Raw genomic sequence first — 115,343 nt, 5'->3', positions numbered from 1 at the left:
GCGCGCGCGGGTGCAGGCCTGGGTTCCTCGGCGGCGCCGCGGCCCTCCGGAAGGGCCATGGCGGCGTCCACGTCGTAGTCGGAGAAGAGGTCCAGCGCCACGATCTCCTGCTCCAACTTGACGTTTCGCTCCAGCATGTAGGAGACCAGGCCGCGGTAGCGCTCGTACTCCAAAAGGCGCGCCAACAGATCGCGGTCTTTGGAAGTGAGCGGGTGAATGGCCTTGCGGTAGGAGGGGTTGGCCAGCTCGGCGATGCCCATGTGAAACATGCCCACCTCGCAGCCCAAAGTCTCCTCGATCACCCTATGGGCCTTGATGCCCGCATAGTCGATGTCGCCAAAGTGCGCAAACTCCACCTGGGGGTTTTGCTCGTGGATCATGCGCAGCAAGGCGCGATGGCGCGGAGACACCGACCCCTCCGTGTAGATATAGACGTCGTCGCCGTTGCAGCGGCGGTAGGCGTCCAGGTTCTCCACGGTAATGATGCGCTTGGCACGCACGTAGGAGCGGTCGATGTTGGGCAAGTCCACATCGAACATGGAGATGCCGTTGGGCAGGATGGAGGCGTCGATGGCACCCCTATCGGTGATCAGAACGATGGGGCCTTTGATGCAGATGGTCTTAAGATCTGCAATGACTCCCGCATCGGTGAGCGCCCCCTGGTTCGACGAGGCAGAGTTCTTGCGGCGCAGCGTGGAGGCCAGGCGCTTGAGGCCGGTCTTGTCGATCTTCTTGGTGTCGCCGGTCACCAAAAGCGACAGCTCGCGAGGGGTGAGCGGGGCATCCACCTCTTCTAAATACTCGCAGGCTTCCCGGGTGATGCGTGGGTCCACAGGACCAGAGTTGCGGCGCCCCCGACCCCTGCGAGGCCGCGACGACCCACTGGATGCGCTTTCATCCGCACTCTCGGCGGACGGCGCTTCCTCGGCGCCCTCAGAGGAGCCAGGTTCTTGAGCTCCTGCCTCCTCCAGCGCCCCATAGGCCTCAGGCACCTCGGCCTCCGAGGCCTCGTCCTCCTCGGCAGAGGCAGCCTGCTGACGCTCCCTATAGGCTGCCTCCCGCGCCTCCTGCTCGAGCCTGCGCTCGAACTTGGCCAGCTCGGCGGCTGCGGCCTCGAGGTCTTCCAGCACAATGGAGTCCACGTAGGTGGCGCCGTCGCGGCGAGATTTCTTCATGCGCACGATGCGCAGGCTCTCCAACGACTGCACTGCCGAGAAAAAATGCGCTGCCTGCTTGAGCTCTGCCTGGGTGTCCCGCTCGCCATAGTGGGGCAGGATGTCTTGAGGCGCCAGCTCAACAGCCTCGTTATCGTGCGCTGCTTCGTCACACAGGCGCAGCAATAGTTCATATTTAAATGTATCGGTTTGTTTCACGGAGCGACCTCCAAGCCGCCGGTCGAACTACATGGGTGTGCCCCAAGGCACAGTCTCTTAGTGTATACCGCACTATCGCCCCAGGTAAAACGCCCAGCCTTAAAAAGGGTGCCGAGAAGCACAGACCTTCAAAAGACTGGGCGCCCATCTGCAAACACATCATCGAGCCAAGGCTGGGGCGTCAAGAGCCGCCGGAGGCCATTCTGCGAGGTCGCAGCGCGGAGCTGTCGGCGCGCCTAGAGCCCCTCGCGGGTCTTGGCATGGTAGGCAGCACCCACCATGCCTGCCAGGTTGCCCATGGTGGCCTCCACAATGGGAGTGTCGGCGCAAGTGGGCAGCGTGGCGGCTTGATAGGCGGCGACAAGCTCGGGGCCAAAGAGGTCGAAGGCCGCGCTCATGCCGCCGCCAATGACAAAGGCCTCGGGGTCAAGGGCGCAGGCCAGCATGCCCAACGCACGGCCCAAGTAGGCGCTGTACTGGCTGATGGCCCCCCGGGCCACCGGGTCGCCGGTGCGGGCGGCGTCGAAGATAGGCAGCGCATGGGCGTCGTGCTCTAAAGGCACAGGGTCCTCGCCGGCGGCCTCGCAGGCGGCTCGATAGAGATAGACCAGGCCCCGGGACGAGGTGTACATCTCAAGGCAGCCTCTCTGGCCGCAGTTGCACTGGCGGCCGCCTGGCTCCACCACGATATGGCCTATCTCTCCGGCGCCGCCGTTGCGCCCCACCGCCACCGCGCCGTCAAAGACCATGCCGCCGCCCACACCGGTGCCCAGCGTCACAAAGACCAGGTTGCGCGCACCTTCGCCGGCGCCTTTCCACATCTCGCCCAAAGCGGCGGCATTGGCGTCGTTCACCGGGTAGACCTTCACGCCCATGACGCGCTCCAGCGCCAGGATGAGGCCTTCCAGGTCCACATCCACATTGGGAGCCATGAGCAGGGTGTCTTCTGCAGTCACTACTCCGGGGAGCGCCAAGCCCACGGCGGCCACCTGCTGCTGAGGCTTGAGGTTCTCGGCGACGAGGGCCTGGACCTGCTTGGCTGCCTCCAGCACCTCTTCGCCGGTGCGCATGGACTTGGTGCGCACGGCATCCCTGGCCTGCACCACCCCGTCCAAGGTGACCAGAGCCACCTTGACGGTGGTGCCTCCCACGTCGATGCCCACCAGCAGGCGCTCCGGGCCACAGGCGCCGTCCACATCCTCTGTCACACCAAGAATCTCAACCAACGTCTGGGACATGATGCTTCCTCCTTTTAGGGTTTCGCGCAATGCGCATTAGGGGCGTGGACGGCGTGGACGGCCTGATTAGCAGCCGCGCCGGTAGGCTTGCTGCACCATGGAGTCCAGCAGCTCGGGCAGCGAGATCTGGGCGGCGGCAAGGGCCACTGGCACCAGGGAGGTCTCGGTAAGGCCGGGGAAGACCTTGAGGTCCAGCACACGAGGGGCGGCGCCGTCCCACACCATGTCGATGCGGGCCATGTCGCGGCAGCCAAAGGCGCGATAGACCTCGATGGCCGCACGCTCGCAGGTGCTGCGGGCCACGTCTGCCTCGGAGGGGTCGGGCGAGAGCGATTGGGGGCGCACCGGGCAGAAGTAGTGGACTTCTGTGGGGTTCAGGCGCGCGTCGGTGTCGTAGATCCCGTCGGCCACGATCTCCACCGGAGGCAGCACGGTCTCGTCGCCGGGGTCGCCAATGACGGTGACGGAGAGCTCGGCGCCCTCCACCCACTCCTGTACCAGCGCAGTGTCGTCGTAGGCCAAGGCGCCCATCAGGGCCACGCCCAGCTGGTCGGCACCCTCCACCTTGGAAAGCCCCATGGCAGAGCCGCCGCAGCCAGGCTTCACCGCCAGCGGGAAGCCACCCACGCGCTCGGGCATGAGGTCCAGCGCCTTGGCGGCGCCCAGGTTGCGGAAAGCCCCTGCCGGCAGCGCGATTTGGGCAGGCCAGCGCACCACGGAGTCTTCAGGGGCATAGGCACGGGCCATCACGAAGGGCAGCTCGGCCTTGTTCCAGGTGTTGCGGCACACCGGGGGCAGTGATCCCACGAAGGGGATGTCCAAAAAGGTGAGCAGCGAAGGCACCGCCCCATCCTCGCCGCCGGCGCCATGCATGGCGATGAATGCCACGTCCGGGCGCTCGGCGCGCAGGGTGTCTACCAGGTTCTCGTCGGCATCCAAAGGGATCACAGTGTGGCCGGCCTCTTGAAGCGCCTCCACCACGTGCTTGCCGCTGGCCAGGGAGAACCGGCGCTCAAAGGAGGAGCCTCCCATAATTACGGCAACTGTCAGCTTGTCCATGGATTACATCCCTTCGCTTGAGGCCTCAGGCAGAGCCCCTGCCTTGAGGAACGCACGGTAGAGCTCCATACGGTCTGCGATGACTTCCGAGAGGCGCCTGACGCCTTCGCGAATCTTCTCCTCTGGCTCGTAGGAGAAGGCCAAGCGCATGGAGGACTTGCCTTCGCCGTTGGGGAAGCAGTTGGAGCCAGGCACGTAGGCCACGCCGTTTTCCAGCGCAGCCGACATCATTTGCTCGGTGTCAAAGTAAGGCGGCAGCGTCACGTAGACAAAGAGGCCGCCTTGCGGGTGGGTCCAGGTGGCCTCGGGCGGGAAGAACTCCTCCAGCGCCGAGATCATGGCGTCGCGGCGGCTCCTATAGATAGCCTTGGACTTTTCCAGGGTGCCTTTCCAGTCGGTGCGGCCGAAGTACTGCTCGGCCAGAATCTGGTTGAAGGCGCTGCAGCAAAGGCTTGCTCCTTGCTCGCAGAGGTTGATCTTGGCGATCACCGGCTTGGGTGCCACGCACCAGGCCAAGCGCAGGCCCGGGGCAAAGATCTTGGAAGTGGTGCCCAGGTAGATGACGTTGGGGTCCATGGACTTCAAAGGCGGGATGTGCTCGCCCTCGAAGCGCAGGCGGCCATAGGGGTCGTCCTCGATCACCTGGATGTGATACTCGCGGGCCAGCTCCAAAAGCCGTTTGCGGCGCTCCAGCGTCATGGTGACGCCTGCAGGGTTTTGGAAGTTGGGGATGGTGTAGATGAACTTGGCGCCGCGGGGCCCCAGGCGCTTGAGGGTCTCTTCCAGCGCGTCCATGCGCATGCCCTCGCCGTCCATGGGAACGACCTCGACGTCTGGCTGATAGGCCGAGAACGCCTGGAGCGCGCCCAGATAGCTGGGGCCCTCCACGATGATCTTGTCGCCGGGGTTGATGAACACGCGCCCCATGAAGTCCAGCGCCTGCTGGGAGCCGCCGGTGATGATGATCTCGTCGGGATCCACGTGGATATCGTCTTCTGCCAGCATGTCGGCCACCATGGTGCGGGTCTCGATGCGCCCATCCGAGCCGCCATACTGCAAAGACTTCAAACCGTTCTCGGTGACTACGCGCTTGGCGCACTCGGCCACCTCGTCCAGCGGCAGGCTGGAGATGTCAGGGCTGCCGCCGGAAAGCCCAATGACGTTGGGTCTGGATATAGCTGCGAACAGGTCGCGCACGGCACTGCGGCGAAGATGCTCTATGCGGTCTGCGTAGACATCCTCCCATTCGTCAAAACTCAAGTAAGAACTCGCCATAGCTCTCCTTTCAACGCTATCCACTCTATCAGCGTTGGAGCCTCATTTCGCCGCCGAGAAAAACGTCCATCCCCAATGGAAAACTTAGGTGGGGTCAGAGGGGTTTATGAGGGGTAGGATGAGCCCAGACATCCCTTGTAGGGAGGGTGGGTTTGTCGGCATTTGTTGATGCATGAGATGTGCCCGCCTCCCCTGCCCCATCGAGTTAAGGAGCCCCTATGGCGCACTCGGACCTTCAAGATACCCTGGCCGCCCTCGATGCCTTGGAGCTGAGGCGCTACGCCCTTCGCTACGGCATGATCAGCGCCCTCTGGCTGGCAGAGACCGCCGACCCCGCCGCCTGCGCCCACAACCGCGGCGAGGCCATGGCTACCCTGCAGGAGGACGACCGCCAGCTGCTGTGTGGCGAGGAGAGCCAGGCCATCGTGGCCCAGCTTAAGGCCCACAAGAGCCAGCTGGACTTCTTCCGCGCAGCCCAGCTGCGCGTCATGGACCGCGACCAGCAGGAGCAGCTGCGTATCCCTGCCCCGCTGGCAGGCCGCATCGCCCGCCTTACCAACGAGGCCACCGACGCCTGGAAGCGCGCCAAGCAGAAAGATCGCTGGGATGACTTTGCCCCCTATCTGGATCAGCTGGTGGCCGCTTCCAAAGAGATGGCGGTGGCGCTGAATCCTGAGGCAGACCCCTACGACACACTGCTGGACCTCTTTGAGCACGGCACCAGCCGCGCCTTCTACAACGCCTTCTTCGACCAGCTCAAGGCCACCGTGGTGCCCCTGGTGGCTGCGGTGACAAAGGCGCCTCAGCTCTCGAACGAGTGCGTGCGCGGCTACTTTGACCCCGCCGTGCAGTGGGAGCTCTCTCGCGATCTGGCAACCTCGGAGGGCGTCGACCCTCAAAAGCTGGTGTTGGGCCAAACAGAACACCCCTTCTCCGACGCCATCGACTCTCAGCATGTCTTCATCGCTACCCACATCTATCCCGACGACCTGCTCTCCAACGTCTTCTCCATGCTCCACGAGGGCGGCCACGCCATGTACGAGGCCGGCGTGGACCCCGCCTACGACCTCACCTGCCTCCATGGAGGCACCTCCATGGGCATGCACGAGGCCCAGAGCCGCTTCTTCGAGAACCTGGTGGGCCGTGACCGCGCCTTTGCCAAGCCGCTTTTGGCCCTTTTGACCTCCCACTTCCCCGAGCAGCTGGCCTCCGTCACGCCCGATGAGTTCTTCCTGGCCGCCAACCGCGTGGAGCCCAGCCTGGTGCGCACCGAGGCCGACGAGCTCACCTACCCCCTCCACGTCATGGTGCGCTACGAGATCGAGAAGCAGCTCTTCGACGGCAGCCTCACCGCGGCCCAGGTGCCCGAGGCATGGGCCCAGCTCTACCGCTCCTACCTGGGCGTAGAGGTTCCCGACAACCGCCGCGGCGCCCTCCAGGACGTCCACTGGTCCCAGGCCTCCTTTGGCTACTTCCCCACCTATGCCCTGGGCAGCGCCTACGGCGCCCAGTTGCTGCATGCTCTTAAGGCGTCCCTTGCAGCCGACGGCACCAGCTGGGAAGAGGTGCTGGCCTCCGGCGACCTGGCCCCCGTGCGCGCTTGGCTAAAGGACCACATCTGGCGTTGGGGCCGAGCCAAAGAGCCCGCAGAGCTTATCTTGGAAGCCACCGGCGAGCCCTTTGACGCCCGTTTTTACTGCGACTACCTTGCCGAGAAATACACCCGCCTCTATAGCCTCAATCCCTTGATCCTCGACCCCAAGCTTGATGGCAATCATCCTGCGAACACCTAAGGAGGGGCCCATGCGCGCATTGCTGCAGCGAGTAAGCCAAGCCCAAGTCACCGTAGACGGCCAGGTCACCGGGGCCATTGGCAATGGGTTCCTCATCCTTTTGGGAGTGGGGCCTGATGACACGCCCCAGATCGCCGAGCGCCTCTGGGACAAGATTCGCCGCCTGCGCGTCTTTGACGATGCGGTCGGCAAGATGAACCTGTCGTTGGAGGCGATGGGCGGCAGCGTGCTGGTGGTGAGCCAGTTCACCCTCTACGCCAACTGCCGCCGCGGCAATCGCCCCGGCTTTACCGACGCCGCAAAGCCAGAGCTCGCAAACGAGCTCTACCAGCACTTTTGCCAGATAGCTGCCTGCGACGTGCCGGTGGGGACCGGCATCTTCGCCGCAGAGATGCAGGTGTCGCTCATCAACGACGGCCCCATCACCATTTGGCTGGACACCGACGACCTGTTTTAGCTGCTGGACGGGATGCAGAGGTTTCTTGGCATATTGACAGCGCAAGGGGCCTTGAGCTTCCGGTGGCGATGGCTGGGTTTCTCGACAGCAAAACACCGCCTTCCCCAATATGACGTGTGGGGAGGGCGGCGTATTCATGGCCTGCGAAATGCAAGACTTTAGGGCTTACTTCTGGCTGTAGTCGTAGAAGCCCTTGCCGGCGGCAACGCCGGTCTCTCCAGCGTCGATCTTCTTCTTGAGCATGGCGGAGATACCCTTGAAGTTGTAGGGGGCGACGAATCCGGGGATCTTGGTGTAGGGCTGCACGATGTTGTACGCGGTGACCAGGCCCACGACGTCGAGGATCTGGAAGGGGCCGTTGGGTGAGCCGGTGCCGCGGACCCAGGCGGTATCGATGGACTCAGGGTCGGAGATGCCGTTCACATAGAGGTCCATGGCCGAGAACAAAAACGGGATAAGCATGGAGTTGAGCAGGTAGCCTGCCTTCTCCTTATGCACCGGCAGTGGCACCATGCGGATTTTCTTGGCAAACCCGATGACGGCGTCGAAGGAGGCCGCCGACGTCTTGGATTGGGCCATGACCTCGGCGATGTTGTTCTTCCAGATGTGGTTGGCAAAGTGCATGGCCAGATAGCGGTCGGGACGGCCGGTGTAGCGCGCGAAGGTGCTGGGCAGAAGGCTGGAGGAGTTGGTGACCAGCACGGTCTTGGCAGGCATAAGCGGCGCAAGCTTCTTGTAAAAGTCGATCTTGGCCTTCTCCTGCTCGGCCATAGACTCCACTACCACGTCTGCGTCCTCTACGGCCTTGGCCATGTCCAGCTCTAAGCACAGGTTCTTGGTGGCCTCGTCCACCTTTTTGTGGCAGGCATCAGGATCAAAGTTGTCGGGATCCGCGATGCCCATAGCCCAAGCGCCGGTAGGCATGGGCTCGCCCTCTTCCTGGCTCTTCTTGAGGGCCTCTGCCATCTCGTCGATCTGCGCGTGGTAATCCTTTACCAGCTGGTCGATCTTTGGCTGCGTACGGCCAATGGAGCCCTCACTGCGAAGCCAAATGGTGGTGTCAAGTCCGCAGTAGGCGCTTTGAAATGCGATCTGACTGCCCAGCACACCGCCGCCTGCCACTACTACCTTTTGAAATGCCATGGAACATCCTTTCTTTTTGGTTCTTCCCACCCATTCATACCAAACCTACTCAGATAGAACTGTTCCATGTGCGCTGAAACGCAGTTTGAATACCACCTTAAAGTCGTGATTCGCTGACATAGGTTCCCAGGATACGTAATCTGCCTGGCCTAAAACGTAATGCGGTTCCTTATTCATATTCTACTTTTGATGACTACGGCGGTATGTCCGCCGCCCATTCAGCTTTTAATTGAGCCAAAAGGGAAAGCCCCAGAACGGGCCAAAGATCAGCACAAGCCCATAGACCATCAAAAAGAGCGCGAAACCAAACCTGAGCACCTGGCGGCTTTTATAGAGGCTCACCGCCATGACGGCAGAGACGGCCACCAGCACCGAGTTGCTAATCACAGTAGCAGTCCGTAGGTCCAACACCGCGCACAGCATTCCCAACGTAGTGAGCACCAGCGCGGCAATCCACAGCCAGAAGGGATCTTCTTTGATGCGTTCAGCCAGTTGGTTTCCCACTTGTTCCATGCGCATGGCCAGACCTCTTTGCCGCCGCCTTCAGGGCTAAACCAACTATATACTGTATTATATAGTTGGTTTTAACTGCATTTATACAAAACTATACGTCACCCTATGCGCTCACCATACATCGGCCAGACATCTGTAAATATCAAGCCGATGCCTATCTGACTCTTTGATTTCCAATCATTTTTGGACTGATTGCCCTACGCGATTCGAGGCCGCCCTTTGCAGCTCTCGCCTTGCCCGTTTGCTACAAAGGCTGTAGCAACTTTTGTACTACCAGTAAAGCATCACCGGAGCCACCACCATGGGAAGCAAAACGGCCAGACAAGCAATAATGAGGATGGCTGCGAGCATTGAAGTCTCCTTCGACCGAATCTTTTATCGACTTCAATGCTGACAGCCCTGCCTCTTAACATCCATCGATTTAGATAACAGGTCTATGACACTGTCGTAAGGTTACCCTTGCCGAGAAACGCCAACCCTGTGAGCTGGTGTTTCTCGGCATCCCAAGACCTGCGAAGCTCCGATCTTTAGACCAGCACCTCTTCTAGAGAGCGCTTGGGCACATGATGCACACCTTGGTCGTCGCGCCAGTACTTTATGCCGTCAGGGGAGCTGTCCAAAGGCTCGAGCACGCACTTCTCCACAGGAGTGCCCAGCGCGATGACCAGCAGGGGCTCGACGCCCTCCAAGCTCAAGAACTCTGCGAGATCGGGTTTGAAGTTGCGAAGGATGCAGCCGCCAAAACCAGCCTCGGTGGCTGCCAGCAGGATGGTTTGAGAAGCGATGCCTGCGTCCACCCAGGTCAGAGGGGTGACCTTATCGGCAGCGCATACCACGACATAACCTGTGGGACGCTCTGCCAGCTCCGGTCCATCCCAGGTGGCAAGATAGCCGGCCCATCCCAGGCGCTTAAATACCCCATCGCGCACGCTGGCATCGCTCACCAACCGATAGCGAAGGGGCTGCAAATTGCCTGCCGAGGCCGTCTGGCGCGCCAAGTCTACCAAGGCCAGCATGAGTTCGCGAGGAATAGGGTCGCCGTCATCGAAGCGTCGATAGCTGCGACAGCCGCGTACAGTGGCTGCAATGTCATCAAGTCCGTAATCGAGCTCAGTGCGCTCGATGGTCTTCTCCATGTCCATCAGACACCCTCTCTCTAACTGGCTGCATACCGCGTCGACCGTGTCCTTACTGCTACAGCCGGCTCTACTTGTTCTTGCCGTCCTTGATCACCATGATGCAACGGTCCTCTTCGCACATGTGAAGCACGTCATCGATGAGGCCCAGGTGCACGCAGGCACGGTAAATGCCCGCATCGTCTACCGAAGTGGTGATCACATTGGCCACGTCTTTTGCCCTGTGGTCTGCGTTGCCCATGGCAACACCGTTGCCCACTGCGGCCAACATCGAAGCGTCGTTGCCGCCGTCGCCAAAGGCATAGGCATCCTTGCGATCGATGCCGTAGTGGTCAAGCACCGCCCAGACGCCTTGATCCTTGCCGCCGTCTGCAGGGATGACGTCTGCGAAATCCTCGGTCCAACGCACCAGCTTTACCTTGTCGGTGACGTCGGTGATCAGGTGCTCGTCTTCGGGCGCGATAAAGGCATTGAGCTGGTAGACCGGACGAGTATAGGCAGCCTCTGGCACGTCTTCATCAAACTTCACGTTAGCGTGCTCCTCGGCGGCAGTCACCAGCGGCCCGTGGCGCGGGGTAAAGGCGCGGTCCGCCGTCATATAGACGATGTCAAAGCCACCCTTAAGTGCCTCCTCGGTAATGAGGCGCACCGCCTCAGGATCCACCGCCGTCATACGAAAGATGCCGCGCTCATCCAAGCACACCTGGCCTGAGTTGCACAAAAAGCCGTCGAAGCCCTCAAAATCACCCTGGCCGTTGCGCAAGAACGAAGGCACCTGGAACAGCGCGCGGCCCGACGCAATATAGATAAGCACGCCGTTGTTGCGAAGCTCCTGAAGCGCTACCTGGGTGGTATGGGGCATCGAGTGGGTACGGAAGGATAACAGAGTGCCATCGATATCAAAGAACGCGATTTTTTGAGCCATAAAGAGTCTTCTTTCAAATCTTTGAGGGGTGGGCTTTCTTGGCACAGGCCCTAAAGCCCGCCAGAAAGCATGAGGTTAATACTCGGGGAGTTGCCGCTGGACAGGATAAGATCCGCTAATGGAGCGACAGATCTTATCTATGAGCCACCTCACAAGATAGGATTCTCCCGTAGAGGTCCCGCTTGCGCCCAACCTTCATGAAAATCCCCGGAGACCCCCCTAGGCTCCAAACCCCGCTTCTCCGATCTTTGCGGCGGCACGGGCCAGCTCCTCTGGAGGCAGCACCAGCGCCAGACGCACATACCCCTCGCCCTCTGGGCCAAAGGCAGCACCGGGCGTGACCACCACTCCCGCCTTCTCCATGAGCTCCTGTACAAAGTCGAAAGAGTTTTCATAGCGCTCCGGAAGCTTTGCCCACATGAACATGGTGCCCTGAGCATTGGGGCGCTCCCAGCCGATGGCCTCAAGACCGTCTGCCAGTGCATCCCTTCGTGCTTGATAATTAAGACGCTGTTGCTCCACAGGAGCCAAGTCGCTGGTGAGCGCCGCAATGGCCACCCTTTGCAGAGGAATAAACGTGCCAAAGTCCAGCTGGCCGCGAAGCTTGCGCATGGCAGCAACCACATCAGGACGACCTACCAGGAAGGAGAGGCGCGCGCCGGTTACATCGAAGGACTTGGAGAGGGAGAAGAACTCCACGCCCACCTCTTTGGCGCCCTCGTACGCCAGGAACGAGCCTCCCTTGTTCCCATCGAAAATGATGTCAGAATAGGCATTATCGTGCACAATGAGCAGGTCGTGCTCCTTGGCAAAAGCCACCAGCTCCTCATAAAACTCCGGAGTGGCTACAGAGCCCACTGGATTTGCAGGCAACGACACCACCATATAGCTGGCCTCATCAGCCTGATGAGGATCAATGCCTTCCAGGTAGGGAAGGAAGTTATGCTCGGCAGTCAGGGGATAAAACACCGGAGCCGCCCCTGCGAGATGCGCAGCACCTGCGAAGATGGGATAGCAAGGATCTGGCACCAACACCGAATCACCGGGATCTGCCAGCGTCATCGCCAGGTGGGCCATACCCTCTTGGGTGCCCGAGACCATCATCACCATGTCGGGCGTGATTTCAACATTGAAACGACGCTTGTAGTAGGCACACACCGCATTCAAAAGTTCCGGCAAGTCATGGAGCGCATACTTCCAAGAATTGGGATCTTTGGCCGACTCCAGCAGCGCATCGACAATCTCTTGGGAAGGCGCAAAATCAGGGGTTCCCACCGACAGGTCGATCATGGTCTTGCCCTGGCCCTCCAGCGCGCGGCGCTGGGCATTGAGTGAGGCAAAAACCTCTTCGCCAAAAGCATCGAGACGTCGGGAGAATTTCATAGCACTACCCTTTCGAGCCAAAGAACCAAACTTTTATCTGCTTCTAGACCAGCTCGACCACCAATCCCCCAGCCGCATGGTCCAGAATCGCGAACGTTCTTTATGCTACCCCCACACTTTTGCTTCGTGTGAGCTTAAGTGCCGAGAAGAGATGAGCTGTTACATCCAGCATCTCTTTTGGCCGCATGAATCTCTCGTCTCAATGAGTCATGCCCTTTGACGCTCGCAGCCGAGAAGGACTACTCACCAGAAAGAGAGGGCCACGTCCTTGAAGCTGGTAAATGATAGGTAAGGCTGCCTGTGTCCCATGGGCGCAACACACCTTGTATAACGGTGTTCTAAACGTTGGCTAAGAGAAAGCGAACCACCATGCTTGTATCTGTCATGGGCGACTCCATGTCGACTTTCGAGGGCTATATCCCTGAAGGTTGGAACGTGTTTTATACCGGCGAGAACCTAGACTTCACTGGCGTTACCACGGTAGACGACACTTGGTGGATGCAGGTCATCAAAGGTATGGGCGGCGAGTTTCTGGCCAACGCCAGTTGGTCTGGCTCCTGCGTCGAGGGCGTAGGCTATCCTGCCGGAGAATCTCGCATGCGCACCAATGCCTTGCAAAAAGACGGCGTGCATCCCGATGCTGTCCTTATCTTTATGGGCATCAACGACTTTGGCTGGGGTGGCACCCTTAACCAAATGCTTGGACGCGGCACCGCCACCCCCTACAACATCGATCTTTCTAAGTATCCCGTCGAACCCCCTGCCATGTCCCCTGTGGATGCCGCAGAGAAGTTTGGCGAGGCCTACAGCCGCATGTTGCAAAACATTGTCTGTGACAACCCCGGCGTGGAAGTGTGGTGCATCACCCTTCCTGTAGGCCGTCTCACAGGCGCCGGCTGCACCTGCTTTACCTATCCCTATCGTGGCAATCACTTCGACCGCTACAACAACGCCATTCGCATTGCGGCGGGTCAGTGGGAGAACTGCCACGTGGCCGACGCCCGCGCATTCAAGCTCGATTACGATGCTGCCGACGGCACTCACCCCACCAAGCTTGGCATGCAGCAGATTGCCTCTCAGGTACTGGCGGCCATGGGGAAGGACGTGGAGCCTCAAGGCGTGGCCAAAAGCGAGCAAGTGTGCTTCCGTGACAACTGCATTGGATGCCCTTATGCCCGAGGCACGGCCTTTGGTTGGAACACGGTATGCGAGCTGCTCTTCCCAGACCGCACCTACACTCAGGTGCGCGGTGCAGACGCGCAGACCCAGGCTTAAGGCTACCTCGCTTTATAGGTAGGCTGCTGGCGATGGGCCTACCTATAATCGTTGTGATGAGTCCTTTCTTATGAGCCCCTCTGTTTTGTGACAGAGGGGCATTTTTAGGCTTCATTCTTAAGTGCTGCTCTGAGCTAATCCAGATGCAATCTGGCTTCAGACCCAGTTTTGCCTCGCGTCACCACTATCTGCTTAGGGATGGTTTCACGCATGAGGTCGACGTGGCTGATGACGCCAACAAGCTTAGAATCGCCCGTGAGATTGGTAAGCGCATTGATGGCTAGCCCCAGTGACTCGGTATCCAATGAGCCAAAGCCTTCGTCGACAAACATCACGTCTAGGCGTACACCTCCCGCCTGAGACTGCACCACATCAGACAGCCCCAATGCCAATGAGAGCGACGCCTTGAACATTTCACCGCCCGAAAGCGTAGAAGCTGGCCTGCGCTTACCGGTGTAAGCATCGAAGACGTTGATATCCAAACCTGTTGCGCCTCGAAGGTCCCTAGACTCAACCGATCGCTCTAGGGCAAATCGTCCTTGAGTCATGGAAGAGAGCCTGCGGTTAGCTGCTGCGAGCACGCGATCGAACCAACGGGCCTGCAGGAAAGTCTCAAAATCAAGACCCTTGTGAATTCCCTCACGCCTTGCCACGCGGCCTAGAGGCTCGAGTACTTTGAATTCATCTCGGATCTGATCTTGGCGAGATGCCAATTCTTCAAGCACTTTCTTTACCCCGCTATTGGCAGCCGTTCTTTCTGCCAATGCATCTTGCCGATCGCGCAATGCTTGGCCTTGCGCTTCCCAGGCATCACGATCTTTTTGATAGGCCTGTTTGTCTGGCACAGAAAGCTTGTCTCGTTGTTCTTGCAAAAGAAGCTGCTGCTGGGCTGCTTGCTCTAGTTTCTGTTGATTTTCTTGCAATGTCTTTTGTGCGGCCTCTCGAATTCGCTTCAACTCTGCCGCCTGATCATGGAACCCTTGAGCAGCTTCTCTTGCTTCATCAAGACTTGGATAGCTCAATCCGCTGGCCAGAGTGTTCAAGCGCTCCTTTGCAGCGGCCAATGCACTGGAAGCTTGGCCTTGCTGTTCCAACGCGCTTTTAAGAGCTGCTTGGGCTTCTTCTTGGGCCTTCTTGAGAGTCCCAACACTCTGCTGAAGCTCCTGGGACTCCCTTTCTAATGCCTTTAAACTGTCAAGCTTGGTCTCAAGGGCCTTTCTTTGGCACTTTTCTTCTTTCATCATTTCTTTAAGGGTATCCACTTGTTTTTTAGCAAGAGCCGCCACCTGATCTGCAAACTCAAAACTGGTGCCTAGTGCAGTTTGATCTTCCGGATCCAACGCATTCCATGCGGTCTCATAGCGCCCCTGGGCAGAAGAGAGCTTCTTTGCTGCTGCGTCTCGAATCTCAATGGCCTGATCGCGAGCTTCCTGTAAATCATTGAGCTCGTCTTCTGTGGGCATGTCTTCAGCCAACGGGGCAGGTGACGGATGAGTAGTAGCTCCGCATACCAAGCAGGGCCGACCTTCTTGGAGCCTTTGGGCAAGAATTCCCGCCACGCCATTACTGCGAGCATTGTCGGCCATAGACCAGCAATCTTTTGCGTCTTGGGCTGCTTTTTGCAGCTGGTTGTAGTCAACTGTTTTATTGAGGTAGTCCTTTGCCAACTTGGCTACATTGTCACAGGCGCCAATACGCCTCTCAAGAGACTCCACTTTCTTTTGGATACCGTTGAGCATCTCGGAAGCCCCAAGACGTTGCGTATTTACCTCAGCAAGTTGAGCAATCCTTGCATCAGCCGCATCAAGCGCAGCCTTCGCCTCCGACTCTTGCGCCTGGGCGGCGTCCTTTGCCTGTTGAACGCTCTTCTCGGCAGCCTGTGCTTTATTTACATTCTCACGCTGTGCATCCACCGCAAGATAGTCGTCAAACTCTTTCTCTATTGCAAGGCTTTGAGCCGTAAGATGATGCTCTTGAGTCTCGTTTTTCTGGGCATCGCTATAACGATTCTTGGCCCTGGCAACAGCGCTTTCCAATTCGGGAAGCTGGCAAGTCACTCGAACAATTGAATCATCGATCTCCTGAGCACGTTCTAAAAGCTGACGCTGACGCTCAAGCTCAGAGGACTCTTTTTGGAATTGCGCTAGAACCGCCGAGAGTTCTGCGCGTTCACTTTCGTCGGCCTTGCATAGCTTCTCGACTACGCTAAGAGGATCAGCTACCGTGGCAGCTTCGCCCTGTGCCCAATTCTCAAGCTCTTCCATAAGTTTGAGCGCACCTTGAGCTCGCATCACTTCGGTGCGGGCCTGATCCTTTATATTTTTAGCTTCAGCCTCCACTGAAGCCGCTTGCGACTTGAGCATCTCTTGTAAGACGCCCGCGTTGGCTGTGCGGAAGAGTGTCGAGAACACCTCTTTGCGCTCTTTGGTATCGGCCTCTAGCAAGCGTGCAAAATCGCCCTGAGCAATCATAGCTATCTGCATGAACTGCTTCTGGCTAAGTCCTAAAAGCTCCTCGATGCGCCTGGTTACCTCGCCCTTCTTGGTAATAGGCAAGATTCCTTGAGGAATAGCCCCACTCTCAACACCCTCCCAAAGCTCTACAGTGGGCTTGTTGGTGGTGACGCCTGTTTTGCCTTGCTTTGGCCTCTCATAGAACAAGGTACGGTGCACTTTGTAGCGTATGCCCTTGAGTTCAAACTCCAGATCCACGTAACCAGGAGTGCCAAACTCGGCAAATTGAGAGTACAGAGTGCTGTCGCTATCTCCATCATTGGCAGTACTGCCAAACAACGCAAAGGTGATTGCATCAAAAATAGTGGTTTTACCAGCACCGGTGTCGCCGCAAATCAAATAAAGGCCCGAGGTTCCCAGCTGCTCGAAGTCAATGGTAGTTTCTTTTGCATAGGGCCCAAAGGCGCTCATGGTAAGGGTAAGCGGTCTCATGGCTTAGGCCTCCAAGCTTTCGACGGAGGCTTCCACTACAGCCACCTGTTCTGGACTCATAGAATGGCCTGTCTGTAGTTCAAAAAACTCGCCAAACAGCGCTTCCAAAGAAGCTTCGGCCTCTACCGGCATCAATGGCAGTTCATCCTCTGCATCTATCTCTGCCTGCAGCTCGAGCCCCATCAAATTGGGATAGGCTTCGCGTAAGCGGCCCATGGCATCCAATGGCATGGCGTCATCGGTAAGTGTCACGTACACATAGTCATCAGCAGGTGCCGAAGCAAGTACTTCCGGACTCAAAAGCTCCTCCAACGGACCGCGAATCTTTCTCAAATCATGAACCGGTTCAATAGGCACGAGCTCGATGGATGTTGCACATACCCCATCTTTTTTTAATCCCAGCTCCACCAGCACCATCGACTTTTCGCCAGCAGCCTCACTCACCGAGTACTTTACCGGCGAGCCCGCATAGCGCACCGTATTCCGAGACACCTTCTGAGGCCTATGCAGGTGACCCAGCGCCACATAATCAAAAGGCTCATAGACCGACACGTCGACATTATCTGTGCCGCCCACGCTCAATTCGCTTTCTGAGCGCTGAGGGCTCACCAACCCATTAGTGACAAATTGATGGGATACACAGACATTGCGCTGCGTCGTATCAATATTCATTGCGTCTATAAGAGCCCTGAGCGCCAGCGTATAGGTGTCTGCCTGGACATCCAAAACCGCACGCACCGTAGCTGGGCGAACGAAAGGAATGGGCCAGATGTATACAGGACCCTCCTCATCGCTCACCACTACGGGCTTGACAGGCGCCTTGAGAGGCCCTGTGACATGCACTCCACGAGAAGCAAGCAATTTGGATCCATAGCCCACCCGGGTTGCCGAATCATGGTTTCCCGGGGTCGCCACCACGGTGATGCTCTTCTCGGCAAGGGTTTCTAAAAAGCTGCCGATAAGATCTATCGCCCGATCGCTGGACTGTGCGCTGTCATAGAGATCGCCCGCCAAGAGCACCACGTCAACCGCGCGATCCTCGCAGAGTTTTACAACCTGGGCGAGCGCAGACTTAAGCTCTTCTTCCATGGAGTATCCGCGCACCCGTTTACCCGCATGAAGATCTGAAAGATGTAGCAACCGCATAGCCGCCCCTGCCCTCGATGTTTTTTGTCACTGTACACTAATTCGCTCTTGAATGGAACAGATGTTCTGATATCTTGTAGGTGCGGTGACGATCGGGCGCCTTACCCCATTCACCGCGCCACTAGAAGAAAAGTCCTGTTCTAATAGGTGGTATTTAAAGCTATGTTTGTCTTCAGGTACCCTTCATGCCTTAAGACACTCACCTATTCAAGGAGCAAACCATGGCAGAGTCCATCCGCAAGGTAAATGTCATCGGGCATTTAAATCCCGATACGGACAGTATTTGTTCCGCCATCTCCTACGCTTACCTCAAAAACGCGCTGGGTCCTAAAATCTTTGAGCCCCGCCGCTGCGGCAACATCAATCGTGAGACTGCATTCGTGTTGAAGCGCTGGGGTGCCGAGGAGCCGGAACTCATCACCTCGGTGCGCCCTCAAATCAAGGACCTCGAGTACCAAAAGCAAAAGGGCATCAACGGCGAGATGTCGCTTTATGCCGCTTGGAACCTTATGCGCGAAGAGCACCAGGACACCCTCTGCATCACTGATGAGAACGAGGACCTGCGCGGCCTGGTCACCGTAAAAGACATCGCCAACGCCAATATGGCCATCTTCGACACCGATGTCTTGGCAACCGCTCGCACCAGCTACCGTAATGTGATCGAGACCCTCAACGGCGAAATGGTGTTGGGCAATCCTGATGACGTCATCACCAGCGGCCGCGTCTTTGTAGGCACCAGCCCTGAGATGATGGAAGACACTATCGAAGAGGGCGATATCGTCCTTGTCACCAACCGCTATGAGACCCAGCACTACGCGGTGGGAAGCGGCGCTGCCTGCCTCATCATCTGCTGCGACGCCCCTGTGACTCGCGCGCTTAAGAGCTCTGCCGAGCACCATGGCTGCCGCATCATCACCACCCCTTATGATACCTACGCAGCCACCCGCCTGATCTGCATGTCTATGCCGGTGCGCTCCATCATGCTCGACCACGACCTCGTCGAGTTCTCCGTCAATACCACCGTGGAAGACGTCCGCAAGGTCATGAGCTCTACCCGCCACCGCTTCTTCCCTGTCATCAATGAAGAGGGCCATTTTGACGGTGTCATTACCTCTGCCAACCTCTTCGACATCAAGCGCAAACATGTCATCTTGGTAGACCACAACGAGGTCTCCCAGGCGGTAGACGGCCTGTCTCATGCCATCATTCTTGAAATCATCGACCACCATCGCATTGGCTCGATCGAAACCTCTGCCCCCGCACTCTTCCGCAACCAGCCGGTTGGCTGCACCTGCACCATCGTCAAGCAGATGTATGACGAGAACGGCGTCACTCCTCCGCCACACATCGCAGGTCTCATGCTCTCGGCTATCCTCTCCGACACACTCACCTTCCGCTCCCCTACCTGCACGGATCAAGACCGTATTGCAGCCCAGGAACTGGCTGGTATCGTAGGGGTAGACATCGATGCCTATGCAGATGAGATGTTTGAAGCCGGCGCAGACCTCACTGGCCGTACCGCTGACGAAGTCTTCCACGGCGACTTCAAAGTCTTCTCTCGAGGCAGCGCACGCTTTGGCGTAGGCCAAGGCAGCTACATGACCGAGACCAGCCGCCGCGCCGCAGAGGACCTGCTGCGCCCCTATCTGGCTGACGCAGCTAAGAACGAGGATCTTCCCATCATTTTGTATATGTTTACCGATGTGAAGACCCAGACCACAGATCTGCTTTATTACGGCGAGGGCGCCGAGGCTGTCATCAAGGCCGCTTTTGGTGTCGAGCCTGAAGAAGGCATGGCCGTGCTACCTGGCGTCGTAAGCCGCAAGAAGCAAATGATCCCGCCTCTCATGAACGCCTTCGAGCGTCTCTCGGAGGAGTAATTCGAGACGGGGCGACATTAAAGGAAGGCCCATGGAGACTTTTGGCACTCTGCACCTGCCGCCCTATAGCAAGATCACCACCTTCCCCGATCTTCTGGGTCAGGAGCCCTCTTCGGAGGGCTCCGCCCTCTCTGATGGACTGGCATTACTAGAGCCATCGAGCCGCTCGTGGAACGAATGCGGGTGGAACTGGGCTCAGATAGATCCTGCTTCGGCCCATCCTCGTGCCCCTAGATGGGGTTATTTGATTCGCCTTCTGGATGGCGGCCACGTCAAAATCTATGGCTGTATAGGGCCAAACGGCGAGTTTTGGCCCTGTGAAAAACCCCAGAACGAGCCTCCTACCAAGGCACCCTTTATGCGCGTGGTTCCAGAAGGCAGAGGCAGAAGGGGCACCATCACCGCAGACCTCAAAGATGCTCCTCCCTTTGCCTACTGGGAGGCCACCGGGCGCCACAAATACAAGCTCACCAAACTCCCTGAGAGGTTCAACGGCGCCCTTACCTCACCTGATGCACCTGAGCTGGATCTCTGTGAGCTCATCGCCCTTGCAAGCGCCTGCTTTGTAACTCTCTACGAAACTTCTGATGAGTCAGAGGAAGACATCCAGGAAGCATTCTCACTGGACGTTCTCACCAAAAGCCCGCTGCCAGATGCCCTGGACCGCCTCCTTGAAGCCAGTGATTCAACCGATCCCCTAGCTCGTTATAGCGCCCGTATCCTAGCGCGATCAGGAGCAAAGTTCCTGCGTCCGCTGGCAGCCAAATACGACTGCACTATCGTGAGGCTTCCCACTTCCAACCTCTGGTGGATCCGCATGCCCTCTGACCTTCCTTTGGAGGATCGCCGCCAGTTCCTCAAAGTAGAAAGCGCTATCAACCGCATCCAGCTCATCTTGGACAATGAGAGCGCACTGGCTTCCAAAGACGAAGACTATATTCAATCCTTTGATGTCTACAAAAACACGGTGGGACTTTTAAACCTCATTGAGACTCATAGACTCAGTACCACCTCTGATGAGAATCCGCTGCGTACCGTACAAGGTTTCAGCGCCCCCAAGGGCTCCGAATGGGATGCGCGCACACGTATCTCTCAATCTTGCGAGCGATTCCCCTTCTTCACGAGGCTGGAATACCGCTGCGATATCGATATCAAACTAGGCGTAGCTACCTTCGAATATGCAGTGCCGGACCCTGACCTCATGCCTACTCCCTCAGAGAACGGTACAGGTACCACAAAACAGGACCTTGCCAATCTCTGTGGCATCTATCTCGCCGCATTCCTTGCAAGCACTGCCTTTGAGTCCAACGTCTGCATCCTGAATTGCGTGGTCAATGGGTTCGCCGGCTCATTAGGCGGAGAGTGCACCATGTCCTTCTCCTTCGCCCGCAGCGCTTTTGAGTCCCAGACGCTCGCAGCCCTTGAGAGTTGCCATTCCAACACCAAGCCAAAAGATGTCGCAACCACTCTTGGCCAGGTTGCTCGATTCTCAGGCCAAAACCAGCCTGTAGAGCCCTTCCGTGTTGAGGGGCTCACTTCTCGGCGTCGCGACCCCTCAGAAGACCAGCGAGAACTCCCCGACCATCTCAAGGGCTTGTTGCGTGCCGATCGCGTCTGCGAGCTTGAGGTAAATCGCGATTTTTATCCTGACGCCACCCGGCAAGTGGATCAGATTGTCGAGGAAGAAAAAGACAGCCCCGTGGTGGCCATCATGCGCCTGGAAACCCTGGCTGCCGAGGTGCTGGAAGCCTATGAAAAAGACTATGGCGCCCAAGAGGGCTTGGTGCCCCTCTATTGCGACGGCTACTATGCCCGCATGACCATCCATAACGCCCCTCCAGGAGGCACGCTTCTCACGGGCATCGATGCGCTCAAAGATCCGCTGGCGCTTTCTCCAGAGCGTACGGCAGATCCTCATAAGCTTCGCTACTTCCGCGTGCCGGACGCCTACTTCGCCGCCAAGTACTCTTTGAGCAATCGCTATCGCGACCTCGATGACTACCCCAGCGCTTTAGCCATCCTCGACCAGCTTATCGCCATTGCCCCTAGCTCCAGCCGCCCTCGTCTGCAGCGTGCGGTGGTGCTAGGCGACATGCAAGATTGGGCGGCTACCATAGAGGCCATCATCGACACACTCAAGGTGGCTCCTGATCTGGCGCTTTTCCCCTACTGTTTCTATCGCATGGCCTATGCCTATTGGCATCTTGGGCAACATGATCTTGCAGCGGCTTGCTATACCTTGGCCCAGCGAGATCCAGACATCAGCGATCAAGCCCAGCACGAGCTCTTTGCCATGCAGGCGGAGACCCATATCGAGCTCCCCGACGTAGCCGAGGCTTCCCGCCGCCTCCAAGCCCAAGGCATCCCGCTGGTACCTGTGGCTTCTGCCTCTGAGATCCTGGCGCAATCCACCATCTCCCTGGTAGAGTGCGACGTTCCCCTTATGGCTTGGACCGGCACCTTCATCCTAGGGGACCGCATGTATAACGACGCCTTGGCAGGAGTAGGCCGCTCTCTGCTCGACGGCACGCCCAGTGCCTATGCCTAAATGTGAGAGCCGCTCAATCCTCCTCGCGCGCCGTATTTGGCATTCTGCCGAGAAACGCCCCTCCTCTCACGCTTGGCCCCTACGGTTGAAGCACACCGGAAGAGTCGGAGCTTCTCGGCAGAAGCCTTAATAAACCTGAACCGGCTAGAAGGAAAGTCTGGGGCATTTTAGGGAATTCTTCTTCAAGCACTGTTGCTCGAGACGGCCGGCACGCCTGTCTCCAAAACAAAGGAAGTCCCATGTCGCAGGATCCTAAGAAAATTGCCGAGCAAAGCAAGGGCCTTTGGGCCGAGTTCAAAGAGTTTATCTCCCGCGGATCGGTGATCGACCTCGCAGTAGGCATGATCATTGGCGCTGCGTTTACTGCCATCGTAAGCTCGCTGGTAAACGATGTGGTCATGCCCCTCATCGGCGTCATTATCGGCGGCATTGACTTCTCTGGCATTCAAACCCAGGTGGGCGGCGCCACCATCATGTGGGGCAACTTCATCCAGGCAATCATCAACTTCTTGCTTATCGCCCTGGTGGTCTTCCTCATGGTGAAGGCTATCAACACTGCCCACGATGTGATGACCAAAAAGAACGTCGAGGAGCTCGAGGAGGCTACCGCCGAGCCCACTCCTGAGGACAAGCAGCTGCAGCTGCTTGAGGAGATCCGCGACGCGCTGGTAAATCGCGAGTAATTTGCAGAGCGGCACCTGCAAACAGAGGCATGTCTGCCCAAAGGGCGGATGTGCCTCTGTTTGAGACACTCCTTGGCAACAGGAAGGCCTACAGGGATTGCAGCTTGGCCCCTGGTTTCCGTTAAAGATTAAAGAAGCATGTCCCCTGTGTTCAAACCCATGCTCACTGCAGATTCATAGAGAAGCTGGCTGGTGACAGGATCGGGCGGCTCCACCCCATCTTTGACGGCCAAGATATTGTCTACCACCACGTTGCCCATGCGCTCGCTGGACTCATAAGTGTTACCTGCGACATGCGGGGTTACCAGCACATTCTCATAGTCATAATAGGGTTGATGGATAGGCGGCTCCCTATCGAAGACGTCCGTGGCGAAGCCCCTGAGCCTTCCCTCTAGGAGCGCCTTGTTTAGGGCGTCATGGCGGACGATGCCAGCACGCGCAGTATTTATGAGAATTGCAGAATCCTTCATCATTCGAAGCTCGCGTGCGCCTATAAGGTTTCGAGTCCCGTCGTTAAGAGGGGTATGGATGGTCACCACGTCTGAGCGTCGAAGCAGATCATTCAATGTTGTATATATTACGCCATAGATAGTCGGCTCGTTTCTCTGCACGATATCGTAACCAAGGATATCCATGCCAAAACCCATGGCGCGCCTGGCTACCGCACTTCCGATCTGCCCTACGCCCACAATGCCGATAGTCTTGCCATAGAGGCTCGTCCCTGCGATCTTGTCCCATCCTCCGCTGCGCGTGGATATGATCATCTGCGAGATGTGACGCTCTAGGTCGAGGATCAGGCCCATGGTGAAGTCGGCCGTCTCCTCGCGGTTGGTCGCCGGAGCGTAGGTCACTTGGATATTGCGGGCTCGAGCCTCAGCAAGATCGACACCGTCAAAGCCCACGCCATAGCGAGCAATGATGCGCAATTTCCTAAGACGTTTTATCACGCTGGCAGGAAGGGGATCATTGCCCAGGATTATCGCACGGGCATCTCCTGCGAACTCCACCATCTCACCCTTGGTAAGCGGGCGACCATAGGGGTTAAGTCGCACCTCGCACCCCGCCTCTTCCAGGCGACGCACCGGGCCTTCTGCGAATCGGCCGAACGTGACAGCACTCGAAGCTACGACCCACTTTGACGTACGAGACACGATTGCTCCCACCATTCCATTAGCTGCTCTGAGGGCATTTTAGAGCAAGCAGGCGGCTCGAGGCTTCTCTGGCCATCGAACCGCCCGCGATTTACACGGCAGGTTGTCTCATACCTGGCTATGCCCAGTTAAGCAAACGCTGGGGATTCGCCCTCACCATGGCGTCAAAGGCTTCCTCGCCAATACAAGCCGTCAACTCTTTTTTGAGATCCGTAAGGATGTAGGCGAGGCCTGGCTTTCCCCCATAGGCAGGCCAATACTCCTTCTTGCCCATATCTCCAGCCAAACAAAGCCTGTCGCCAACACCTATCTCCACAAGCTCCTTGATCATTGACACGCGTTCGTGATCGCGACCGTCGAGGTCTCTCCCTACATGGTCGAGACTCACATAGGCTCCAGTGTTGCAAATAGCCGCAATATAGGCAGCGTTCAATGTCAGGTCCACATGGGAGAGACAGACGTGGCTTGGGTCCATCCCTTCGGCCTCAACAAGAGCCAGCTGCTCTAAGGCCATGGTGCCTTTGTCACAATGAGTGATCATGGGCATATGATGCTCAACGGCAACCCTGGTGCAGATTTTGATCGCTCGACGTTCGCGGTCTGTGATGGTATTCAGGCTTGTGCCCACCTTGACAGCTGCTGGCTTGATGCGGTGAGTGCCAATGCCGTCCTCGATCTCATCTGCCACCACCCCGGCTATCTCGTCATCGGATAGCTTGTCAAACCATGTGGGAAGATGCTCCTCCTTATGAAGTCCAGTCACACAGAGAATGTGGCATCCTGTACGCGTGGCCATAACCTTTAAGGCCTCGGTATTTCGACCAAAGTTGAGTGGGGAAAGCTCCACAATGGTCGATCCCCCCGCAGCCATGAAGCTCTCGATCTCCTCCACACCGCGGTCCACGTCATCCAAGGTGTAGGGATAGAAGGCGGGCAGCTCGTTGGGCTTCACATAGAGGTGCTCATGAATGTAGGTGGTGCCAAGCTCGGCAGCATCTACCGGCCCCAAAACCGTATTGACCATGGCTGCTACCACTCGGCAATGGTGCCGTCGTAATTCTTCCAGGCGGGATTGCGCCACACGAGACCTTCGGCAGAGATTTGGCGGATCTTCTCCTCGTCCATGACGAGGCCCAGGCCAGGCTTATCGGGAATCTGCACGTAGCCGTCCTCAAACTCAAAAACCTCCTTGTTCTCGATGAAATCAAGGATGTCGAAGCCCTGGTTGTAGTGGATGCCAAAGCTCTGCTCTTGAATGAACACGTTGGGAGTGCAGGCATCCACCTGAAGGGTGGCCGCCAACGCAATGGGACCATAGGGGGCATGGGGCGCAGCGGCCATATCGTAGGCCTCGGCCATGGCACAGATCTTGCGAGTCTCAAGGATGCCACCACACATGGCCACATCGGGCTGGATGATGTCGATAGCGCCCTGTTGGAACAGCGTCTTGTACTCCCAGCGGCTATAAAGCCGCTCGCCGGTAGCCAGAGGCACGGCCACCTCGTTGGCGATCTTGTCGAAGACCTCCCAGTTTTCAGGCAACACTACCTCCTCCAAGAACATGGGATGGTAAGGCTCGAGCGCCTTGGCGAGCACCTTGGCCATGGGCTTGTGCACGCGGCCATGAAAGTCGATTCCCACCTCGATGTCGTCGCCGCATACTTCGCGAATGGAGGCAATGCGGTCGACCACCGCCTTCACCTTGTCATAGGTGTCAACGTAATGAAGCTCCTCTGTGGCATTCATCTTGACCGCCTGGAATCCGCGGTCAAGACGACTCTTAGCTTGCTCGGCCACATCGGAAGGACGATCTCCGCCAATCCAGGAGTACACGCGAATGCGATCGCGGGCAGCGCCACCAAGGAGCTCGTAAACAGGCACACCAAAGGCTTTTCCCTTGATGTCCCAGAGGGCCATCTCGATTCCGGAGACGATGGTGCCGTTGATGGGGCCGCCACGGAAGAAGGAGCGGTGCAGCTCTTGCCAGAGACGCTCGATCTCGAAGGGGTTGCGACCCACGATGCGCTCGGCCAGCTCCTTGGCGCCCTCTACCACCGTGCGAGTCTTGGTGCCAGAGATAAGCTCACCCCATCCAGAAATGCCTTCATCGGTGTTTACCTTGATAAAGATCCAGCGGGGTTTGACTTCAAAGAGCTCCACACCGGTAATTTTCATATCTATCCCCTGTTTCCAGAAGGGCCCAGAGGACAGCTCCTCTGGGCCAGATGAACAAATCTATTACGCGAACAGGCCACCCAAAAGGGAGAGCACATAACCGATGAGGTGAGTACCTGCATCCTCGGTGCTAATGAGCTCCATGCCTTCGGGAAGGACAAATCCACCGGTAAGCGCAAGCTCAGTGTGAACGGGAGCCATGGCAGTGCCGATAAGCAGTACGGCTGCGGTAATAAGGGTTGCCGACAGGATGCCACGAACAATGTTGCCCTTTCCAAAGGCGCAGGGCCACGCGGCCAGCCACATGGCCTGATATGCGATGTCGGCCACAGGAAGGAGCTTGTTGCCAGGCAAGAAAGCCGCAAGCACTAGAGTAATGGGCACCATGATGATGCCTACAGTGATGACGGAATCATCAGCCACGGTCAGAGCGGCATCGACGCCCATGGTGAAGTTGGCATCGGGGAATTTCTTGGACAGGGTGTTTTTGACGGCGTCGGCGAAGGGGAGCAGGCCCTGCATGAGGATCTGCATCATCTTAGGGGTCAACACCATGGTGGCCGAGGTGCTCATGGCCACGATCATGATCTGCTCCACAGGATCGCCGGCAAGAATGCTGATAAGGGCGCCAAAGATAAGGCCCATGAACATAGGCTCACCCACAAAACCGAAGCGCTCTTGAATGCCTGCGGGAGAGGCATTGACGTTCTTGAGACCAGGGATAATACCCCAAAGCTTATCGAGGAAGAAGGCGACAGGAGCCCAGCACACCGAGTTGGACGTAGGGAAGTTCACGCCTTCCAGCTCGAAGTAATCCTCCACCACAGGAGTGGTCCAGTCGGCCAGCTTGAAGGAGATAATGGCGTCGATAGCCGCAGCCACAAGCGCGATCCAGGGATTGCCGCCAGTGGCGTACCATACAAGAGCGCCCGTGAAGATGTAGTGGTTGTAGGACCAGAAGTCCACCATGACCGTGCGGGTCTGCTTGATGAGAAGCATCACCACGTTCACGCCGAGAATAACGAAAACCACCGGAGCTGCCAGAGGGAACGACCAGGTAGCAGCGGCGCGAGCCGGCCAGCCTACATCCATAATGGACGTCTGGATGCCCCAGTTGGCAACCATGGCCTGAACGCTGCCGGCCACTTGACCTACAAACCAGTTGATGACGATATTGACGCCTGCAAAACCTACGCCCACGAGGAGGGCGGATTTCAAAAGGGTGTTCATCTTCACGCGGAAGATCAGGCCTAGGATAAAGATGATGATAGGCATCATGCACATGGGGCCGAGCGACGCGAACGTCTGCAAGGCGGTAATCACGATCTCCATGGAACAAGCCTCCTAATGCGTATGCACTCTTATCTCTTGACGTTATTTCTTGAGCTCTTCTGCAATCTTGTCGAGCACAGCTTGCTCACCAACACCGGTAATGAAAGCAGTGCCTTTCACGATGGGCACATCAGTCTCGACACCCTTGAGCTTGCCAGTGGGAACGATGAGATCCACGTGGTTGGTAGCAAGATTGCCAAGCACCTCAGAGAACTTGCACTGAATGAAGTTGGGCTCAGGGGCGCCGATGGCCTTCGCCACTTCCTTGATCTTCTCTACCGCAACCGTAGAAGTGATCATTGATGAAGCGCAGCATACGATGACGGTTTTCTTCTCCATAATGCCTTTCCTCTCCTAATTAAAAATATCGACTACTTCATCTACGTTCGAAGCGTTCAGGGCTTTTTTGAGCGTGTCTTGGTCTTGGATAACACCCATGATTTTTTGAAACGCATCTATCTGCTTCTCGGGCTTGTCAAACAAGCTCAGCACTACCACGGATACCTGCACCTGCTCGTCAGGGTCTTCCATGTTCTTCCAGGCCACTGGATTGGCGAGCGTTGCCACCACGAGCTTGGTAGCGCGGGCGTACTGAGGATCGGTGTGAGGAATAGCTGCGCAGATCTCACCCAGTTCAAGCCCGGTGGGATAGTTGTCTTCGCGCTCCAACAGGCTTTCCTCATAGCCAGGAACAATGGTCTTTTGAGCGGTCAAGTGCTCACAGAGCTGATGTATGACCTCTTCCTCGCTTGACGCCTTAAGCCCTAGCAGTGCGTCTTCAGGAGAAACACGAAACGTTGTCACAGCTACCACCTCACCCTTTTCTCCAGCTCTGCCAGGGATCGCGCAATGCCTTCCCCATTGTGTGTGGCTACATCTTCTGGGTTAAAGCAGCCTGAACCAATACCTGCATAGGATGCACCCGCATCAAAGTAGTCTTGGACGTTCTGGGCGTTGATGCCGCCCACCACCATGAGGGGCAGAGGGCCAAGTGGAGCAGCCAGATCTTTGAGGTAGGCAGGCCCTAGGCGGCTGGCAGGAAAGACCTTCACGATATCTGCCCCCATGTCAAACATAGTGGCAATCTCTGTGGGGCTGAACCCCGAAGGGACCGAGATGACGCCTGCATCCTTAGCCACATCGATAATCCCCTGAGAAAAGCCCACGGGCGAAAGCAAGAATGAAGAGCCTGCATCGATAGCTGCATGAGCTTGCTCCACGGTGCGCACCGTGCCGGCGCCAATAGACAGCTCGTCGCCAAACTCATCGTTGAGCGCACGAATGGTATCCAAGGCGTCATCAGTGACCAGCGACACTTCCATGGACCTAACTCGACTCTTGGTCATCTGGGCTGCAATGATTCGAGCTGCCTTCAGAGGGACACGCCTGAGGATCACCGTCACTTTGGGGAACGCCACGTTCTGACCAATCACTCTCTCCTCCTTCGATGTCGTATTTTTTTCTGTTAATAAGATTAGATCACATGTATTCTACACATTCAATAGAAGGGGTCAATTCCTGTCCGTTAGTTTTATTACTGAATCTATCAGTTGGTATTTACGCAGGTATTTTGCTTATTAGATATTATTCAGTCATTCATGATCACTTATGTAGGAACTATGTACTAACTGTCATGCTAGTTATGGTATGTATATTTCTTTTTCTTTTATGTATAGATTTTATTTTTGAATATCTACTGCACAACCCGTTCCCCACGACACAAGCCAGTCCCTCGGCACAGAAAAGCGGCACGAAAGCTCACTGAGAACCTCCGTGCCGCCTGATGCCAGCACGCTCTATGTCGCTCCCATGCCAAAGAGGGCCCCAGAGCCATTGCCTTAAAGTCATCCTCGGACTAACTCCGCGCTACTGCTCGTCACCCTTCTCTTGAGAGCCACACATATCTACAAGGCCGCTCAGGCGCCTATATACAGCGTCGCTATCCTTGGCCAGCTCTGACTGGAGGCGGCCGGAAAGCTGGGGCTCGCGATCGGCCAGGCTCTCGTAGCGGCGCATCTTGGCCAAGAAGGGCTTGAGCGGCTTGGAAGGTGTGGGAGAGTCAACGGTCAATGGGTCATCTCCTTGAGCGCTCTTGCGCGGATCGAAGCGCCAAAGCGGCCAGTAGCCGGTTTGGGTGGCCTCGCGCATGATGCCTGTGACAGAGGACATGCCGCCTTCGATCTGCCAGCTGATGCAGGGGCAAAGGGCGATGACCACGCTGGGGCCGTCGTAGGAGTCTGCCTCGTGGAGAGCCTGGATGAGCTGGTTCATATCGGCGCCAAAAGACACATGGGCCACATAGACGTAGCCGTACTGGGTGAGCATGAGGCCCAAATCTTTCTTGGGCGTGCGCTTGCCGTTATAGGTGAAACCGGTCACCGCGCCCAGCTGGGTGGCCTTGCTCATCTCACCGCCGGTGTTGGAGTAGCCCTCGGTGTCGAGCACCAGCACATTGATGTTCTCGCCAGAGGCCACTACCTCGTCCAGTCCCCCATAGCCAATGTCGTAAGCCCAGCCATCGCCGCCCACGGCCCAGACACTCTTCTTGCCAAACATCTCCTTGTAGTCCAGGACCTCAGCGGCCAACGAACGTTCGTCAAGTCCCTGCGCTGCGCCAGAGGCAGCCGATGGGTGAGGTCCGTCAGCGTAGGGTTCGAGCTTCTCGGCAATGGCGACACCCAAGGAGTAGGCGGCGTCGGGATCGTCTTTGGAGGAGAGCCAGGTAGACATGAGGTCACGGGTCTCGGGATCGAAGGCCTTCTGGGAGAGGGCAGAGTTGACGCATTGGGCCAAGTGGTCTCGGCGGATCTTGACGCCCTTGGCGATGCCGTAGCCGTACTCGCCGTTGTCCTCGAACAGGGAGTTGCCCCAGGCGGGACCGTGACCTGCGGCGTTAGTGGCATAAGGGATGGCCGGCATATAGGCGCCCCAGATGGAGGAGCAGCCGGTGGCGTTGGCCATGATAAGGCGGTCGCCAAAGATCTGAGTGAGCAGCTTCACATGGGGAGTCTCGCCGCAGCCGGCGCAGCAGCTGGAGAACTGCAGGAGCGGAGGCTGGAGTTGGGTGCCCACCACCGAGGTCGTAGGCATGAGGTCTGTCTTGAGCGAGATGGACCCCTGACAAAACTCCAGAGCCTCTTTTTGGGTCTCAAGCTGGGTTTCCAGGGGCTGCAGGCTCAGGGCATGACCGGGACAGCGATAGACGCAGCTGCCGCACCCCACGCAATCCTCGGGGAAGACCTGGATGCGGAAGTTCAAGCCTTTGAGGTCTGGATGGCGGGCAGGCTTGGTGTCGAAGCCGGCCGGGGCACCGGAAAGCTCCTGGTCTGTGGCCACAAAGGGTCGAATGGCGGCATGGGGGCACACGAAGGAGCACTGAGTGCACTGAACGCATTTGTCAGCATCCCAAAGGGGGACGTTCACCGCCACAGTGCGCTTCTCCAGCGCAGTGGTGCCCAGAGGGGTGAAGCCATCGGGAGTGAGGGCGCTTATGGGCAAATCGTCGCCTTTGAGCTCCTCCATGGGCCAGAAGACGTCTTTGACGTAGGCGCTCTGAATGCAGTCGGCCTGCTCTTGGGCCTGAGTGAGGGGGCCTTGGGTGTCGGTAGCCCAACTGGCGGGATAGTCGATGGCCACCAGCGAATCCAGGGCTTGTTGGACCGCCTGGATGTCGGCGTTCACCACCTTGGAGCCCTTGGCAGCATAGACCTGAGCGATATCTTTCTTAAGGGCGTCCAGGAAGCGGTCGTAGTCCATAAGGCCCGAAAGCTTGAGGTAGACGCACTCCATGATGAGGTTGATCTTGCCGCCCAGGCCGCATTTCTCGGCCAGAGAAGTGGCGTCTACGGCGTAGAGCTTCGCATGCTTTTTGGCCAGTGCCTGCCTGAGCTCGGCGGGCACCTGACGCTCCCAGTCTTGCGAAGTAGTCCAAGGCGCATTGATCACAAAGGTGCCACCCTCCTTGAGGCGGCTGGCCATGGGATAGCCGCGGCGCACATAGATTGACTTGTGGCAAGCCACATAGTCTGCATTATCAATCAAGTAAGGAGCCTGGATGGGGGCATCGTCCAAACGCAGGTAGCAAATGGTGAGACCGCCGGACTTCTTGGAGTCAAACCAGCTGTATTCCTGCACGTAGGTGCCCTGCTCGCGAGAGAGGATGCGCGCCGCCTGCTTGGAGGCGCCCACCGTGCCGTCGGAGCCAAAGCCATAGAACACGGCCTGGGACTTGGGCGCCTTGCCCACCTGGAAGGGTTCGCCCACCGGCAGCGACAGATAGGTGACGTCATCGGTGATTCCTACCGAGAAACGCTCCTTGGGCGAGCTGGAATCCATGTTGTCGAAGACGGCCTTGACTTGGGCCGGAGTGAAATCCTTGGAAGACAATCCATAGCGGCCGCCAAAGACCTTGATGGCACGTCCGCTTGAAAGCACTGCCAGCGCCACGTCTTCGAAGAGGGGCTCGCCTAGGCTGCCAGGCTCTTTGGTGCGGTCTAACGCCGAGACGCACTCCACCGTCTGGGGCAGCGCCTCCATAAGGTGAGCCCCGGAGAAGGGGCGATAGAGCCGCACGGCAACCACACCCACTTTGTGGCCTTCATGCTGCAGCTGCGCCACGGTTTGGGCCACCACCTGGGCCGACGAGGCCATGGTCACAATCACATGGGTAGCGTCCGGCGCACCGGCATAGTCAAAGAGATGATACTGGCGGCCGGTGACCTTTGCCAACTTGTCCATGTTGGCCTGCACCAGCGCCGGCAGCTTGTCATAATAGGGGTTGGCAGCCTCGCGATTTTGGAAATAGATGTCAGAGTTTTGAGCGGTGCCACGCACCTGTGGGCGCTCGGGCTCCAGGCAACGCTGCCTAAAGGCGCGCACCTTATCCCAATCTACCAGTGGCTTCATGGCCTCAGGGTCGACGGTCTCGATGGTCTCGATGGCATCCGAGGTACGGAAGCCGTCAAAGAAGTGCACAAAGGGCACCGATCCGTCGATGGCCGACAAGTGTGCCACCCAGGACAAGTCCATGCATTCCTGCACCGTGGCGCTGGCCAACATGGCTAGACCCGTTGCCCTGATGGCCATGATGTCTTGATGGTCGCCAAAGATCGACAGAGCATGAGCCGAAAGCGAGCGGCACGTCACATGGAGCACACCCGGCAAAAGCTCACCCGAGAGCTTATAGAGATTGGGAATCATGAGCATGAGGCCCTGGGATGCAGTAAACGTCGAGGTAAGGGCCCCTCCTGCCAGAGCACCGTGCAGAGCGCCGGCCACGCCCTTCTCGGACTGCATCTCTTTGACCTCCACCGGCGACCCAAAGAAATTGAGGCGGCCGTCGCACGCCCAGCGTTCCACCGTCTCTGCCATCCGCGAGGCCGGCGTGATGGGATAGATGAAGGCCGCATCCGAGAGCGCATAGGCCGCCTGAGCCGCTGCCGTCATGCCATCCATAGCCTGAAGCTGGGATTTTGTCGTAGTCGACGATGCAGACGCAGGGGTGGACGGAGTTTGTGCCATGGTGCCTCCCAAGAAATGCGCGGACGCAATGAGTGCCTTCCGTTGGTCTATACCCCCCAAGAGGTTCCATCCCAAGGCATACGCCTGCCTGCATGGGTAAAAAGGAATCTACGGATATATGGGAGGTGAGTGTGGGCTCCGCGATTCGCCAGAAGACTGCCCAACTGCAGGGACGGATGGCTCGCTACGACTGGGTACAAGGACGACGCAGACTGGCCTTTGCCCTGGTCTGCGGCCTACTCTGCGGCCTTGCGAACATTGTGTTGTGCCGCAGCGTCTCCTGGATAGGCGAGCTTTGGCGCGCATTCCCCTGGATGAGCGCCCTTTTGCCTGCGCTAGGGTTGCTGGAAATCGCGCTCTACCGAGCATTGCGCCTGCCTATGAACCTCACCCCTGGATTTGACGGCCTCATCGACTCCATGAAGTCCCGCAGGCGCTTTCCCGTCCGAGAAGGGATTGCCGTCTTTCTCGGCACGCTGATGTCTCTTGCAGGAGGCGCCTCCGTGGGGCCGGATTCTGCCTCCAAGCATCTGGGGGCCTCGGTAGGAACGCTGCTGCTTCCCTGGTTCTCCCTGGAAGAAGATGACGGTGAGCCTGCCTGGGCTTGGGCGTGCGCCTGTGGCTTGACAGCGTGTTTCTCGGCACTGCTCTGTGCGCCGCTGGGCGTCTTTGCCTACCTGGTCGAGCATCTTCGCGCCCACCGCATCGCCCTGCGCCATCTGCCTACCGTCTTGCTTTCTTGCTTGATTGGCGCCGCATTCGCGCGCCCCCTCAATTTGCAGATCGCCACCCCCTTTGTGGGTGTGCAGGGGGCCACTCCTGTGGATCTGTGGGCCGTCTGCCTGGTAGCCGTGGCGTGCGCGGTTGCAGGCGCCTGCTTTGGCACCGGAGTGCGCTGCTTGGAATTGGTGCGCGACAGGCTGGGGCGCTCCCCTATGAAGTGTTTGCTCGCAGGGGCAGCGCTGGTCACGCTGGCGCTCCTTCTCATCCCCAAGCTCGCCACCTGGGCCGGCCTGGGAACCCAACTGGTGATGCCAGCTCTCGCTCATGCGGAGCCTAGCTGGGGCTTTGCCTACAAGTTGCTGCTCACCATTGTGTGTTTGGGCTTTGGCCTGAGGGGCGGCGAAGTGACCATCATGTTTGTGGTGGGCGCCCTTCTCGGCTCCTCTATCGCGGGCCTTTTGGGAGCCAGTCCCTTGATCTGCGGCGCCCTCGCCATGGTGGCGCTCTACGGCGTGGCGCTGGACTCCCCTATCTCGGGCATGCTTATTGGCTGCGAGTTCTTTGGCTGGGGGTTTGCGCCCTGGATCGTTCCCTGCGTGGCGGTGGCCCACGGCTTGGGAAGGGGCATCGGGCGACTTTTCCCCTTCCGGCCGCGTACTCTGTAGCTTTTCGTTGCGCCCATGAGATGCTTTTTCGCGTGGCCTGAAACGATGGACGGATGCTGGCGGAGCGTATGCCAGCCTGATGGATGCTGGCTGGGCACATGCTGGCTGGGCACATGCGGGATGATACGGCGTGTTGCTGAGCGCATGCGGGATGATACGGCGTGAGATTCGTTATTCGGACCCCTTTTTACGAAAACGGGTGCGGTTTTGCCTGTCTGAGGCTCCATTCTCGTTATAAGAAGAGTTTCGGCACTGGGGCGATGCAAAACCCCAGTGCCGAAACTGCACTAATAACGAATTGGATGTCAAAGAGGATGCGATGGCGACAGCCGTCAAAGGCTGCCCAACAATGGGCCGCCGGATACCCGCTCCCTTAGTGGAACATGGAGCACAGAACAGGCATGAGCCACACCCACAGAATGCAGGTGGCGGCAAAGCCCACGGTAGAGACGGCCACCGAGTTGGCGCCTTCCTTCACATAGATGTTGTAGCGGCTCGAGATGATGATGCCGGAGAACGCAGGAGGCAGGGCCACTGCCATGCAGAGCATGGAGATCTTCGCAGGGTCAGAGCCCATTCCCAACAGGAAGCCCGCGGCCACGATGACCGCGGGGGTGAGGATCAGGCGGAAGAACGTGTTCCAGATGACCTCTTTGTTGATGCCCAGGCTTACGGTAGAGAGCGCCAGACCAGCGGACAGCACGGCGACGCCGGAGTTTGCCTTGGCGATAAGGTCGAAGCAGGGGTCCAGCGCATCGGGAACGCGCACACCCAGAAGCACCAACGCCACAGCAAGCAGCGGCGCCGCCGCCACGGGCTTCTTCACCGCATTGACGATGGCGGCGAGGTTCTGGTTCTTGATGACATGCTTCTTGCCATGGCCGCGTTCCTCGGCACGAATGACGTCGATCTCCTTGCGGATGCCATGCTCCTTCTCGGCCTTGCGGGCCTCCTCGTCGGTTACCGGGGCGCCCTCAGGCGTAGGTGCCGGTGCGACAGCGGCTACGGTTTTGGCAGGGGCAGCCACCGCAGCAGCGGAGCCGTTGGAAGAGGCTGCAGACTGCTTGGCCACCTTGTCGCGCAGCTCGCTCTGGCCCTTGTTGATGAGGTAGAAGCCCAGGGGGATGGTCACAGCATTTACCACGATGGACACGATGCCAATAACCAGGTTGGTGGTGACATCGTTGCCGTAGATGGGGTCGAGCACTGCGAATCCCAGAAAACCGATGGTGGGCGAGCCTGCGATCATGGCGCAGATGGCTGCTTCCTGGGTGGTGTGATGGAACAGCTTCTTGCACAGCCAGTAGCTGAGCATGAACATTCCGGTGACACCCACCAAAGATAGGATGGTAAGCATGAGGTCGGAGGCGAGCATCTCGCGCGTAGCCTTGACGATGGACACAAAGAGGGCCGCAGGCAGGGCGATGTCCAGCACTACCTTGTTAAGACCCTGACGCTGGTCGTCATCAAAATAGTGAACGCGGCCGCAGATGTATCCCAAAGCCATGATCACCAAGATAGGGATGATGTCGTTGACGATGATCTTGATCATAAAGGGGCTTTTCTCTTAAGAGGGGCCGCCCGCCTTGACAGGCGGCCTCCTCACTGACAGATCGCGTGGCATGCGCCAAGTTATTGCTGGGCAGGCTTCTCTTGCACCAGCTTTCCGTCAACAACCTCTTCATTGAGGTCTTCGCACTCGCCGGTAGCCAGCGGGCCAAAGATAGGCTTGGGGTTGAGGTTGCCGATGTGGCCGGACTCCTTGCCGGCATGGATGGAGAGCTGCACATGAATGAAGGCCGGCTTGCCCGAGGCCAGAGCCTCGGTGAGGTCTGCCTCTACCTCGGCAGGGGTGGTGGCGTAGTAGCCTTTGGCGCCGAAGGCCTCGCCCACCTTCTCATAGTGAGCCGTGGCATCCAAGGTCAGGGGGCTAGGATCTCCAGAGTCGCCCAGATCCTCGAAGTCGCCGCGGTAGATGCCGCCGTTGTTGAGGACGATGGTGACGATAGGCAGGTTGAAGCGGGTGGCAGTCTCGACCTCGAGAGGTGCGAAGCCATAGGCAGAGTCTCCGGAGATAGACACCACGGGCTTGCCAGTGGTCACAGCCGTACCGATGGCGTAGGGCATGGCCACGCCCATGACGCCCCAGGTGCCGCAGTCCAAACGATGGCGGGGCAGGTACATGTTCACGATGTCGCGGCAGTCGTCCAGGGTGTTGGCGCCGTCGTTGGTGAGATAGACGTCGTGGTTCTTGTCCAGCACGCGCTTGATGGCGCCCAGGGCGTTCTGATGGGTCATGGGCACGGTGTCTGCAGTCTCAGCACCGCCAAAGCGCTCGTTGTTTTTCTTGGCGTCGGCCGCCAGCAGGTCCAGCCACTCCTGGCTTGCCTGCACCTTGTGGGTGGCCAGGCCGTCCACCAGCTGGCCCATGACGGTCTTCGCATCGCCCACCAGCGGGCAGTCGATAGGACGGGCATTGCCGAATTCAGACTCATCGATATCGATCTGTATGAACTTGACGTTGGGGTTGTACTTCTTGCCTTTGCCGTAGCCCAACATCCAGTTGAGGCGAGCGCCCACCAGCAGGATGACGTCTGCCGTGCGCATGGCAAGGCCGCGGCAGGAAGCGGTGGAGTGGGGGTCGTCATCGGGGATGAGGCCCTTGGCCATGGACATGGGCTGGAAGGGGATGTTGGTCTTGTCGACAAACGCAGCCAACTCCTCCTCAGCACGGCCCAGAGCTGCGCCCTTGCCAATGATGATCCAGGGGTTCTTGGCGCCCTCCAGAAGCTCCAGGGCCTTCTCCACCATGGCGGGATCGGCCGCCTGGGAAGGGGTGAGGTTTTGGGCAGGGACGAGGATCTTCTCGGCAACGGACTTCTCGATGGTCTGACCCATGAGGTCGTCGGGGAGGTCTACATAGACGCCGCCAGGACGGCCTGCCATAGCGGTGCGGATGGCGCGCTCGATGCCCAGAGGGATGTCCTCGATCTTGTCGATGCGGAAGGAGTCTTTGGCGAAGGGCGCAGCGTAAGCGCGCTGGTCGAGGCCCTCGTACTCGCCCTCCTCCAGATCCACCGTATGGCGCACCGAGGAACCGGCCAGCTGGATGCAGGGCCAGCCATTCTCGGTCGCCTCTTTAAGGGAAGCGAGGCCGTTGAGGAAACCGGGAGCAGAAACGGTAAGGAACATGCCGGGACGGCCGGTAAGGAAGCCCTCGGCAGCAGCAGCGTTTCCTGCATCTGCCTCATGGCGCATACCGATGTATTTGACGCCCTTGGCCTGAGCAATGCGGGCGAAGTCGGTGACGGGGATGCCAACCACGCCATACATGTTCTTCACCCCATTGGCAATGATGGTGTCTGCCAAAAAATGCATGCCGTCGGTAAGGTCTTGAGTGGAAGTGGTAGGTGTGGTGCCAGTGGTCACAACAGCCTCCTTCGAAGTAGTGAACAGGTGACGCAACCGGCAGCACGCGCGAGCCGACTGCGCGCTCTAAGAAGGACGCTGAGCCCCTGAATACAAGGCCCAGCCGCCCCTAGATGAGCTCTTTCATCGCATTACGTCTCTTCCCATTAATCCGATCTCCTCACACCAACTTGACCGCCCACGCACAAAATCATCGGTCGGCGAGATGTTTCACAAGCTCACGCCCAATGCTAATTTCAGATTCCTTTTATATGTGCCAATACCTTTTTATTTTCATGAGGGTTTATTTGTTTTGATTGATTATTTATTCTCCCTTGCCGAGAAACCCTTCCCCACCTCCGGCGGCTTTTTGCCCTGTGGCTCCAGTTGGCCTGAGCCCCTAAGCTGACGGCGGATGGCGGACAAATGACCGCCATGGGCGCAACAGCCCTGCTCGACAGTGAAGATTTTGGCGGCGGCTCCGTGCCGCAGGGTTGCGCGAATGGTTGTGGGGTAAGAGTGCCTGTGAACACTCATCGCACCATGAAGGCTTTTTGGTGGGGGTCCCTACCCCCATGAAGCTCGTCTGTCCTCCTTGGAATGAAAGGATTTTCATGGCTGACACCACCAATACTGCGCCGCTTGCCGGCATCAAAGTCATCGACTGGACCCAGGTTCAATCCGGCCCCTCCTGCACCCAGATCCTCGCCTGGCTAGGCGCAGAGGTCATCAAGCTGGAGAAGGTCCACGGCGGCGACCCCACCCGCAACGAGATGAACGACGTCGACGGCTCGTACTCTCTGTACTATCTGCAGCTGAACGCCAACAAGAAGTCCATCACCCTGGATATGAAGGACGATGCTGCCAAGAAGATCCTCACCGACCTCCTCAAGGACGCCGACGTGTTTGTAGAGAACATTGGCCCCGGTGACGTGGAGAAGCTGGGCTTTGGCTGGAAGCAAGTGCACACCATCAACCCTAAGTGCATCATGGCCTCCCTCAAGGGCTTCAACCAGGGCAGCCGCTTTGCCCACGTGAAGGCCTTCGAGCCCGTGGCCCAGTGCGCTGGCGGTGCCGCTTCGACCACCGGTTGGAACGAGGGCGACTTCAACGTGCCTACCCAGTCCGGCGCCGCCCTGGGCGACTCCAACACCGGTATGCACCTTTGCATCGGCATCCTCGCCGCCCTTATGCAGCGCGAGCATACCGGCGAGGGCACCTATGTCTATCAGTCCATGCAAAACGCCGTGCTCAACCTTTGCCGCATCAAGCTGCGCGACCAGCTCATCCTGGACCGCCTGCATCAGCTGAGCTACTACGCCTGCTACCCCGGCTACAAGTGGGGCAAGGCGATTCCTCGCGCCGAGAACGCCGAGGGCGGCCTGGTTCTGGGCTGGTGCTACCGCGCCAAGGGCTGGGAGACCGACCCCAACGCCTACGTGTACATCGTGATTCAGCAGTCGCCCAAGGGCTTCGAGGAGTTCTGCAACGCCATGGGCTTTGAGGACTGGCTCACCGACCCCAAGTTCAACACTGCAAACGCACGCGATGAGCACAAGAAGGAGATCTACGAGCGCGTCGAGCAGTTCACCATGCAGTACGACAAGGGCACCCTCACCAAGATGCTTGGCGAGAAGGGCGTGCCCGTAGGCCCCGTCCTGGATTGGAACGAGCTGGAGAACGACCCCGACCTCAACACCGACGGCACCATCATCACCATCGATCAGGATGAGGCTCGCGGTTCCTTCAAGACCATCGGCCTGCCCTTCAGCCTCTCCAACTACAAGCCCGACTACAAGCGCGCCCCCAACCTGGGCGAGAACAACGTCGAGATCCTCAAGGGTCTGGGCTACACCGACGAGCAGATCGCCCAGCTCGAGCAGGCTGGCGTCATTGGCTCCAACAACGGCGTCAAGGCCGACCTGGTAGCTGCTCCTGCCGCCGACGCTGCTTCCAAGTAGCCCGCTGCTACAGAGTTGGTGTTGCAACGCAGCTACTGCGTCCTGCTCAGCCATTGTGTCCTGCAGGGCAGCTGCCGCATCTTGCTGCGCAGACATTGTGCTGAAAGCTTTTTAGAGGTGCCCCACCTAGCGATGGGGCACCTCTTGTTGTGGGTCTTAGGGGCAATGCGATTCGGCCGATGGATAACGACTTCTCAGGCAGCCAAACCACTCCCCCTGCTGGCTATGCACCCTTGGATACGACGCAGTCTCAGAGGTCCCAAAAGAAGGCCCATATAGGGCAGCCGCGTTCTTCTTAGGGCCTTAAAAGAACACCCAGAGGGAGCAGCTGTTCTCCTAGGCGCTCTAAGAGAACGGTTCTGTGAGCCTCCTGTTCTCCTAAGCAGCCAAATAGAACCCATTCTGTTCTATTTGGCTGCTTAGGAGTCCATTACCGCTTGAAGATCGCTTGAGAAGCGTTCTATTTGGAGTCTAATAGCCATCTCAGCTTTGCAAGTTGTTCTCCTAGATACTCATCTAGCACATCGAGATGAGCGGGCCCAGATGGCCCCCACAGGAGGGATCCGCCCAACAGTAAACCCAGATCGTCGCAGGTCGTCTATGGCCTCCCCGCAGGGGGAGTCCCAAGGTGAGTTCCCCTAAGAGCAAGAGGGCTGCTACCAGATAGTCTGCAGGTGCATGAGTCGCCACGCCAAATCGTGCCGTTTTATTTGTGCATCTCCCGACCAATCAAACTCGCGCTCTAGATAGTTGGTTATTTTTGCAAAAGCCAGATTGCGCCTTGTGTCATCTCGCATGGTGCTTCTGTCCACCGTTATCGTTCGCAATCCCATTCGGTCATAAGCATCTCTGCGGTTGCGATCGTTTTGGGCTTGAGCTTCAGTCTGATCATGTTCTTGATAACTGTCGTACTCAACCACAAGGCCCTTTTCGAGCCATGCTAAATCCGGAGTTATTCTTCGCTGGCCCCTGAACAAAGCCCTCGCATCACCAGGCAGGGGCATGGATTTGTTCATTGCTGGAAGCGGCAAGCCACATCCTCCCATGTTCTGGGGCAGGCAGAGCGCCAATTGCAGCACCGCTTCCATGGGAGAGTGCGCGCCAGGCGAAACGTATCCGAGTGCTTTTTGCAGTTGCACGCCGCCTCTCACCGAGGGAAGCGACACCAGCATAGTTTCGACTTCGTCTTTACAGCATAGGGGTGCAGAGCGATATTGAATCACCCCGCCCAAGTCTGGGCGCACCAAAAAATCGCTCCACATTTGCGCCAACAGATCGGCTACCCCCAATATATCCAACCTGCGCGCGCGTATAAGAGGATATGCCGCAGGGCTCACCACATAAATTGGTTCTCCGCTGTTAGCGGCCATTGGCGTTTTGCACAAAAACCCATGCATATCGCCTTGTGGCGCTACGTGACATTTGATAGGTCCGCGACCACCGTGCTGACAGCAAGGTGACACCATCAGATGCACTGGCACCGACCGCCCCTCCGGCAACCCCAGCAGCGCCCGGGTGTAGGACTCCCAGCTTTTCCACCAAACAAGACCGCGCACCATCGAGGCCGCAGCCGAAGAGGCCCGCGCGCCCTGGATGACGCGGATGGCCTCAGCTTGCGGGACGGGGATGAGAGGCGCTCCTGAGGCATAGACGGTCCAAGCGCTTATGTCAGTCAAAATCACTTCCATGGGCGCACCCTAGCAGGAGCGTCTGACAAATTTCTGACCATTTTCTTACCAAAATCTGTCAAGTTTTAGGCTCCTGGATGCTCATCCGACCCTCTATCAGCACCTTCTTTCCTTGCCGAGAAACTCCCCCGTCCCTACCTCATCTTCTCCGTCGCTGAATCATCACAACAATAGGTGGACACTCCCCCGAGCGCCCACCTATTGCACGCCTATCGTCAGTAATCGCTCTATGGATCTGCAGCACTTCTTAGGTCCACAGCGGCCCCAACCCGCATCACTCGCTGCGAAGCACCACCGCGGGATCCTTCTTGGCAGCAAGGCGTGCCGGAATAAAGCCGGCAACAAACGTCAGCAGCACCGAGATTCCCACCAACAGCAATGCGTCATAGGGCGGAAGATAGGCAATGTTAGCCGCGCCATAGCTCTTATAAATCATGTCACTAATGGGGATGTTGAGCAGCATCGTCACCACCACGCCCATGACGCCCGACATCAATCCTTCGATAAAAGTCTCAGCGTTGAAGATGCGCGTGATATCGCCTTTCGAGGCACCCAGCGCGCGCAAAATGCCAATCTCCTTGGTGCGCTCCAATACCGAGATGTAGGTGATGATTGCAATCATGATTGAACTGACCACTAGCGAGATCGATACGAAGGCCAGCAGCACGGCAGTAATGATGTCGACGATCTCGGTGATGGAGCGAGTCATGAGCCCCACCATATCGGTATAAGTGATCTGATCTTCCTCTGATGTCTGCGCGTTGTACTCGTTGATAAAATCCTGGACCTTTTGCTTGCTCTCGAAGTCTTTGGGGTAAAACGTGATGGCGTAAGGATCGTCCTCGGTTGCATAACCGAGTTGCGTCATCACCGCATCATAGCTGTTGGCAACAGCAGGATTCATCGAGGCTGCGAGCGATTCCAAATCCAGCGAACCCAACTGTGCGCCGAAGAGCGCCATGAGGTCTTCCTGGCCCATGGACGAAAGATACTGGCGAATAAGATCTTCCATCTGGCCAGAACCCATCGCCTGCGCAAGATACTGGCGCATAAGCTCATCAGTATCCATACCGGCCAGATAGCGTTTCATGAGCGTCTCCGGATCCATGGACCCCAGGTATTGCTGCATGTATTGCTTCATCAACGCTTCGGTGTCTATGGAATCGATATAGTCCTGCAGATACTTTTGTGCCTCTTCCTCCAATCGCTTGGAAGCCTCAGCTTGCAGCTGATCCACCTGCTCGCGGGTAATCACCCCTGCATTAATCAAATCGTCAATAGTTACCTCGTTGCCCTGCAGAGCCGAGGCCAAAAGCGCCCTTTGCTCCGGCGTCAGCTGAGCGAGCGCCTGCAAAATAGCAGCCGTGGCGGCGTCGGTCTGCTGCGCGGGAATCGCCACGAACGCCGCAGTGTACACGCAGTCGTCTTCCACCGCAGGTAGCGGCGTTCCCGCAGGATAGAGCAGCGACTCCCCCTCAGAGCGCCAGCCCAAAAAGACATAGGTGGTGTTGCCGTCGCCGGCATGGGTGGGCGTCGAGGGCACTGCCGAGGCAGGAATCTGCTGGCCCTGAGCCACCTCCACAGGCCCGCTCAGCACGGTGCCGTCCCAGTTCTTAAACGTTACCGAGAAAGTCGTGGCATCAGGAGTTGTGTCACCGGGGGTGGTCCCACCGTCATCAGGAGCCGCATCGCCAGGAGCCGCGCTGGCACCGGCACCGGAAGTTGTGTCGTCGGGAGTCGCAGCATCTACCGTCATCAAACCCGGAACATCGGCAGGAGTCGCCAGATCCAGCTGAAGCCACTGTCCTGGCCGCGTCGCCAGGGCCTGGGGACTGCCGTGCATCGCAGACTCAGGCGTCTTGTAGCTGGAGTAGCTCATCATGCCACTCATCATGTTGCCGTAGAGGGAGTCGATAGAACTCATGGCTTGCTCGGAGTCAGAGCCAAACTCCTTTCCGGTAAGCACGTTTTTCTCGGGATTGGAAAGCTGGGCTTTGACTACGGGAGTCTGGGCGGCTCGGTCCATGAGTTCATCGGTGAGCGCTCCGGTATAGACCACGCCAGAGGTATAGCTGGCAGACTCTTTGGCTTTGAGGACGCCGGCGATGTGCACCTGATAGCCGTCGCCTGCGTCGAGAGCCTCTTTCATGAAGGCGTCGTCGGACTCCATGTCCTCATAGATTTCGCCGTTGGCGCGGTAGAGTTGGGAGGGAGAGAAGACCGTGTATTCGCGGTTCAAGATGGTGCGGTAGTCAAAGGTCTCGGTGGGGTCGTCGATGTCAGTGCCGTTTTGAGCGGCGTCCACCACCTGCTGCATGCGGTCCATGTCCATGAGGCCCAGGGTGTAGAGGTAGAAGTCGCTGATGCGGTTGTCCTCGTCGACGACCAAGGCCACCTCGTTGGCTTCCTGGGGCCAATCGCCGGCCACCAACTCATAGTGGTCCTCGCGAAGAACGGGGCTGTCTACCAGCTGCTTCCATTCGGTGGAGATGCCGCTGGTTTGAGAAAGCGCCATGGAGGCATAGCCGCCCTGCTCTTGAATGAGGGAGCGCGGGCTCACCAGCACAGGATCGCCCTGGGAGTCTTTGCGCCACACCTGGGGATTCACGTCGTAGGAGTAGGCAATATCGGTGACGGCGTCGTCGATCTCTCCTCGATGGCCCTCGATCCAAGTGCGGAAGGCCCCTAGATTATTGGTCTTCACCATGGAATCTAGATCGCGGTAGATCGATCCCACCAAGTTGTCGGAGGTCACCTCGCCGGGGTCAGCAGGTTGCCCGGCATCGTTGCCAGATCCTTTGTCACCCGAGACAGCCTCAGAGCCATCAGCTGACTCGCCACCCATAAGGCTGTTCTCCTCTACGCGGCCCTGGCGATAGGACTGGACGTTGGCCATATCAAAGGAGCTACGGTCGATCTGCAGAGGATAGCTGCCCATGACATCGGTCTCGAGCTTGTTGATGTAGTCGTTCATCCCACTGGATAGCGACAGGATCAACGCGATGCCAATGATGCCGATAGCGCCCGCGAAGGCCGTCAAAAAGGCGCGGCCTTTCTTGGTGCGCAGGTTGTTGGCCGAAAGCCCCAGCGCCGCCGCAAAGGGCAGGTGGGTGTGGGGCGGCTTCTGGTAGACAGGCTCGTCTGCCAGCTCTGCGGCCGTGGGTGGGTTGGAATCAGAGACCACCGACCCGTCGGAGAGGCGCACAGTGCGGGTGGCGTACTTCTCGGCAAGCTCTGGGTTGTGGGTCACCATGATCACCAGGCGGTCCTGAGCGATCTGGGCCAGCAGGTCCATGATCTGCACGGAGGTCTTGGAATCCAGGGCGCCGGTGGGCTCGTCGGCCAAGATGATGCCCGGATCGTTCACGATGGCGCGGGCAATGGCCACGCGCTGCATCTGGCCGCCGCTCATCATGGTGGGCTTCTTATGCAGCTGATCGCCCAATCCCACGCGCTCGAGGGCCTTGGTGGCGCGGCGGGTGCGCTCGGCCTTGGGAACACCGTCGAGCACCAGGGCCAGCTCGACGTTGGAGAGCACTGACTGGTGAGGAATGATGTTGTAGCTCTGGAACACAAAGCCAATGGAGTGGTTGCGGTAGGCGTCCCAATCGGCGTCCGAGTAGTCCTTAGTGGAGCGGCCGTCGATACGCAGGTCGCCCGAGGTGTACTTGTCGAGGCCGCCAATGATGTTGAGCAGCGTGGTCTTGCCGCATCCCGAGGGGCCCAAAACAGCCACGAACTCGCTCTGGCGAAAGCTCAACGACACGTCATTAAGGGCCACTACCTCGCCCTCCGCCATGGGATAGCGCTTAGAGATATGAGCAAGCTCCAGCATGGAATCCTCCTGAGGGTCAACAGTGCAAACGCCGAGGGACTTGCACAGCAAGGAGCCTGTGCCGTGCCAGCGTCCAGGCTCCCGCACTTCTCGCAAGGCTTGGGCGATGCCGAGAAACGCCTTCCTTTAAGGGTCCCCTTCATTGATTTCTAGTAACAACAAAAGGGTCCCAGGTTTTAAAACCCGGGACCCTCAACTGCTTACTGATATTCCACTAGGTCGATGTCTTGGCGTCGATGTGGAGGTGTACGCCTTGCAGTGACCTTGGAATAGACCGAACTATGTACCAAAGGCAACAGTGGTTAGTCTTCCATAGCCACGCGGCGCACATCGCTATCTTGTCCGTCGTCCATGCGAATGACCGCAGGCTCTTGCTCTGTTTCCTGCCCGGTGCTGCGGCGGGCAGCACGAACTTTGAGCGAACGCGGGGTGCGCAAGCTGGTGACGCAGCGCTCCAAGCGATCCACCGCATCAAGGTTGATGGAGTAGTGGGTCCACTTGCCCTTGCGCTTGGCAACGACAATGCCCGCCCCAATAAGAACCTTCATGTGGTGAGAGAGAGTGGACTGCGCGATATCTAGGCGGTCGAGCAGGGAACTCGCCGTCACACCAGGATTGCGTGCAATGCAACGAACGATTTCGACGCGGTTTTCATCTGCCAGAGCTTTAAAGATGGCAGCACTATCAATGCTCTTCATGGCTCCTCCAGCGCCTACGAAAAGATGGAACGATAGTTAGTATCTATAATGCATCCACTAGCGACGTTTGTCTATACGTAATTCCTAACCAGTTTGAAACGCGCCAAACATATCGATGAACGCGCGCTAGTTCCAATTCCTACATCCTAAAGTCAGGGGCAATTTAGCGCTAACTGTTGATGAATCCCCTAAAAAACTGTGGAGTTTTTCTTTCATATCGTTACTTAACAATATCTTTGAAAACCGTTTTCCCGCTGCATCTGTCGCTAAGAATATTACTGGTTGCATAGCCCCTGACGCACAGTCTACGATTTCGTGAGCATCTATAGTGCATAACACTATGATGAAGCTTAATATATATTATGCAAATATACCCGCTAATTCCCCTTATTTTGCTTCCACGAGATAATGCCTGAATACACCCTTAGTAAACACATGCTAATCTATTTGAATTTATATTCTATATATATCAATTTCTGCTTTATTATTTGTATCAGGTTGCGTTCAACGTGTAATAAGAGACACTATAAAAAATAATTATTTTGCATCATTGTTATAGCTGCCTGCAGGCTACCGTACAGGAAAACGCCCGAAAGCCCTCTCTAAAGGGCCATGGTAAGTGCGCATTGGGCAACCCATTTACGGACGTTTTACTACCGTTCACCCAAGTTGAGGATAACTGAACGTTGCAATGGTGCTGCCTGACGAATTCTGAAGCGTCACATTGCACTCCAGTGACCGGCCAGCGATCACCTGATGAAGCGCCACCACATAAATGGCAAGACTCGCAGCATTTTGGCCTTGGTTGCCCATATCGTCTTTGGCGCAGGTGAAGGTGATCTGGGTGAGGTCGTCGTTGTAGTCCACCGCCACAATCTGGGGATAGTCTCGGGAGCCAGGAATGGCGTCGAGCACTTTGCAGGTGGAGACCAGACTGTCTTCACAAAAGCGCTCGTAGTTGCCGTCACTCATGGTAACCAGATAATTGCCCTCGCCGTCACGCTCCACATCGGAGCCACCATAGCTTTCCAGCTGGGAAATGGCGCTCTTCTCGTCCTTGGAGCCAAAGAAGGCTTGCGGCACGGTAAACCGCCTGCCGGCAGTGGTCTGTTGGGAAACCTGCCCCGAGCTTGCAGAGCCAGCCGTGGCATCGCAGCCCACCAGCGCCAATGGGCTGGCGCAAAGGGCCGCGATCGCCACTGCGCAAAGCAGCTTGGGAGCCAATGCGTTTCTCAAAAGTGCCATACCGCTCCTAGAACAGTTCTTCGCAGCGCCCCGAAAACGAGGCCGCCGATTCCCCAAAAGCTCTCATCAATTAGCCATATCTATGGTAATTATCGCCTGCACGCAAAGAGCGGGTACCATTCGGTACACATCGAGAGGACAAAACTTACGCGCCCCAAAGGCGAAACTCTCAGAGAGGATCCACCTATGGCCGACATGCTCGACTACCTGGACTGGTTTGGCGACATCTCTTTGGCAGAAGTGCCCTTTAACGAGGTAGACAATGCTATCTTGTCCCAGCTTGCCTACTGCGCCCTCGAGGGTGTGGTGCCTAGCGTAGAGGAAGGCGGCGCCATCTCCATGGCCCAAGCCGACGTCCGCTATCGCCAGCTTCACGACAAAGAGTCTATCTATGGCTCCGCCGGGGTCATCTCGCCCTACACCGCCCTTTTGCCGGGGCGCCTAGGAGCCAGCAAACGCTTTGGAAACGCCCGGCTCTCAAATCTCTATTCTCACTTGGATGCCGAAAGCGCCGAGCAGTTTTGCGCCTTTCACATCGCGCTAGATGACGGTTCTACCTATGTCACCTTCCGCGGCACCGACGACACCTTGGTAGGCTGGCGCGAAGACTTCGAGATGACCTACGGCACCGTGGCCTCTCAGCGCTCTGCGGTAGACTACCTCAACACCACCTGCGCCTCCACCTCGGGCCCCCTTATGGTAGGAGGCCACTCCAAAGGCGGCAACCTGGCCATTTACGGAGCCGCCCTCTGTGCCACGCCCATCCAAGACCGCATCGCCCGCGTGTGGAACAACGACGGCCCGGGCTTTGACAAAGGGGTTCTCGCTGCCGAGAAGCTCTCAGCCATCCAGGAAAGAATCTCCACCTTTATCCCCGTGTTCGACGTGGTGGGGCAGCTCTTATCGGTAACTCAAGACGCCAAGATCGTGGAGAGCGACGCCACGGGAATCATGCAGCACTCGGCCATGAGCTGGCAGGTGAGGGGGCCGCGGTTTGTAGCGGCAAGCCCTCAGGAGCTCTTGCCTGCAGCCAAAAGCCTCAACCAGGCCTTCGACCGCTGGCTCAGCGAGACCACCGATCAGGAGCGCAAGCATGTCTTCACTGCGTTCTTCGACGCGCTGGCGGCCATCCCGGTGACCACGCTTTCTGATCTTATGAGCGGCGATCCTGCGATCTTGGCCGCCGTGACCGAGAAGCTGGTAAACGCCGACCCCAAGACCCGCGATTACATCATGGACTTGCTGGGCGTGCTGGCCGGCGGCTACATGCAGGAGCGAGTGACCACTGTGGCCCAGATGACCCAGGACACGGTGGCGGCCATGATAGACAACCCCATGAACCGCCGAGGTGCGCCCCAGATGGACGAGACCGAGCCCTTAAGCCCCGAGGAGCTGCGCCGCTACCGCCGCTACCTGGGACGCGAGCAGGCCTGGGAAAACGTGGCCAAGCTTTTGGGGACGCGGGCTTCTCGGCTTAAAAAGGGATGCGCGGTGGCGGCTGGCGCGCTGGGTGCAGGGGCGCTCATCTCGGCTATTGTGCGCAGGCGTCAGAGCTAGCCCCGCTGGCCCAGGATCCTTTTGCGCAGCTGGGCCAACAGCCCCAGCTGCTAGCTTTGGGTGCGGGCGCTGTTGTCCACATGCATGGTCATAGTTTGGAAGCGGTGCTGCATATAGGCGTTGTCGTAGTGCTCGGCGCAAAAGCGCTCCACCTGGTTGGTCACCGGCACGCCGGCTTCGCGCAGGTACCAGCAGTCCAGCGTGGTGAGGGTGGCGGCCCCGTCAAAGAGGATGAGCACCGCACAGATGGCCGTGAGGCTGTAGCGCCAGCCCCAGGGGATTTTCTTGATGAAGTAGAGCATCACCGGCAACAGCAGCTTGACCCAAATGAGCCCCAAGACGCCCCAGCAGCACATATAGAAGAAGTTGGTGCGTCCGTCGATGTTCAAGAAGGTGCCAGAGTAATTCCAGGCGGTCACGCCAAAGGCGTACTGCATAAACCAGCTGGTAAAGAACTCAAAAGCTCCGCCGATAAGGGCGCTCACCAAAAAGATGACCGCCACCGGCTTGTTGTGAAAATGATTGAGGGCGATGGTCATGAGGCAGGCGCCGAAGCCATAGATGGGCGAGAAGGGGCCCCAGAGCATGCCGGCGCGGTCCATCCACCAGTGATTGCCAATGTAGAAGTAGAGGGTCTCCACCACAAGGCCGATGACAGACGCGATGACGAAGATCCAAAAGAGATTGAAGAAGTTAAGGGTGATGTAGCCGGTACCCGGACGCTTGCCTGGGGTGTTGGTGCGCTCGTCGGAGGAGAAGATCATGGCGCGCAGCGACTCGGATTCAGTGCGGCGGTTGGCGCGCTCTAGCGCCAGCTCGGGATCCCAATAGGAGTGCAGCGAGATAAGCAGAGCCGCATCGAGGGCGAAGATCACCAAAAACGAGGTCATGCCAAAGACCATCACATGGCACAGGATGGCGCCGGTGAGCACCGCCAGGCTGGCTTCGCACAGCTGGAGCCTGAAGCGCGTCTCCCCTTCCCACATGCGAAAGGCAAGGATAGCCAGCAAGGCGGCAAGCGCCAGAATGCACACGGACTCGGCCACAAAGATGGACACCGTGAGCATGAGGTTAGCGTGGTCGCCCGAGGAAAGATCGGTGAAGGCCACCACAGCCGCGCTGGCAAACAGCGGGATCAAAAAGACCGCGGCCACCAGACACAGCACAGCATAGATGGCGGTGGAGCGCGACAGGTTGTGCCCCAGCACTTCCACATAGCTGGGCAGATGCAAGCCCTTGGAGGTAAGGATGCCAGCCCCCGCAGCCTCGGTCTCTGCCGCAGTGGGACGAGGCCCCTGCAGCCGAGAAGCCCGCACCTTCGCTGCCGGCGCTTTGGCGGGGGTCTCAGAGGCGCTCTGGGGCTGTGAGGGGGTGACTACGGGCGCAGAGGAGGCCGCCGCTTTCTGAGCGTCCTGTGTGGCTGTGTGGCCCTGCAAGGAGTCTGAGGGCTGAGCCTCTGCGTCGAGCTGGGCTTCCAGTGCCTCCTCATCCACCACTGGGCCAAAGAAGGCATCCATGGTTTCGTCGTAGCGAGTACGGCCTATCTGGCGATCGATTTTGCGGCGCTGGCGCACCAGTTTTGCCTGCTGGTCGCCCAGCTCGCGGATCTGGTGCTCCAAGGCGTCGCGCTGCCGCTTGAGATCGTGGATATGGCTGGCGTCTGCCTTCATGGCAGCCTGAGCCTCGACCTGGGAGGCTTGACCCTTCCCCGCCCGGAGGGAATGCTTTATATGATGATGACGAATCGTCATGAGGCACCTGCTCACAGTGGGTTGCAGTCATAGTTCGGGGGGAGTATTCCCCTTCTCGCTGACTGCATCCACTGAAGCGGCCTTGAAGACAGCTCATAAAAAGTTTGAAAGACTCTTCAAACCCTTGTAAAAGGCGCCCGGACACCGGGCGCCTCTGCTTTGACAATCTATGCGATTAGCACTCGTCGGACTCGCGGGCCACCTGCTCAGCCGCCTCGCTGATGGCATTGAGCATAGCCACGATCTTATCGGCATCGTCCTCGCCTACGCGCTCTGCCACAGCACCCACAATGTCCAAGATCTTGGCATGTTGGCGCTCGTAGATGTTGGAGCCGGGACGCAGCGTGGTAAAGACGCGGCGGCGGTCCACATCCGAGCGCTCCCGCTTGATAATGCCCTTGGCCTCCATGGAAGAGAGCGTGCGGTTCATCTGCGATTTGAGCATATGAGACTCGTTGCATAGATCCGTGGCAGTGAGCTTGTGACCAGGATTCTCTACCTCGTTCTTCATGAGAATGTTGCAGATGACCGCCTCGTTATATCGAAGCTCCTGGAACTGTTGGACCTGCGCGACGCTCGCGGTGACCCTAAGCCAGGCCGCCAACATCCGTTCTTTGTCTTCCTTAGTCAAGGCCATAGCTAGCACCCTATCGTCGTTAATAAGTTATCATACTTAACAGGTTAGATGCTATATTTTGGCACCTAGTTGCCGTGGGTGTAGCGTGTCACAAACTGGGGTTTTCCGCAACCGTTCAGATTTATTTTCAGTAATATTTAGTTTTAAATAATAAGGGATCTTGACCACAAAACAAGATCCTTTAGGGAAAAACCGCTGTTCAGGCCTACTGTATTTTAACGGACAAAATATGGTTGTTTTTAGGACCACGCCACATTTTCTCTGCCGGCTCCCAGCTCAAAATGACGCTTAACAATGCCTGCATCAACACTGGAAAACGGACTGGGGACCACGTTAAGGTGCACGGTGCCTCCGCGATACTCCACCCGGAAGCCCTGGCGGTTAAGGGCAGTAGGCGCCAGCTGCGCCGCCCACATGCCTCGCTCGAACCAGCTGGGGGCCTCCCCCACTACACTGGAGAGCTGCTCCACCGACTTCACCGGATGAGTCTTGCCCTCACCTTTGCCGTAGCCAATGGCGATGACGCATACGAGCTCCTGCCCAGGCTCCACATAGCGAAGCGCAGCCCTATGCGAAAAGGTGGCCCCTACCCAGCAGGTATTGAGGCCTTGCATCTGCGCTTCGAGCACCAACTGCTCGCCCCAATAGCCCACGGCCTCGCCCAAGCCTGCACCTTTGGGGCCTGCGCACACGATGACGTTGTCGACGCCGGAGAACTTGCCGTAGCTGGCAAGCAGGTTCGAGAACACAGAGGGATCGTCCACCACCAGTGAAAACGCCAGCCCGCTCTCCTCGTTGACGGTGCCGATAAGCTCCCTGAGCAGGTCGGCTGTGGCAGGCTCGATGGGCCGCGACTCGTAGGACCTCACCGAATGGCGCTGCGCGATGGCGTCCATAATGTTCATGGCATTCACTCCTCAAAGGCGCTTGGGCCCGTAGTTGCCGAGAAGGACACCCCCTCCTAGAAGCCCAAGCTCAGCTATTTGAAGTGTGTTATACCCAGCCTAAACCCCTAAGCCCGCCTTAAGTTCGCTCGCGGGACAGCGATTCCAAGAACGCCTGCGCCCGGGTGACCATGGGGCCGTCGGCGGCGTTGCGAGGATCGCAACCATCGCCGTTGAGCACCAGCAAAGGAACACCCGCCTCATCGAAAGCCTTCTCGGCTAGACCGGCCATGCCCAAGGTTTGCTTGCATCCCCAATGCCCAAAGACCACTGCGCCGTCTGCTGCTGCCTCTTGAGCCATCTTAAGAGCCGCCTCTACGCGGCGGGCAGCCGGGCCGTTGGAGGTGTTTCCTACCAGGCGGCGGGCCATGAAGTCGAAGGGATCCCGAGGATCCAGCTGGTCTGCCAGATGCAGCACGTCATAGGCCATGTCGTTGCCCACCAGCTCAGCCGACTGGGCCTCATCAAAGATCTGGCCCATGGAGTGCTGCCAGTTGGGCAGAGTGTGGATCCAAAAGATGCGAGGGGGCGCCGGGTTCCCAGCGGCGGCGGCAGGGCTTCTCGGCGACAAGGCTTGTGCAGCCAGAAGATCGTCTAGATAAGTTTCGGCAGCCTGGGTGCCCAGCAGCACGTGGGTGCACACCAAAAGGCAAAGCTCGGAGGTGAGGGTCATGGGCAGGGTGGAGGAGGCTCGGCGAGAGGCGAAGAGCTTGGCTTTGGCCAGCGTGCGCTGCGAGCGTTCGCAGATCTCCTGAAGCTTGCCCAGGTCGAGCTTGGCATGGAAGGTCTCTTCGAGCTGGTGAGCCAGCTGGCGCAGCTGAGAGGCGATATAGTCGATGTTTTGCTGCGTGAACTCCTGAGGCACGTCCAGCGTGAAGTGGGGCGAGGCGGCATGGGCGGCGAAGGAGCGGAAGCTCACCTGATTGGCGTCGCAGGCCAGGGTAGTGTTGGCGATGAAGGCAGGGGCGGGCAGCACGCCGGTGGACTCCATGCCTAGCATGAGCTTGTGATAGCTGCAAAAACTCTCAGGGACGCCTGAGGACTCCGCCGACTCGCAAAAGACCTCTGCGCAGGAGGTGCAGGCCACATAAACCGAGATGCCCTCGGGAAACATGGGGGTGACCCCCAGGGCATAGAGCAGTTCGCAGGGCATGAAGATGTTTACTACACAGGCCCGCTCGGGATGGCGCATGCCATCCACGATCATCGAAGCCACCGCGCCGTTGCAGCGGTCTTGGGCAGCGATCGTGCCGCCGGGATAAGTCAAGCGCCCTTTGAGAGCAACCGCACTATAAGCGCAGGTCAAAAGTGTGCGTGCGCGCACCGGAGAGCGACGGGCAGCACGCTCTACCACCGACCCAAACAGCCGCACGGGATCCATAAGTGCCCCTCCAAGGTTTTCCTCGCGGCGCCAGTCTGCGCACAGCAGCTGCAGAGCAACCCCGCGCCATGCCCAGCATATCTTGCGCCATCCCACCTCTATGCCCCGGCCGCGCCAGTCGATGGTGTGCTAATCCAGACGAGTCGTCTTCCGAGGGTCTAGAAGCGAGAGTGATTAGGGTATCACTCAAACAATGAACATTCGTCGATGGGAGATTTTCCATGGCCACTGATACGCCGACCCCTGAGTCCGGCACCCAGGACTCCAATGGCACCCTTTGCTCCCCGGTCACAGAGGCCGAGGTAGCACCCTACAAAGATAGCGATGGCACCGTGCACGACCCCGGCTTCATCCCCGCCATCCCCCGCGAGCCTCAGGTCAAAGAGACCATGGATGATGACGATGAGTCCGTCTACCCCAACTACATCGAGCCCGAGAGCCCTGAGGCCAAGCAGTTTGACGGCCCAGTTCCCCCTTCTGGGAACCCCGATGCCCCTGCTGCCGAGAAGCCCGCCCCCTCCCAACCTGCAGGCGCCCCGGCACCCAAGGATGCGCCCGCGCCTGGCGCACCCAAGCCTGATGCGCCTAAGCCTGGGGTTCCTGCCTCCGCCAGCGAGGCCGAGCAGGCACGCATCGACCGCGAGCTGTCGCACCTGGGACACCGCCGCGCCCGCAAGGTCTATGACTGGCTGGGCTTCTTTGGCGGCGTCTTCGCCCTGGCTCTGGGCATCGTAATGCTCACTCAGGGCACCCCGGACGCCTCCATCGTGTTCCGCGGCGACTTCTACACCGAGGCCTACCTGGCCATGGCGTCCATCGCCTTCATCTTGAAGATCGGCTTCTTTGGGCTGCTCTTCTCGGTTGGCCTGGGCCTCATGGGCTTCTTTGGGCCTCGCCTGATGCGCGACGACCGCCCTTATCGCCGGTAGGCTTGCGCCACCGCGCGCCGCTTCGCCGCGAGGCGGCGCATCGGCGCAGGCGGAAGGCCGCCTAGCGCCCGTGCTGCACCTGCTGCATGTGCATGGACACAAATTCTGCACGCCAAGTGGGTACATATCGCCACTGAAAACCTTTGGGCCTGCCTTGGCTCAAAGCTCAGGCCGCCATTTTGGTTGGCACGCTTCTTTTGAGGGAGATCTCTTATGAACGTATCTTTGACTCAACAGTATTTGCTCTGCGCCTTGGACGACAAGGGCGCCTTCGCCTCCAAGGAGGCTGCCGCCACCCTGCCCGTGGTAGCCATGTATGAGCTGGTGAGCGACGGCTATCTGCACTTGAGCGAGGACGGCACCGAGCTTCGTCCCTCCGCAGAGCCCACCAAGAAGCAGGCAGACCTGCTGACCTGCTACACCTATGTAGAAGAGCGCCGCGTGGTGAACGTGCAGAAGTTCATCGAGCACTTCTCTGGCAAGGGTGACGGCGCCGCTTCCTTCCTGGCCGCTGTCGCCGATCCCCTGCGCGACGAGGGCCTCATCAAGGCTGCCAAGAACCAGGTCGTCTTTGTGCCCGCCCCCACTGCCCGCAAGCAGATGGTGGACACCATCGAGAAGGCTCTGGACGGCAAGGGCGAGATGACTCGCGACGTCGCCGCGCTGCTCACCTTTGTGCTGGGCGCCGGCTTGCTGGACAAGCTCTTCAACCGTGAGGCCCGCCGCAACCTGGAGCGCGTCCTTAAGGACGGCAAGTGGGACACCTTCCGCTTTGCCACCACTCCTGCGGGCAAGGACACCTTCCTGTCTGTGCACCAGGACATCGAGAAGCGCTACGCTCCCATGGTGCGCTACTTTGTGGCCAACAACTAACAGCGGGCTTGTGGCCTAACGCTGCAAGCTGAATAGCGATCCCTGCGGCCGCGGCCGCCTGCAATCAGACCGCCGCAGCCGGTGCGGCTGGCAACCCAGCCGCCTGCACCCAAGCTGCTGCACAAAGTGCCCCGTTTCTCTCGAGCTCCTAATAGCTAGGGCCCCGGCATCTTTGCGATGCCGGGGGCCTTTTTCGTGCGGCAACAGAATGGGCGCCCATTGAGATGGTGGGGTTTCTCGGCATCAAACGATGGCAATCTTGGCACGAGCGCCTCCTAAACGATGGATTTCGCCCAAATCCATCGTTTAGTGCACCTTTCTGCCAGCTTTGCCATCGCCTAACCGCACCTCGTGCCAACGGCCAACCCGCGCCCAGCCATACCAGCGAGCCAAGGCGTACCATCGTCCAGCGCCCATCCTGCCAGCGCGCTCGCTGCCGGCTAGAACAGCGTGGCCTGGCCGGGATCCTCAGGCTCAGACGAGAGCGGAGTGGCGCTGCGGTTGGCCAAGCTCGCAAAATGGGGGCCCAGCCAAATGGCCACTTCCTCGGGCTCGAGCACCAGTGGCATACGGCGGTGGATGGGCGCCATGGTAGCGTTGGGCTCGGTGGTGACAATGGAGAACACCTGGCCATCAGAGACCGCGCCCAGCAATGTGACCTGGGCATCGGGCGAGCTAAAGCTATAGATGCGTTTGATCTGCTTGCCCGAGCGCTTGCTGGTGACCGTCTCGATGTCGCTGGCCTCGAAGAAGCGGCGGCAAGGTACTACGCATCGTCCATGTTCGATGGGATCTTTCCAAAAGCCGTAGCCCTGCTGCAGGTCCCCCAGCGCCGTCTCGATGCGCGTGTTGAACACGGTGCCCCTGGCTTTCCAAGGTACCGAGAAACCCCAGCTCATAGGCGCAGCAGTAAGCTCGTCGGGGCCCATGGCGTCCGGCGCAGGGCCGCCAGGGGGCGCCGCAGGCCGCGCCTCTGGATCCATCGCCCCCGGCGTCAGCGGATCGGCGGAGACTTGCAAGGCCGGATCAACCAGCGATGCGCGCTCGGCCAGCGCGTAGGGCAAAATCAACTGAGCTTGGGCGCCGGGAAAGGCGTCCTTCTCGGCAACGTTCCAGAGGCCACCCAGAGGAACGTCGCTATAGTCGCCGGTGGCTCGGCCGCGAGCCAGGCTTTGGAGCACCGCCATCACTTGCCTGAGCGTCAAGGGTACAAACCTGCCGCACATGACTGCCACCTCCTGCGGACGCTGCATCCTAAATCGACCGCCCTACCATAACGCGCCCATTTGGGGGAGCGCGGTCGTTGCGGGTTACACTACTAGCAACCTTATAGCCAATGGTTGGCGCGGCCAACTGGGAGAGGCGAGGCCAAAGCGCGCGGATTCGCCTCGAAGAGAGGAGCTCCATTGAACGGGTTTGTCTACTCCATCCCTACCACTATTTACTTTGGTGACGATCAGTTTGACAAGTTGGGCGAGGTAGTGGCCTCCTACGGATCCTGCGTGCTTCTCACCTACGGCGGCGGCTCCATCAAGCGCACCGGCCTCTATGACCGCATTATGGGGCTGCTGCAGGCGCAAGGACTCTCGGTGATCGAGCTGGGCGGCATCGAGCCCAATCCGCGCATCGCCTCGGTGCGCAGGGGCGCCCAGATGTGCAAGGAAGGCAATGTCGACGTAGTGCTGGCCGTAGGCGGCGGCTCCACCATCGATTGCTCCAAGTTCATCTGCGCGGGCGCCAAGGCCGATCGCGACCCCTGGGACTGGTTTGCCGATAAAACCACGCCCATCGACGACGCGCTTCCGCTGGTCACCGTGCTTACCCTTGCGGCCACGGGCTCTGAGATGGACTCGGGCGGCGTGATCTCCAATCCTGAGACCCATCAGAAGGAAGGCCGCGGCGCAGCGTGCCTGCTGCCAAAAGCCAGCTTCTTAGATCCTCAGAACACCTATACGGTGCCACCGTTCCAGACGGCGGCCGGCTCGGCAGACATCATCAGCCACACCTGCGAGACCTACTTCTCCCAGGACAAGGACCTCTACTTCCTGGACACCTTCATGGAGGGCCTGCTGCGCACCGTCATCAAGTTCGCACCCATCGCCATGGCGGATCCCGCCAACGGGGAGGCCCGCGCCAACCTCATGTGGGCCAGCAGCTGGGCCATCAATGGCTTTGCCGACGGCGGCAAGACCCAAGCTTGGAGCGTGCACCCCATGGAGCATGAGCTCTCGGCGTTCTACGACATCACCCATGGCTTGGGCCTGGCCATCCTCACTCCTGCCTGGATGCGCTTCGTGCTGGCCAAAGACCCAGACGGCACGCTGCCCAAACTGGTGCAGTTCGCCCAGAACGTCTTTGGCATCACCGATCCTGCCCTGAGCGACCTGGAGCGCGCCAACGCCGGCATCGACGCCCTCCAGAGCTTCTTTGTGAACGACCTCAAGCTGGCACCCACTCTCACTGCCATCGATATAGATGACGAGCACTTCGAGCAAATGGCCGAGAAGGCCTGCCACAAGAACCCGGCCATCGCCGGGTTCGTGGACCTCACGCCCCAAGACATCGTAAAGATCTACAAGGCCTGCCAGTAGCACAAGGCCTGCCTCTAAAATCCGGCCGCGGCTCACCGCGCCGCTGCTCCGTACTACTTAGGCGAGCTCGGGCGCCCTATGGGCCTCGAGCTCGCGCACTAAGGCGATGGCCGGGGCAGAGAGCGTCTCCCAGCCCCTGTGGGCGATGCCAAAGACAAAGGGGTCCACGCCACAGATGGGAACCACCGCCGCGCCTGTCCCTGCTACAGAGCCCACCAGGTCGATAGTGAGGCAGATGCCCAATCCCGCCCCCACCATGGCCTTGGCGGTAGTGAAATCAGAGGTATAAAAGCGCACGTCGGGATGGACGTCTTTCTCGGCAAGGAGGGCGTCGGTGTTGGTGCCGCGCCGAGGATTGATCTGCACCATAGGCTCGCGGTCGAACTCCTCAATGGCGAGGGAGGCTCGGCGGGCGTAGGGGTGGTCGGCGGGGACCAGGGCCACATAGCCGCTATGGCTGCGACATCTCCTGCGTCTCCATCGCCACAGGCATCTTCACTATCGGCTGTTTGGCGGCACGCTTTTGCGGCGGCCGCCTTCCTCGCAGTGATCCTTGCCAGCCCCCTCACCCCTCAAGAGAGCGCCGAAGGCCCACGCTGCTCATCGTCCCCGGCTTCATCGCTTTGGGCGCCGGCATCTTTTTGATGGGGCTCTCTACCAACGGCATCGAGCTGCTGGCAGCGGCGGCTCTTATCCGCTATGGCCTGGGCGCCATCCAACCCACCGGCCTGGCCCTTTCCACCCAGTACCTAGGCAGGTCGCGCTACACCGTGGCCAACGCCACCTTCTACATGATGACCGACCTCGCCTGCGGCATCTCCCCCATCACCTTTGGGTTCGTGGTGCCCGTCCTGGGCTACCGAGGTCTCTTTTGCAGCCTTCTTGCGCTCTCGGCGGCAGGCATCGCCGGCTATATAGTGCTCCATCGCGCCCACAGGGTCTAACGGGACACATCGCCAGAACCAGCATAGGCCGCCAGTAAAGTCGCGCTCACTATATATGCAATCATTCTTGCGGCAAGCGCGAGAACACCAGTCGATGACTACCCGCCTGTGAGCGTTCCTCATCCAGTCGATAGCCGGCTTCCTCAAAACCGGAAAGCTCCCCTACCTCGCACACCTCATGCTCGGCGCACCAGCGCACAAACGTCCCGCGAGTTTCCTTGGCCGCAGTGGCGCGCTGCAGCCAGCGGCCGCCCTTCTCGGTGCCAAAGAGGCAAGTGACCACCTGGACACCGGCGTCCGCAAGCAGTTCAGACGTGCCAGAACCGCTGCATGCCGCCTTGGCGTACTCCTCGGAAGCCACGTTGACCAGCACGTCTGTGCCTTCTTGCACCAACGCCCAAGCCAGTCGGTCGCCCCAGTACTGATAAAGATTGCACACGGGCGCTCCCTGCCCGACGACGCACAGGGGCTCAGAGAACTTGGCGCCCATTTCCAGCCGATAAGGACAGACTCCGTCAAAGGGGCGCAACAGGCCGTAGAGTCCTGAGAGGATCCTCAGGTGATCCTGAAGGTAGTCTAGCTGCCGTTGAGTCATCACTGCCGGCGCCATACGGGCGTACTGGATGCCTTGATAGGCCAGGAGCGCGGGAGGCGATGCGGGCCCCGCGGGTTCCCAGGCCTCTAGGGTTGCGAGGCAGCGGGCCGTAAGCGCGTCAGAGGTGCGCCAGAGGCGCTGGAGTTTCTCGGCAGGAAGGGAGCGCAACAGCGAAGTAAGCGCTTGGGCATCGGAGGCGAAGCGCGGGGTGGTGACTGAGGGCAACGAGTCCTCGGCGACCATCTTTTTTGCGGGGGAGATGACAAGGCGCAGCATGGACGCGGGCGAGAGCTAGTAGAGGGGCAGGTCGCCGGTGAGGGGGTCTACCTGCTCGGGGAAGAGGGGCTCTAGGGCCAGGCAGGTGTAAGTGGGTTCGCCGTGGAACTCGGTGATGCCGGCGTCGCGCACCAACGAGACCAAAAAACCCTGGTCCATGGCCTGCTGGGCAATGTCTAGCAGGGCATCTTCCCCATCTACGTAGACGCACACCTTGGCCACGCCGGCGCCAAACCAGGCGGCCAAAGGAGATTCGTCATTGGGAGCAAAGCGAGGTTCGCCGTCTTCCTCCAACGCCACGCCGCGGCCATTGGCAGCGTGAGCAGCCAGCGCCTTAAGAGTGGCATCCACGCAGGCATGCCCTGCCTGAGCGGCGATCTTTCCCTTGCGCATCTTGAGGTCGCGGCGCATCACGATCATTTGCTTGGCCTTATAGGTAGCCATAGGGAGTCCTCCTGAAGGCAAGAAAAGCGTTACTCGGCGTAGTCTACGTCTACGTGGACAGTGTAGGTGTATTGGGGATGAAGTCGGGTGAGGTCGTCGATGATCTGCTGGCGAAACTCCTCCACGTTGGTGACGCCAAAATCGCGCACCACATCAAGGGTCACATGCCTCTTTGCATGGTCGACGTAGAGCGCATGCATGGACAGGGCGCCTGGATGGCGCATGACCTCGTCGTGGATGGACTGGTTGAAGGCGCGCCACTGCGGATCGTTGGGATCGGCGCCGTAGATGCCGCAGGTCAGGATGATGTGGTGCTTGTCAAAGACCTCTTTGGAGATGGCTCGGGAAAGCTTGTCTATCTCCTGCGCCGTAAGCTGGGCCGGCACCTCCAGGTGAATGGAGCCAATCATGGAGTTGGGACCATAAGAGTCGAGGTAGAGGTCATGGGCGCCAATGACAGGCTTGAAGGACTCCACCTCCTGGCGCACTTCCTTGGCCAGCGTGGGGTCGATACGCTCGCCCAGGATCTCGTTGATGATATTTGCCAACATATCCCAACCGGATTTGATGACCACAGCCGAGATGAACGCTGAGATCCATCCGTCCAACGTGATGTGCCAGATCATGGTGATGAACATGCCCACCAAGGTGGCGCCGGTGACCACCGCATCGAAGAGCGCGTCGATGCCCGAGGCGTCGAGGGCCTCCGATTGGGTCTCCTTGCCGCGCTTGCGGGTATAGAGCCCCAGCCAGATCTTCATGGCGATGGAGAGCACGATGACAATGACGGCCACCAGGTCGTAATGGGCCAGCTCCGGGTGAATCACCTTGAGGATGGAGTCGCGCATGGTGATGATGCCGGTGGCAAAGACTGCCGTGGCCACCAGCAATGCCGACAAGTACTCCACGCGCCCATAGCCCATGGGATGTTCCTTATCGGCAGGCTTGCCCGCCAGCTTCACGCCGATGATGGTGACGATGGAGGAGAGGGCGTCAGTAGCACTGTTCACTGCGTCCAACACGATAGGCAGCGAGTTGGCGATGAGGCCAATGACCGCCTTTGCCAAAGCCAACCCTACGTTAGCGATTATGCCCACAGTGCCCGTGCGAGTGATCACCTGGTTGCGATGTTGAATCTTTTGCTCCAATGTCATGGGCTGTGCGGCAGGTTGCGAAGGGGAGCTTGACTGCCCTGATGCGGCGTGTGTGGTGGATTGCGTCTGTCCCGCGTACTCGGTAGGCGCGGCGGCGTTGTGGGATGTGTTCTGTGATGTCATTAAATCGCCCCTGTTGATCTTTGCGCGCAGAGGTCTATACCCAACAAGAGCTGCAGGTTGAGGGGCAGGGGTTTCTCGGCAGCAAGAAACCAGAGGGGTTTGCGCAAACAGTGGGGTCAGAAGTTGCAAGGACTAGGAATCGCTTGGTTGGGCACACCTTAGACGCAGACAATTCGATCCGACGCCTTAAGGCGCCCGGCACAGAAAGGGGACTCCAATGTCTGAGCATATGGACGCAAAGAAGGCCGAGCAGACGCTGGTTGACGACGTTATCGCCGAGGGCAAGCTCGAGGACGAGACCCACTCCATGGAGGCCTCCATCAAGCCCAACTACAACATCGAGGACAAGTACAACGATCCTGAGGTTGGCAAGGCCATCGAGGGCGCCGAGGACGAGATCCTCCAGGAGCACATCACCGTTGGCACCGATGAGAACGGCCACCAATACGCCGAGGTCACCGAGGACGTCACTGGCGAGGAGTAACGTTTCTCTAAGGTTTTGTCTCTATAGGCCTTGCGCATACATGGAGAAAGTTCGAACGCCCCCACTGCATCTAATGATTCAGTGGGGGCGTTTTTTAGATGTCGCCTTAGCAAGCACAAGGCCTCACGGGTCGCTCTCTCTGAGCTGCGGGGCTCTCTCTAAGCATCACTCGCTTTCTGAACGTCGCTGTCGTTCTAAGCGGCGCCTTATTCTGCCTGCGCTCTCGTCTGTACAGGCGCCCGTCATGCGCGGGCGCCTCCCTGTTTGTCCTCCTGCCCTGCTGCCGAGAAACCCTCCGCGCCGCCACCTGGGTTAGAGTGAAGGCAAAGGCGACCGGCACGAAGGAGTGGCTATGGCAAAGCTCGTCGTATGTGGCAGTATGAACATGGACCTGAGCATCCAGGTGGACAGGATGCCTCAGGCAGGAGAAACCCTCACTGGTTCGAACTTTATGACCACTCCCGGCGGCAAGGGAGCCAACCAAGCAGTGGCCGCCTCGCGACTTGGAGCTCCAGTGAGCTTCATAGGCGAGGTGGGCGACGATGCCTTTGGCCGTGAGCTGCGCGCCATGCTGGAAGCCGATTCCATAGATACCCGCCACTTGGGTCACAGCACGCTTCCCACAGGCACGGCCATCATTGTTCGCTGCGATGCCGAGAACCGCATCATCCTTAACCCCGGCGCCAATGGCGGCTTTGGGCCAGACTTCGTGCGCGAAGCGTTGGAGTCGATGGCAGAGTCGGGCGATATGGCGCTCACTCAGTTTGAATGCGCCCCTGAGGCAGTCCGCACATTTATTTGCACCGGGCATGAACTGGGGCTTTACACCCTGGTGAACCCCGCGCCCGCAGCGCCCATGGACGCCGATCTTCTCTCCTGCTGCGACCTGGTGTGCCTTAATGAGACGGAGTGCGAGATCGTCTGCGGCATCCTGCCTATCTCGCTGGTGGACTGCGAGGCCGCTGCCGCAAAGCTTCATGAGGCGGGAGTGCGCCAGGTGGCGATCACGCTGGGCGAGCGTGGCGCCTATGGAAGCACTCCAGCTTCCGACGATTGGCTTCTCTCCTCTAACCTGCGCCCAACTGCGCCACTGGAACTCTCTGCTCGGCTTGTCGAGGCGCTTCCTGTCGAGGCAGTAGACACCACTGCGGCCGGCGACACCTTCTTGGGAGCGCTGGCGGCAGCTCGACTGGAAGGCGCGTCATTCTTTGATGCCCTCGCGTTTGCCACCCGAGCCTCTGCCCTGACGGTCACTCGACTTGGCGCCCAGGTGTCCATTCCATACCGAGAAGAGCTGGACTAGCGCTACGTTGGGCTTCATGCTTCTTCGGGGGCTTTTGCATACACGGAGACAATCGAGCGGCAGATTTCGTCCCATCAATAAAATCTGCCTAAGCCCCAGCTACCGCATCACAAACATGACTCCGTAAAAACAGCGCTGCCCTTTGGAGTGCCAAAAAAGAGCCTCTCGCTATAAGACGAGAGGCTCTGCAAGTGCTCTAAGCGCGGGCTTCTAGCTGCGCCTACGCTGCAGCACCACTCCGCTGCCGAGAAGCGCTGCCACTGCAAGCCCGATGATGCCGGGCAGCAGGGACTCGTCACCGGTCTTGGGGATGGCGACTTTACCTGCAGGGGCCACCGTCTTGCCATCCGGTGCGGGAAGCACGGCGCCGCCCTGGGTCACATCGGCGCCCACCGGATAGGCGACCGAGCTCTGTATCACAAGGTTGGAGCTGGCGAACTCGTCCCAAAGCTCGCTGCCGGAAGCCGGGTCGCCAGGCTTGGGCCCGCGGCTGTTGGGGTTGTTGGGCTTATCGGGATCGTCACCATCAGAAGGTTGGTTTTCCTTCCATTGAGACGGTTTATGGCCACCTAGATAGGCGACGTTGCCAATGTCGGCGCCTACACCCTCATGATTGACTCGGGCCTCAAAAGTGAGTTCCAGGTCGTGGCCGCCCCAGAGATGTCCGCCGTACACCGCCAGGGTACGGGTGGCTGGATCAAAGATGGCATCGGTGGGAGCATAGAGAGTGCCGCCCTGATCGCGCAAGTGCGCAGATCCTGCCACATAATCGAGACCTTGGGGCAGCTGATCGCGAAGGACCACCTCCATCCAACCAGCACCGGGCGTCAACGCCTTGGCTGTGAGGGTGTAGCGGATGATATCCCCCTCGTAGGTGGCGTCGGTATGGGAGAGGTTGGCAGCCTCTTTGGTGATTGCCATATCCTTGGAAGTGGCATCGGCCGGGATCACAGAGTCGGGCTCCACGGGAGCGCTGGAGGCCAGCGGCTCGTCGAAGAGAGCTGGGTCCACCGGAAGGCCAGGCTCTTCAGGCACCTGCGGCTTCGTGGGGTCTGAGGGACTGGATGGGTCATCCGGGTCTGTGGGGTTGGTTGGGTCGTCGGGGTCAGAGGGGTCGTCCGGGTTTGAGGGGTCGGGCTTCTCGGCAGGAAGGTCTGAGGGCAGCGTGCCGGTACCGTAAGCCTGATTGGCCAGGGGCTGCTCCAGTGCCTCGGGGTTCACCTGGCACTGGAAGGTGAGCGTGGCGCTGGTGCCGCCGGGAAGGCTGCCAAGGCTTAGAGCGATGGTATGGGAATCGGCGTGGTAGGCGCTGTCGGGGACTTGGTGGGTGGCGCCGGCGGCATCGGTAAGCTGGAGGGTGCCGGGGATGAAGGTGAGGCCGGAGGGCAGCGGATCGGAGACGGCAGCAAAGAGCAGGCTGGAGTTGGCTGCGCCGTTGTTGGTAAAGGTGCAGCTATAGGCCACCTTGTCGCCCACCTGCACGCCGGTAGCGTCAGGATGGGTGAGGTTCTTGAAACTCTTTGCCAGAGCGAGATCGTCCTTTTTGGGGTCGGCCGGTGAGACCTTCTCGCCGGGCTTGCCAGAGGGTGTAGCCGGACCGGCAATGGGAGTGTTAGGCGACTCAGGGGAAGCGGGAGCTTCGGGCGAGGTGGCGATGTTGTCCAGCACTTGGCCTGGGGCATCGTCGTTCACTCGACAGATAAAGGCCACCGTGGCGCTCTGGGGCGTCTGTTCTGTGGAGGCGATGATGTCTCCCATAAAGAACTTGAGCGTCTGCTGGCCGTTGGCTGCGGTGGCAACGCTGTACTGGCCGGAGGCAGGAGCATCGGCTGCGGCTGCCACCTGGGTGAGCTCGCCTGAGAAGGGAGCCAAGGTGTTGTTGTTGGTGAGGTGGACGGGTTTGTCGGCAGCGAGGGTGAGGCAGGCGGGCAGCTGGTCGGTGACCAGGGCGTCCTCCCAGACCGATCCCTCGCGCTCGTTGGAGGCCATGACCTGGTAGGCCAGCAGGTCGCCCGGCTGGGTGGGGCCGTCAGGATGGGTGAGGTTCACCACCTGCTTGTCCAGTTTGGGCGCAGGAGGGATGTCTGGAGCGGGGTCCACGGTGATGTCGTAGACAAAGTGGCTGGGCAGATAGGCGCCGTTGGCCTCTTGGGTAAGGTGCAGCTCGGTTTGACCCACAGCCTCGGGGTCCACGATGAGGTCGTAGGTGCCGTCGGCGTTTTGGATAGGGTTGCCGCTGTCATCTGCGCGCAGGTAGGCGCGCACGATGCCGCCATTGCTGTCGGTGAGGGTGAAGGCGCCTGAGCTGGGCGACTTGACCTTGAGCACTGCCTCGCCAGCGGGGCTGCCGTCATCGTTGTTGGCATGGTAGATGAGGTGCAGAGATCCGTGGCCGCTGATGGCCTCGGGATCGTTGACGCCCTCCACTGGGGTGAAGCTGCCGCCGTCGGGCAGACTGTCAGCGGTCACCTGGGGCTTGCTATGTGCACCTCAGCGCTGGGCACGCTGTCGTTTTCTGCAGGGTTGGTGCTCTCCAGGTAGTTGGCAGGGCCTTGATAGTCGGCGTCTGGTCGTAGGAATTGCACCGAGACCTCGTGCTTGTTGTCGCCGGTGGCCTTGGGCACCAGATAGTCGGAGTCAGCCGGCGTGAAGACGTAGTTGAAGACCGTAGTAGAGCCGCCCTTTCCGTTGGGCACCTCGGTGGCATTCTTGGGCATCAAGACTTTGGTGCCGGCCTTGGCAGCGCTGGCGCGCTTGAGGGCGGTCTTCTCGGCAACCTCGACCTCGGTGTCTTGGAAGAGGATGGGGATAGGGTCGCCTTGGGGCTCGTCGTCGATGAAGAGCTGGATGCGGCCGTGGGGAGCCTTGCAGGTGTCGGCGGTGTGGGTGCCGTCCTCAAAGACGCCGCCCTCGATCTCGCAGGTGACCTGCAGGGCCTTGCGGGAGTCGTGGGCGATATCGCCCTTTTGGCTGTCCTCCACCCAGGTAGCGTCCACCAGCTTGATGGAGGAAGGCACCGGCGAGATGTCGCACCAGCCGTAAGCCCGGTGGCCCCAATAGTTCTCGCGGAAGTCCTTGTACTCCGGAGCCGGGTTGTTGGAGTACTGGGTGGAGGTCATCACAAAGCGCATGACACCCACGTCGGAGGGCATCTGGTTGTTATCAGAGACCTCGGGGCCCAGAGGCTGGCCGCCTCGCTCGGTGAAGCGCTGATAGCGCCAATCCACCGCACGAGGGTCGTTGAGTGTCTTGGGCATGTCTTCTTTGGTGGTGATGGCATTGGGGTTGCCGTTCTCGTCGGTACCCCCTAGGTCGTAGGCCTCGAAGGGCAGTCCGTCATAGTATTTAGAAAGGTGATCCGTATAGGTCTTGGGCAGCTCGAAGTCGATGTAGCGCTTGAGGGTGTCCACCTGCCCAGGGTTGCGGAACAGCGGGTTGATCTTTTGGACTTTGCCCTCATCGTCGATGTAGGAGAGGTTCACCGTCACCTGCTCCTGGGTGGCAGATTTAGGCAGCCACAGGTAGAGCTTGCCGTTGTCGAACTGCTGAGGGGCGCCGTAGTTGTAGGGCTCGTTGGCCACCAGCAGCTCCCAGTCCCAAATGAGGTTGTTGCCGGCGGCCCCGTTGCCCTTGATCTCAGAGGACAGGTCGATGGTCACCATGAAGACCTTGTTGGGATCGTTGGGGTTGCCCGTGTTGTAGCCAGGCTCAAGGTAGTTGCTGTTTCCCCAGGCCGTGGAACCGATGCCCTGGAAGCGGGTGGCGGGGTCCGAGCAGCGCACCGAACCGCCGGTGATCTCCACATAGCCCTTGGAACCGCCGATCTCGGGGAAGACGCTATAGTCGCCGGTGTGGGCGCCGCCTCCGCCGCTGCCGGGAACAGGGATGAGAGTGCCTCCGGTCACTTTGATGGTCTTGCCCTTGTTGGAGGACCAGCAGGCGCTTCCAAACGCGCCGCCATGCCAGCCGCCCTGAGAATAGATGTAGCCGCCGTTGATGGTGATGTTGCCGGCGACGTTGGGGTTGTCTCCAGTGCATCGGGTGGTGCCGCGGCTGGGGATGGCGTTGGGCTGGCGGTCCCCCACAAAACCGTCGTGGCCGCTATGACCCGCACCAATGCCGGCGCCGTGGAGGCCGCCATAGGCGTGGATGGTACCGCCATTGAAGGTCATGACGGTAGCGGTGCCGTCTGCAGATCCCGCGGCGCCGATGCCTGCCGAGTAACTCGCAGCCCCTTCGCCGGAAGAGTCCCAGCCATAGGTACGCACGTCGAGGTTGCCGCCGTTGAACGTCATGGTGCCGCCGTTCTCAGCGGGGCTTCCCCCTATACCTGGGGCATAGCCGCCGCCCACAATGGAGAGGGTACCGGGATTTGGGCTGTCGAGCTCGGTAGAAGCGGTGCCGGCGGCAATCTCCTTGCCACCCACGAGCACCGCTGGCTCGACGACCTTCTCTCCTTCGACCTTGGCCTCGCCACCATTGGCAAGGCGGTTGTCCAGCTCGTCATCGATGGTGAGGACGGAGCCCTCGCCACAACGGATGCCTGCATTGTTGGTGGGGCTCGCCGTGGTAAGGCTGTTGGTGCTCCCGTCCTTGATCTTGAGGTAGAGAGAGGTGGGGTTCCTGATCTGGGAGCCGTCGGTCGCAGGCGCGCCTGTAGCCGTGTCGTTGATGTTGGTGATGAGGTTGATGGCAGGAAGCGAAGCGTTCTGGATGCGCACTCCCGCCAAGGTGATCTCACTGTGAACGCCGGGATTGATCTGAATGGTGGAGCTTGTGGGAGCGGGGGTCGAGAGGGTGAGGGGTGTAGAGGTCAGAACCGTGAGAACCGTGCCGCTATAGCTATAATCTGTGCCCGCGACGCCGCCGGTCACCTCGAAGGGGCCGGCTGCCTGCCGCGAACCGTCTGCGACGGAAGCCTGCTTGAGCTGGGTATCCTGGGATTCCAGCTTTTCCCTCAGCTGTCCTGCGTCCAGCTGCGCCTCTTTATCACGAGACGAATCGGCGGGTTGCTCCGGCTCGAATGCCAGATCGTCCTCCAGCTTCGTGGAACCTTCCATTTTTGCGGCAGCGTCTGTTTTCTCGGAATCCACCGATTTCACTTCTATGTTTGTAGGTGCATCTTCCGATGGCCCTACAGGTTGCGTTTCCTCTAGCGCTATCTCTGAATTCTGGGGACTCTCTGGAGCCAGCACTTGGGCATATGCTTGTATATTTGAATTTGCTAGTATCATTGTGATACTTAATATCACAACTAGTAAGTTCTTATACCATGATCCATTGCGCGCTGATTGCCTCATACTACACGCCCCTTAAGTGCATATTCTTGCCAGCTGATGAGGTTGGCTCATCTTCTCTACGAAGAGTGTGATGGCTATTACGTGTAGTTTGAATTGTAGCTGAAGTAACACGTTATCTAGGGAGTATCCCTTGGTTTTGTTACTAGGCGTATGGATACCACAGCTAGGGGCTTTTGCATACACGGAGACAATTCGAGACCCCGTCTGCATCTGGCGATGCATCCGAGGCCTCTCAGACGTCTCCTAAGTATGCAAAAGCCCCCACCGCAGCACCTACGTACTCGCAACACAGACCTCTCTCTATCTCGCATTCCCTCGCTTCACGGACTAATGGCCGCGCCTCTTCTCCTTGCGCGATTTGGCACGCTGTTCGAAACGAGCTTTCTTTTCGCTGGCATAGCGCTCTTTTCGCTTCCGCAACGATTCTTGCCTGAGCTCTTCTCGCTGCTCAGCCAGGGCTGCCTGCGCTTTCGTGCTCATGGGCGCCCGCTGAGCAGTCCGTGCTGCCTCGCGCTGACGGCGTTTTGGGTTTGCTGCCAAAGGCTTGGCAGCAGAAAGCTGTACACCGCCAAACGCGAGGGTTTGCCATTTTTCAATCACAAAATGCAAAACCTCTTCATTTGAAGGCTCTGCTCCAAACACAATGCGAGAAGCTCCAAGACGCCCGTCTTCAACATGCTCGATGATACCCACCCAAAATTGCCCATCATGGAATAAGGTCAGGGTGGATGACACGCTGATCCGCATGGCTTGTTCCTCCTTTATGTAGACACACCATGCAGAGAAGGGACAACCAAGGAGGCAGGTTACTGATACGGCGCCTGTGCCGTACGCCCTCGACTACCCGACGGGGACTGTGTTTTCATCTCTGATGCTTCGAGTATAACGCAGAAAACCGCAGACGCCTGAGCAAGACAGGCAGCCAAGACTCGCTGCGTGACTCTGGATCGCAAGCCTTCAAGCTGCGGCAATGGCGCTTAAGGGCGGTTTGCATGCTAAGGAGGCTTTTTGAGAAGGCCCGGGTGCATCGCCAGATGCACCCGGGCCTTCGATTGCCTCCGTGTATGCAAACCGCCCATTGCCCCAAAGCCCAAGCTTTAGGACACACGCCTTAGTCGCGGGTGAGCTTGCGGTGGATGCGGTGGGGCTTGGATAGATCAGGACCCAGGCGCTTCTCGCGATCCTTCTGGTAGGCCTCGAAGTTACCCTCGAACCAGTGCCAGTGGCCGGGGTTCTCATCGGTGCCTTCCCAGGCAAGGATGTGGGTGGCCACGCGGTCCAAGAACATGCGGTCGTGGGAGATCACCACCGAGCATCCGGGGAAGTCCAAAAGCGCCGCCTCTAGGCTGGAGAGCGTTTCCACGTCCAGGTCGTTGGTGGGCTCGTCCAAAAGCAGCAGGTTTCCGCCCTGCTTCAAGGTGAGGGCCAGGTTCAGGCGGTTGCGCTCGCCGCCGGAGAGCACACCGGCCTTCTTCTGCTGGTCGGGACCTTTGAAGCCAAAGGCCGCCACATAGGCGCGGCTGGGGACCTCGGTCTCGCCCACGGTGATGAAGTCGTTGCCGTCGGAGACCACTTCCCAGACTGTCTTGTTAGGATCGATGCCGGCGCGGTTCTGGTCCACATAGGAGAGTTTGACGCTCTCGCCCAGCTCCACCGAGCCCGCATCAGGCGACTCTAGGCCAACGATGGTCTTGAACAGGGTGGTCTTGCCAACGCCGTTAGGGCCGATGACACCCACGATGCCGTTTCTCGGCAAGGTGAAAGAGAGGTCGTCGATAAGGACGCGGCGCTCGCCGGAAGGATCATCGAAACCCTTCTCCAGGTGCTCCACCTCGAGGACCTTGGCGCCCAGGCGCGGGCCCACGGGTATCTGGATCTCGGCGAAGTCCAGCTTCTTGGCGCTTCTGGCCTCGGCCTCCATCTGCTCGTAGCGCTCCAGACGGGCCTTGTTCTTGGTGAGGCGGGCGCTGGGGCTGGAGCGCACCCATTCCAGCTCGGCGGCCATGCGCTTGGCCAGGCGTGCCTGCTGCTGGCCCTGGGCGGCCAGGCGGCGCTCCTTGGTCTCCAGGTAGGTGGAGTAGTTACCCTCGTAGGGATAGAGGGTGCCGCGGTCCACCTCGCAGATCCACTGGGCCACATGATCCAGGAAGTAGCGGTCGTGGGTGACGGCCATGACGGCGCCGGGGTAGTTTTGCAGGAAATGCTCCAGCCACAGGACGCTCTCGGCGTCTAGGTGGTTGGTAGGCTCGTCCAACAGCAGCAGGTCGGGGGCCTCCAGCAGCAGGCGGCAGAGAGCCACGCGACGGCGCTCGCCGCCGGAGAGCACAGAGACCGGGGTATCGGGGTCCGGACACTGAAGCGCGTCCATGGCCTGGGAGAGCTGGGAGTCCAAGTCCCAACCGTTGGCAGCGTCGATCTGGTCTTGGAGGGTGCCCATCTCGGCCATCAGGGCGTCGAAGTCTGCATCGGGCTGGGCCATCTCGTTGCCGATCTCGTTGAACCGGTCGATCTTCGCCAGCAGCGGGCCAAAGGCCTGGCGGATGTTCTCCAGCACCGTGGCGTCTTCGTCCAGCTCAGGCTCTTGGTCCAGCATGCCCACGCTGTAGCCGGGGGCCAGGCGGGCCTCGCCGTTTGAGATGTCCTCTTTGCCTGCCATGACCTTGAGCAGGGTGGACTTGCCCATGCCGTTAGGGCCCACCACGCCGATCTTGGCGCCCGGGAAAAAGCCCATGGTGACGTCGTCCAAGATCACCTTGTCGCCGGCGGTCTTGCGCACGTCGTGCATCTGGTAGACAAACTCTGCCATATTGGCTCCTTAACACCTGACTCTATGCGGGATTATCAACCTCCCATCATGCCCTAGGAAGCCGTGCCTTCCCAAAAAATCCCAAGGTAAGCTGGCAACCGCAAGAGGGGTCGGCTCCGATCTGTGGCAGCTTTGTGGCAGGAATCTAAAGGTTTCAGGTCTCATTACTCCCTAAGATCAAGGCAGTTCCATAAAGGTCGATGGGAGCACCCATGGTTTCCTATGCCAGAGAGCTTTTTCGCGCGATCCTCCATAGCCCTTGGATTTATGCTGCCGCGCTGCTTTTATGCCTGTTTTTGTGGCTGCCGCTGGCCGGCGTGGGATCCACCGCCGGCGCCGATATGGTCGAGAGCTACGTGACCCAGCATGCCCAAGACATTGGCCCTCGCATCCAGATGCTTCAGGACTCAGGGGCTGCCGACAATATCATCAACCTCTGGAAGGAAGCCCAGCAGGCGCTGGACGAGGCCGGATCCAGCCCAAGAGGCTCTGCTGAGCAACTTCGTGCCTTAGGCCGTTACTGCCAGGCGATATTGGCGCTTTGCGATGCAGGCTACTTCGCCGGAACAGACGAGGCCATGATTCGCGCGAACTCCCTCACCATGGTGCGTGTGGGAGAGCTCCAAGAGCCGGTGGTCTATGGCACCACCCACCAGATGGGCGCATGGCCCTACCTGGCCTTTGTCTACGGGCAAGTGCCTCCGCTGCTATGGCTCGCCATAGCAGCGCTGGTGGCGGGGGTGGGGGTTTCTCGGCAAGAGCCAAAGGGCCTACTGGGACAATGCCCCATGAATTCCGGAGCAAAGGCGCTGGCGAGCATAGGGGTGACAACCATCGTAGCTTGGCTGCTCATGATGGCAGCCTGCGTGGTGGCGTTTTGCCAGCGTGGGCTGGCTGCGGGATTTGGGGATCCGGGATATCCGGCAGTGTTCGTCCAGGGTCAGCAGGTACTGGATCTCACCGCAGCCCAAGTGCTGGGGCGAGCTGCTGTGTTATTGCTGATCCAATGCGCCTGCTGCGCGTCGTTGGCACAGCTGGCGTTGTCCCTGGGCGCAAAGCGGCAAGTGGCGACAGCGATCGCCTGCCTGCCGATCTTGGGGCTTTTCGCAGTCAATGTGCTGGCAGAGGGGGCCTCGGCCTGGAATCCGGCGGCTTATTTCGATCTTTGGCCTATCGCCGGCGGACTTGCCTATTTCAACGGAGAAGCCCTTGTCCACGAGCCGGGAGTGTCCTGGGAGCAAGGATTGCTGGTTTTAGGACTTTGGTGCTTGGCTGTTGCAACAGCTTCAGTGGTAGGAAACCTTGCCGCACGCTCCACAAGGGTTTAGGAGGAGCCATGTACGAAGTACATGATTTGGTGCTGGGATTCGCGCGCAAAAGGCTGCTTGAACACGCGTCTCTCACGCTTGAGCCCGGACGGGTCACAGGCCTTATCGCCCCCAATGGCTTTGGCAAGACCACGTTGCTGCGGTGGCTGGCGGGCAATAGGAGCCTGGGACAGGCAAGCCGCCGCATGCTTGACGGCCACAAAGAGCCCAAGCCTCAGGCCATTCGATCGAAGGTTTTTTATATGCCTGGAGACGGCTCTCTGCTCAACCCTCAGCTGAGCGGTCGGGATCACCTGCAAACGGCAGCTCAGCTTTGGAAAAGCTCCGCAGACATTGCGCAGGTAGTAACCCAATGCTCTATGGAACCCTATATAGAGTGGGCCGTCCGGCGCCTATCCCAAGGCATGGCCCAGCAGCTGGCACTGGCCTGTGCCTACGTGGCACAACCCAAGTATCTGCTTTTGGACGAGCCTATGAACGCGTTGGACCCCACCCATGCCGAGTCCAATGGGCATTATCTGCGCGCCTTGGCTCGGCGCGGGAGCGCTGTGCTGTTCTCATCCCACATCTTGGACAACGTGACTGCCGTGTGCGACAGCGTGCTCACGATGGAAGGGAGGCGGCTGACCGAGCACGAAAACACCCGCAGCCGGGGATTTGCTGCGGAGTTGTATCGTAGAACCTATCAAACAGTGAATGACGCACCGGGCAGCGCGGCTTCTCGCCAACCGCCTCGATGATGGCTGTTCGCCGCAACATCTCCCTACTCCTTCTTCGCCGCATTATTGAGGAGCCCCATGGCAAAGATCTACTTCGCCGACGATGACCCAGACACTCGCACCTTGGTGGTTGCCTGCCTAGAGCGGGCAGGCCATGAAGTGGAAGGCTTTGCCAACGGGGCCTCTCTGTTGAGCGCCTTTCGCCGCAGCCCCTCCGATTTGGCGATCCTCGACGTCATGATGCCGGGCATGAGCGGCCTTGAAGCCCTAAGCGAACTTCGCCGCGCCTCGAGCTTGCCCGTGCTGCTCCTTACCGCCAAAGGCGCCCCGGACGACCAGTGCGAAGGCCTCGACTCGGGCGCCAACGACTACCTTCCCAAGCCTTTCGAGCTCCGCGTGCTTGTGTCGCGCATCCAAGCCCTGCTGCGCCGCACGGCTTTGCTTGAACCACAAGCTGTGCCGTCTGAAGCATTGAATCGCGACCTTGTGTGCAAAAACCTCGCCTTCGAGGCCAAGACTCGTCGCTTTTGGGTGACATCCTTGCCGAGAAAAACCTCCACCGCCGGATCAACCCGCCCCGGCCCTTCAAAGCCTCGCCGTCAAGAGCTCAAGCTCACACCCCTGGAGGCTGATCTTCTCGGATACCTGATGGCGCACTTTGAAGAACCCGTAGCGCGTGGCGAGCTGGTTCGCGCGGTGTGGGGCTATGAGGAGGTAGTGGCCTCTCGGGCGCCAGACGAAGCCAACCGGCGCCTTCGCCGCAAGCTGCTTGACGCCGGCTCCCAGGTGATCAACGAGACCGTATGGGGCTATGGCTGGCGGTTGGCTCCAAAGGAGGTGCCCCAGGATGCCCAGTGATTCGGTCTCCCCCACGCCCACTCGTGCCACATGCCATGGGCATATCCCAAAGAAACTCCCTGCAAATCAAAGCGCTCGCACGTTAAAGAGGCTCTCTGTGGCCATCATGATCTGCGTTGCCTGCGTACCCTTCATCTACCTGTGGTTTTCTCGCTTTGAGCTAGGAAGACAGGCAGAGCGGGCGCTGATGGCAACGGCTGCCAACGAATCTGTCGTCCAGGAAGCCTCGCTGCCCACGGTAAGTCGCGTGGAGTTGGGAGAAGAAGGCCAAAGGCTTACCCAGTACCCATCCATGGCTTCGGCCGGGTACTTGCCTTCTTTTTGGGGGCACCTCGCGAGCACTGCAGACGTCACGCCCCTTAACCAGGTGCAACGTTTTAGCGACCAAGGCCATGAGTTTTACTATCTGGTGGCAGGGCCCGATGAAGCCGCTCGTCAGCAGGGCTACCATCCTTGGCTCGTGTTCTGCGTGGACGAAGGCCCCTACCTCGCGCTGATCGACCAGGCGACTTCGCTCCTGCTGGTCATTGCCCTAGGAGTCTGCCTGCTGGTGAGGAGAGGCTCCGGCTGGCTGCTCAGGCTTATTGAAGAGGACCGCCGTCGCGCGAAAACCTTTTGCGCCAATGCCTCCCATGAGCTCAAGACACCCCTCATGGCCATCACCGGCTATGTGGAGGCGCTCGAAAGCGGGCTGCTCCCTGCCGAGCGCGCCCGGCCCATCATCCACCGCAACGTAGGCACCATGAGCAGGTTGGTAGATCAAATCATTTTGCTTTCCCAGCTTGACGAGCTGAGCTACGAAGCTCATATAGAAGAGGCGGACCTTCGCGAAATCGCCTTCGAGGCCTTGGAGGATGTGGCTCCCTTAGCTGATGCACGTCACGTTATTTTGCAAGCAGACCTCCCTTGCCAGCTGCCTCTACGCACCGACGGCCGCCTGGCTGCCAGCGCACTCACTTCTCTGCTGAGCGTGGTCGTTCGCCAAGCCCAAGGTGCGGTTGAGGTGAGCTCTCACGCATGCGCCGACTGGGTGGAGATTGTTGTGAGTTATGATGCGGTCCCTGGCGACGCCACTGCCGTCGATTCGGCTGATAGCTCGCCGATGCCCGCCAGTTTTGATCTCTCGCTGGCCCAAGAGTGCACCTCGCAGCTAGGCGGGGAGTTGCACTGGGATGCTGCTGCCGAGAAGACCACCTTCCACCTGCGACTCCCTAGGAAGTAGGGAGTGTTTCTCGGGTTATCACGCTGTAGTCCCAACCGCTCACATAGCCCACAGTTCCAGGGGCGAGAATATGGAACCAACGCAACTGGTCCCCTGGTTTAGGAAGAGGCGTCCTTTGGCTGGCACTGGATTGCATGGGATCTAACACCACCAGGGCAAAACTGCCCGTTTCCATGGAAGACCCCTCTTGCACCTGCACCATCACGAGGTACTTGTTGTCGCGCTCCTCTGCATACAGCACCTCGCCGCTGGATTCTCCTGCAGCTGCTCCAGCACCACCGGTCCTGGTATCTGATTGATCAGGCATCTCGTTGCCTCTCTCATTAATGCTTCGATCTTCTGAAGTAAGAGTTTTGCAGCCAACCATATTTAAAAACAGCAGGCTTAATACAAAGCCTGCTGTTTTAAATAACCTTCGTCTAGAAATAAGTTCCATGCGTCGTCCTGTAGCCGCTGTATGACACATTTAGATATTTCATATTGTACCATCCGTCAAATACGCTTAAGGTATTCATGGTAAGACCAGCACGCTTCAAGCAGGCCCATCCGTTGACACTCATAGAGTGTCCTGAAATACTCCCATCCAACCTTGTTATTGAAGCGGAAAAGACTGAATGTTTAGTATTAGAAACTTGATTTTGGAAAGAAGAGAATGCTGGGCTGAAAGTGTTGCTTTGATTTTGTGGAAATCCTCGTGCCCTACAGAACTCAACAAATCCTGGGCCTATTTTGTCCATTTCGGTAGTCCCTAGCATTGCACCAGCAGAACTATACTCCCCGGTTCCAGTTGTTCCTGTATACTTCCAAAGCTGGTCATAGCAAGACCAATCTGAGAATGGATCAATTAAAAAGCCCGATCCTGTCCACGTTAAACCTGCGATAGTATAAAGGGCAGTAACTGCACAAGCATATTTTCCCGTATTTTCTTCAATTTGCCCTTCTGTAGCAAACCAATAATCACCGATGTAACCCTCTGACGTAATTGTATATGCACTACCATATACTTGATCAGTTGGAATCAATAGATCATTCCATTCGGTTTTTGGAGTAGAGGTGTTTCTTCGTAGTGGCTTGAAGGGTACTCCGTCTGTATTGATAGCTATGCCAACTGCTTCGTCATAGGGGAATAAGTCAAGGGGAGAAAGCTGTAATAGACACGGCGCTCCAAGGCTACTAGAATTGAGGGTCTTTTTAAGCATACTCATTTGCTTTTGGTAAGGCCCCAGTGCTCCGGAATTAAAACAAAAAGTAGTGATTAGTTCTGGGCAGTTCGTATCAAGTAAGACATAGCCGCTATTTCCGCCTCCTTCTATAATATCAATAGCATAGCATATCAATAGCATAGCCAGAGGGCTGTCCATAAATATCGACTATGGGTATGGGGTTATCCACACCTGCTGAAGACCTATAAGTGTTCTTAACAAATTGTTCTGCATAATCAAGAGCAATCTCGGGACTAAAAACGACTAAGTCATCGCTTTCGGATGCAATTGCTTTCTTTGGCCTAAAGATCCCCATGGCTGCAATTGCTGCCATTGCTTTAATAAAATGTTTGCGTGAAATGCTCATTTTATCCTCCCTTATTAAATTCACTAATAACATGATCTTATACTTATCGAATAATTCAACATACAATCGATAACCGAGAAGTTGACAAACTGAATTGCTTTGTATGTTAGAGTTTAAATATTTGCGTATCAAAAAGCAGTAATCATATATTTAATTATCTTATTATTGCTTATATTATGATAATTTGCATTCTTCTGAAAGCGCAAGTATTACAAATACCAAACAGCGATACAGAATAAATATCCGAAATACTTATTGCATAAGCGTTTCAACCCCACCAGCCCTCCCCCTCTTACAAAACCGTTATCCCTCTGTCACCTGCATCGATGGACGCGCTCTGTGCGTCGGGCCACCATGGTCTGTGGGTGCGATGCGCGCATGAGCGATTGGAAGACCCCATGGCAAGAAAGATCCTGGTTGGGCTTGTGGCAGTAGTGGCAGTGGGCGCGGCAGTGGCAGTGGTGCTCCATAGCGAGTTGGCAGACCCCGACATCGCCTACGTCTAGATAGACAACGATGCCGTGCATTCCATCGAGCCCCATGGAGGCATGTGCTACTCCTATCAGCTGGAGGGTGTCACTCCAGCCGGTCAAACCACCCCCATCACCCTAGACACCGAGCGTATCCTTCGCGACGCCGCCTACCTGCGCCTCAAGACTCGCCCACTGGTAGGCGTCGTCTCCTGGGAAGAGGTGCAGTGGGATGAGATCCCCGAGGCTGCCCAGGGCAAACTGCCTGCCCCTGAGACAGTCTCATAGCCCCAGGTTACTCATGCTGCCCAGTGCCTGATGCCAACCCGGCGTCCCCCGCATCTTACTCAAGCCTCTCGCATCCATCCGCTAAGCTGATGAAGGAGCGCATCGACGCGCTATCCCGCCCATCGCACCCGGAAAGGAGGCCCTGTGCCCTTGCATCTTCCCCGCCGCACCATCGTGGGAACCTGCCTTTGCCTGACAGCTGCCGCAGCCGCCTGGGCCGGGTCGCTCTGGCTGGCGGCCAGCCCCTCCGACGCCTGGGCTCAAGGCCCCTACGTACCGCTGTCGAACGCCGTGGGCTGGGTGCCGGGGTTGGCGTCTTTCTCGGTAGCGGAATGGGTCCTTCTGGCTGCAGCCATCGCGATCATCGCATATCTCATAGTCAGCCTTCGGGCGATCATCAAAGCCGGCCGCGGGAGCAGACTCACGACCTTTTGGCGCCGCGCGATCCCCGCCGTCGCGACAGTGGCGGCCATCTGGGTGATCTTCATGGCGCTTCAAGGGCTCAACTACTACCGACCTACTTTCGCCCAGCTCGCCGGCTATGGGCCGGCCCTTGAGCAGGCGCGCAGCCTCCCTGCCGAGAAGCACGCCGCCCGCTTAGCCGAGCTCTGCCAAGAGCTGGGACGCCGGATGGATGAGAGCCGGGCGGCGTTGGGGCCCGTCTCCGACCAGTGGCTTCGCAGCCGCCCTGCGACCTCGGGAGATGGGCGGGGAGACTTCCCTGCGATGGCCCAAGAGGCGAAATTGCTGGTCGAGGCCTTGAACTCCCCTCACCCTGGACTCTTCGACGTCGAGTTCTCCACCCCTAAGCCGGTACTGGCCTCTCGGCTCCTGTCGCTGGTGGGCATCACCGGCTTCTACTTTCCCTTTACCGCCGAGGCCAACGCGAGCGTTGACTGGCCCCGCTTTTGCGTGCCGGCCACCCTCTGCCACGAGCTGGCCCATCGCGCCGGGTTCATGCGCGAAGACGAGGCCAACTACATTGGCTATCTGGCCTGCGTGAACTCAGAGGACCCGCTGGCTCGCTACAGCGGCTACACCCTGGCCTACAACCATGCCATGAACACCCTCTACGGGCAGGATCAGGCCGCCTGGGCACGCATCAACCGTCAAAGGAGCGCCGCGGTGGCTGGCGACCGAGCGGCCCGCTCCTCGATGGCTGCCAGCTATCGAGGCCCTCTTCAAGATCTGGGAGACGCAGTGAACGACGGTTACCTCAAGGCCCAAGGGCAGTCGTCCGGCACCGCCAGCTACGGCCTCATGGTGGATCTGCTGCTGGCAGACCCGGAGTTTTCCTAGGTGCCGCAACCCCCAGCTTGAAGAGGGCCCCAAGACAGCCGGCACGGCGGCCTGCCTGCACGTCCTCTACCGCTGGCTCACATAGAGCTTGTTCGACCGCGGAAACTCCCGGCGACAGGCCTCGCGCAGCGCTTTGCGGGCCTCAGCTCCCGGCGGATAGTCCTTCTCGGCAGCGGCATAGCCGCCCTCAGCCACCCGCACCGCATCGCCTGTGGCACACACGCTCACCCAGCGGTCCTTCTTAAAGGTCTTAAGCTCCACCGAGCCTTTGGAACCCTTGCCGCACAGCCCCTGCGCCATCCCCAGCGCCTGCTTCATCGCCATAAGTTTCACTGCGTCTCGCCTCCTTCGTGGGCAGAAGTTTCATGGCCTACCCCTATCTGCCAACGAGAAAATAGATCTGCCGGAAAGCAGGCTCTCGTACCACAAAATAGCGAATCCACTCGCTCGTCGCCTTACCGAGAAACCCGCGCCTTTCCTGCCTGACATCCGTGGGTCGCCGGGGCGCCTACCCACTCGCCAGAAAGCGCTCGAGCTCCTGAGTGAAGTCGCGTTTTACCAGCGTAGGGGTGATGTAGACCACCTGGGCGGCGTCGCCTGCCACCCAAAAGGCCACGCGCACACTGCCGGCGTCTTTGGAGTTCACTCGGCACTCTTTGAGGGAATGGCCCTGGAAGGGGCGCTTGATGGCGCTCTTGCACTTGAAGAAATCGTTCTCTGCCTGGCTGGCAAGCATCTGAGGAATGCGGCTGGCCAGATCTGGCCAGCGTTTGAGGGACCGCGCGCAACCGCGCTTGTCGAAGGTCACGTTCATGGGCGCTGCCTCCTCTCTGGGCCGCAAGATGCGCAACGGGTGCTTGGCCGGGTAAGATTTCTGGGTAGGTTTGTGCCCAAAAGCCGGGGGCAGGGAGGAGCACGCGTGCAAACTCAGCAGGTCACCCACACTTTGGAACCGGTCTATGACAGCGCCAGCCGCGTGCTGGTGTTGGGCACGATGCCCAGTCCAAAATCTCGGGAGCTGGGATTTTACTACGGGCATCCCCAAAACCGCTTTTGGCGGGTGCTGGCAGCGCTCTTTGGCGAGCCGGTGCCAGAAACCGTTGAAGCCAAACGGGCGCTGGTGTTGGCCCATGGCATCGCCCTTTGGGACGTACTGGCTTCCTGCCATATCGCCGGGGCATCGGATGCCTCCATCAAGGATGCAGTGCCCAACGACTTGGGACCGCTGCTCACTGCCGCGCCTATCCAGGCCGTGGCAACCACCGGGGCTGCGGCGGCACGGTTTTATCGGCAGTTCGACAAGCCGCAGTGGCCGGAGCTCGAACATGTGGCGCTGCCCTCTACCAGCGCGGCCAACGCATCTCTGCGCTTAGATGATCTGATTGTCGCCTATGAGCCTTTAAGAGAGCTGGCGGGCGGGGACAACCTGTCGAGCCTCGATGACAAGTTGGCGCACCAGTAGGCTTTGTAAGGTCCCAAGCGGGACGGTTGGCTTAGAGTGAAAGAGTTCTAAGACCGTCGTCTCGCGCCGTCGACGGACGCGCCATGCAAAGGGGGCCCTATGGAGCAAAAGTGGGACACCACGGTGTTGGTGGGGCAGTCGGGAGGCCCCACCGCCGCCATCAACGCCAGCCTTGTTGGAGTGTGGGAAGCCGCCTACAGGCTGGGAGCCCGCGTGGTGGGCATGCGCAACGGCATCGAGGGCTTTTTGGCCGGCGCCACAGTGGATCTGGACGCCATCGTGAGCGACCCGCTCCAGGCCGAGCTGCTGCGCCATACTCCGGCCTCGTTTTTGGGCAGCTGTCGCTACAAGCTGCCGGATCCTGAGGATGACGCCACGCCTTACCAGGAGCTTTTCTCGCGCTTTGAAGCCCTGGGCGCAGGGGCGGTGCTCTACATTGGCGGCAACGACTCCATGGACACCATCGAGAAGCTGGCCCGCTACGGCGAGAGCGCAGGAAGCCCCATCCGCTTCATGGGCGTTGCCAAGACCATCGACAACGACCTGATGGGCACCGACCACACCCCCGGCTATGGCAGCGCTGCCAAATTTGTGGCCACCTCGGTCCATGAGCTGAGAAGGGATTCCGACACCTACTTTATGAAGTCGGTCACCGTGGTGGAGATCATGGGCCGCGATGCCGGCTGGCTCACCGCCGCCGCAGCCCTGGCAGGGGCTCCAGGACAAGACGGCCCCGACCTGTTCCTGCTGCCGGAGGCTCCGGTGAGCTTGGACGACATCGTTTCTCGGGTAGATAAGCTCTTCAAAACCCAGAACACCGTCATTATCGCGGCCAGCGAGGGCGCCCGCACGCCCACGGGAGAGCCGCTCTATCAGGACGAGTCGGTGGGTGTGGACGCCTTTGGCCATGCGGCGGCCCAATCTGGCCTCTGCCGCTATCTGGCCGGCGTCATCAAGGAGCGTCTGGGGGTCAAGACCCGCGCGGTGGAGCTCTCCACCCTCCAGCGCTGCGCGGCGCATCTGGCCAGCGCCACCGACCTCGCAGAAGCCGCCACCCTGGGCTCCACCTCACTGCAGGCAGCAGCGTCCGGGGCCACTGGCATGCTTTCGGTGATTCACCGCATCTCCGACGACCCCTACGCGGTACGCTATGGTCTCAAAGCCATCTCTGATGTGGCCAATGGGGTACGCACCATCCCACGCAGCTGGATCACGCCGGACGGCATGGGCCTCACCCAGGTCTTTTTAGACTATGCCCGCCCGCTCATTGCCGGCGAGGTCCATCCCATCTTTGTGGACGGAGTCCCCTGGTACCCCCGTCTTGCCAAGGAGTAGCCATGAACAAGCCCACCTTGTCTTCCCTGAAGCCCGTGGCCATCGGCGCCCTTACGGTCGCTGCCGGCGCCGCGGGAGCCTTTGGCGCCACCAAACTCGCCCAGCATCTGGCCTTGCGCGCCGACCGCCTGGTGCCCACCCGCTTTGGCGTGGCCCATCTGTTCACCACCACCGACTCTGAAGGCCGCCTCATGCGCGTGCTCTCAGTAGGCGGCGGCTGGCAATCGGTGATGTATCTGGATGACCCGGACGAGCCTGTGGCAGCCCATAGCCGCGGCTTAGACGTCATCTTCTCCCCTGAGCTGGCCGCCCAGGGCGTCCATCCCAAAAACGTGCTGGTGGTAGGCGGCGCCGGCTGCTGCTGGCCACGCCACGCCATCAAGGAGCATGAGGATCTCTCCATCACCGTGTGTGAGATCGACCCCATGATCATCGAGATCGCCCGCCGGGAGTTCCACCTAGACCACGCCATCGAGTTCGCAGGCACCCTGCCCTCCGGCGAGCCGCGCCTGAAGGTGGTGCAGGAGGACGGCCTGAGCTTCCTGGTGAAGCGCAAGGTCTTGGGCCGCGGCGCTGCCCAGCCTTACGACGTCATCGTCAACGACGCCTACGCCGGCACCTCCGCCCCCTCGGACCTCATGAGCGGCTACGGCCTGGATATGGCCAAAGAGAACCTTGCTCAAGACGGTCTCTACCTGGTGAATGTAGTAGCACCCGCAAAGGACCCCACTCGCGTCCTTGAGGCCCGCGACGCCCTGCTCATGGCCTTCGAGCACGTCTATGACCTACGCTGCCCCGACCCTCTGGCCCAAGATGAGAACAACATTCTCATCGCCAGCGACCGCGAGCTTGAGGTGCCCGGCGCTACCGAGCTCTAAACCTACAAGGAAAGTGCTGCTCCTATGTCTGCTTCTGAATCCTGCCCCCACTGCACGCCTGCGGGCCCCGGCTGCGAGCACAATCAACCTATTAACGACATGTGCTTCGTGTGCGGCTACGAGAACCCCGCAGGCCTGCACGCCCAGTTTGTGGAGGACGACACCCCCGGTCAGGTGACAGGCGTGTTTACTGCACGCGATATCCACTGCAGCTATCCTGGGCTCCTCCACGGCGGCGTCATTGCGGCCATCTGCGACGAGTCCATTGGGCGCGCCTACATCAGCGGCAACCACGATCACTGGGGCGTCACCATGGAGCTCACCGTGCGCTACCACAAGCCCACGCCGCTCAATGTGCCCCTCACGGTGAAGGCCTCTATCACCAAGGAAACTCGGCGCACCTTCGAGGGACAGTGCGACCTCTTTACCCAGGAAGGCATGCGCTGCGTGAGCGCCAGCGCCATCTACGCCAAGCTGCCGATGGAGCGCATCATCGCCGAGTGCACAAGCGACGATTCCTACGTATGGGTGCCTGACACCCGCTCCATCCCCACCGAGGAGCTAGACGCCCCCGAGCACCGCTAGTCGCGGACAGATGCGAGTGGCCGGTTGTGCACTGAGGCCAGATGCGCGATGAGTCCATGGGTCGCTTGGGCGCTCTACCTGCGGCTAGGCGCTGGCAGCCTGCGTGGCGGCCGGCGCCTGCGGCGTGAGCTCATAGGCCACCCAAGGCCCCTCGCGCCAACGCCTAAGCTCGCCGCAGTAGACAAAGCCCAGGCGCTCAAGCACAGCCTGCATGGTGACGTTGTGGCCGTTGGTGTCGATGCGAAGGTGGTAAAACCCCTGGCCCTTAGCGAAGTCCACAATCTGGGCCATGGCGTGGGAAAAGGTGTTGTCGGTAGCAACGCGATGAATCACGCCATAGGGAGAGCTGTCGATCCAGGCGCCGTCGATATCGCCATAATCTGGGTCTGGCCCCGCGGCCAGCGAGAAGCAGCCATGGACCTCTGAGCCGTCATCCACAAACACGTAAAAGGTTCCGGCGTCGATATCGTCGAGAATTGTATGCTCGGTGGGATAGCCCTCCCACTGACCGGCATTGCCCTCGGCCCGCATGCGGCTGCGGGCGCACTCGATAACGCTCATAATGGCAGGTAGATCGCTAGTGCGCGCAGAACGAATGACCATAGTGCCCCCGATACTCCGTGCGTTGAAATAAGAGTGGATACCATACCATAGCCCTATGGCGCTCTAGACCATTTTGACGCTGGAATACCAAGGGACACACAGGCACCAAAATCTCTACGCCACCTTGTGCTTTAAGAGATTTTCAGGCTGTTTTTAGCTAGCGTCCATTCACCGCGTCTGATTGGATTTCCTATGCCGTTTTATATCAATAACGCAGATATCACCACCATGGATGTGGACGCGATAGTCAATGCTGCCAACTCCCGTCTCACCCGCGGAGGAGGTGTCTGCGGTGCCATTTTCGCTGCCGCCGACGCAGCTGCCCTCGAAGCCGCTTGCACTCAAGCGGCCCCCGTCGCACCCGGCCAAGCTGCAGCCACGCCCAGCTTTGGCCTCAAGGCACCCTGGATCATTCACGCGGTAGGGCCCATCTGGCGCGGCGGTTCGAGCCGAGAAGCCCAAACCCTCGCCTCCTGCTACCACTCTGCCCTTCGCGTGGCTGCCAAGCTGGGAGCTACGAGCGTCGCGTTTCCTTTGATATCTTCAGGCATTTATGGCTACCCGGCGGACGAGGCTCGCAAGATCGCCCGCACCGCCATTTTGGAGGAACTGGAAGCCACCGGCGACTCCATGGATGTCCACCTGTGCCTATGGGGTGACCATACCCAGGCCCGCCGCGCTCTGGAACCCGAGCTGGTGGAGTACCTGCGCACCCTCCCCGACGAGCTGCTGGATGCCAGCCTGCCTCTAGACTCGCTGTTCACTCCCGCCGCCGGCGCGCCGGTTGGCGCCGGGGCGCCGGCTGCCCCCAAAGCGCCCGCAGCTCCCCGCAGGTCCCGAAGACGTCGGGACGCCAGCGCGCCGGCCACCAGCGTCCCGACCCCTGCGCAGGCAGCTCCCAGCCCCGAGGACACCGGCGCCCTCTTCCTGGCCGACCAAGCCATCACCGCCCCCGGCGCCGCCAGCGTGCCCACCCACGCCGCCACATTGGAGGAGGCGCTGCAGCACTTGGATTGGGGTTTTTCTCGGCAGCTGCTGGCCCTTATCGACGCCCGCGGCCTCACCGACGCCCAGGTCTACCGTAAAGCTGGGCTCACTCGGCAGCATTTTTCCAAGATCCGCTCCAATCCCAGCTATCAGCCTCGCAAGCAGACCGTGCTGGCTCTGGCCTTTGCCCTGGAGCTCACGCTGGCAGAAACCCGCGATCTTCTATCTCGTGCCGGCTTTGCGCTGAATCCCTCGTCCATCGACGACGCCATATGCGCCTGGTACTTGGAACGGCGCATGTTTGATATCGACCGAGTGAACCAGGCCCTCTACGCCTACGACCGCCGGCTGTTGGGAGCCTAGGAGCCGCGCCTCCCGGCACCACATCTGCATGCTGCCCGTTGCTGCGTCACCATGCCGCGCGCCATGCTCGCCTTCCAATGTCACCTGGCAGGCGACCTTTGGCGAGGCGTTTCCCTTTAGGCTTGCAAGCAACATCCGCCACGCCTGAAGGAGGCTCCATGAACTCGTTTTTCTTTGGCTCCACGCACTCTGCCAGCCAGCCTGTCGACACCGCCGCAGATACTTGCCAGCCCGCGCGCCGTCATCACCAGCACCATCACCATGCCACCGAGAAGCCCGCACCCCCGGTGGCTGAGCTGGTATTCATTATCGATGCCAGCGGGTCCATGATGCCTTTGGTAAGCGACACGGTGGGCGGATACAACTCGGTGCTTAAGAAGACCGCCGGAGCCGGCGACAATGCGCTGGTGACCACGGTGTTCTTTAATCAAGCATCGACCATTATCCATGACAGGGAGCCCATTGGGTCTATCAAACCGCTCGCTGCCAGCGACTATGTGCCCTGCGGCACCACTGCACTGCTGGACACGGTGGGGTCCACTATCGAGCGTATCGATTTGATTCAGCAGCATCAGCCTGCAGGGCATAAGCCCAGCTCCACTACGGTGTGCATCATCACCGACGGTCTGGAAAACGCCTCTCACAAGTTTTCTTATGGACAGGTGAAGCGCTTGATCTCGCAACATAGGGAGAGGGGCTGGGAGTTCCTGTTCCTAGGGGCCAACATCGACGTGGCCGAGCAGGCAGAGAGCCTAGGCATCGACCTTAACCGCGCCGTCGCCTACGACGCGGACTCCACCGGCACCTTTGCCGCCTTCCAATCCTTTGGCGATGCGGCGGTATGTGCCTGTGCGGGCGCGCCGCTGGATGATTCCTGGCGGGCGGCGGTAGACCAAGACCAGGAGAGGCGCGGAAAGCGTCGCCGCAGGTAGAGCTAGGTTACGCATAGTTAAAACAGATGGAGCTGGACCCTTTGTCGTGCCTTGCTTCTACCTTGCAGCCCTCCGCTCGAGCGAAGTCTCGCGCAAGCTCGACGAGCTCAGAGGGGACAGCCGACAGATCAGAACCATTCCAAGAGACGCCCACCTGGTTGTGGGCGTCTTGTTTTGCCGCAAAGAGCGTCGATGGCTGCGAAGCGACCATCGCCTTTGCGATGCAGTAAAGAACTGCCGTGAGCCTTTCTTCGCTGCACGAGATCTCAACTGGCTCCGGCGCATAGACGCCCACCTGGGGGCTGGAGGACTCCGCATCTTTATCAAGCGCCCTGGCCACTTCAAAGACGATCTCCCGAGCATCCACAACCCTCAAGATCGCGCCGGGCGAATACTGGAACCTCACGAGGGTGTCAAAGGCCTCTATGAGATCGTCCACCTCTTGGCTTCTTGCCTGCTCCTCTGACCTAAGCTGGCCTAGCGCCAAAGCGGTTATGGGCCCCTTGACCTCATGGAGCAAACGGACAGAAAGCGCCTCGGAGATGGCGATCTCTCGCTCGATGTCCCGAGTGACCTTAGAACTCAGAACCGCTGCCACCAGAGTCGTGAAGAGCGCCGTGCCAATGAGTGCCCATTTTGCAACGCGAAACGTAGCCACCCAAGAGCTGCAATCCACATAGCGAACCGTCACACCCGAGGCAGCATCGTCTATCACTCTGTAGAACACCAAGCAGTCGCCCGCGTAATAGGAGCACACATCAGGCTTTTGGCCAGCTTGCTGAAGGGGCTTCTCGGCAATCTCATCGCGCAGCTCGCTCGTGAACGGAACGCTCGCAAAAGCCTCAGCGCCCAAATCCCCCTCCCCACCTAAGACCGCCTCTTGCGCATGAAGCCCCAGCAGCCCAGAGCCTCCCCCATCAAGGACGCTTTTCGCAGACAGATCGACCAACACGCACACCCCTGCATAGAGAACTGCCAGGCAAACGGCCCATCCAACCACAAACCTCTGCACTCGGGCCTGCCGCAGCTTGTCCCAGGCGCTCGCCATAGGTCAACCCCCGCTCTCGGGAGTCTCAAGCCTATAGCCCACGCCCCACACCGACCGCAAGGCCACCGAAGCCCCTGCGTATTCTAGTTTGCGCCGCACTCGGCGAGTCATTTCGTCGGCCGTCCGACTTTCAACTTCTTGAGGCATGTCCCAGACTTCTGCAAGCAGGCGCTCTCGCGATAGGGGCTGATTGGGATGCGCAAGGTAATAGCGCAACAGTTTTATCTCTGTAGGCGTGAGGGGCACGGGCCGCCCCTCCACAAAGCACTCTCCATCGCAACAGCGCAGGTTTCCCGCGCGCACTTCGCCTTTTCCTGCCGAGAAAGACCCGTCCTCGCAAGCATGAGCCGTCCGTCGGAGCAATGCGTTGACCTTGGCGAGAAGGTATGCGGGACGGATCGGCTTAGTCACATAGTCGTCGCAGCCGCTTGCCAAGGCGTCGATCATGTCCAACTCGCTGTTGTCACCAGAGAGCACAAGCACAGGCAGCAGAGACACTTCCCGGATACGCTTGAGCAGAGTGAGGCCGTCGACATGGGGAAGCGTCATATCCAAGATCAGCAGGTCAAAGCGCTGATCCTCTAGAAGTGCAGGCGATTCGTATAATGTGGCGCCGTCAGGAATCGCCTTTACGCTATGTCCAGCGCCTGTCAGCACCTGGCTTACCGAAGTTCTCACTTGCAGGTTGTCTTCGATATAGAGAATGTTTGCCATAGCTGCTCCTTTGATTAACTTTAGCATGGGAGCATAATCGCAATTGCAACAATATGTTTTGATTTACCCAGCGATGTTTTGTATTTCTTGGTTTATATTTGCTAATAATAATGTGATTCTTTACCTCGAAATAACCTGATAGCCACGACATTTCCCGATTATCGACCGTAGATCGCCGTCAGCCTTGTCCACAACTGCGTGCAATGAGCCGCATGCAAAGGAAGCAGGCTCTATGACCTGGGCTTCAATCAAAGCAAAGTTTTCCTACTGGTGGGCAGAAGGCTACCTCTCTTGGGATGGCATCGCCGTGGCCATAAGCTGCCTGTCAATTGGTGTGCTGTATCACTTTGGCTGCATCGATAGGTTCATGCTTCTTACCATGAGCAGTCTTTTGGTAATAGCTGCCGAGCTTGTTGGCTACCGCACTTCAAAGGCCCATGGCCGCACCTTTGATGCTGCGGTATGCCTCATATGCGCAATCCTCTATTTGCTGCTCCTTTGGTAGCGCCCTATCGGCAGCCGCGAAGGGGCAACGAAGGGCCAATGAGCTTCATGGTTGCGGTTCTTATCGGCAAGGAAAAAGCCCGCCTCCAGCTTGCGGTGAGCTGAGGACGGGCTTGTATGCGTAGAGCTACGTGCGCGATGAGGCGCTAAGAGGGCTTTGACCTCGAGGGATTAGTACATGCCACCCTGACCGCCCTGGGCGGCAGCAGCGGAGATGGCCTCCTCGATGGTGGTGTCCTTGGGCTCGTCGGTGACGGTGGCCTCGGTGATGAGGAAGAGGCCGGCCACAGAGGCGGCGTTTTGCAGGGTGACGCGAGCGACCTTGACGGGGTCGAGCACACCCATCTCAATCATGTCGCCGTACTGGCCGGTAGCGGAGTCCAGGCCATGACCCTTGTCCATGCCGCGAACCTTCTCGACCACGACTGCACCCTCGAAGCCGGCGTTATCAGCGATGGTCTTGACGGGGGCGGCCAGCGCCTTGGCAACGATGTCGACGCCGATCTTCTCGTCCATGTCGTCGCACTTCATGGAAGCCAGGACCTCGGAGGCGTCCAGGAAGGCTACGCCGCCGCCGGCGACGATGCCCTCTTCCACCGCGGCGCGGGTGGCTTGCAGGGCGTCCTCGATGCGGTGCTTGATCTCCTTGAGCTCCACCTCGGTGGCAGCGCCCACCTTGAGGACGGCCACGCCGCCGGCCAGCTTGGCCAGACGCTCGCGAAGCTTCTCGCGGTCGAAGTCGGAGTCGGTGTGGTCGATCTCGGCTTTGATCTGGGCGATGCGGTCGTCGATGGCGCTCTTGGCGCCCTCGCCGCCCACGATGGTGGTGTTGTCCTTGGTGACCTTGACGCTCTTGGCGCGGCCCAGCATGTCGGCGGTGGTGTCAGCCAGCTTGATGCCCAGCTCTTCCATGGCCACCTGGCCACCGGTGACCACAGCGATGTCCTCGAGCATGCGCTTGCGGCGATCGCCATAGCCAGGAGCCTTCACGGCGCAGACGTTCAGGGTGCCGCGGAGCTTGTTGAGGATCAGCGTGGCCAGAGCCTCGCCGTCCACGTCCTCGGCCACGATGAGCAGCGCAGAGCCGGACTTTTGCACGGCCTCGAGGATGGGCAGGATGTCCTGGATGTTGGACACCTTCTGGTCGGTCATGAGGATGTAGGGGTTCTTGAGCTCGCAGACCATGGACTCGTTGTCGGTGGCGAAGTACGGGGAGATGTAGCCCTTATCGAACTGCATGCCCTCGACGGTCTCGATCTCGATGCCAAAGGTCTGGGACTCCTCGACGGTGATGACGCCGTCCTTGCCCACGACCTCCATGGCGTCGGCGATCTTCTTGCCGATCTCAGGATCGGCAGCGGAGATGGTGCCTACAGAGGCGATCTGGGCCTTGGTGGAGACGGTCTGGGCGGCGCCCTTCATCTCCTCCACCACGGCGTCCACGGCGTGGTCGATGCCGCGGCGGATCGCCAGGGGGTTGGCGCCGGCGGCTACGTTGCGCAGGCCCTCGTTCACGATGACCTGGGCCAGAAGCGTAGCGGTGGTGGTGCCGTCACCCACGGTGTCGTTGGTCTTGGTGGCGACCTCCTTCACCAGTTGAGCGCCCATGTTCTCCACGGGATCCTTGAGCTCGATCTCCTTGGCGACCGAAACGCCGTCGTTGGTGATGGTGGGAGCACCGTAGGGGCGCTGAAGAGCCACATAGCGGCCCTTGGGGCCCATGGTGGTGGTGACAGCATCTGCCAGGGTGTTGACGCCGGCTGCAAGCTTGGAACGGGCATCGGTGCCAAAGTTGATAATCTTGGCCATAGGTATGCGTACCTCCTATGAAACAGTTACTTGATGGAGTGGTGCTGCGACTCATGGGTCGCAGCAAGGGGGGTCTCGCAGGGAGCGAGAGCGCGGGTTTCTCGGCAGCTATAAGACGCGCAAGGCGCGCTGCATGAGAAACGCGAGGAGGGGGTTAGCCCTCGATGATGGCGTAGATGTCGTCGGCACGGAGGAGTAGGTAGTCCTCGCCGTCGACCTTGATCTCATTGCCACCAAACTTGCCGTAAAATACCTGGTCGCCCACCTTCACGTCCATGAGGATGCGGTTGCCGTTGTCATCACGACGGCCCTCGCCTACTGCGACGACCTCGCCCTTTTGGGGCTTTTCCTGGGCGCCCGAGGAAATGTAGAGGCCCGAAGAGGTCTTCTCTTCCTTGGGGGCCGGCTTGACGAGCACGCGATCACCCAGCGGCTTGAGATTCATAACGACTCCTCCTTTACGGATTTCGCCTCGAAGCGGCGATGTTCTCACACATTGCATCCTACAAAGACGACCAACTTCTAGCAAGCGCTAGAAGAAAATCTCCATTAAGCCACTTAGATTTTCTAGTAGTCCCCTTTATAGGTAGGCTTTGGGCCTGGCACTCCTTGGGAGAAGCACTCCTGCGCAGAGCGATTCTGACGCAGCATTCCCTGCGAAATGCCCCAGTAGGGCCTCCGCCAGAACAATGCCATGGAGAACGCGGCTTTGCACAGGGCTTCTTTCCGAAGCGCCTGAGACCTTTGCCTGACGCCGCTTCGAGCCTTGCCGAGACGCTGTCTCTTAGGGGCTTTCCGCAGAGCCACTAGCACATCTACCCGGCCTCGGGACCCTCCTAACGCCCTAGTGGGCTCTCAAACAATCCACCCATGAAAACTCATCAATATCAATCTAGGGACTTTAGGGCGACCTCTGCATGGACGTGCAGATGGAGGGAAGGGGCAGCGCTAGGTGGGGCGATGCTGGGCGGGTGGGAAATACGGGTGCGGAGCGTGAGCAGTGCGGGATATGGAATTGCTGCATGTACACATGCGATGTAGTACCTCGTCGCACTGGGGTTTTACAAAAGCCCAGTGCGACGAGGCGGCGAAAACACAAATACGCGACCATACAGCAATAACAGTGTCAGCTAATCGCTGCGTGCTAGTTAGTCACTGCGTACCATCTGCTCCTACCAGCAAAGGCCAACGGTCATCAGTTTGTTCCAAAGGTCCCGACGCTTCTGCTGAGCTGCACCGCTCCAGTCAAAAGGCCGTTTCAAAAGCTTCGCAAGACGCTCAAAGCAAAGGTTTCGCATGCGTTCGTTGCGACAACTTTCGCGATCAAATACCACCATCTGATAGCCTAGGCGTTCCATGACATCACGGCGGCGTCGGTCTTTCTCAACTTGCAGAGGATTGCTGTCATGCTCTTGGTGGCTGTCATACTCATAACCCACGCGCCTCGCAGGCCAAAGCCCATCGGGGCTTATATATCGTGATCCGCCCAGCAGCAAAGAGAGCTCGCCAGTCACCTCTAACTTTGCATTAAGCTCGGGGACCGGCAAACCGCAACCGCCTAGTCTAGGCGGCAGCGACAAGGCCAATTGAATCACTGTCTCCATAGGCGAATGGGCGCCATTGGCTACGTAGGGAAGCACTGACTTCAATGCTTTGATACCACGCATCGACTCAGAGATACCAGCGGTTACAGCATCGATGGTGTCCGTAGAGCAGAGAACATCTCTGAAGTAGCGCGCATTATCTTGGTACGGATTGCAAAGAAAGTCGCCGCATAAAATTGAAACCAGCATCGCAAGTTGGGTTTGGTTCGTTTGTCCAGAACGAAGCACCAAATACCCAGCTGGAGAAACCACCTGCAATGAATCCAAACCTTGCGGTGGCTGGATCTCCCATAAAAACCCGTCGGGCACAGGTTGAGTAAATTGATGAATTGCAATCCTTTTTTGTGTGCCATGCCGATTATTAAAGCCTATCAACATATGCATGGGGACGTCGTAGGTATCCGGAGTCGCCAGCAATTCGTGAGCCCAGGGAAGGCTGCTTTTCCACCAACCCAAAGTACTGACGGACTTCGCACAGGCAGCCATGGCCGAAGCCCCAGAGATCCGCTCTTGGGCTTGGGCTGCGCTGAGAGGTGTCGCGGGCAGCCGAGATGCAAAGTACATCCACGCGACTATATCGCACACGATGGCGTTCATGAGCACAGCCTAGTGATTTGGATCCACCCGTGCGCTCGACGTTCTGACAATTTTCTGACCAATATCTGTCAAATGGGCCGCTCAGCCCTCAGATGGACCGCTCGGCCCTCGCCGCTCTTCCCACTCCTGCATCGCCGCAGGCAGACGAACCGTTCCATCACCATAGCTCCACTGATTTTCCAAAGCCTCACAGCCGCTCTTCATAGGACCGTCATTCGATTTTGCATAGGACCGCCATTCGGACTGCCACTCGAGTTTGCCTGCGGCACAAGCGCAATAAGCCGGGCCTGGGATTTTCCAGGCCCGGCTTTCTCAGTTACGCTCGTTTTAGGCTCATGGCCACAGCAACCCGCGAACGCGCTCGCTCGATCCTTAGGCGCGCCAGTCGGGATCCTGCCGACTCACCCACACGCCTACGGCGCGGAGGCTCCACAACTGCGCGATGGTGGAAAGTGCGGTCTGCACCAGGGTAGCCACAGCAGCACCAAAGCCCACGGCAGTAAGAGAGTCCAGCAACATATTCAGCAGGCTCTCTAGGCCGACCGCGCCCATGCCATAGCCCATATAGCTGGCCGAAGACCCCATGTACGCCAGGTTCTCCAGCAGGTTGCCCAGCGAATAAAAGCTGGAGGCAAACACCGCCGTGTAGATGACAGCCATGATGACGCCCACGATAAGGCCGGGCACAAACACTGCCAAAATGACGCCCCAAGGGGCCTGCCTGAACTGATCCCATAGGTCGGAGAGGTCGAAAGCCGCCCCAAAGCTATCTTTGGCAGTCATGCGCACGCCTGCCATGGCCACAAAGACGCTCACCAGGATCATCCATGCAATGTAGAGCAGGATGCCCACCAGTGGGATCTTGAACAGCAGTGTGAAGCCCAAACCAATAATGCCGCCGAGAAGAGACAACACTGCGTAGAGGAAGCCGCGCCAAAGGGTGGTGCGGGTAAAGCGAGGCTTGGGCAGACCCTGGGCGCCGTCGCCGGCTTGAATGGCCCACTCGAGCATGTAGCCTTGAGCATACCATCCCAGAAAGGGCACCAGGTTAAGCAGCATGAGCAGCATGGCGGTGCCAAACCAGCCAGGCTGGCCAGTAAGGTCATGCCAGCCCTGGCTCAAAGGGCCTGGCTGCGCAGGAGCCGCTGGTGGAACGGGTTGCTGCGGCTGGCCCGCATAGCCAGGCTGCGCCGGCTGGCCGTAGGCTTGCTGGCCGTAATCCTGTTGCTGGTAGCCTTGCTGCTGGTAGTCCTGTTGCCCGTAGGCTTGCTGAGCCTGGGGAACTGGCTGCGCATAATAAGCTTGCGGAGCAGGCGCGGCATTGGGAGCTGCGGCGCTCTCAGGGACAGGTGCAGGCTCCGGCGCAGGAGGCAAGGGGTTCTCGGCAACGGAGGCTTCCTCCTCGATCTCGGCTTCGGAAGCAGCTTCAGGAGCTGCGGCAGCACCGACGGGAGCAGCGTCGGGGGAGCCGGAAGCGTCATCGGAGGCAACCGCTACCTTGGCCTCGGCGACGTCGACCTCTTCCAGGTTTGCGCCGCAGGAAGTGCAAAACCGGGCGCCGGGATCTGCGGGGGTTCCGCAGTGAGGGCATATCTTCTCGCTCATAGATCTCCTCTGCTTGAAGGTGTAGTGCGGGCGGCTTGTGCGGCCCGCTGCCAACAAACCCCGCCGTGCATGCGGTGTGAATGCGAGGGTCGTGCAGGGACGCCTGCGCAAGGGCGAGGCCCCGGGACAGCGACGTTGGCGATGCATGAAAGCGCCCATTCATGGTACTCGGGCGCGGTTTTCTAAAGGCTAGGTACCCATCGGCCAGGCTGAATCTACCCTTAATTCGAAACAAACCCCACCCAGTGATGCACCACTGGGTGGGGTTATATGCGAGCGAGGCTCCTAGCCTTGAGGAGTCTCCAGCGCATCCACTTGAGCGAGCCAGAGAGTGGCAGAGGCGTCGGAAGGCATGCGCAGATCCCCGCGAGGAGAGACGGCCACAGAACCCACCTTGGGGCCGTCGGGCAGGCAGGAGCGCTTGAACTGCTGAGCGAAGAAGCGCTGGTAGAAGGTGCGAAGCCAACGCAGGATGGCAGCAGGGTCATAGAGAGGCTCTTGGCCCTGGGCGCGAGGCTGCTCCACAAAGGCCGCCAGTGCCAGTTGGTAGATCTTGGCAGGGCCGAAGCACTGGCGCAACATGGCATAGAGGAAGAAGTCGTGGAGCTCGTAGGGGCCCACCAGATCCTCGGTGACCTGGGCGATGGTGCCATCCTTTTGGGCAGGCAGAAGCTCGGGCGAGACCGGGGTGTCCAGCACGTCGAGGAGCACCTCTGCAAGCTGAGGATTGTCGCAGGTGGCGGCCACATGGCGCACCAGATGGCGCACCAGCGTCTTGGGCACGCCGGAGTTCACCCCATACATAGACATGTGATCGCCGTTGTAGGTGGCCCAACCCAAGGCCAGCTCGGACAGGTCGCCGGTGCCAATGACCAGGCCGCCGCGCTGGTTGGCCAGGTCCATGAGGATCTGGGTGCGCTCCCTGGCCTGGGAGTTCTCGTAGGTGACGTCGTGGATGGCCTCGTTATGGCCGATGTCTTGGAAGTGTTGGCGCACTGCGGCGGCGATGGGCACTTCTAAAAGCTGGGCGCCCAGAGCCTCGGCGAGAGTGCGGGCGTTGGAGTGGGTGCGGTGGGTGGTGCCAAAGCCCGGCATGGTGACAGCGAGGATGCCGCCTCTATCGAGGCCGCAATAGTCAAAAGCGCGAGCACATACCAGCAGCGCCAGGGTGGAGTCCAAGCCGCCGGAAACCCCCACCACCGCGCATTTGGCGTGGGTGTGGGCCAGGCGCTGGGCCAAGCCGCGCGCCTGGATGTCCAGGATGTCCTCGCAGCGCTGGCTGCGGGTGGCAGGGTCGTCGGGCACGAAGGGATGGGGATCCACCCAACCGGTCACCTGCTCGTCGGCAGGGTCGAAACTCTCCGGCAGCGATATGCGAGTGTAGCCGGCGGCCTCAGGAGAGGCGCTGGTGCGATAGGTGGACATGCGCCGGCGCTCGCTGGCCACATATTCCAAATCCACCTGCCCTAGTGCGACGCCGCCTCCAAAGGGCTGGGCCTCGGCCACGATGCGGCCGTCTTGGCATACCAGGTCATGGCCCGAGAAGACCACGTCCTGGGTGGACTCGCCCCAGCCGGAGCTGGCATAGCCGTAGGCGCACACCAAGCGGGCGCTCTGGCCTCGCACCAAGTCGCGCCGGTAGGCCGCCTTGCCCACCTGGGCGTTGGAGGCCGAAAGGTTGCAGATGAGTGTGGCGCCGGCCTTGGTCAGGCCAATGGAGGGAGGCTCGGGGACCCAAAGGTCCTCGCAGATCTCCACACCCACACAAAAGTGCTCCATAGCAGGGGCTTCAAAGACTTGATGGGCGCCAAAGGGCACCTTCCAGCGGCCAGCCACAGAAATGGGAGTGCACTCCACAGGGCCCGGCTCAAAGTAGCGACCCTCATAAAACTCGTTATAGGTGGGGATGTGCAGCTTGGGCACCACGCCCAAAAGCTCGCCGGCACAGCAGACGGCTGCCACATTGTAGAGCTTGGAGTTCACCCGCAAAGGCAACCCTACCACCGAGAGGCATCCGAGCTCTGCGGTGCGCTCGATATAGGAGGCCAGGCCACACTCGGCAGCGACCAGAAGAGCGTCCTGCCAAAAGAGGTCGTTGCAGGTGTAAGCGGTGAGGACGCACTCGGGAAGGATGACCACTTGGGCCCCATGGGCCACGGCGCTTTTGGTTTCCTCGACGCAGGCAACCACGTTGAAGTCTACGTCGCCCACGTGGACCGCGGGAGTCACCGCAGCGACGGTGGTGAGGCCAAGCTTCATGGAGTGCTCCTCTCTAAGGGGGCTGGCTAGAGGGCGGCGTGCGGCAGGGACGCTAGGGGTAGACGGGCCGAGCTGGGCCTTCCTCAACGACCGAAGCAGCGTCGCCGCCCGGCGCCCCCGCTCTTCAAGCGGTTTCATAGACCTTGTTCCCACCCACATAACAGGCGAGCACCTGCGCCTGATGAAGCTCCTGAGGCGGACAGGACAAGGGGTTCTTGTCGATGACGATGAGGTCGGCAAACTTGCCGGGCTCAAGGGTCCCCAGCTCATCCTGACGGCCCACCGCCACAGCGCTGCCCAGCGTGACGGCGCGCAGGGCCTCGGCGGCGGTGACGCGCTCTTCTGGCAGCCAGCCGCCCATGGGGGCGCCGGAAGCGTCCTGGCGGGTGACCGCATCTGCCAGGATGGCGGCCGGGTCGCAGGGAACGCAGGGAGAATCGGTGCCAAAGGCCATGTCCACGCCGGATTTGAGGTAGGTCTTAAAAGGCCACATGAAGGAGGCACGCTCCTCGCCCAGGTCGCGGGCCGGCTGGGTGATGTCGATGACCACGTGTTGCGGCTGCACCGAGGCCACGATCTTTGCCGCAGCCATGCGCTCCACGTCGTCGCGCTCCAGGTTCTCGATGTGCTCTAGGCAAAAGCGCCCCTGATGAGGTTGCCCGTACTTATCGGCAGCCTCTTCAAAAATGGAAACGCCCTCATGGACCGCTGCGTCGCCTATGGTGTGGATGCGCACGGCAATGCCTTCTTTGGCGGCGCCCAGCACGATGTCGCGCATCTGGGCAGGCGGGATGGCGGGGTGGCCGTGATCGTCGGGGAAGCGAGGGTTCTCATAGGGCTCCAAAAGCCAGGCGGTGTGGGCGCTGGAGACGCCGTCGAAGAACTGCTTGACGCCCGGCGCACGCAGCATGGGGCCGGTGAGCTCTGCCTGGAGCTTTTCAATGCGGTCGAGGTCGCCGTCCAGCGGCAGCGTGGGAAACAGGTGGCCGCGCACGGTGAGCTCGCCTGAGGCTTCCAGATCACGCCAGACCTCGTCTAATACGGCGTCGCAGCCCGGAATTGCCGATAAGCCCATGTCGTCCACGCTGGTGATGCCTCGGCGGTTGAGCTCGTGGGTCCAGTCGAGGAATATCTGGCGCAGCTCCTCTTTGGAGAGCGACTCCAGCACTCGGGCGATGTAGTACATGCCGGCGCCCTCGCGAAGGACGCCGGTGAGCCGGCCTTCCTCGTCGCGGTCAAAGGAGCCGCCGGCGGGAGGCTGGGTGTTCTCGTCGATGCCCAGGCGCTTAAGGCCGCAGGTATTGAGCCAGAGAGTATGGGAGTCGCCGGAGTACATGGCCACCGGTCGATTGGGGAAGAGCGCATCGAGCGACAGGCGGGTGGGTGGGATGGCCGGATCCCACAGCATGTCGCGCCAGCCATGGGAAAGCGCCCAGGAGCCATAAGGCTGGTCTTTGGCAAAGTCATACATGTGCTGGGCGCAGTCTGCCTCAGAGGCGCCGCAGTACTCCATGGCCCGAGCCGATGGATAGAGCGCCGAATGGAACACATGTTGATGTGCATCATGGAGGCCGGCGCAGATGAAGGCGTCCTCAAAGTCTTCTACCAGGGTGTCTTTTGCAATGTAGGCATCCATCTCCTGAGGTGGCACCACCGCAGAGATGATGTCTCCCTCTATGACCACCGCGGCAGGATAGCTGCGATCGTGAGTGCCGTCGAACACGTGGCGCGACGTGATAATCCTAGATGCCATGGGCTCAATCTCCCTTGGATGAAACCGGCTCTAGCTGAGGATACCACGCTCCACTGATGGGCTTTTGTACTGTAAGGATCACACAGGACGCGGGTCAACTACTCTTCGCTCTTGTCATCCAGGTAGCGCGAGAGAAATTCCCGGGTGCGTGCATGCTGTGGATTGCCAAAGATCTGTTGGGGCGCGCCTTGCTCGGCGATGACTCCTTGGTCCATGAAGACCACGCGGTCGCTCACGTTCTTGGCGAAGGCCATCTCATGGGTGACCACCACCATGGTCATGCCGCCGGCCGCCAGCTCGCGCATGACGCCCAGCACCTCGCCCACGATCTCAGGGTCCAGGGCGCTGGTAGGCTCGTCGAAGAGCATGATGGCCGGGTCCATGCACAGGGCGCGGGCAATGGCCACGCGCTGCTTTTGGCCGCCGGAGAGGCGCTTGGAATCGGCGCCGATGAAGTCCTGGAGCCCTACGGCTTCCAGGTGGCGGCGGGCGATCTTCTCGGCTTCTGGCTTTTTGAGCTTGCCCAGAGTCACCGGGGCCAACGTGCAGTTATCCAGCACGTTGAGGTTATTGAAGAGGTTGAAGGATTGGAAGACCATGCCGATGTCGGCACGGAGGGCGTTGACGTCGGTGGCCGGGTTGGTGAGGTCTTCTCCGCGAAAGTAGACGTGGCCGGCGTTGGGGGTCTCCAGCAGGTTGAGGCAGCGCAAGAGAGTGGACTTGCCCGAGCCCGAGGCGCCGATGATGGTAACCACTTCGCCGGTGTAGACGTCCAGATCGATGCCCTTGAGCACCTCGTGGGCCCCAAAGGACTTGCGCAACCCCTGGACGGAGATGAGGGGCTCGGGTGTAGAGGCGAAAGCCTGGGAAGCAGGCGCAGAAGTGTCCGTAGTCATGATCATTCCTTTTTAGGACTGCATGGGCTGGGCGGGGTGGCGAGGAGCAGCGGCGGGATCGGTGGTGGAGCCCACGGGTCCGGGCGCCTCGACGTCAAGCCGAGCGGCCAGCATGGTAAGGATCTTGGAGAACAGCATGGTGAGGATGAGGTAGATCACCGCGGCGATGCAGTAGGCTTCGAGACCCTTGTAGTAGATGCCTATGACCGAAGTGGTGGCAAACATCAGGTCGAAGACGCCGATGATGGACAGCACCGAGGAATCCTTGATGTTCACGATGAGCTCGTTGGACAGGGCGGGAATGGAGTTCTTGACACCCTGGGGAAAGACCACCTTGCGCATGGCTTGCCACTGGGAAAGGCCCAAAGAGCGCGCCGCCTCCAGCTGGCCAGGATCCACTGCTTCGATGCCGCCGCGCAGCACCTCCATCATATAGGCCGTGGAGTTGAGGCTGATGGTCACGAGGCCGGCCCAGAAGGGCGACCACACCGCGTTGATGTGAGCCGTCTCCCAGCCCAGGGAGCGAAAGACCGCCAGACCGGCGAAGTAGACGATGGCGCCTTGAACCATCATGGGCGTGCCGCGCACCACGGTGGAATAGAAGCGCGCAAAACCCGAGCCCAGCGTCTTGAAGAAGCGCACCGCGTCGTTCTCGCCGCGATCGGGCGTCTGGATGCGCAGAAAGACCATGAGCAGTGCCAGGAAGAAGGCGATGACCGTGCCAAAGAGCGCCAGCTCGATGGTGGTGGTGACACCGGTGACAAACAGCTGGCGCCCGTTGTAGAGCATGTAGACGGCGCTCTCCAAAAAGCCCGTGGGGTTGGTGGAGCTGGCGATGGCCCCTTGGCAAAGGGCCACAAAGCGAGCGATGGGACCCAGGCAAAAAAGCGCTGCCGAGCAGATCCACACCAGGTAGCTGGCGTAACGCAGGGGTGCCCTAAGCGACACCTTGGCCAGGACGAAATGGGAGCGATACCTCTTGCGCAGCACGGCCTTGGCCACCAGGGCCACCAGCGAGAGGGCCAGCCAGGCCACGCATACCAGGGTGAGTGCGAGACCCGCGGCGCCCAGCGACATGGTGGCGCAGCATGCCAGCGAGAAGGATGCCAACGCGCTGGTTCCCAAAAACACGTAGGGATGGTCGCTCTTTAAGAAGTGGGCGAGACGGCGCAGGGCGCCGGCGTCTTCCGGCAGCGGCTCGGCATAGGGGTGGAGGTTCTCTTCCTCTTCCACTACAGCTTCTTCCAGCTGGGGATCGGGTACTCCAAGGGCCATAATCGCTCCTTTATAAATGGCGATGGAGCGCCAGATGCACAGGTGAGGCATCCGGCGCTCGCAAGAAACAGAGTGCGCTAAGGCATAGGGGGGGCGCCCGAGGCGCTGTGCCTTAGGCGGGCTGACGGTCGCAGGCAGCCGTCCAGATCTCCTGACGCTCAGCGTCGGAGATGGCGTTGACGGCCTCATTTACCGCCTGAGCATTGGCGTAGTCCTTGGTGTAGCCCACCGAGGCAGGATTGGTGGTCTCAAAGCCGGCGCCCTCGGCGAACTGGATGGGCACCAAGTTGGAATTGGAGCGCATGTAGCCCTCTTCGTTCATCTTGGGATAGGTGACCGCATCTACGGCGCCCTGAGCCAGCTGAGCCAGCACGGCAGGCATGGTGTCCACGGGAGTGGCGTGGTTGACGCCCTCGATCTCCTCGATGCAGTCATCGTAGAGGGTGGCCTTCTGACCCATGACCGTGGCGCCGGCGAAGTCCTTGAGGCTGGTGGCGTTCTCGTAGGGAGAGCCCTGGGTCACAAAGATGCCGATGGTGTCCTCGATGTAGGGATCGGAGAAGTCGATGGACTGACGGCGCTCCTCGGTATCGCTCATACCGGCGATGATGACGTCGATCTGGCCGTTGTTAAGAGCGTCGATAAGGCCGTCGAAGGAGAGCTTCACCGCCACAGGCTCGGCCCCGAGGGCCTCTGCCACACGCTTGGCGATCTGGACGTCGTAGCCGTCTGCATAGGCGCCGGAGACGTTTTCGATGGGGATGGTGTATTCGCTCTCCTGGGTGGCCTGCCAGTTATAGGGGGCATAGGCTGCCTCCATGCCTACACGCAGGGTGGAGCCGCCGCCCTGCTCTGAGGCCTGGGCGTCAGGGGCGCCTGCGCCCGTGCTGCCACAGCCGGCGAGGGCTGCCAGAGAGCCAAGGGCCACCAACGAGCCGCCAGCCTGGAAGAGTGAGCGGCGGGAAACCGAGCGCTTGAGCAGCCCGCCTATGGCGGTCGACTGCTGCACCTGAGGGGTGTTCTGGTCATTCATGGCTGCTCCTTTGCATCCAAATCTCGCGAACCCTTATGTTCGCTGGTGGGCTTACAGATTAGGGGAAAGACGAACCTGCAGGTAGAACCCACTGCAGACCTTTACTGCATAGAAACACTATGCATCGGTAACTTTATGCATCATAGGGCGGATAGGGCAAAAACTCGGTATAACACCAGGTAGTTGCTCTACCTCTATGCATACAAACGTGAATTTGAAGGGTTTTTGAGGGGTCTTATTCGTCAAATAATACGCCCTGTTTTAAGGCCTATTTGTATAATCGCAGGTAGATGTGGTGTCTGTTTCTTCTCCTTTCGATACATCACCGTATGAGAGCCTCTTTCCTGTATAGAAGCTGTAAACAAGCTGCAAGCCTCAGGACGGCACCCCACAGCAGCAACCAGTGACCAAATCGCGCAGAAAGGCCACCCCTTGCGCAAAGGCAGCAGAAAGGATGCGCTCGTTGGTGCCATGGACTCCCCGCACGATCTCTGCCTCGTCGCCCACAAATGCCGAGAAACGCAAACACTGGTCGCAGCAGCCCTCATACATCCGGGCATCGCTCGCTCCTGTAGCCAACGTGGGCGCCAGAGGGATAGGCGTGCCGTCGAGCTCGCAGAAGAGCGAAGCTGCCGCTTGGCGCAGCTGGTCTACGCCCCACCCGTCTTCTAAAGACACACAGGAAGGGTCATTGGCTCCCTCCATAAGGGTCACCTGGACGTCCAGATCGGCCACGAGATCTCTTACCTGGGCCACAAGGCCTGCCACCGAGTCGCCCGGAAGCAGCCGGAAATTAATGGCTGCACCCATATCCTGGGGCAACACATTGGGAGCCGAGGAACCTCCCTCCATCATGGTGGGCGCCGCTGTAGTGCATACCAGCGGATAGGTCTCAGGGTCGCGAGCCAAAAGCTCCGCCAATGCCTGGCCGCACGCCTCGACGCGCGCCGGGTCCCCCTGGAGCAGCTCCCCGATGGGCCCCCTGGAGATCCGCGGCGCCAGCTGGCGAAACATAGCTGCTACCGGCGCAGTAAGCCGAGGTTGGCCCACTTCATGGCACACCCGCGTCACCGCTTCGCAAAGCCGCCCCAGCGACGTGCCGCCCGCCGGATTCGACGAGTGCCCCCCTGCCGAGCGCGCAGAAAGCCATAGGTCGGCATAGCCCTTCTCGGCAATGGCTACTCCCATCCAATGTCCGCTGCCGCCCAGAGAGGCCAGGTCGTGGATGAGGTAGTCGCCCTCGTCCACCAAGAACGCCGGGCGTATGCCGCGCTCCTCCAGGCGGCCTGCCAATGCCCGCGCACCCTCCTGGAGGCACTCCTCGTCATGACCCAGAGCCACAATGACGCCTCGCTCCAGAGGAGCCCCGCTGCCAAGCACCCGCCCCAAGGCTTCGAAAATGCCCGCCAGCTGCACTTTCATATCGACGGCGCCGCGCCCCCAAATCCAGGTGCCGTCAGCTGTGCCCGCGAAGGGGCCATAGGTCCAATGATCCTGAGTGCCCGGCACGCAGGGCACCACGTCTTGATGAGCCATCAACACCAGGGGCGCCAGCTGCGGGTTGCTCCCGGGAATTTCCAGAAGCATGGCCTGGGGGCCGCCGCCGGCCGCACCCTCCACCAGCTCCACCGACGCAGCCGAAAACACCTGAGGATAGGCAGCCTCAAGCCACGCCCGCTGGGCCTCGAAGGCGCTCCAGTCACCGGTGCGGTAGGCCTGCGCCGCCAGAGTGGGAAAGGACAACAGCTGCGCCAACCGCCTGTCCGCCTCCGGATCTGTCGCTCCCCCGTTCAAGGGCCCAAAGAAGCCGAGAATATCCTGGCCGCCTGGCAGCGGCTCTCCCAGGGTCCCCATGGCTACTCCGGCTGACGCTCGAGGGCGCCGTCCCAAAGCTCTTGGCGCTCGGCATCCGAGAGGTTCGCCAGCGCGCTGTTGATAGCCGACAAAATCTCATCGTTGCCTTTGGAGACTCCCACTGCGGCAGTGACCACATCGGGAAAGCCCTCGCCCTCCGCAAAACGCACCGGCACGATGCCCGGATTGCTCTTGAGGTAGGCGGCCTCGTTCTCCATGTTGTAGGTGGCGGCGTCTGCAGCGCCCTGCTGAAGGGCTGCCAGCACATTGGGCACCGAAGGCAGCGGCGTCATATGGACCACACCGGGTATCTCATCGATCACCTCGTCGAGCTTGGTGCCCTTTTGCCCCACCACCGACGCTCCCGAGAGATCTGCCAGGCTGGTGGCGTTCTCGTAGGGAGAGCCCTCGCGCACAAACAGGCCGTAGGTGCCTTCGAAGTAAGGGTCGGAGAAGTCGATGGACTGCTGCCTTTCCTCTGTGGGGGCCATGCCCGCGATAATCACATCGATTTGATTGGAAGCCAAGGCGTCGATAAGGCCGTCGAAGGAGAGCTTCACCGCCACAGGCTCGGCCCCGAGGGCCTCTGCCACACGCTTGGCGATCTGGACGTCGTAGCCGTCTGCATAGGCGCCGGAGACGTTTTCGATGGGGATGGTGTATTCGCTCTCCTGGGTGGCCTGCCAGTTATAGGGGGCATAGGCTGCCTCCATGCCTACACGCAGGGTGGAGCCGCCGCCCTGCTCTGAGGCCTGGGCGTCAGGGGCGCCTGCGCCCGCGCTGCCACAGCCGGCGAGGGCTGCCAGAGAGCCAAGGGCCACCAACGAGCCGCCAGCCTGGAAGAGCGAGCGGCGGGAAACCGAGCGCTTGAGCAGCCCGCCTGTGGCGGTCGACTGCTGCACCTGAGGGGTGTTCTGGTCATTCATGGCTGCTCCTTTGCATCCAATGGCGAAGAGGCCCCATAGCCTCCCGATCTGCAACCCCAAAGCGCCCGAGACGCACCCTTGAGGCAGGAGCACGCCCCTCTGTAGCTTTGGGTTGGAAGAATCCTAGACAGAATCGACCGGCGGTAGGAAAAAATCGGCAAAAGTGTTATTGCATAGAAATACTATTCAATCTTATTGCTATGCATCCTGGGACGCATAGGGGTGTTTATTGGTATTACCGCAGCTATCACCCATTATCGTGATGCATATCAGAGCTATTTCTTGGGGATACTCTCCTTTAATATACGTGCTTCAATACGAGATTTAGGGTTTATTATGTATATATGCTGGTAGCTGCGTTATAAATACCACTTTCATCCACAATATTGTGTATACTATTTTTCAAATTACTTCTCACGATTTCCACGAGCATTCTCATCGCAGCGCGGTTATTCCCACAGACAGATCGCCCATCTTGCAATCTCACACACTTTGACCGCTGAAAGCGTCCTCTAACTGACATGACAACCCACCGCACACCGATAAAGAGTCCCCTTGCCTTTTGAGGTTTGCAAAACGCGGGACAAAGTTGCGTTTTTGGGGGAATATCATCGCAGGAAGAGTCTATTGATCCGTCTACTAAGGAGCCGCTATGGGTCTGCTTGACCACATTTTTCCCAGCACTGACGAGCCAAAAGCTGAGGATTTCACCCCTGTCGAGGCTATTGCCAACCCCAACGCCATCACGGCTCCTGTGACAGGCGCCGTCATCAACCGCGTTGACGTTGAGAGCGACGTATTCGCTCAAGGCCTGCTGGGACGCGGTTGCGGCATCCGCCCCCAGGAAGACGTTATCTATGCTCCCGCCAACGGCACCGTCACCGTGCAGTATGCCGGTTCCCGCCATGCCCTTGGCATGGCAAGCGACGGCGGCGCGCAGATCGTCGTGCATGTAGGCCTGGGCACCGTAGCCATGGAAGGCAAGGGCTTTACCTACCTGGTACACCAGGGAGACAGCGTAAAGGCCGGCCAACCTGTGCTCGCCTTCTCCCGCGAGGCCATCACCGAGGCTGGCTATGACCCCATCGTGACCATCGCCATCGTGAACAGCGACGACTTCTCCCGCATCGAGCTGGTGCAGCAGGGCCATGTGGATGCCGGCCAGATCCTGTTTGAGCTAGAGAACTAAGGCGCACGCGGAGCGTTACGTGAAACGCTCCGCAAGCGATGCACTCAACCCCTAAGCTTTCGCGAGCTTAGGGGTCGTTTTTATGAATTGAATTGTCGTTGATGACGAAACGTGCGGCACGGAATCAGAGCACGGTACTGGCTCAGAGGGCAAAGGGGCGTAGTGCCCTCTGAAAAATTACTACCTTAGTAACTTCATAATGTATTATACATGGCATTTTTCTACCTTTAACTGCATATTCTTGTAGCTAAGGTAGCTATTTTTCAGAGCGCAGAACTGCCTTTTCTGGGGCCGCGACTCCCCGCTTCCCTTCTTGCCACGGTTGCTTCTCCCAAGGTCACGTCACTACCGTTCTTCCAGCATCACGTCTTCTCACCATAGCTGTTCGCATTACTCAGAAGCGCTTGCGCCCGGAGTGCCTGCAGCTCCATCGCCTCTCGATGTACGGCGACGACGACGGCGCTGCTTGGAAGTCTCTTTCTTGGGACCGGAAGCTTTGGTCCCAGCCTTGCTGCTCGCCTCCTGTCCAGATGCGCGGCCTTTCTTAGATCCAGATGTACCGCCTGCGGCCCCAGGCTTGCCGCCCTTGCGGCTGCCACTGTTGTTGCCACTGTTGCCGCTCTTGTGGGAAGGGGCGCTTTTCTCGGCAACAGGGCGATCGTTCGTGAACCGAGAAGCGCCATCGCTGGCAGCTGCGGCGGCATCGGCCTGACGGCGGCGCCTCTGGGCTCGGCCGGGGCGCACATCTACCAGAGGCGCGGCAGAGTTCGCCTCGCGCGGGGCGGTTTGAGGCGCGGCGGGGGCGCTGTCCGTGGCGTCGTGATGGCGACGGCGACGGCGGGTGGGCTGCGAGGACGCGGCGGGTGCAGGGGCGGCAGCCCGCTCGCGATCAGCCGTGTCGCGCAACTTGCGGCGGGAATCGCGCTTGGAGCCAGCGCGGTTGTCGCGGGTAGCCTCGCGGCGGGCCTCCTTCTTGGCCTTTGCTTCGCGGGCGGCCTCGCGGGCAGCCCGTTCTTCCTTTTGCTCGGCCACCTGGGCGCGACGACGGGCGCGGCGGCTCTCGCTCACAAAGACCACGTCGGAGCTGTCGTAGTCCAAGACCTCGCCAGCCTCGGTGCGGTCAAGCTCGGCCAGGGCCATCTGCACCTCGGGAGAGTCCAGAGCGTCCAGCATGGCGCGGGTCACGGTGTCGGGGCGGCAGGAGCAGCCGTTGGTCTCGGCCTTCTTGCAGGCCGCCTCGGAGCACTCCATGCCCTCCAGGGGCACCTTGATGGTTTTGCCGTTTTCCAGACGCAGGGTAAGGCCCTCGCGAGGGGTGTCGTAGTCCACGATCTTGGCGGTACCCAACGGTGTTTGGATGAGGGCGTTTTTCTTGGGGGCACGGCTCTTGAAGTCGCGATAAGCCTCGAACTCATAGCGCAGGCAGCACATGAGGCGGCCGCACACGCCGCTGATCTTGGGGCTGTTTAAGGGCAGGTCCTGCTCTTTGGCCATGCGGATGGACACCGGCTCGAACTTGCGTTCCCAGCGTGCGCAGCAAAGCTCCTGGCCGCAGCCAGCGTAGCCGCCCATGAGGGCGGCTTCTTCTCGGACGCCGATCTGGCGCATATCGATGCGCTCATGGAGGGCCCGAGAGAGCTCGCGCACCAGGTGGCGAAAGTCCACGCGGTCGTCGGCGGCAAAGTAGCACACGCAGCGCTCGCCGCCAAAGAGATACTCCACGCCCACCGGCTTCATGGGCAGGCCTTCCTCCTTGGCCAGGGCGCGAAAGACGGGCAGCGCCTCGTCGCCTTTGGCGGCCAGCTCGGCGGCGCGGTCGTGGTCTTGTTCGGTGGCCACGCGGATGACCGGGGCAAACTCGGCCTCGCCGATGGTCTCATCCAGCTCCTCTTGGGTGACCTCGAAGGGATCGGCGACGGCAAGACCCATCTCGGTGCCGCGACCGGTCTCGCAGATCACGTGGTCGCCGGCAGTAGCGCCGGAGTCGCGGGGATCAAACCACAAATCATGTTGCACAAAGGTGAATCTCACCGGTAGGACATGGGGCATAGTGCCTCCTTGAAGGCAAACAGCATGGCCTCTAAGACCAGGCGTCCATCGACATTGGTGGCCAGCTGAGAAGATGCGCGGTTGGCGCTCTCGATGGCCGCGAGTAATTGAGAGACATCCGCCGAGCCGCAGGCCGCCAAGATGCTGGCGGCATCCGGGCCCGAAAGCGGGCGTGAAAGCTCTTTGGAGGCCAGCGCATCAGCAAGAAGCGAGCGGCAGCAGGCCACCACTTCCATCATAGCCGAGCGGTCCTGCGCGCTCCTCTGGCGACGCTCCTGCTGCTCTAGGGCCTTTTGGGCGCCGCGGGTGAGGTAGTCTGCACGGATTTGCTCCTCCTGCTCCCTGGCCGCCAGCTGGTCTTGGAGGGCGCGTTTCTCGGCATCGGAAAGCCCCTTGGCCTTGAGGCGCTCCTTGAGCTCCTTGGCGTCCATCTCGCCGGAGAGCTCGCCTGCGGCCTCGGCGACGGAGCGGGCGGCCAAGACGATGTCGGCGTCGCTCATGTGAGGCAGGTTGCCGAGAAGGTCCGCCGCCTGTTGGCGCAGGGCCCACCTGTCCGGGTCTTTAAGCAGGGCGCAGGCCTTGGCAACGTCGGGGTAGATGGCCAGCGCCTGACGTGCCTCGTCGAGGCTCACTTGAGCGGCGGCTGCCACCTGCTCCTCCACCGCTGCAGCATTGGTGGGCGCAAAGGGCACCACCTGGCAGCGGCTCACGATGGTGGGCAACACGCCGTTGGCCGCGGGGGCGATGAGGATGAAGCAGGTGCGCGCCGGGGGCTCTTCCAACGTTTTGAGCAGGGCGTTTGCCGCCAAAGTGCCCAGACGTTGGGCCTCTTGGATCACAAAGACCTTGGAACCTCCGCCTACCGCGCTTCTATTGGCGGCGGCGATGATGGCCTCGACCTGCTCTAGAAGATAGCCGGTGGCAGAACCGGGCGCATACACGTGGACGTCGGGGTGTGCGGCGTTTTGGGGTTCCAGAAAGCTGTGAGCCACCTTTTGGCAGCTCTCGCAGGTGCCGCAGCCGCCGGCAGGGCAGGTGAGCGCCTGGGCGACGGCCAAGGCGGCTGCCTGCTGATCGGTGGCGGCACGGCCTATAAAAAGGCTGGCGTGAGAGACCTTGCCCTCGGTGAGGGCGCGGGTGAGATACCCGTGCACCTGGGGCTGATGGCTCAAGGGCGCCAGCAGGGCCTGGGCCTGAGAGGGTGTGCTAGTCACCGGCCGCTCCCCTGCTATGAGCGGAATCTGCGGCGACGGCAGCCCTGAGGCCACAGACCTCCAGCGCCTGAGAAACTACCTGGTAGATGGCGGTTTCTACCTGCTCAGGGGTGCCAGAGGCGTCGATAGCCGCCACACGCTGGGGCTCTTTTGCTGCGAGAGCCTCAAAGCCTGTCGCCACCGCTTCTTGGAAGGCCACGCCTTCCTGCTCCAAGCGGTCGGGGCTATGGGCGCCCGTTGCACGAGCCAAGCCTTGGGCCGGGTCCAGCTTGAGCCACAGGGTAACGTCTGGGGCGAGCCCGCAGCTGCCCAGGCGGTTGGCCTCGCTCACCATCCGAGCGTCCAAGCCGCGGCCGGCCTGCTGGTAGGCCGTGGTGGAGTCATAGAAACGGTCGCAGAGCACCACCTGGCCCGCGGCCAGTGCCGGACGAATCACCTGCCGGACCAACTGGGCCCGAGAGGCCTCGTAGAGCAAAAGCTCAGCCTCAGGGACCATATCGCCATTGGCAGGGTCCAGCAGTAGGGAGCGGATCTTCTCGGAAAGAGGGGTGCCACCGGGCTCGCGCAGGCAAAGCACCGGATAGCCCTGAGCCTCAAGGCTCTGAGCCAGACGAGCTACCTGCGTGGATTTGCCGCACCCATCGACACCCTCGAAGGTGACAAAGAGACCTCTCACCTTTACTGCTCCTAGTCGTTGATGAAGTTGGTGCGCACGTGAGGCTCGTGGAGAGGCAGGTCGACGCCCGCCTCATGCCCGGCCTCGATGCACTTGAGCATCCAGGCCATGTTGCGGCCCAGGGTGCGCATGATCTGCATGCCCTCTTTGTCTTTGCGCACCTGCTCGGGGCTGTAGCCATGCACCATGTTCCAATACTGGGAGGGCACCACGGGCATGTTGTTGATCAAGAAGTATTGGTTCAAGCGCTCCAGGGAGGCGGTGGTGCCCGCGCGACGGGCGCTCACCACGGCTGCTGCCGGCTTGAAGGCCAGCTTGGAGGAGGCGGCGTAGAAGAAGCGGTCCATGATGGCGCAGAGAGCGCCGTTGGGGCCAGAGTAGTAGACCGGCGAGCCCACGATGAGGCCGTCGATAGTGGGGGCGATGTCGATAAGCTCGTTGACTACGTCGTCAAAGACGCAGCGGCCGGTGCGCGCGCAGTGGTGGCAGGCTGCACACCCGCGCACGGTGGCGTTGCCCACGTTTTTGATCTGTGTCTCGACGCCGCACTCGTTGAGGATGGATGCCACTTCGTTGAGGGCTGTGCGCGTGCAGCCACCGGGATGGGGGCTGCCGTTGATAAGCAAAACCTTCATGAGACCTCCGAGGAGACGAACGGGTGAAACGATAGATGGGACGTGCTAAGACGCCGCCAGGGAAGCCGGCGTCAGCCGAAGGGCGCAGACCAGCCGGGCCAAGGCGCCCAAAGCGGCTATTTGGCTTTAGCGCGACGACCTCCACGACGAGGGCCGGCGGCCTTCTTCTTCTCTTTGCCAGGACAGCTCATATTGACGCAGATCTTCCAGGGGCCGCGCTCGGTCTCAATCTCCACCTCGGGGGCGCCGCACACAGGGCAGGTAGTGCCCAGGGCATGAAGGGCGCCGCGCTGAGGCAGCGGGTAGCTCACGCCGCACTCGTCGTAATTGGTACAACGGATGAAGCGCTTGCCGGTCTTCTCGCTCTTATGGGCCACCAGGTCGCCGTGGCGGCCGGCTTCGGCGCATACCGGGCAGGTGCCCACGATGACGTCGGGTTCCTGGTTGGTGGGGCACTGAGGGTTCACACACTGCTCGTAGGGCTTGGAGCGGAAGGGCCAGATCTTGAGCCTAGGAGCGCCGCACACCGGGCAGGGCCCTTCCAGAGGCTCGATCTTGTCGCTGTTTTTGCCCGGCACCGGATAGGTGACGTCGCAGTCCGGCCATCCCATGCAGCCGATGAAACGCGACTTGGTCTTGGGCGAGTTTTTGATCACCAGATCCTTGCCGCATTTGGGGCAGGAGCCCACGCGGGCGTCGGCGGTGACGGCATCGGCAATGGCTTCGCCCAGGTCCTCTGTGTGCTCGATGAGCTGATCCATCATGCCCGCCAGCAGCGCGCGGGAGTGATCCACCACGGCATCCTCCGTTGTGGAGCCCTCGGCCACCAGGTTCATGTCCTGCTCCAGCTCGCTGGTCATGGAGGGCGTGGTGATGGTGGGCGCGTAGGAATCCAGCGCGTCGATAATGGCCATGCCCAGCTGGGAAGGCTCCACCGGGTTGTTCTTGAGGTACTTCACCTGGAAAAGACGGTCGATGATGGAGGCACGGGTGGATTTGGTGCCTAAACCCCGCTTCTCCATCTCCTGAATGAGGCGCCCTTGGCTGTAACGCGCCGGAGGCTCGGTTTGCTTGGCTTCCAGTGCCAAGTCGCTCACCTCGACGGTATCTCCCTGAGCCAGAGAGGGCAGCTGCTCGTCCTTCTTGAGACCGTAAGGGTATGCGGCCCTGTAGCCCTTTTCTTTGAGCACGTCTCCGGCTGCCGAGAAGGGCTGGCCTGCCACGTCCAGGCTCACCTTGGTACCCTCGATCACCGCGGGCCCCATGAGGGTGGCCATGAAGCGGCGGGCGATGAGGTTGTAGAGCTTCCAGGCGGCTGGCTCGAGTTTCTCGGGATCTGCGGGTGCCGTGGGATAGATGGGCGGGTGGTCGGTGGTCTCCTGCTTGCCGCGCGTGGCATGGAGGGGGCCCGCCAGGATCTGGTCGCAGATGGATGCGTAGGCGGGCACCTTGCGCAGGGCCTTGAGAGTGCCCGCTAAATCCAGGGATGCCGGATACACCGTGTTGTCTACACGGGGGTAGGAGATGAGGCCGTCCATGTAGAGGGACTCTGCCAGACGCATAGCGCGACCGGGGGCGATGCCCTCAGCAGCAGCGGCGGCCTGCATGGAGGTGGTGTTGAAGGGCGCCGGGGGCGCCGACTTGCGGCTTTTCTTGGTTACGGCAGTCACTTGGCCGGTGGTGGCGCCTCGCACCTGGTCGAAGGCCTCCTGCGCCGCATCGCCGTTGGTAAAGCGGCCGGCGGCATGGGAGATCTTGAAGCTCTCGCCGTCTTTGGCGGCGCGGCCGCCGATGACCCAGTAGTCCTCGGGCACAAAGGCCTGGCGCTCGCGCTCGCGCTCCACCACCAGGGCCAGCGTGGGGGTTTGCACGCGGCCGGCGCTGCGCACGTTGCCAAAGCCGCCAAAGCGGGCCATGGTGAGATAGCGGGTAAGCGCAGCTCCCCAGATGAGGTCGATGTACTGGCGGCTCTCGCCGGCATCGGCCAGGTTTTGGTCCAGCTCCACCAGATTGTTGAAGGCATGGTCGATCTCCGCCTTGGTATAGGCCGAGTAGCGGGCGCGCGTGGCCGGGATGTCGGGATTCACCTGGCGCACCTGGTTCAAAGCATCAGAGCCAATAAGCTCGCCTTCGCGGTCGAAGTCGGTGGCGATGATCACCGCGCTAGCCTTCTTGGCCAGATTTTTGAGGGCGCGGATGATGCCTTTCTCGGCAGGGTTTTTCTCTACCGGAGCCCAGATGAGGTAGGGCAGGCTGGGCAGCTTCCATCCCTTGATGTCCACGCCGTCTTCCATAAAGGGCTTCTTGGGCTTTTTGGGCTTGCCGTCCTTGCGCAGGCCGCCGTCGAAGGGAGGCTTGGGCAGGCTGGCGGGGATTTGGGCCGGCAGCACCTCGCCCTCGGTATCGACGGCGAACCAGCCGGAGGACTTGTCATAAGTGAGCTGGGTAGGAAAATCCGGGGCCAGGATGTGGCCCCGCAAACCGATGGCCACCCAGTCGTCGCCGTCGCGCCTAAAGCGGTAGACGGGCGTGTCATAGACCTTGTCCTGCTTGGGCTTGCCCGACTGGCTCAGCAGACGGGCGATCTGCTTGGCGGCGTCGTTTTTCTCTGCAATGACCAAAACCATGGGCGAACTCCTTGCTTTGGCTCCTGGCAGACGCGAGCCCAAAGCTTCTAGAACGTATAGACAAGAGGGGCGCGAACAAGGAAACCCTCTTTAAGAATCGACCCGCACCGGGCGGGTCGCACGCATTTATGCAGCCTGTTCCTCTTGCTTCTCGTAGTCTTCGCGCGTCCAGGAAAGCGCCTGAGGCCCATCCTTTTGCACCAAGACCACTCGGGCTACCGCCAGCGAGATCTCATAGAGCATCACCAGCGCAGCGAACATGAAGAACATAGTCACAGGCGAGGCGTCTGGGGTCACAAATGCCGAGAAGACCAACAACCCCACATAGATATAACGCCAATTCATGCGGAAGGTACGGTAAGGCACCACGTGGAGGATGGAGAGGTAGAAGATCACCAGAGGCACCTCGAAGGCGACGCCAAAGCCAATCTCCAAGAGCATGAGGATGGAAAGGTAGTCGTTGGCGTCTGCCAGCTGGGTAGCGAACTGCACCGTTTGATCGTGCATCCAGCCAAAGGCAGCCGGCAGGATGATGAAGTAGCAAAAGGTCATGCCCAGGAAGAAGAGCACCACCATGGCGCCCACTGTGGGAATCACCCAGCGCTGCTCATTGGGGCGCAACGCCGGCAGGAAGAAGGCCATGAGCTCCCAGATGATGATGGGACAAGTGATGATGGCAGCCACAAAGAAAGCCACTTTGAAGCGGATGGTGAAGCCTCCCAAAGTGGAGAGCACCGTGAGCTGGCCGCCGTTGGGCAGAAATTGGCGAATGGGGTCGATGAGCACATCGATGATCACCGGGGTGGCCATGTAGACCACCACCGCACACACCACCAAAGACACGATGATGATGGTAAGGCGGCGGCGAAGCTCGCCCAGGTGGTCCATAAGGGGCATACGTGCAGGTCCGATAGGCATAACAATCAGAGGAGCCCGCCCTTAGGCAGAAGCTCCGTCCTCCTCTCCAGAAGAAGCAGGGGCAGCCGCAGGCTTGGAAGCCAAGCCATAGAGGGCCGCGGCACTGGTGGGGTCACAGGCAGGCTCTGGGACCGCAGGCGCTGCAGGAGCAGCCACCGAGACGTGACCTGTGGCCTCATCAAGCTCGCCCTTGGTCTCTACACCGGTGAGGGCCGCGGCGGCCTCGGCTGCCGCGGCAGCCTCTTGGGCCTCTTGGCTGGAGACGGGCGCCGAGCTGGCCGAAGCGTCGTCAGCTGCTGCCTGCGCATCTTGAGCCGCAGCGGCTGCAGCTGCCTGGCGCCGTTCCTTCTCGGCAGCCAAACGGGCTTTGCGCTGGGCAAAGGTCTCAGTGGCGCGACCGGAGAGATCCTCTTCCTCGATATCCGCGTCTTCATTGGAGGCGACCTTGGACTTCACCGAGTCGCCGGCGCCCGTGGCGGCCTTGGTCATAGGGTCGATGACCTCTGACTGAACCACCTTGGTGACGGAGTCCGACGCCTCACGGAACTGGCGAAGCCCGCGTCCAATGGTGCGGCCCATACCCGGCAGCTTGTCCGGGCCAAACAGCAAAAACGCGAAGATGATGATGAGCAAAAACTCGGTGTCCCCGATACCGAACAACCGGGACACCCCCTCTCTATAGTAAAGGGGACCGTCGCGAGCGGCGGTCTCCCAGGACAGCTCTTAGGGCTTTGAGCCTACAGGGGTGAAGCCTGGAGCGCAACTTAAAGCCTGTCTTCAGGCAAACCCCTCAAAGATCTACTGTTCGTTGACGTTGAACTCAGAGCCTACGCCCAAAAGCGTAAGCACGCGCAGCACGTTGGGTTGCGGGCGGGAGATGGTGAGGCCGCAGCCGCCCTCGGCAGCACGATGGGCAGCCGCCACCAGCACGCCGATGCCAGTGGAGTCGATGTAGGGCACAGCCTCCATGTCGACGTCGATGGTGGTAGGGGCACTGTCGAGCACGGCTTCCAGCGTGTCTGTGAGCTGAGAGGCGTTGGAGACGTCTACCTCTCCCTCGATGATGACGTCTACGTGATCATCTGCGGCCTTGGTGTTAATTGAGAGCGACATCGCTAACCTTCCATAGTTGGGCACAGGACGTACCTACTCAGGTAATTCTACTAGTAACGACCGGGATTCAGGACAGTTTCTTAAGAAGTGCTGTCAGCCGGCGCCGTTTGGTCGAGCTTCTCTGAGAGAGCACTGGCTCCGCCAGAGGAGGCGGCTGCGCTGGAGCGCAGGCGAGACAGGGCGTCCTCGCAGTACTTCTTCACCGCGCCTTGGGAAGAAGTGTCTGCTTGGGCACCCTTCTCATAAGCATCAGCGGCCTTTGCGGCCTCTCCCTGACTTTCGTACATCATAGCGAGGTTGGCCCACGCCGAAGCATAATTGGTCTCTTTCGCCAGATCTTCCAAACCTGTTACACCTTGCGCCGTGTTGCCGGAGTAATAGAGGCTAAGGGACTCGTTGATAGAGGCGTTCTTGGCCTGGTCTGTGTCCAGCGAACCCACCTGGTCGATGTAGGAGGCATAGGCGGTGGCGGCCTCTTTATAGAGCTGCGTAACCTCTGCCTGCTCGTCCTCGTTGCCAGCATAGATCGAGGCATAGGAAGCCCAGTTGAAATAGGCGTCTGCCAGCTTGAGCTCTTGGGCGGCATCTTGACTGTCGACCTGCAGCGCGGCTTTGGCCTCATCTACCTGCGGCTGATAGCGCGATGCCGCATCGTCAAAAGAGGTAGGGAACGACTGCGACGTGCGCGGAGCCGCGAAGATCTGCGCGAAGGAGGGCAACAGGATGGAGATGACCATGATGATGGAGATCACCACCACGGCGATCTCTTTGCCCGTGGGTTTTTTGCGCTCCTTGGGCTTGGCCATTTTACGCACCCCCTCCTTTGGGTAGAAGTAACTATTCAAAACAATGGGACAGTATACCAACAGTGACCGATGTGTA

95 protein-coding genes (1 of these 95 only partly in view) are annotated in these 115,343 nt (G+C 59.7%); 29 read left to right on the top strand and 66 right to left on the bottom strand.

All coding sequences use genetic code 11. The features are described from left to right. The 4 genes from E5334_RS02140 to E5334_RS02125 form a co-directional block, all read right to left on the bottom strand. Window positions 1–1,373, bottom strand: the 5' portion of a protein-coding gene (locus tag E5334_RS02140; RefSeq protein WP_136011949.1) for a Wadjet anti-phage system protein JetD domain-containing protein. 763 nt of this gene lie to the left of the window's left edge; 1,373 of the gene's 2,136 nt are visible here — the first part of the coding sequence; the start codon lies at window positions 1,371–1,373; its stop codon lies beyond the left edge, outside the window. Between the two features lie 236 nt (window positions 1,374–1,609). Next, on the bottom strand, window positions 1,610–2,611 hold the full coding sequence (locus tag E5334_RS02135) for an ROK family protein (protein ID WP_136011948.1): 1,002 nt from the start codon (window positions 2,609–2,611) through the stop codon (window positions 1,610–1,612). A gap of 66 nt (window positions 2,612–2,677) precedes the next feature. Beyond that, on the bottom strand, window positions 2,678–3,670 hold the full coding sequence (locus tag E5334_RS02130) for a D-alanine--D-alanine ligase family protein (protein WP_136011947.1): 993 nt from the start codon (window positions 3,668–3,670) through the stop codon (window positions 2,678–2,680). 3 nt (window positions 3,671–3,673) lie between these two features. Further along, complete coding sequence (locus E5334_RS02125) at window positions 3,674–4,945, bottom strand: aminotransferase-like domain-containing protein (protein ID WP_136011946.1); 1,272 nt, start codon at window positions 4,943–4,945, stop codon at window positions 3,674–3,676. Window positions 4,946–5,163: 218 nt separating this feature from the next. On the opposite strand from E5334_RS02125, the gene E5334_RS02120 reads away from it, so the two are divergent. Next, the gene (locus E5334_RS02120; protein WP_136011945.1) at window positions 5,164–6,738 is read left to right on the top strand and encodes a carboxypeptidase M32; all 1,575 of its coding nucleotides are present in this window, start codon (window positions 5,164–5,166) and stop codon (window positions 6,736–6,738) included. Between the two features lie 10 nt (window positions 6,739–6,748). Next, entirely contained in the window at window positions 6,749–7,195 is a 447-nt protein-coding gene (dtd, locus tag E5334_RS02115) for a D-aminoacyl-tRNA deacylase (RefSeq protein ID WP_136011944.1), read from the top strand. A gap of 165 nt (window positions 7,196–7,360) precedes the next feature. Here the strand turns inward: dtd and E5334_RS02110 are convergent, their stop codons facing one another. The 5 genes from E5334_RS02110 to E5334_RS02090 all read right to left on the bottom strand — a co-directional run bounded on the left by E5334_RS02110 (window position 7,361) and on the right by E5334_RS02090 (window position 12,295). Next, the gene (locus E5334_RS02110) at window positions 7,361–8,338 is read right to left on the bottom strand and encodes a 3-hydroxyacyl-CoA dehydrogenase (protein ID WP_136011943.1); all 978 of its coding nucleotides are present in this window, start codon (window positions 8,336–8,338) and stop codon (window positions 7,361–7,363) included. Window positions 8,339–8,563: 225 nt separating this feature from the next. Next, a complete protein-coding gene (locus E5334_RS02105; RefSeq protein ID WP_136011942.1) occupies window positions 8,564–8,857 on the bottom strand; it encodes a hypothetical protein in 294 nt (97 codons plus the stop codon). 521 nt (window positions 8,858–9,378) lie between these two features. Then, window positions 9,379–9,993: a nitroreductase family protein gene (locus E5334_RS02100; RefSeq protein ID WP_265591599.1), complete on the bottom strand. Its 615-nt coding sequence runs from the start codon at window positions 9,991–9,993 to the stop codon at window positions 9,379–9,381. 64 nt (window positions 9,994–10,057) lie between these two features. Further along, on the bottom strand, window positions 10,058–10,912 hold the full coding sequence (locus tag E5334_RS02095; protein ID WP_136011941.1) for a Cof-type HAD-IIB family hydrolase: 855 nt from the start codon (window positions 10,910–10,912) through the stop codon (window positions 10,058–10,060). Window positions 10,913–11,131: 219 nt separating this feature from the next. Further along, window positions 11,132–12,295: a pyridoxal phosphate-dependent aminotransferase gene (locus tag E5334_RS02090; RefSeq protein ID WP_136011940.1), complete on the bottom strand. Its 1,164-nt coding sequence runs from the start codon at window positions 12,293–12,295 to the stop codon at window positions 11,132–11,134. A gap of 369 nt (window positions 12,296–12,664) precedes the next feature. On the opposite strand from E5334_RS02090, the gene E5334_RS02085 reads away from it, so the two are divergent. After that, window positions 12,665–13,570, top strand: a complete 906-nt coding sequence (locus E5334_RS02085; protein ID WP_136011939.1) for an SGNH/GDSL hydrolase family protein — start codon at window positions 12,665–12,667, stop codon at window positions 13,568–13,570. Between the two features lie 134 nt (window positions 13,571–13,704). Here the strand turns inward: E5334_RS02085 and E5334_RS02080 are convergent, their stop codons facing one another. Together E5334_RS02080 and E5334_RS02075 are read right to left on the bottom strand one after the other, a co-directional pair. Further along, window positions 13,705–16,515 (bottom strand): AAA family ATPase, encoded by a 2,811-nt coding sequence (locus E5334_RS02080; protein WP_136011938.1) that lies wholly within the window; start codon window positions 16,513–16,515, stop codon window positions 13,705–13,707. A 3-nt stretch (window positions 16,516–16,518) separates the two neighbouring features. After that, a complete protein-coding gene (locus E5334_RS02075) occupies window positions 16,519–17,661 on the bottom strand; it encodes an exonuclease SbcCD subunit D (RefSeq protein WP_136011937.1) in 1,143 nt (380 codons plus the stop codon). A 221-nt stretch (window positions 17,662–17,882) separates the two neighbouring features. Between E5334_RS02075 and E5334_RS02070 the strand changes: the two genes are divergently transcribed. The 3 genes from E5334_RS02070 to mscL all read left to right on the top strand — a co-directional run bounded on the left by E5334_RS02070 (window position 17,883) and on the right by mscL (window position 22,772). After that, window positions 17,883–19,541: a putative manganese-dependent inorganic diphosphatase gene (locus E5334_RS02070; RefSeq protein WP_136011936.1), complete on the top strand. Its 1,659-nt coding sequence runs from the start codon at window positions 17,883–17,885 to the stop codon at window positions 19,539–19,541. Between the two features lie 31 nt (window positions 19,542–19,572). After that, window positions 19,573–22,089, top strand: coding sequence for a tetratricopeptide repeat protein (locus tag E5334_RS02065; protein WP_136011935.1), 2,517 nt, complete (start codon window positions 19,573–19,575; stop codon window positions 22,087–22,089). A 239-nt stretch (window positions 22,090–22,328) separates the two neighbouring features. After that, window positions 22,329–22,772 carry a large conductance mechanosensitive channel protein MscL gene (gene mscL / locus E5334_RS02060; RefSeq protein ID WP_136011934.1) on the top strand — a complete coding sequence of 148 codons (444 nt, stop codon included), beginning with the start codon at window positions 22,329–22,331 and terminating at the stop codon, window positions 22,770–22,772. Between the two features lie 128 nt (window positions 22,773–22,900). Here the strand turns inward: mscL and E5334_RS02055 are convergent, their stop codons facing one another. From E5334_RS02055 to nifJ, 8 genes are all read right to left on the bottom strand, one after another. Beyond that, the gene (locus E5334_RS02055; protein WP_265591605.1) at window positions 22,901–23,923 is read right to left on the bottom strand and encodes a phosphoglycerate dehydrogenase; all 1,023 of its coding nucleotides are present in this window, start codon (window positions 23,921–23,923) and stop codon (window positions 22,901–22,903) included. Window positions 23,924–24,041: 118 nt separating this feature from the next. Next, window positions 24,042–24,947 carry a phosphotriesterase family protein gene (locus E5334_RS02050; RefSeq protein WP_136011932.1) on the bottom strand — a complete coding sequence of 302 codons (906 nt, stop codon included), beginning with the start codon at window positions 24,945–24,947 and terminating at the stop codon, window positions 24,042–24,044. A gap of 5 nt (window positions 24,948–24,952) precedes the next feature. Then, window positions 24,953–26,098: a galactonate dehydratase gene (dgoD, locus tag E5334_RS02045; RefSeq protein ID WP_136011931.1), complete on the bottom strand. Its 1,146-nt coding sequence runs from the start codon at window positions 26,096–26,098 to the stop codon at window positions 24,953–24,955. Window positions 26,099–26,161: 63 nt separating this feature from the next. Beyond that, entirely contained in the window at window positions 26,162–27,430 is a 1,269-nt protein-coding gene (locus E5334_RS02040; RefSeq protein ID WP_136011930.1) for a PTS transporter subunit IIC, read from the bottom strand. A 42-nt stretch (window positions 27,431–27,472) separates the two neighbouring features. Further along, complete coding sequence (locus E5334_RS02035) at window positions 27,473–27,769, bottom strand: PTS sugar transporter subunit IIB (RefSeq protein ID WP_136011929.1); 297 nt, start codon at window positions 27,767–27,769, stop codon at window positions 27,473–27,475. 15 nt (window positions 27,770–27,784) lie between these two features. Next, window positions 27,785–28,234: a PTS sugar transporter subunit IIA gene (locus E5334_RS02030; RefSeq protein ID WP_167604259.1), complete on the bottom strand. Its 450-nt coding sequence runs from the start codon at window positions 28,232–28,234 to the stop codon at window positions 27,785–27,787. 2 nt (window positions 28,235–28,236) lie between these two features. Next, a complete protein-coding gene (locus tag E5334_RS02025) occupies window positions 28,237–28,863 on the bottom strand; it encodes a bifunctional 4-hydroxy-2-oxoglutarate aldolase/2-dehydro-3-deoxy-phosphogluconate aldolase (RefSeq protein WP_265591608.1) in 627 nt (208 codons plus the stop codon). Between the two features lie 433 nt (window positions 28,864–29,296). Then, a complete protein-coding gene (gene nifJ / locus E5334_RS02020) occupies window positions 29,297–32,950 on the bottom strand; it encodes a pyruvate:ferredoxin (flavodoxin) oxidoreductase (RefSeq protein WP_136011927.1) in 3,654 nt (1,217 codons plus the stop codon). 131 nt (window positions 32,951–33,081) lie between these two features. On the opposite strand from nifJ, the gene E5334_RS02015 reads away from it, so the two are divergent. Next, a complete protein-coding gene (locus E5334_RS02015; RefSeq protein WP_167604258.1) occupies window positions 33,082–34,338 on the top strand; it encodes a chloride channel protein in 1,257 nt (418 codons plus the stop codon). A 373-nt stretch (window positions 34,339–34,711) separates the two neighbouring features. On the opposite strand, the gene E5334_RS02010 is transcribed toward E5334_RS02015, so the two are convergent. Next, on the bottom strand, window positions 34,712–35,890 hold the full coding sequence (locus E5334_RS02010; RefSeq protein ID WP_136011925.1) for an AEC family transporter: 1,179 nt from the start codon (window positions 35,888–35,890) through the stop codon (window positions 34,712–34,714). An 80-nt stretch (window positions 35,891–35,970) separates the two neighbouring features. Further along, a complete protein-coding gene (gene oxc / locus E5334_RS02005) occupies window positions 35,971–37,767 on the bottom strand; it encodes an oxalyl-CoA decarboxylase (protein WP_275438881.1) in 1,797 nt (598 codons plus the stop codon). A gap of 593 nt (window positions 37,768–38,360) precedes the next feature. On the opposite strand from oxc, the gene frc reads away from it, so the two are divergent. Continuing rightward, window positions 38,361–39,707 (top strand): formyl-CoA transferase, encoded by a 1,347-nt coding sequence (gene frc / locus E5334_RS02000; protein WP_136011924.1) that lies wholly within the window; start codon window positions 38,361–38,363, stop codon window positions 39,705–39,707. A gap of 656 nt (window positions 39,708–40,363) precedes the next feature. Here frc and E5334_RS01995 read toward each other — a convergent pair. The 4 genes from E5334_RS01995 to E5334_RS08610 all read right to left on the bottom strand — a co-directional run bounded on the left by E5334_RS01995 (window position 40,364) and on the right by E5334_RS08610 (window position 47,173). Then, window positions 40,364–41,395 (bottom strand): hypothetical protein, encoded by a 1,032-nt coding sequence (locus E5334_RS01995; RefSeq protein ID WP_136011923.1) that lies wholly within the window; start codon window positions 41,393–41,395, stop codon window positions 40,364–40,366. 274 nt (window positions 41,396–41,669) lie between these two features. Next, window positions 41,670–45,230 carry an ABC transporter ATP-binding protein/permease gene (locus tag E5334_RS01990; protein ID WP_136011922.1) on the bottom strand — a complete coding sequence of 1,187 codons (3,561 nt, stop codon included), beginning with the start codon at window positions 45,228–45,230 and terminating at the stop codon, window positions 41,670–41,672. Between the two features lie 302 nt (window positions 45,231–45,532). Next, window positions 45,533–45,928: an ArsR/SmtB family transcription factor gene (locus tag E5334_RS01985; RefSeq protein ID WP_136011921.1), complete on the bottom strand. Its 396-nt coding sequence runs from the start codon at window positions 45,926–45,928 to the stop codon at window positions 45,533–45,535. A gap of 660 nt (window positions 45,929–46,588) precedes the next feature. Beyond that, window positions 46,589–47,173: a hypothetical protein gene (locus E5334_RS08610; RefSeq protein ID WP_167604257.1), complete on the bottom strand. Its 585-nt coding sequence runs from the start codon at window positions 47,171–47,173 to the stop codon at window positions 46,589–46,591. 186 nt (window positions 47,174–47,359) lie between these two features. On the opposite strand from E5334_RS08610, the gene E5334_RS01980 reads away from it, so the two are divergent. Next, the gene (locus E5334_RS01980; protein WP_167604256.1) at window positions 47,360–48,730 is read left to right on the top strand and encodes an Mbeg1-like protein; all 1,371 of its coding nucleotides are present in this window, start codon (window positions 47,360–47,362) and stop codon (window positions 48,728–48,730) included. 50 nt (window positions 48,731–48,780) lie between these two features. Here the strand turns inward: E5334_RS01980 and E5334_RS01975 are convergent, their stop codons facing one another. The 4 genes from E5334_RS01975 to E5334_RS01960 form a co-directional block, all read right to left on the bottom strand. Next, window positions 48,781–50,481, bottom strand: a complete 1,701-nt coding sequence (locus E5334_RS01975) for a putative ABC transporter permease (protein ID WP_136011919.1) — start codon at window positions 50,479–50,481, stop codon at window positions 48,781–48,783. 175 nt (window positions 50,482–50,656) lie between these two features. Further along, window positions 50,657–51,118 carry a MarR family winged helix-turn-helix transcriptional regulator gene (locus E5334_RS01970; RefSeq protein ID WP_136011918.1) on the bottom strand — a complete coding sequence of 154 codons (462 nt, stop codon included), beginning with the start codon at window positions 51,116–51,118 and terminating at the stop codon, window positions 50,657–50,659. 239 nt (window positions 51,119–51,357) lie between these two features. Further along, the gene (locus E5334_RS01965; RefSeq protein WP_136011917.1) at window positions 51,358–52,023 is read right to left on the bottom strand and encodes a nitroreductase family protein; all 666 of its coding nucleotides are present in this window, start codon (window positions 52,021–52,023) and stop codon (window positions 51,358–51,360) included. A 118-nt stretch (window positions 52,024–52,141) separates the two neighbouring features. Beyond that, window positions 52,142–53,443: a 2-hydroxyacyl-CoA dehydratase subunit D gene (locus E5334_RS01960; RefSeq protein WP_136011916.1), complete on the bottom strand. Its 1,302-nt coding sequence runs from the start codon at window positions 53,441–53,443 to the stop codon at window positions 52,142–52,144. Between the two features lie 221 nt (window positions 53,444–53,664). On the opposite strand from E5334_RS01960, the gene E5334_RS08730 reads away from it, so the two are divergent. After that, window positions 53,665–54,372 carry a hypothetical protein gene (locus E5334_RS08730; RefSeq protein ID WP_275438880.1) on the top strand — a complete coding sequence of 236 codons (708 nt, stop codon included), beginning with the start codon at window positions 53,665–53,667 and terminating at the stop codon, window positions 54,370–54,372. 213 nt (window positions 54,373–54,585) lie between these two features. After that, window positions 54,586–55,245, top strand: coding sequence for a GPP34 family phosphoprotein (locus tag E5334_RS01950; protein ID WP_136011915.1), 660 nt, complete (start codon window positions 54,586–54,588; stop codon window positions 55,243–55,245). A gap of 440 nt (window positions 55,246–55,685) precedes the next feature. Here the strand turns inward: E5334_RS01950 and E5334_RS01945 are convergent, their stop codons facing one another. Continuing rightward, window positions 55,686–56,498, bottom strand: a complete 813-nt coding sequence (locus tag E5334_RS01945) for an SOS response-associated peptidase family protein (RefSeq protein WP_136011914.1) — start codon at window positions 56,496–56,498, stop codon at window positions 55,686–55,688. 153 nt (window positions 56,499–56,651) lie between these two features. Here E5334_RS01945 and E5334_RS01940 point away from each other — a divergent pair, with 153 nt between their 5' ends. Further along, window positions 56,652–57,836 carry an iron-containing alcohol dehydrogenase gene (locus tag E5334_RS01940; protein ID WP_136011913.1) on the top strand — a complete coding sequence of 395 codons (1,185 nt, stop codon included), beginning with the start codon at window positions 56,652–56,654 and terminating at the stop codon, window positions 57,834–57,836. Window positions 57,837–57,893: 57 nt separating this feature from the next. Here the strand turns inward: E5334_RS01940 and E5334_RS01935 are convergent, their stop codons facing one another. Beyond that, entirely contained in the window at window positions 57,894–58,280 is a 387-nt protein-coding gene (locus tag E5334_RS01935) for a LysR family transcriptional regulator substrate-binding protein (protein WP_167604255.1), read from the bottom strand. Window positions 58,281–58,300: 20 nt separating this feature from the next. Here E5334_RS01935 and E5334_RS01930 point away from each other — a divergent pair, with 20 nt between their 5' ends. Further along, window positions 58,301–58,780 (top strand): MFS transporter, encoded by a 480-nt coding sequence (locus E5334_RS01930; protein ID WP_136011911.1) that lies wholly within the window; start codon window positions 58,301–58,303, stop codon window positions 58,778–58,780. Window positions 58,781–58,841: 61 nt separating this feature from the next. On the opposite strand, the gene E5334_RS01925 is transcribed toward E5334_RS01930, so the two are convergent. Genes E5334_RS01925 through E5334_RS01915 form a run of 3 tightly spaced genes read right to left on the bottom strand, consistent with a single transcriptional unit; the run spans window position 58,842 to window position 61,372 of the window. After that, window positions 58,842–59,651: a YaaA family protein gene (locus E5334_RS01925; RefSeq protein ID WP_275438879.1), complete on the bottom strand. Its 810-nt coding sequence runs from the start codon at window positions 59,649–59,651 to the stop codon at window positions 58,842–58,844. Between the two features lie 15 nt (window positions 59,652–59,666). Then, the gene (pth2, locus tag E5334_RS01920) at window positions 59,667–60,095 is read right to left on the bottom strand and encodes an aminoacyl-tRNA hydrolase (protein WP_136011910.1); all 429 of its coding nucleotides are present in this window, start codon (window positions 60,093–60,095) and stop codon (window positions 59,667–59,669) included. Window positions 60,096–60,124: 29 nt separating this feature from the next. Beyond that, a complete protein-coding gene (locus tag E5334_RS01915; protein WP_136011909.1) occupies window positions 60,125–61,372 on the bottom strand; it encodes a cation diffusion facilitator family transporter in 1,248 nt (415 codons plus the stop codon). A gap of 217 nt (window positions 61,373–61,589) precedes the next feature. Here E5334_RS01915 and E5334_RS01910 point away from each other — a divergent pair, with 217 nt between their 5' ends. After that, window positions 61,590–61,856 (top strand): hypothetical protein, encoded by a 267-nt coding sequence (locus E5334_RS01910; protein WP_136011908.1) that lies wholly within the window; start codon window positions 61,590–61,592, stop codon window positions 61,854–61,856. Between the two features lie 352 nt (window positions 61,857–62,208). Beyond that, the gene (locus tag E5334_RS01905) at window positions 62,209–63,159 is read left to right on the top strand and encodes a ribokinase (RefSeq protein ID WP_136011907.1); all 951 of its coding nucleotides are present in this window, start codon (window positions 62,209–62,211) and stop codon (window positions 63,157–63,159) included. A 210-nt stretch (window positions 63,160–63,369) separates the two neighbouring features. Here E5334_RS01905 and E5334_RS01900 read toward each other — a convergent pair whose 3' ends face one another. The 4 genes from E5334_RS01900 to ettA form a co-directional block, all read right to left on the bottom strand. Beyond that, window positions 63,370–65,628, bottom strand: coding sequence for an LPXTG cell wall anchor domain-containing protein (locus tag E5334_RS01900; RefSeq protein ID WP_136011906.1), 2,259 nt, complete (start codon window positions 65,626–65,628; stop codon window positions 63,370–63,372). Further along, window positions 65,625–68,252, bottom strand: coding sequence for a hypothetical protein (locus E5334_RS01895; protein ID WP_136011905.1), 2,628 nt, complete (start codon window positions 68,250–68,252; stop codon window positions 65,625–65,627). The genes E5334_RS01900 and E5334_RS01895 overlap by 4 nt, the downstream gene beginning before the upstream one ends. A gap of 534 nt (window positions 68,253–68,786) precedes the next feature. After that, on the bottom strand, window positions 68,787–69,206 hold the full coding sequence (locus E5334_RS01890; protein ID WP_136011904.1) for a YjdF family protein: 420 nt from the start codon (window positions 69,204–69,206) through the stop codon (window positions 68,787–68,789). A 364-nt stretch (window positions 69,207–69,570) separates the two neighbouring features. Continuing rightward, on the bottom strand, window positions 69,571–71,265 hold the full coding sequence (ettA, locus tag E5334_RS01885; protein WP_136011903.1) for an energy-dependent translational throttle protein EttA: 1,695 nt from the start codon (window positions 71,263–71,265) through the stop codon (window positions 69,571–69,573). A gap of 212 nt (window positions 71,266–71,477) precedes the next feature. On the opposite strand from ettA, the gene E5334_RS08605 reads away from it, so the two are divergent. From E5334_RS08605 to E5334_RS01870, 4 genes are all read left to right on the top strand, one after another. Beyond that, a complete protein-coding gene (locus E5334_RS08605) occupies window positions 71,478–72,593 on the top strand; it encodes a hypothetical protein (RefSeq protein WP_167604254.1) in 1,116 nt (371 codons plus the stop codon). Between the two features lie 8 nt (window positions 72,594–72,601). Beyond that, window positions 72,602–73,333 carry an ATP-binding cassette domain-containing protein gene (locus E5334_RS08600; RefSeq protein ID WP_167604253.1) on the top strand — a complete coding sequence of 244 codons (732 nt, stop codon included), beginning with the start codon at window positions 72,602–72,604 and terminating at the stop codon, window positions 73,331–73,333. 57 nt (window positions 73,334–73,390) lie between these two features. After that, window positions 73,391–74,170, top strand: a complete 780-nt coding sequence (locus tag E5334_RS01875) for a response regulator transcription factor (RefSeq protein ID WP_136011902.1) — start codon at window positions 73,391–73,393, stop codon at window positions 74,168–74,170. A gap of 106 nt (window positions 74,171–74,276) precedes the next feature. After that, window positions 74,277–75,392 carry a sensor histidine kinase gene (locus E5334_RS01870; protein WP_265592394.1) on the top strand — a complete coding sequence of 372 codons (1,116 nt, stop codon included), beginning with the start codon at window positions 74,277–74,279 and terminating at the stop codon, window positions 75,390–75,392. On the opposite strand, the gene E5334_RS01865 is transcribed toward E5334_RS01870, so the two are convergent. The 3 genes from E5334_RS01865 to E5334_RS01855 all read right to left on the bottom strand — a co-directional run bounded on the left by E5334_RS01865 (window position 75,382) and on the right by E5334_RS01855 (window position 76,961). Next, window positions 75,382–75,828 (bottom strand): hypothetical protein, encoded by a 447-nt coding sequence (locus tag E5334_RS01865; protein ID WP_136011900.1) that lies wholly within the window; start codon window positions 75,826–75,828, stop codon window positions 75,382–75,384. The genes E5334_RS01870 and E5334_RS01865 overlap by 11 nt on opposite strands. Next, on the bottom strand, window positions 75,812–76,591 hold the full coding sequence (locus tag E5334_RS01860) for a hypothetical protein (RefSeq protein ID WP_136011899.1): 780 nt from the start codon (window positions 76,589–76,591) through the stop codon (window positions 75,812–75,814). Before E5334_RS01860 ends, E5334_RS01865 begins: the two co-directional genes overlap by 17 nt. A 118-nt stretch (window positions 76,592–76,709) precedes the next feature. Next, window positions 76,710–76,961, bottom strand: coding sequence for a hypothetical protein (locus tag E5334_RS01855; RefSeq protein ID WP_136011898.1), 252 nt, complete (start codon window positions 76,959–76,961; stop codon window positions 76,710–76,712). 521 nt (window positions 76,962–77,482) lie between these two features. On the opposite strand from E5334_RS01855, the gene E5334_RS01850 reads away from it, so the two are divergent. Together E5334_RS01850 and E5334_RS01845 are read left to right on the top strand one after the other, a co-directional pair. Further along, on the top strand, window positions 77,483–77,719 hold the full coding sequence (locus E5334_RS01850; RefSeq protein ID WP_136011897.1) for a DUF1093 domain-containing protein: 237 nt from the start codon (window positions 77,483–77,485) through the stop codon (window positions 77,717–77,719). Between the two features lie 144 nt (window positions 77,720–77,863). After that, window positions 77,864–79,018 (top strand): DUF3810 domain-containing protein, encoded by a 1,155-nt coding sequence (locus E5334_RS01845; protein ID WP_136011896.1) that lies wholly within the window; start codon window positions 77,864–77,866, stop codon window positions 79,016–79,018. A gap of 66 nt (window positions 79,019–79,084) precedes the next feature. Here the strand turns inward: E5334_RS01845 and E5334_RS01840 are convergent, their stop codons facing one another. Both E5334_RS01840 and E5334_RS01835 read right to left on the bottom strand, forming a co-directional pair. Continuing rightward, on the bottom strand, window positions 79,085–79,351 hold the full coding sequence (locus E5334_RS01840; protein WP_136011895.1) for a hypothetical protein: 267 nt from the start codon (window positions 79,349–79,351) through the stop codon (window positions 79,085–79,087). A 175-nt stretch (window positions 79,352–79,526) separates the two neighbouring features. Continuing rightward, window positions 79,527–79,832, bottom strand: a complete 306-nt coding sequence (locus E5334_RS01835; RefSeq protein WP_136011894.1) for a hypothetical protein — start codon at window positions 79,830–79,832, stop codon at window positions 79,527–79,529. Window positions 79,833–79,937: 105 nt separating this feature from the next. On the opposite strand from E5334_RS01835, the gene E5334_RS01830 reads away from it, so the two are divergent. The 4 genes from E5334_RS01830 to E5334_RS01815 all read left to right on the top strand — a co-directional run bounded on the left by E5334_RS01830 (window position 79,938) and on the right by E5334_RS01815 (window position 83,278). Further along, window positions 79,938–80,480, top strand: a complete 543-nt coding sequence (locus E5334_RS01830) for a DNA-deoxyinosine glycosylase (RefSeq protein ID WP_136011893.1) — start codon at window positions 79,938–79,940, stop codon at window positions 80,478–80,480. A 99-nt stretch (window positions 80,481–80,579) separates the two neighbouring features. Continuing rightward, window positions 80,580–81,815 (top strand): diphosphate--fructose-6-phosphate 1-phosphotransferase, encoded by a 1,236-nt coding sequence (locus E5334_RS01825; RefSeq protein WP_136011892.1) that lies wholly within the window; start codon window positions 80,580–80,582, stop codon window positions 81,813–81,815. A gap of 2 nt (window positions 81,816–81,817) precedes the next feature. After that, window positions 81,818–82,693: a spermidine synthase gene (locus E5334_RS01820; RefSeq protein WP_136011891.1), complete on the top strand. Its 876-nt coding sequence runs from the start codon at window positions 81,818–81,820 to the stop codon at window positions 82,691–82,693. A 24-nt stretch (window positions 82,694–82,717) separates the two neighbouring features. Next, window positions 82,718–83,278 carry a PaaI family thioesterase gene (locus E5334_RS01815; protein ID WP_136011890.1) on the top strand — a complete coding sequence of 187 codons (561 nt, stop codon included), beginning with the start codon at window positions 82,718–82,720 and terminating at the stop codon, window positions 83,276–83,278. Window positions 83,279–83,362: 84 nt separating this feature from the next. Here E5334_RS01815 and E5334_RS01810 read toward each other — a convergent pair whose 3' ends face one another. Continuing rightward, window positions 83,363–83,881, bottom strand: a complete 519-nt coding sequence (locus E5334_RS01810; protein WP_136011889.1) for a GNAT family N-acetyltransferase — start codon at window positions 83,879–83,881, stop codon at window positions 83,363–83,365. A 192-nt stretch (window positions 83,882–84,073) separates the two neighbouring features. On the opposite strand from E5334_RS01810, the gene E5334_RS01805 reads away from it, so the two are divergent. Together E5334_RS01805 and E5334_RS01800 are read left to right on the top strand one after the other, a co-directional pair. After that, window positions 84,074–85,231 (top strand): macro domain-containing protein, encoded by a 1,158-nt coding sequence (locus E5334_RS01805; protein WP_136011888.1) that lies wholly within the window; start codon window positions 84,074–84,076, stop codon window positions 85,229–85,231. Window positions 85,232–85,389: 158 nt separating this feature from the next. Then, a complete protein-coding gene (locus E5334_RS01800; protein ID WP_136011887.1) occupies window positions 85,390–86,163 on the top strand; it encodes a vWA domain-containing protein in 774 nt (257 codons plus the stop codon). A 7-nt stretch (window positions 86,164–86,170) separates the two neighbouring features. Here E5334_RS01800 and E5334_RS01795 read toward each other — a convergent pair whose 3' ends face one another. Further along, the gene (locus E5334_RS01795) at window positions 86,171–87,115 is read right to left on the bottom strand and encodes a hypothetical protein (protein ID WP_136011886.1); all 945 of its coding nucleotides are present in this window, start codon (window positions 87,113–87,115) and stop codon (window positions 86,171–86,173) included. 99 nt (window positions 87,116–87,214) lie between these two features. Then, entirely contained in the window at window positions 87,215–87,925 is a 711-nt protein-coding gene (locus E5334_RS01790) for a response regulator transcription factor (RefSeq protein WP_167604251.1), read from the bottom strand. 232 nt (window positions 87,926–88,157) lie between these two features. Between E5334_RS01790 and E5334_RS01785 the strand changes: the two genes are divergently transcribed. Further along, on the top strand, window positions 88,158–88,430 hold the full coding sequence (locus E5334_RS01785) for a hypothetical protein (protein WP_136011884.1): 273 nt from the start codon (window positions 88,158–88,160) through the stop codon (window positions 88,428–88,430). 170 nt (window positions 88,431–88,600) lie between these two features. Here the strand turns inward: E5334_RS01785 and groL are convergent, their stop codons facing one another. The 11 genes from groL to E5334_RS01730 all read right to left on the bottom strand — a co-directional run bounded on the left by groL (window position 88,601) and on the right by E5334_RS01730 (window position 104,040). Continuing rightward, a complete protein-coding gene (gene groL, locus E5334_RS01780; RefSeq protein WP_136011883.1) occupies window positions 88,601–90,238 on the bottom strand; it encodes a chaperonin GroEL in 1,638 nt (545 codons plus the stop codon). 154 nt (window positions 90,239–90,392) lie between these two features. Next, window positions 90,393–90,683, bottom strand: coding sequence for a co-chaperone GroES (gene groES, locus E5334_RS01775; protein WP_136011882.1), 291 nt, complete (start codon window positions 90,681–90,683; stop codon window positions 90,393–90,395). Window positions 90,684–91,410: 727 nt separating this feature from the next. Beyond that, on the bottom strand, window positions 91,411–92,439 hold the full coding sequence (locus E5334_RS01770; protein ID WP_136011881.1) for a hypothetical protein: 1,029 nt from the start codon (window positions 92,437–92,439) through the stop codon (window positions 91,411–91,413). A gap of 372 nt (window positions 92,440–92,811) precedes the next feature. Continuing rightward, window positions 92,812–94,044 carry a DUF4013 domain-containing protein gene (locus E5334_RS01765; protein WP_167604250.1) on the bottom strand — a complete coding sequence of 411 codons (1,233 nt, stop codon included), beginning with the start codon at window positions 94,042–94,044 and terminating at the stop codon, window positions 92,812–92,814. Window positions 94,045–94,329: 285 nt separating this feature from the next. Next, on the bottom strand, window positions 94,330–96,303 hold the full coding sequence (locus tag E5334_RS01760) for an NAD(+) synthase (RefSeq protein ID WP_136011879.1): 1,974 nt from the start codon (window positions 96,301–96,303) through the stop codon (window positions 94,330–94,332). 124 nt (window positions 96,304–96,427) lie between these two features. Then, a complete protein-coding gene (locus tag E5334_RS01755; protein ID WP_136011878.1) occupies window positions 96,428–98,056 on the bottom strand; it encodes an amidohydrolase in 1,629 nt (542 codons plus the stop codon). A gap of 98 nt (window positions 98,057–98,154) precedes the next feature. Next, window positions 98,155–98,952, bottom strand: a complete 798-nt coding sequence (locus E5334_RS01750; protein WP_136011877.1) for an amino acid ABC transporter ATP-binding protein — start codon at window positions 98,950–98,952, stop codon at window positions 98,155–98,157. 12 nt (window positions 98,953–98,964) lie between these two features. Continuing rightward, on the bottom strand, window positions 98,965–100,227 hold the full coding sequence (locus E5334_RS01745; RefSeq protein ID WP_136011876.1) for an amino acid ABC transporter permease: 1,263 nt from the start codon (window positions 100,225–100,227) through the stop codon (window positions 98,965–98,967). Between the two features lie 112 nt (window positions 100,228–100,339). Continuing rightward, on the bottom strand, window positions 100,340–101,260 hold the full coding sequence (locus tag E5334_RS01740) for a transporter substrate-binding domain-containing protein (protein WP_136011875.1): 921 nt from the start codon (window positions 101,258–101,260) through the stop codon (window positions 100,340–100,342). A 375-nt stretch (window positions 101,261–101,635) separates the two neighbouring features. Then, a complete protein-coding gene (locus E5334_RS01735) occupies window positions 101,636–103,114 on the bottom strand; it encodes a M20/M25/M40 family metallo-hydrolase (RefSeq protein ID WP_136011874.1) in 1,479 nt (492 codons plus the stop codon). A 2-nt stretch (window positions 103,115–103,116) separates the two neighbouring features. Beyond that, the gene (locus E5334_RS01730; protein ID WP_136011873.1) at window positions 103,117–104,040 is read right to left on the bottom strand and encodes a transporter substrate-binding domain-containing protein; all 924 of its coding nucleotides are present in this window, start codon (window positions 104,038–104,040) and stop codon (window positions 103,117–103,119) included. 652 nt (window positions 104,041–104,692) lie between these two features. Here E5334_RS01730 and E5334_RS01725 point away from each other — a divergent pair. After that, window positions 104,693–105,229 (top strand): PTS sugar transporter subunit IIA, encoded by a 537-nt coding sequence (locus tag E5334_RS01725; RefSeq protein ID WP_136011872.1) that lies wholly within the window; start codon window positions 104,693–104,695, stop codon window positions 105,227–105,229. A gap of 390 nt (window positions 105,230–105,619) precedes the next feature. On the opposite strand, the gene E5334_RS01720 is transcribed toward E5334_RS01725, so the two are convergent. The 9 genes from E5334_RS01720 to E5334_RS01680 all read right to left on the bottom strand — a co-directional run bounded on the left by E5334_RS01720 (window position 105,620) and on the right by E5334_RS01680 (window position 115,267). Next, complete coding sequence (locus E5334_RS01720; RefSeq protein ID WP_136011871.1) at window positions 105,620–107,278, bottom strand: PSP1 domain-containing protein; 1,659 nt, start codon at window positions 107,276–107,278, stop codon at window positions 105,620–105,622. After that, window positions 107,257–108,492: a DNA polymerase III subunit gene (locus E5334_RS01715; RefSeq protein ID WP_167604249.1), complete on the bottom strand. Its 1,236-nt coding sequence runs from the start codon at window positions 108,490–108,492 to the stop codon at window positions 107,257–107,259. Before E5334_RS01715 ends, E5334_RS01720 begins: the two co-directional genes overlap by 22 nt. Next, window positions 108,485–109,168 (bottom strand): dTMP kinase, encoded by a 684-nt coding sequence (gene tmk / locus E5334_RS01710; RefSeq protein ID WP_136011869.1) that lies wholly within the window; start codon window positions 109,166–109,168, stop codon window positions 108,485–108,487. Before tmk ends, E5334_RS01715 begins: the two co-directional genes overlap by 8 nt. Before the next feature lie 11 nt (window positions 109,169–109,179). After that, window positions 109,180–109,803, bottom strand: a complete 624-nt coding sequence (locus E5334_RS01705) for a flavodoxin family protein (RefSeq protein WP_136011868.1) — start codon at window positions 109,801–109,803, stop codon at window positions 109,180–109,182. A gap of 116 nt (window positions 109,804–109,919) precedes the next feature. Further along, window positions 109,920–112,430 (bottom strand): DNA topoisomerase I, encoded by a 2,511-nt coding sequence (locus E5334_RS01700; RefSeq protein ID WP_136011867.1) that lies wholly within the window; start codon window positions 112,428–112,430, stop codon window positions 109,920–109,922. A gap of 126 nt (window positions 112,431–112,556) precedes the next feature. Next, on the bottom strand, window positions 112,557–113,348 hold the full coding sequence (gene tatC, locus E5334_RS01695) for a twin-arginine translocase subunit TatC (protein WP_136011866.1): 792 nt from the start codon (window positions 113,346–113,348) through the stop codon (window positions 112,557–112,559). Window positions 113,349–113,369: 21 nt separating this feature from the next. Continuing rightward, window positions 113,370–114,008, bottom strand: a complete 639-nt coding sequence (locus tag E5334_RS01690; RefSeq protein WP_167604248.1) for a Sec-independent protein translocase subunit TatA/TatB — start codon at window positions 114,006–114,008, stop codon at window positions 113,370–113,372. A 138-nt stretch (window positions 114,009–114,146) separates the two neighbouring features. Continuing rightward, window positions 114,147–114,461: an STAS domain-containing protein gene (locus E5334_RS01685; RefSeq protein WP_136011864.1), complete on the bottom strand. Its 315-nt coding sequence runs from the start codon at window positions 114,459–114,461 to the stop codon at window positions 114,147–114,149. 80 nt (window positions 114,462–114,541) lie between these two features. Beyond that, window positions 114,542–115,267 (bottom strand): hypothetical protein, encoded by a 726-nt coding sequence (locus E5334_RS01680; RefSeq protein WP_136011863.1) that lies wholly within the window; start codon window positions 115,265–115,267, stop codon window positions 114,542–114,544. Between the last annotated feature and the right edge of the window lie 76 nt (window positions 115,268–115,343).

Source organism: Muricaecibacterium torontonense (assembly GCF_004793925.1).
Classification (GTDB): Bacteria; Actinomycetota; Coriobacteriia; order Coriobacteriales; family Atopobiaceae; genus Leptogranulimonas; species Leptogranulimonas caecicola.
This window is presented reverse-complemented; position numbering and strand designations above follow the sequence as displayed.

Bases quoted from the DNA above. Each gene is read 5' to 3' on its own strand.
- E5334_RS02110 (WP_136011943.1), bottom strand. From the start codon at position 8,338: ATGGCATTTCAAAAGGTAGTAGTGGCAGGCGGCGGTGTGCTGGGCAGT.
- E5334_RS01820 (WP_136011891.1), top strand. From the start codon at position 81,818: ATGAACAAGCCCACCTTGTCTTCCCTGAAGCCCGTGGCCATCGGCGCC.
- E5334_RS01825 (WP_136011892.1), top strand. From the start codon at position 80,580: ATGGAGCAAAAGTGGGACACCACGGTGTTGGTGGGGCAGTCGGGAGGC.
- E5334_RS01915 (WP_136011909.1), bottom strand. From the start codon at position 61,372: ATGACATCACAGAACACATCCCACAACGCCGCCGCGCCTACCGAGTAC.
- E5334_RS01790 (WP_167604251.1), bottom strand. From the start codon at position 87,925: ATGGCAAACATTCTCTATATCGAAGACAACCTGCAAGTGAGAACTTCG.
- E5334_RS01865 (WP_136011900.1), bottom strand. From the start codon at position 75,828: ATGGAACTTATTTCTAGACGAAGGTTATTTAAAACAGCAGGCTTTGTA.
- E5334_RS01730 (WP_136011873.1), bottom strand. From the start codon at position 104,040: ATGAATGACCAGAACACCCCTCAGGTGCAGCAGTCGACCGCCACAGGC.
- E5334_RS02100 (WP_265591599.1), bottom strand. From the start codon at position 9,993: ATGGACATGGAGAAGACCATCGAGCGCACTGAGCTCGATTACGGACTT.
- dgoD (WP_136011931.1), bottom strand. From the start codon at position 26,098: ATGAAAATTACCGGTGTGGAGCTCTTTGAAGTCAAACCCCGCTGGATC.
- nifJ (WP_136011927.1), bottom strand. From the start codon at position 32,950: ATGGCACAAACTCCGTCCACCCCTGCGTCTGCATCGTCGACTACGACA.
- E5334_RS01700 (WP_136011867.1), bottom strand. From the start codon at position 112,430: ATGGTTTTGGTCATTGCAGAGAAAAACGACGCCGCCAAGCAGATCGCC.
- E5334_RS01925 (WP_275438879.1), bottom strand. From the start codon at position 59,651: ATGCTGCGCCTTGTCATCTCCCCCGCAAAAAAGATGGTCGCCGAGGAC.
- E5334_RS02050 (WP_136011932.1), bottom strand. From the start codon at position 24,947: ATGGTCAATACGGTTTTGGGGCCGGTAGATGCTGCCGAGCTTGGCACC.
- E5334_RS01960 (WP_136011916.1), bottom strand. From the start codon at position 53,443: ATGGATCCCGTGCGGCTGTTTGGGTCGGTGGTAGAGCGTGCTGCCCGT.
- E5334_RS01680 (WP_136011863.1), bottom strand. From the start codon at position 115,267: ATGGCCAAGCCCAAGGAGCGCAAAAAACCCACGGGCAAAGAGATCGCC.
- E5334_RS01905 (WP_136011907.1), top strand. From the start codon at position 62,209: ATGGCAAAGCTCGTCGTATGTGGCAGTATGAACATGGACCTGAGCATC.
- E5334_RS01750 (WP_136011877.1), bottom strand. From the start codon at position 98,952: ATGACTACGGACACTTCTGCGCCTGCTTCCCAGGCTTTCGCCTCTACA.
- E5334_RS01805 (WP_136011888.1), top strand. From the start codon at position 84,074: ATGCCGTTTTATATCAATAACGCAGATATCACCACCATGGATGTGGAC.
- E5334_RS01800 (WP_136011887.1), top strand. From the start codon at position 85,390: ATGAACTCGTTTTTCTTTGGCTCCACGCACTCTGCCAGCCAGCCTGTC.
- E5334_RS01985 (WP_136011921.1), bottom strand. From the start codon at position 45,928: ATGAAGAGCATTGATAGTGCTGCCATCTTTAAAGCTCTGGCAGATGAA.
- E5334_RS01950 (WP_136011915.1), top strand. From the start codon at position 54,586: ATGAACGTATCTTTGACTCAACAGTATTTGCTCTGCGCCTTGGACGAC.
- E5334_RS02075 (WP_136011937.1), bottom strand. From the start codon at position 17,661: ATGCGGTTGCTACATCTTTCAGATCTTCATGCGGGTAAACGGGTGCGC.
- E5334_RS01760 (WP_136011879.1), bottom strand. From the start codon at position 96,303: ATGAAGCTTGGCCTCACCACCGTCGCTGCGGTGACTCCCGCGGTCCAC.
- dtd (WP_136011944.1), top strand. From the start codon at position 6,749: ATGCGCGCATTGCTGCAGCGAGTAAGCCAAGCCCAAGTCACCGTAGAC.
- E5334_RS01855 (WP_136011898.1), bottom strand. From the start codon at position 76,961: ATGAGCATTTCACGCAAACATTTTATTAAAGCAATGGCAGCAATTGCA.
- E5334_RS02130 (WP_136011947.1), bottom strand. From the start codon at position 3,670: ATGGACAAGCTGACAGTTGCCGTAATTATGGGAGGCTCCTCCTTTGAG.
- E5334_RS01815 (WP_136011890.1), top strand. From the start codon at position 82,718: ATGTCTGCTTCTGAATCCTGCCCCCACTGCACGCCTGCGGGCCCCGGC.
- E5334_RS01835 (WP_136011894.1), bottom strand. From the start codon at position 79,832: ATGAACGTGACCTTCGACAAGCGCGGTTGCGCGCGGTCCCTCAAACGC.
- E5334_RS01685 (WP_136011864.1), bottom strand. From the start codon at position 114,461: ATGTCGCTCTCAATTAACACCAAGGCCGCAGATGATCACGTAGACGTC.
- E5334_RS01975 (WP_136011919.1), bottom strand. From the start codon at position 50,481: ATGACGATTCGTCATCATCATATAAAGCATTCCCTCCGGGCGGGGAAG.
- E5334_RS08730 (WP_275438880.1), top strand. From the start codon at position 53,665: ATGGCCACTGATACGCCGACCCCTGAGTCCGGCACCCAGGACTCCAAT.
- E5334_RS02125 (WP_136011946.1), bottom strand. From the start codon at position 4,945: ATGGCGAGTTCTTACTTGAGTTTTGACGAATGGGAGGATGTCTACGCA.
- E5334_RS02010 (WP_136011925.1), bottom strand. From the start codon at position 35,890: ATGATCAAGATCATCGTCAACGACATCATCCCTATCTTGGTGATCATG.
- groES (WP_136011882.1), bottom strand. From the start codon at position 90,683: ATGAATCTCAAGCCGCTGGGTGATCGCGTGCTCGTCAAGCCGGCCCCC.
- E5334_RS02120 (WP_136011945.1), top strand. From the start codon at position 5,164: ATGGCGCACTCGGACCTTCAAGATACCCTGGCCGCCCTCGATGCCTTG.
- E5334_RS02090 (WP_136011940.1), bottom strand. From the start codon at position 12,295: ATGAAATTCTCCCGACGTCTCGATGCTTTTGGCGAAGAGGTTTTTGCC.
- E5334_RS02070 (WP_136011936.1), top strand. From the start codon at position 17,883: ATGGCAGAGTCCATCCGCAAGGTAAATGTCATCGGGCATTTAAATCCC.
- E5334_RS02135 (WP_136011948.1), bottom strand. From the start codon at position 2,611: ATGTCCCAGACGTTGGTTGAGATTCTTGGTGTGACAGAGGATGTGGAC.
- E5334_RS08610 (WP_167604257.1), bottom strand. From the start codon at position 47,173: ATGGCACTTTTGAGAAACGCATTGGCTCCCAAGCTGCTTTGCGCAGTG.
- E5334_RS01965 (WP_136011917.1), bottom strand. From the start codon at position 52,023: ATGAACATTATGGACGCCATCGCGCAGCGCCATTCGGTGAGGTCCTAC.
- E5334_RS01980 (WP_167604256.1), top strand. From the start codon at position 47,360: ATGGCCGACATGCTCGACTACCTGGACTGGTTTGGCGACATCTCTTTG.
- E5334_RS01785 (WP_136011884.1), top strand. From the start codon at position 88,158: ATGACCTGGGCTTCAATCAAAGCAAAGTTTTCCTACTGGTGGGCAGAA.
- E5334_RS01725 (WP_136011872.1), top strand. From the start codon at position 104,693: ATGGGTCTGCTTGACCACATTTTTCCCAGCACTGACGAGCCAAAAGCT.
- E5334_RS01745 (WP_136011876.1), bottom strand. From the start codon at position 100,227: ATGGCCCTTGGAGTACCCGATCCCCAGCTGGAAGAAGCTGTAGTGGAA.
- E5334_RS01875 (WP_136011902.1), top strand. From the start codon at position 73,391: ATGGCAAAGATCTACTTCGCCGACGATGACCCAGACACTCGCACCTTG.
- E5334_RS01705 (WP_136011868.1), bottom strand. From the start codon at position 109,803: ATGAAGGTTTTGCTTATCAACGGCAGCCCCCATCCCGGTGGCTGCACG.
- E5334_RS01770 (WP_136011881.1), bottom strand. From the start codon at position 92,439: ATGAACGCCATCGTGTGCGATATAGTCGCGTGGATGTACTTTGCATCT.
- E5334_RS01735 (WP_136011874.1), bottom strand. From the start codon at position 103,114: ATGGGGACCCTGGGAGAGCCGCTGCCAGGCGGCCAGGATATTCTCGGC.
- E5334_RS01995 (WP_136011923.1), bottom strand. From the start codon at position 41,395: ATGGAAGTGATTTTGACTGACATAAGCGCTTGGACCGTCTATGCCTCA.
- E5334_RS08600 (WP_167604253.1), top strand. From the start codon at position 72,602: ATGTACGAAGTACATGATTTGGTGCTGGGATTCGCGCGCAAAAGGCTG.
- E5334_RS02095 (WP_136011941.1), bottom strand. From the start codon at position 10,912: ATGGCTCAAAAAATCGCGTTCTTTGATATCGATGGCACTCTGTTATCC.
- E5334_RS01910 (WP_136011908.1), top strand. From the start codon at position 61,590: ATGTCTGAGCATATGGACGCAAAGAAGGCCGAGCAGACGCTGGTTGAC.
- E5334_RS01945 (WP_136011914.1), bottom strand. From the start codon at position 56,498: ATGCAGCGTCCGCAGGAGGTGGCAGTCATGTGCGGCAGGTTTGTACCC.
- E5334_RS01755 (WP_136011878.1), bottom strand. From the start codon at position 98,056: ATGGCATCTAGGATTATCACGTCGCGCCACGTGTTCGACGGCACTCAC.
- groL (WP_136011883.1), bottom strand. From the start codon at position 90,238: ATGGCCAAGATTATCAACTTTGGCACCGATGCCCGTTCCAAGCTTGCA.
- E5334_RS02080 (WP_136011938.1), bottom strand. From the start codon at position 16,515: ATGAGACCGCTTACCCTTACCATGAGCGCCTTTGGGCCCTATGCAAAA.
- E5334_RS02105 (WP_136011942.1), bottom strand. From the start codon at position 8,857: ATGCGCATGGAACAAGTGGGAAACCAACTGGCTGAACGCATCAAAGAA.
- E5334_RS01870 (WP_265592394.1), top strand. From the start codon at position 74,277: ATGATCTGCGTTGCCTGCGTACCCTTCATCTACCTGTGGTTTTCTCGC.
- E5334_RS01720 (WP_136011871.1), bottom strand. From the start codon at position 107,278: ATGCCCCATGTCCTACCGGTGAGATTCACCTTTGTGCAACATGATTTG.
- E5334_RS01990 (WP_136011922.1), bottom strand. From the start codon at position 45,230: ATGCTGGAGCTTGCTCATATCTCTAAGCGCTATCCCATGGCGGAGGGC.
- E5334_RS01810 (WP_136011889.1), bottom strand. From the start codon at position 83,881: ATGGTCATTCGTTCTGCGCGCACTAGCGATCTACCTGCCATTATGAGC.
- tatC (WP_136011866.1), bottom strand. From the start codon at position 113,348: ATGCCTATCGGACCTGCACGTATGCCCCTTATGGACCACCTGGGCGAG.
- E5334_RS01860 (WP_136011899.1), bottom strand. From the start codon at position 76,591: ATGCTTAAAAAGACCCTCAATTCTAGTAGCCTTGGAGCGCCGTGTCTA.
- E5334_RS01740 (WP_136011875.1), bottom strand. From the start codon at position 101,260: ATGAATGACCAGAACACCCCTCAGGTGCAGCAGTCGACCGCCATAGGC.
- mscL (WP_136011934.1), top strand. From the start codon at position 22,329: ATGTCGCAGGATCCTAAGAAAATTGCCGAGCAAAGCAAGGGCCTTTGG.
- E5334_RS02035 (WP_136011929.1), bottom strand. From the start codon at position 27,769: ATGGAGAAGAAAACCGTCATCGTATGCTGCGCTTCATCAATGATCACT.
- pth2 (WP_136011910.1), bottom strand. From the start codon at position 60,095: ATGGCTACCTATAAGGCCAAGCAAATGATCGTGATGCGCCGCGACCTC.
- E5334_RS02065 (WP_136011935.1), top strand. From the start codon at position 19,573: ATGGAGACTTTTGGCACTCTGCACCTGCCGCCCTATAGCAAGATCACC.
- ettA (WP_136011903.1), bottom strand. From the start codon at position 71,265: ATGGCAGAGTTTGTCTACCAGATGCACGACGTGCGCAAGACCGCCGGC.
- E5334_RS01890 (WP_136011904.1), bottom strand. From the start codon at position 69,206: ATGCGGATCAGCGTGTCATCCACCCTGACCTTATTCCATGATGGGCAA.
- E5334_RS08605 (WP_167604254.1), top strand. From the start codon at position 71,478: ATGGTTTCCTATGCCAGAGAGCTTTTTCGCGCGATCCTCCATAGCCCT.
- E5334_RS02085 (WP_136011939.1), top strand. From the start codon at position 12,665: ATGCTTGTATCTGTCATGGGCGACTCCATGTCGACTTTCGAGGGCTAT.
- E5334_RS01765 (WP_167604250.1), bottom strand. From the start codon at position 94,044: ATGAGCGAGAAGATATGCCCTCACTGCGGAACCCCCGCAGATCCCGGC.
- frc (WP_136011924.1), top strand. From the start codon at position 38,361: ATGGCTGACACCACCAATACTGCGCCGCTTGCCGGCATCAAAGTCATC.
- E5334_RS01970 (WP_136011918.1), bottom strand. From the start codon at position 51,118: ATGGCCTTGACTAAGGAAGACAAAGAACGGATGTTGGCGGCCTGGCTT.
- E5334_RS02040 (WP_136011930.1), bottom strand. From the start codon at position 27,430: ATGGAGATCGTGATTACCGCCTTGCAGACGTTCGCGTCGCTCGGCCCC.